Raw genomic sequence first — 112,492 nt, forward strand, 5'->3', positions numbered from 1 at the left:
CAAAGTAACAAATGTCGCAGCTGCATTTTTAGCTCCGTGAAGAAAAAGTATTAGCTTATAGAGTGCGAGTAATTTTACAAGTATCATAATGATTAAAGTAAGAAATATTGCGTTAAATCAAAGTGTCATGATTTCATCGCGTGTTAATCTGCGTGTAATAATATAAATAGCAAAGATTCAAATGGGTTCAGTACTGTTATTTGTTTGCATAGCTGATTAAAATAGCCCTTATACGCATTTTAATTATTGGAATTTAGTGATGGGTTCATTACAAGATCAGCTACTTAAAGCTGGGCTCACTACCTCGCACCAAGCGAAAGTAGCTAAAACTGAAAAACGTAAGCAGCAAAAGAAAAAAAAGAAAGGGGCTACCAGTAACCCAAGTGATTTGCAAAAGCACATTGAGCAAACCAAGCTCGAGCAGCAGAAAAAAGCAGATGAACTAAATAAAGCGCGTTTGGAAGAGCAAAAACAACGTGAGCAAGTTGCTCGCGTTAAGCAAATTTTAGAGCATAATAATCAGGATGAGATCCGTGGCGATCGCACTTTTAACTTCACTTATGAAAATAAAGTGAAAGAGCTCGACGTAAATGAAAAAACACAAAAAGCGTTAGCGGGTGGTCGCTTAGCGATTTGTGTTTTAGAAGGCCAATTTTTTGTTCTGGAAGATGAACCAGCTCGAAAAGTCGCTGAAGTTAGCGAAGAATATATAGTGTTCCATGTCGAACCTGAAGATAAGCAAAAGGATGAAGACGATCCCTATGCTGATTTTGAAGTGCCTGATGATTTAATATGGTAACCCGCATAACTGCATAGCATTTAGGTTGCTGTAACAATTTTTCGGGGGCAATTTGGGTGCAATATTGTTAAATCATGGTCTACACTAAAGAAAATGTTTTCTAACCCGTTAAAAAGAGAAGATACAAATGAGCAAGATAACTAAAATTCTATGTGGGGCTGGCCTTGCAATGGCTGCAAGCCTATCTTTCAATACAATGGCTGCTGATGGCGCGACGCTATACACAGCAAAACTTTGCCAAACGTGCCACGGTGCAGAAGGTAAAGCACCCATTATGCCGCTATACCCTAAGCTAAATGGCCAAAATAAAGAATACTTACTTGCACAAATGAAAGACATTAAGTCTGGTGCACGTAATAACGGTATGGCTTCTGCGATGAAAGCAATGGTTGCGAACGTATCTGAAGAAGAAATGGCAGCAATTGCAGATTATTTATCACAAGTTAAATAATCCGCTACATTTAATAAAAAAGGCCACATCAATTGATGTGGCCTTTTTGTATCAGCTATTGATCATCGGTTAATAGTAATTTAGACTTCTATACATCTATTTATGCTTGTCGCATATACAAGGTTTTCCATGTTTGACTTACCAAAACTCGATTTAAAAAATAAAGTATCTGAACAAGAATGGCAGCTTCGCGTAGATTTGGCTGCATGCTATCGTTTGGTCGAGCATTTTCGTTGGGGTGATTTAATTTATACCCATTTATCTGCACGCTTACCGGGTACAAATCAGTATTTGGTCAATGCATTTGGTTTAAGCTTTGATGAAGTAACCGCGTCAAACTTAGTGAAGGTTGATTTAGAAGGGAATATTCTCGACGATACACCGTTTAAAATTAACCCTGCAGGTTTCACTATTCACAGTGCTATTCACGAAGTACGCGATGATGCGCATTGTGTTATCCACCTTCATACCAAAGAGACTATTGCGGTAGCAACGCAAGAAAAAGGTTTACAACCGTTAAGCCAATACTCGATGTTTTCATTGCCGTCACTGTCATACCATGGCTATGAAGGCTTAGCCGTGAACAAGGATGAAAAAAAACGCTTACAAGATGATTTAGGCACTACAAATCATATGCTTTTAGTAAATCATGGCGGTTTAACGGTGGGCCCAACGGTGGGGGATGCATTTATGCGCTTCTATGATTTACAGCGCGCCTGTGAAATTCAATTGTCGATTCAAGCCAGTGGTCAAACAGCTATTCCGGTGCCTCAACCTATTATCGATAATATTTATAATCAAGCGAATGTCGTGCATAGCGGCAGTACTGGAGGCCAATTAGCGTGGCCTGCGATGCTGCGTAAGGCTTATCGCCTTGATCCTAGTTTTGCTCAGTAAGGAGTAACCATGAAAGTTAATCGCGTCGAAGTGTTCGATATTCATTGTCCAGACAGACCTGCTTGGACACCTGTGTTTGTACGTATTCATACAGATGAAGGTATTAGTGGCGTTGGTGAAGCCGGGCTTGCTTATGACTTAGGTCACAGTGCAGCCGCTGCGATGATCAAAGAAATGGCTGACGCTTTTTTAATAGGCCATGATCCGTTTCAAACTGAAAAGCTATGGTCACGAATGCTACGCGAGAGCTTTTGGGGATTAGGCGGAGGACCAGTGGTCTACGCTGCGATGAGTGCGATTGATACTGCACTGTGGGACATCAAAGGAAAAGCATTAGGTTTACCTGTTTATCAATTGCTAGGGGGTAAAGTTAACGACAAACTTCGTACTTACGCATCGCAATTACAGTTTGACTGGGACAGCGAGTTTAAAGCACTTATTCATCCAGAAGAATATGCAGAAGCGGCATTAAAAGCGATTGCTGAAGGTTACGATGCAGTGAAAGTTGACCCTATCCAATACGATAAGCACGGCAATACTTATTATGACCGCACTAATATTATTTCTCGAGGTGAAATGAAGTTATACCGCGCGCGTATGCAGGCTATTCGTGAAGCAGTGGGTGATGAAGTTGATATTATTTTTGAATGTCATAGTTTGCCAGGGGCAACATCTGCAATTCAAATTGGTGAAATCGCCGAAGAATTCGATTGTATGTATTATGAAGAGCCAGTGAACTACCTAAACCATTCATTGCATGCCAAAGTCGCTGATAAAGTTGCAGTGCCCATAGCCGGTGGCGAGCGCTTGTATAATCGTTGGGGTGTACGTCCTTATCTTGAAGATCAAAGCATTGATGTGCTTCAGCCAGATCTTGGTTTATGTGGCGGTTTCACCGAGACGAAAAAGGTCTGTGATTACGCTGATATTTTTGATGTGCGTATTCAAGCGCATGTATGTGGCGGTCCAGTTGCAACAGCGGCATCGTTGCATTTAGAAACAGCCATTCCTAACTTCTTAATTCATGAGCATCACACTTACGCGATTAAAAAGTGGAATCGTGAGTTATGTATTCAAGACCCGCAACCTAAAAATGGCTTTTTCCAAGTATCCGAAGAACCCGGTATTGGTATTGAGTTAAACGATGATGTTGTGATGCGTTCGCAACGTGTCGAAATAAAATAAATAGATTCAGTAATAAAAAAGCCCGTAAGGGCTTTTTTTATTTATAAAGTAAGTATCAATTTATCAAAGTGCTTCATTAATATAAATAATCATATAAACGAAAGTCTTAAACATGATTGCGTTTATTTTTTGTTAAACTTTATTGTTAAATTTTATTGTTTTTTTCTATTTTTATTCACTTTTTTAGAATTTCAACTGTGTTTTTTGTGTTTTTTGTGTAAATTTTTAGTTTTAAACTTATATACTATAACTAAATTGTAATATATTTGATTTTTTGTTTTACATTTGTTCTCCGTTTTAATAATGTATTTGTACCTTATAAAGGTGAATAATTATAATTTTAAAAGGGATACAAAAATGAAATCAATATTTAGGAAAAGCATTACTGCAATTGCAGTAACTGCTTCGTTGGGGTTGGCGCTTCCTGCATCTGCATCAGACGTCGTTGGCTCTGTTCAGAATGTCAAAAATACCTCTTCATATACAGTTAAAGTTAAAAACCCGGCGACTGGTCTAGAGCGTACTTTAAATATTTCAGAAAATGGAACGTTCCGCTTTGCATCATTACCCTCAGGAAACTACGATATCCAAGTTTTGAAAAATGGAACCGTAGTAGCAGAAGATAAAGTCCGTGTTTCACTTGGTGCCAATTCAAAAGCAAATTTTGATCTAGCGAATATCTCCAATTCAGGTCCTGAAGTTATTCAAGTTGTTGGAGCACGAATTTCCTCAATTGATTTATCAACAGCGGATTCAGGCTTAGTCATTACCGATGCTGAAATAGATCGTATGCCTATTAGTCGAGATCTTACATCGGTAGCATTACTTGCTCCAGGTGCTGTTAAAGGCGACAGTGCATTTGGTAATACAGCATCGTTTGGTGGCTCATCGGTTGCAGAGAATGCGTGTTATATTAATGGTCTAGAAGTAACTAATACACGTCAGGGTTTAGGTTGCGGTGAAGTCCCATTCGAATTCTATGATCAATTTCAAGTTAAAACTGGCGGTTATTCTGCTAAGTTTGGTAGAGCTACGGGAGGAACTATAAATACAACCACTAAAAGTGGTACCAATGAATGGGAGTTTTCTGCAGTAGTTCAATATTCACCTGATTCGTTGCAAGAAGAGGGATCAATCTCTCGCGGAAAACAAGGTGCAGGACAAATATTCCGAGATGAAAGTTTAGCTTCTGATAATAGTGCGGATGTTACTTTAGCTGTTGGTGGACCATTAATTGAAGATACTTTATTTTTCTATGGTTTAGTTAATCCTCGTGATACAGAGTCTACTTATACATGGGGCGGCGATGAATTCTCTCCAAATGACCAATATCGTAAAGAGTCTGCATCAGGTGGCGATAACTTATTCTGGGGCGGTAAGCTTGACTGGGATATTACAGAAAACCATCGTTTAAGCTATTTTGCTTATTCAAACCGACGTGATATCGAGCGCTCAGTATATGATTACGGTAATGGCACAGTTGGTGAAAGAATTGATGGTGCTATTTTGAAACGAGGCGGTAAAGCACAGAGTCTAAGTTACACTGGTATCTTAACCGAAGACTTAGTAATTACTGCTATGGCTGGTAATATTAAGACTGAATATGAAACTCAGTCTGAAAACCTTGTTTGTCCTAGTGTAACTGACTCTCGAGGAACATCTAACCCTATTACAGGTTGTGGCGCGGGAGGTAGCTTTGGTGCAAATAATGATGAAAATACGCAATATCGTTTAGATGTTGAGTATGTTTGGTCTGACCATGAAATTAGCTTTGGTATTGATTATCAAGAGCGAAAATCAGAAAGAATTAGTCAGCCAATTGGTGGTCACAGCTATGATTACCGTACATTAGCTGCAAATGGTAGTTGGCAAGCAGATAACGGTGCACTTACTAATGATACAGGTGCTGCACTTGATTATGTTGAAGACCGTATTTTTGATGGTGGTGGTAGCTTTGAATCAGAGTTAACAGCTTACTATATAGAAGATCATTGGCAAGTTACTGACGATTTTGCGGTAAATGTTGGTTTTCGTGTCGATGAGTTTGATAGCTGGGGAACAACGGGTAAGTTATTAACAAGTTTTAAAACGGATATTGCACCACGCCTAGGTTTTACATGGGACCCAACAGGAACGGGTGATACAAAAGTTTATGGTACATATGGTCGTTATTATCTACCAGTTGCTAATAATACAATTTTCCGTGCAGCATCTGGTGTGAGCGATATTACAACAGCTTATACCTACACCGGTGTTGATCCAGAAACAGGTGCACCAACAGGTCTTTCACCACTTGCAGATACAATTGGTAATGGTGGTTTAGCAAATTCACAACAAGTGAGTGGGGTGCCTGTTATTCCTGAAAAAGATATATTCCAGGCAAAAGAAGCTGACCCATTCTCAAAAGATGAATATATTCTTGGTGTTCAACAAGCACTTAATGAAGAGTATACAGTTGGGCTAAAAGGTACTTATCGTGAGGTTGCAACTGCACTTGATGATTACTGTGGACGTTACGCATACCCATATTGCGTCATGATTAACCCAGGTTCTACATCAAGCTGGTACAGTGATGGATACTACTGGAATGGTACTGATTGGGGTGACTCTAGTTTCGATAATGATGGTGTACCAGATGCAGGCTCACTGACTACTTATTCAGCTGAAACAATAGGCCTCCCAAAGGCTAACAATGAATATACATCGGTTGAATTTAGCTTGAACTATCAAGCTGACACTATTCGCTACCAGTTTGGTTACACATGGGCACGTAGTGTTGGTAACTTTGAAGGTGCTGTTAAATCAGATATCGGTCAAGCTGACGCGGGTATTACTCAAGATTTTGACTTCCCAGCGGTAATGGATGGCTCACAAGGTTACCAACCTAATGACCGTCGTCATACGTTTAAGTTCTTCGGTAGTTGGGAACCTGTTGAAAATCTGACCGTAGGTTGGAATGCAACGTTACAAAGTGGTCGCCCACAAAGCCTATTTGGACAAGGTTACCCGTCGAAAGATCCTAACTTAAATGGTGGTTGGGGTGATACGTTCTACATCTACACTAATGATTGTCCAGACACAAATGGTGATGGTGAATGCCAACAAGACGAAAAAATCTATGAAAAACACAGCCGTGGTACTGCGGGTCGTACACCATGGACATTTAACTTAGATTTATCTGCAGCTTATGACTTCACAGTATCAGATATTGATATGCGTGCGACTATTAATGTATTTAATATACTTAATAGCCAATCGATTACCTCTGCGAATGAACACTATGAACAGAATGAGGGTGAAGTAAACTCTTATTATGGTGCTGCATATACATGGCAAACACCACGTTATGTTCGTTTAGGTTTTGAAGCTCGTTTCTAAGTATATTGCTATCAATTTGATTGCTAATAAAAAGCCCGTAAGGGCTTTTTTTATAGGTGTTTAGGTATATGTGAGGCTTAGTTAACCGCTTTACACTTTACCAGCGGCAGTGGCTCTGTTGCTTTGCTGTCTAAATGACGAACAAAGCACATTTTATCTTTAATGAGTAATTCAAAGCGATCGGGCATAGAAAGCTGCTTTCCCATGATTGGATTGCCTTGCGCATCTGTGATGCCCATGCTGTCAGTAACGAGGATACTGCTATTGATAAAGGCATCATCGGCGACTGCAATAGGCTGACTGTGCATTAATCTGGCAATACCTTGTGCAATCAAGGTGCTTTGCGGTGTTGTTAACACCGCATGTTGTAGCTTAGGAGTCGGCTCTTGGCTTTGTGCACTACACCCGAGCAAAGTCACAAAGTATATTGCTGTGGCTACTTTAAAGTTCATACACGCCTCTAATACTCAAGTATTTTGTTTTGCTCAATAAGCGTTGTTGCTCGGTTGTCCTGTACTTTTGGTGTATCAGTGAACAGCGCTGGTGCAAAACCCTGTTTGCTGGTCATTGAGCTTGCTACAGGGCATGTGCCAGTCGCTCTGTATGCCAGTGCAGTACTAAGTAATGCTTCATTTTCGTCGCCTAGCTGATGGCTAAAGTCATCGGCGACTGCACAACCTGGGACTCGCACGGGTTGAAACTCACTGCCAGTGCTGTTTTGGGGGGCAAAACCATCGGCATATTCACCAAAGCCTTTATTGTTAACCCCTGTAAATTGAATGCTGAAGTAGGTCGTATCACAGTTATCGGTTGGGTAAAAACCATAGGGTTTACCACAGGTATTTTCCCCTATTTGAATGACTTCAATATTAGCCCCTCTTAAGCCATTAATTACGGCTTCACTGGCTGAACATGTACTGCCTGTTGTTAACACAAAAACACGTTTTAGGTCTAAACTAGGCAATGGTGTGCCAGGGTTGATTGCTGGGTTTTCTGCAAATCCGACAAATTCATCGGTAAACGGCACGGGCTCCAAACGCTCCCCAGTGATTGGGTTAAAGGTTGGGTGTTGATCGTTAAAGATAGTCTTTTCGAAAATTTTGCCGTCAGTATTTTCGGCACCTGCAATCATATAAGCAACTTGACTTGCCATCTGTAGGAAACCGCCGGGGTTGTATCGCATGTCGATAATCAGGTCTTTCACATTGCGTGCTGCTAATGTATTAAAAGCATCAAATAAGGGCTTTTCTGCAATCGCATTGTGGCGATTAAATTGGAAGTAACCGACTTCTCCATTTGCGAATGTTTTAATATTGCCTACAGCTTGTCCCGTAATAGTTTGGGCTGTCATGGTGACTTCGCGGGTTTCACTGGTGTTGATATCTTTAAACACAAAGGTCGTTACTTTCCCGGATTCAGACGGAAAAAGACCCGCATTGAGTACGTCGACTTCAGCTTGGGTGCTGGCATTTACAAAGTCTACACCATCCACTTCTAACACTTCAAAACCACGCGCTAGGTTTTGTGTTGCCGCGGGTGAGTTGGGTTCGGTATAAGTTATAATGGCTTGACGTGGGGCGCTGGCACTTATTAAACGTATTTTAAAGCCATAGCCAAAGGTTTGTCCCGACTGGCTTTGTGCTCGCCATTCATCGGTGGGTAAACTGGAATGAAAGTTGTCTTTTTTAGCCCCTGACTCCGTGGTGTTTTCGGTTTTTAGTAACGCAAAATAATTGAGAACCCCATCAGTGAGGGCTGGATCACGGTCTATTATTTCATCGTACCAAAGGTATGTTTCATGGCTCCATGAACGCAGCCAGTGCTTTTCATTGAGTGCCTGACATTGTTGATCAAACTTACTCGATGGCTCAAACACACCTTGTGTCCACGTAATGGTGGCTGGGTCTAGATTGCCTGAATCGGAGTTGTCACTCCCACTGCCGCCACACCCAACAAGACTAAATACGCACGCACCTAAAATGGCCGCTTCTTTTGAAAAAATAAACATAACCACTAACCTAAACCGCTTTTATTTAACTAAATATAGCTAGTTTTTAATCAATTTGATAGATTTCGTGGGCGTTTTTGTAGCTTAGACGATGCCATACGCTGTGCTGGTTACACAATGAAAAGTAATGCTGCCAGCATGTCTCGTAGTGTGTCTTTATTTGGCAAACAGGAAAATTACTGGCAAACATAATACGCTGCTCGCCAAAGTATTGCAGCAGTGTATCAAGCAGCCATTGGTGCTTACTTGCAGCCAGTTTGCTGAACTCTAAGCCTGAGAACTTAATCGCAATATTATCACAGCGGCTTAATTTAATAACCGCGTTTAGCCATTGTTGTTCATCGCATATAAAGCCTAAATGGTTAATTACGACTCGTAATGAGGGAAGGGCATGGCAGTATTTTATGAGCTGCTCGGTAATGTGTAGGTTTTCAATTTCAAACTGTGCTTCAAATCGCAAGTTTTGCGCAGCAAGATAGGCTAAGTTTTCAAGGCAATTAGGTGCGAGTAAACGAGTCGCATCTTTACCTTCAGTAATATCGCGAATACCCACAAGGTGTGAATGTGTTAATGCCGAAAGCGCCAGACTAAATTCGTTCAAGGTAGCGTCTATTCGACTATAACTAATGGCTTTGTATTTGTAGCCGTTTAAATGCTGTGCTAGCCAGTTGAGCTCTTTAATAGGGTCATTATTATCGTACCCTGCCTCAATATGAACAAGTGCTTCTAATTGAAATGGGCATGCTGATTTTAGTTGCGCCATGCTAATAGGAGCTTTGATCTTATCGAGGTGAGGCCACGCAGGTGGTTTCTCGCCTTGCAACCAAGTGTATTGACCCTCAGTGAGGTTAAAAAAATGCACATGGGGGTCAATAATCTTGTCGCTCATTGCGTGGTATACCCACCATCAATACTGTGTAGGCTACCAGTGATAAAGCTTGCCTCAGGGCTAACTAAAAAATTAACCAATGCAGCCACTTCCTCTGGTTGACCTAAGCGCCCTAATGGTTGTAATGCAGCTTCTTCTGCGACGACGGCGGTTTTATCGGCGCCGCTTCGCTTGCAGTAAGCGTCAATTGCATTATGAAATAAAGGTGTTTCAATGGTGCCTGGGCAAATAGCGTTAGCGCGAATGTTAAATGCGGCATAATCCAGAGCGGTTGTTTTTGCCATTGAAGCAAGTGCATGCTTTGTTAAGTTGTAAGCAAAAGAATTGGGCTTACCAATAAGCGCTTGATCAGAGGCAATTAAAACAATACTACCTTGCCGATTTGCTTTCATGCTTGGTAAAACTGCTTGAATTGCCGCATACGCGCCTTTTACGTTGAGCGCAAAAAGAGCATCAAACGTTGCCTCGTCAGTATCTTCAATGGTGGCACTTAAATGACGACCAGCATTAGAAATAAGCGCATCGATACGGCCTGTTTCTTGTGCTATATCAGCAATAACCGCTTTTACCTGCTCAACATTACTGACATCACAGTAGCGGTAGTGACCTTCTGATGGTGTAATATCAAGGTTATACACGATGTATGCTTCGCGCGCTAAGCGCTCAACAATAGCCTTACCAATCCCTTTACTGCCACCTGTGACAATTGCAACGTTTGTCATTATTTACCCTTAGTGGCTATGACCACAACCGCCTTCACCATGTACGTGACCGTGCGCTAATTCTTCACGTGTCGCTTCACGGACGTTGAGTACTTCAACGTCAAAAGTCAGTGTTTTACCTGCAAATGGGTGGTTTAAGTCACAATCTGCATTGAAACGACCTACTTTTACAATCGTCACTTGATGACGGCCTTGGTTTGAGTGAACAATCGCAGTCATACCCGGTTTCCACACTTTAGTGTTACCTTGTAAGTGCTTAAGTGGAATACGCTGAATAAGGTCATCAACACGCTCACCATAAGACTCGTTTGGCTCAAGTGTTACACTAAAGCTATCGCCAGCGCTTTTACCTTCAAGGGCTTTTTCAAGACCCGGTAGCATGCCTTCTGTACCATGGATATATGAAAGTGGCTCGCCATCTTTGCTTGATTCAATTTGCTCGCCTGCTTCACTTAATGTGTAGTGGAACTCAACGGCAGTGTCTTTGCTGATTTGCATGTTTTTTCTCTTGTAAACTTAGATTATAAACACTGATTTTACGCTAACCACAATGACACAGCAATCAAGGCTTTTTCAAAGAGCTTTCAATACCCGACAGCATAGCCTCGCTGGCGGATGTTTGAGGGGCTGGTGGCTTTGCTTGAGGGATATGCAAAGTTAGTATGGTGCCTGGTTTTAGTAGGCTAGACGCGCTGAGTTTATTCCAAATAGCCACGTCTTTATGAGGAACATCAAAAAGCTGACTAATGCTCCAAATAGAATCCCCCGGCTTTACTTGATAATCGACAGCAACAGTTGAAACAACGTCTTCTTGTTGCTCTAAATACGGGCTGATATTGTAATCAACTATTAACGATCCAGGCATCGTTTGAGGTTTACTTAGGCGCAATTGCTCACCCACTTTAATGAGATTCGAGGTTTTATTATTGAGCATTTTTAATTGGCTTATAGGCATATTAAAACGTCTTGCGATGCGATAAAGCGTATCGTCCTTTTGAACGGTGTACTCGCCAATAAAGTTGTTACGAAATAGTTTACTCTGTAATAAAGTACGCTGCTCTATTGGTAATATCAGCGTGTGGGGGCCATTAGGAGAGCTTTGATTCTTTAAATAGCCAGGGTTTAGTTTATGTAATTGGCTACGCCCAATCCCAGATAAACTAGCAATTACCGAAAAATCAAATTGCTGGCCGACATTAAACTCCGTTGTGAGCGGTTTATTAGCGAGTTTTGGGCGTTTTAGGCCTTTTTCAGGGTGTCTGATTAAGTGGCTGAGTGCTAATAATTTAGGGATATACTCAGCAGTTTCTTTTGGTAATGACAGCGACCAATAATCGGTTTTCTTACCGAGTTTTTTATTCTTCTCGATGGCTTTCTTAACACGCCCTTCACCACTGTTATAGGCCGCGATTGCATGTAACCAATCGCCATCAAAGCGTTTGTGTAAATAACTGAGGTACGCTAAGGCAGCATCGGTTGAGGCGAGAATATCTTGGCGGCCGTCGTACCATTGGTCGCTCTGCACGCCAAAGTGATAGGCAGTTGCCCCAACTAACTGCCATATCCCCACAGCTTGCTCTGATGATTGAATCGTGGGTCTAAAGTCACTCTCTACGAAGGGGAGTAATGCAAGTTCCATCGGTAAATTCTGTTTTTCGACACGTTTGACGATATGGTAAAGATACGGTGCAGCGCGTCGGTTCACTTTTTCAAGGTAGGCTGGTTGCTTTAAGTACCACTTTATCCGGGCTGTCGTATGCTTATTGGTTTGAAATACCAACGATAGATTATTTGCAATGTGTTGCCACAAATCAGTCGCTCGCGGTTTAGCGAGTGGCGTATCTTTATAAGGTTGAAGTTTTACAGGTTCAGCAGTCTTATCGGCTGTAGCAATAGGTTGCTCAGTCGGCTGTGTTTGTAAGCTTAAATCAGGCTTGAAATGACTAAAAATCTCTGGCCGAGCCTGTTGCTCTTGTTGTGTATCTTGCTGAGTTGTTTGGCATCCTTGTAGGCCAATAAAAAAACTCAGCAATAGTAAATATTTCAAACGCATTAAAGCCATGTAATAAAATCCCTTTACTATTTTAGCGCTATTTTGACGATTTGGCCTGCTTAAGTCCAGCTTCTAGAAACATGACGAAAGCGCGTTGACCGACTTCATCAAGTTGATAGTCTTGTTTTATTTGCTCAGGAAACAGGGGAATTAACTCACCAATAGGCTTCTCGGGCTGTGCATTTGCAAGTGTCAAAATAGCAGATAAAAATGTTTTCGGCTGATTAAGTTCTGCAGGAGTTAGTTGTGCACCATGACCCGGTAAAATTGTTGTGATAGCACTATTTTGTTGAATCTCAGTTAACGCTGCGAGCCAATTATCTATTTGCCCATGCCCTGGGTAAGGTAACCAATCGGTTATATCTCCACCAAGTAATACCCGGCCATGATCGGCTGTTAATACTAAGTCGCCATGCGTGTGTGCTTGATACGGCATAACAGTAATCGGGTAATCACCAAGGTCGAGATGCGTTTCTTTAGCAATACGGATAGCGGGGGGATTGAGTGTTAATTCGCGCCAACGAAACAGGCGTTGTTTAGCAAGTGATAGTTTTTCTCGCCAAACGGTTTGTTGTTCTTGTGGTTGGCTTGCTAAACGTTGATAACTTAGTTCTATGCTTTTTTCATAGCCATCAAGTTTATCGCTTAAGGCTTTTTGATAGTGGGTGAATTCATTCGCTAGTTGCTGATGAACAATCAATTTTGCATCAGGGAACGTGGCTTGTAACACTGCAAAACCCAGCAAGTGGTCATCATGATAATGACTTGCTACCAAGTAGCATAAAGGTGTTTTTAAGCGCTTTTTCAAACGCTGTGCGAGTTGCTCAACCGCGGCAAAATCACCGCTGGCATCAAACATAAGTGCACACGTTTTACCTTCAATAAGGATCTGATTTGAATCGTAAAAGCGCAGCGATGCCTGTTGTTGTAAAAATTGAATCTCAGGGCTGATAGTCTGCCATGTAACCTTGGCTTTAGATGAGAAACTTGCTGTTAGTAGCGCTAAAAAAGCCCACATTGATAAAGCATATATGCGCATTCTAATTTGCTCGGTTATTATTCAGGTTGAGCATTGTAAACAAAAAAAGCGCAAGATGCGCTTTTTATATAACCAATACCACTCACGGCGTATTAAGTCGAGTGAGTTTGGTCTAAGTACTGGCTAAGTTTATCGATTAAAGAGTCATGCTGTTGCTCTTGTTTTGCTTGTTGCGATTGTGCTTCGAGCAATTCATGGCTTAAGTGCAGCGCAGCCATTAATAACGCTTTTTGTTCATTACGAACAGAAGAGCGTTGTTTCATTTGGTCCACTAAGTCATTCAAATGTTGTGCAGCAGCAACTAGGGCGTTCTCTTGACCCGGAGGGCAAGAGAACTCATGTTCTTTACCTAGTAGCTCTACGGTGACCCGCTGACTTTGTAGGCTGCTCATTAGCTAGCCTGGTGTACGCTTTGTAATTTCTCAAGCAGGCCAGTTAATGTGCTGCTTGCTTCTTTTTGTTTTTCTTCGCTATCGAGTACTTCAAGTTGAAGCGTTTCGTTCTCGTCTATTAATTTTGCAGTTTGATCTTTTAAGCTTTTCACTTCGCTTTCAAGTTCGCTGTTTCGGTGGATTAATTTGTCGATCAGTTGTTCGAGTTGGGAAAGGGTTTCGTTATTCATAAATGCGCTCATAAAACTGTGATTATTGTCATGCAAATGTAAAGGAAAGTGTGTTGATATGCCAGCATTTACGCCTGTTTTAGCGTATTTTTATTTAAAATTAAGGTGTAATTCAGCGTAGCTGCATTTTTATTCATTTATGGTTCACTCTGCGCTTAGATTTTAGGATTATTCACTATTTATCATGTACAATATCTTCATCTATTTTTCATGCAGCACTGCATTTAGCGATTTATAAATATGCTTAGTTACCGACACTCTTTTCATGCAGGCAATCCTGCTGATGTGCTTAAACATCTGGTTTTAGCTGAAGTTCTTAAATACCAAACAATTAAAGATAAGCCTCTCGATTATATTGATACCCATTCGGGGGCGGGCTTTTTTGAACTAGCGGGCAGTGATGCACAAAAAACACAAGAGTATTTAGATGGCATAGCAAAGCTTTGGCAGCACCAGAGTGAGCATGCACCGTTAAATGAGTATATAGAGCTGATTAAATCGTTTAACCAGAATGGCGAATTAGATTTCTATCCTGGCTCGCCAAAAATTGCTGAACACTTTTTGCGTCGCCAAGATAATGGCTGGTTTTTTGAGTTACATCCTCGCGACTTAGCATTACTTAAGCAGAATATGATAGGTAAACGCTCTATCCGTGTGCGTGGCGAAAATGGTTTTCAAGGGTTAGTTGGTCTGCTGCCACCGCCATCGCGTCGTGCATGTGTGCTGATTGACCCTCCATACGAAATTAAAGATGACTATGACACGGTGGTAAAAACCCTCGTTAAAGCGCACAAACGCTTTGCAACGGGTACGTACATGATTTGGTATCCGGTCGTTGATCGTGAGCGCATAGATAAAATGGAAGCAGGTTTAATCGCATCTGGCATGCGTAATATTCAATTATTTGAATTAGCCACCGAAGCAGATACTGAGGTACATGGTATGACGGCCTCAGGCATGATAGTGATCAACCCACCATGGAAACTAAAACAGACGATGGACGCGGTTTTACCTGAGCTTGTTTCTGTATTAAGTGACAGTAGTGGCTTTTATCGCAGTGAGCAATTAGTTGAAGAGTAATGCTGCAACAATGTGCCTATTTAATAAAGGGTATAAATAAAAAACGCCCCGCAATTGCGGGGCGTTTTCGTGTTAACTGTCTTTAATTCATATAGGTTGCTGCAAATGTAGCAAGGGGTTCGCTGCTGCCATCTAATAGCGTAAGCTGCTCACCATTAATTGAAAATTGCGCTGTCGCAGTGAGTAGAGCTGACATTGCAGCTTCAATATCCATTTGCTCGATACACATTTTCTTAGTGCTGGCTAACGGGTTGAAGGTGAGTGATTGATTATTCACGTCATAGCTGCCTGAAAAGCTATTACAGCCAAGGAAACCATGCGTTGAGCCATCTTCTTTAAATTGAATGAAAGGCTCTTTTGTTTCTACTTTAACGGGTTCACCGTTAATCGTGACTGCTTTCCAATATGTATTAGTTAACGTTACATCGGGCTTTTTCGTCGACACTTTAGATACCGTCACTTTATACACATCATTCTGAGCACCTTCAGCAAACGGGTTGTTGTGAGTGGTGCTAATGTATAACAGCTTGCCTTGGTTTTCGATTCGAGCGCCGACGCTATAACGATGGCGATCAGCAATTTTACTTTCATCATACTCAAGTGCGACGTTATAAGGAGGCGCCCCTTTTAACGCAACTTCTTGTTCGCTGATCACGTCTGCTTTTGCATCCATTTTTGATACATCGGCTAACTGCACTTTTAATACAGAGCCTGGTGGCAGCATGCTACGGTCTAAATAAGTAATTTGCGTATTGAGCGTTTTCATTGTTGATTGCTCTGCTTGAGGCGCGGCAGAGTCTTCGCCACAACCGGTAAGAACTAAGCTGCTTCCTAAGATCATTACGCTGCAAAGTGAAGCACGTTTTAAAGATGAAAAGGTATCCGAAGCCATGATATTTTCCTTGCGGTTTTAGTGTTATACACTGAGATTATTGTATTAGCATAAAGTTCGCTGACTTAATCATAGCTTAATTGAGTCAAAGTGGGCGCAAGGCCCATTTTTAATAAGAAATTATTTTTTCACGTATTTTGTTAGAATAACAATACGTTGCCCATCGACACGTCCTTCAATGTGTTCAGGGTTACTGGTTAAACCAATATTTCTTACGGCGGTGCCGCGCTTAGCAATGAGGCTGCTCCCTTTTACATCGAGATCTTTGATTAGCGTTACTGTATCGCCCGCTTGCAGCACAACGCCATTACTGTCGATATGTTTAATGTCATCATCTTCAGCAAGGGCTGTTTGCGCCCACTTTAGCGTGTCTTCTTCAAGGTAAATCATGTCTAGAGCATCTTGTGCCCAGCCATTATCTGCCGCTAAACGTTTTAACATACGATACGCTACCACTTGAACAGCAGGCGTTTGACTCCACATACTGTCATTTAGGCAATGCCAGTGAGTTGCAGTTAATTCTGCGTTATTTTCGATTTGGTCTTTGCAAGTCTGACAGACATAGATACATTTATCAGAGTGAGCTTCCGTGACAGGAGGGACTTCGTATACAGATAAATTCTCTGTTGCGGCGCACAGTTCACATTGGTTATTACTGCGTTCGATAAGGGCTTGTTCAATGCTCATAGGAGGCTCTTTTAAGTTAACAAGAAAAACAGCGCGCAGTATAGCAAATGTAGCCCCAAAGCGGAATATCCCTAATTATTGTGGGGGTATGTTTTTTGTGTATTTATTGATGATGGTATCAATCGTGCCATTATTTTTAAGTTGCTCAATAGCTGTATTTATATTCTTGAGGAGCGATTGGTGTTCTGCTCGGATACGAATTTTCATATTACCTTGTGAATGAAGGGCGCCAAGCTGCGTATTGATATTGAACCAGTTTGACCAGTATATCGCAGAGAGCTTATCAATAATTGCTACCTCTATTCTGTTGAGTTGTAATGCTTTAACCAGCTCTTTTTCGGAGTGAAAATCAACGCGCGTGAAGCGCTCATCATCATAATAGTAATAGCCAAGTACCGTGCCGACAGGGTGCTTTTTTATTGCCTCTAAATCTTGCCATTTGTTGATATTTTTACTCAAGCTAACAAGGTATTCTTCGACGGTAAATAAATTATCTGAATAGCGGAACATGTCATTTTCTCGCTCTTTCTCACTGAGCCATTCAGGACTGATTACATCAAAATCGATGTGACCTAAATGAAGATACTTAACCGTGCGTTTGGCTGGCAATTCAATATGCTGTGCATCAATGTTGGACAGAGTTAGCACATGTTGGATGATTTCTGGCAGGATACCGGGCGAGTTTTCGTCATCAATATAGTATGGGTAATAGCTTCCAGAGGCCGTAATATTATACTTTAACGCAGGGGGCGATGCCGCATGCGCAGAGCTAAAAATAGCACCGTATAAAATTATGAAAAATAACGAAAAAATTAAGTGCAATGGACTATGTTTAAAGTTATTCATAAATTTAGTTTGGTCGGGTTTTTCTTTTTTAGCAAGGAAAACATCTTTCACTATACTTATAACAATTGTAATGTGGCTTTAGTTACATTTAGTGAGAAGTAATATGTCAGAGTTAAATATGGAAGGTAAAAAAAGTCAAAACGTGACTCAGTATATAGCCAGGCAGCCAATATTTAATGCTGATAGAAGTGTGTATGCGTATGAATTGTTATACAGAGAATCGAGCGATAATGTTTTTCCGATAGGAACCAGTGATGGCCAAGCCACCGGGCGACTCTTTTTTAATGCATTGATGTTAATGGGACTTGAAAAGCTTACAGGGTTCCAACCTGCGTTTATTAATTTATCGACCGATGCCATTCTTGATGATTTTCCGCGACTGCTCCAACCAAGCAGTGCAGTACTCGAAATAGTTGAGCGAACGACAAGTATCCCAAAAGTTGTAACACGTGTTAAACAGCTCAAAAAAGAGGGCTATTTTTTTGCCCTTGATGATTATGATGGCACTGAAAAATGGCAAGATATACTTCCTTTGATGGACTTCATCAAGTTAGAGGTTGAGCATCCTATTATTAAAACCAATATGATGATCAAAAAGCTAAAACGCAGTTACCCAGATGCAATCATAATTGTTGAACGCATCGAAAATTATGATGACTTTAAACAGTTAAAAAAAGCGGGATGTGATTTATTTCAAGGTTTCTTTTTTGCAAAGCCAGAAGTGCTTAGCTTTGGTAATGTTGAACCGTCGAAAATGGCAGTACTTGATTTACTAAGCTGTACAGCAAGGCCCGATATTGACTTTGATGCGGTGCAGCAACGCGTTGGTCGAGACCTTGGTTTAACAGCGCGTATTTTAAGATTGGTAAATGCACGCTCATCTAATTCACAACAAACGATAAAATCAATCTCACAAGCGGTTATTTATTTAGGTGAAGATGCGATTCGTCAGTTTGTCCGTGTTTTAGCATTAAGTGAATTGGGGAATGATAAACCACAAGAATTAACCAAGCTTGCGCTTACACGTGCAAAGTTTATTGCGCTGATGCTTGAACCCGGTGGTAAAGAGCTATCAGAGCAAGGTTATTTAGTCGGATTGCTGTCTGTGCTTGATGCCATTCTCGATATGGAATTAGATAGAGTAACAAAAGAGTTTTCACTTGGCGCAGAACTTTCCAGTGCATTGTTAAGCTTTAATGGTATGCAAGGTATTAGCCTGCGACTTGTAAAAGCAATCGAAGAAGAACAATGGCAAGAAGCGCGGTCATTCTTAACCATGATTCGGCCAGCTTCACACATGGACGTTGTATTTAAAGCAATGTACAGCGCACGTGCTTACGCAGATGAAGTATTGACGACCTTGTCATCAATTGCAGACTAATGACATTGAGTTGGTTATTATGCTCGCACTGTTAGTGGATAAGGTTTGTATACCATGCGTTCAATATTTCCAATTGTGACGATTATTTTTGCCCTCGCTTTACTTGTCCCAGGGGTTACTCAGCCCGTTCTCACGTTAGAAGGTAAAATAGATAAATCTAAGTTAGCTAAAACAGGCATTGAAATGTTAGCAGATGAAGGTGACAGAAATACGCGCAGTGTATTGATGATGGCCTCCAGTATGTTAGGTCTTGATAAGCTTGAAGGCGAAATAGACGCGTACAAAAAAACGCGCAGTATTTGGGGCACTGTGAACGAGCTTGCTAACAATAAAAACTACTTAGTAGCGGTACTCGTTGCGGTGTTTTCGATTGTTATCCCGACAATAAAATTATTGATGCAGTTACTGTATTGTTTTCTTCCCGTGAATAAATTTAAGCAGTTACTCGGTCAACTTATTCAGCAACTCAGCAAATGGAGTATGGTTGATGTGTTTGTCATTGCATTAATCGTTGCTTATTTAGCAGGCAATGCCGATGGTCAAATGGGTGAGTTGATAAAAATGCACGCAGAGCTGGGGGTGGGTTTTTGGTATTTTACTGGCTACTGTTTATTTGCAATAGCCGCTAGTAGCAGTATAAAAATAGAGAAACCCTTGTAGTTGGCGTAATTTTCAGGCTACAATTTACACGATTAATATTTAAGGTATGTTGATGACGCGACTTTCAAGCTATATGTTAATAGCCATGATGCTGCTCACATTTGTGAGTCAGTCAGTTGCGTCTGTGTCAATGGTCTGCGACATGCCGCATGCTTCAATGGCTATGAATCATCATGCCGATATGGACAATGATAACGACATGTCTGACATGGACTGTTGTCATGAAGATACCATGGACAGTGCCGACTGTGCGTGTCCATTTAATGCGTGTACTGCGCATTCACTCCTTCCTCTTAATAGCACAGTGATGAATGCTAACAAACAATCTGAAAAAGTACGTTTGTTTAATGTTAGCCAACGCAGCTACCCTATAAGTTCTTTATATCGCCCACCTATTACTGCTTAAGCAGGATAGGTCTGTCAAAAATTCAGCTAAGCGCTGCTTTACAACCCATTCTGCCCCTAACTCTATTGTTTTTTAACTTTCTAGAATTTTAGTGGAGCATGTGATGACTCACAGCAAATTTTTAAAGGCATTTTGCCTTGGTGTATTAGTAACGACTTCCAGTATGGTTCAGTCTAATCCATTGACACTGAATGGCGTGGTTGAATACGCACTGACGCATGAACCTTGGCTACAAGCAAACAAATATCAGCAAGAGGCAATTGAAGCGCAAAGTATTGCCGCAGGCACCTTGCCAGACCCTGTTCTGACGGTAGGGCTAATGAATTTACCGACGGATGGTTTTGCCTTTGATCAAGAAGGCATGACGCAATTTAAGGTCGGTTTATCACAACAGTTTAGCCGCGGTGATAGCTTGGCATTACAGCAACAAGCGTTAAGGCAATCAGCCGAGCAATACCCATGGCAACGTGCTGACCGACAAGCGCAAGTAAAGGCTATTGTTACTGAAGCATGGTTAAATGCCTACCGAGCTCAGCAAAGTATCCAATTAATTAACCAAGATAAAGCCTTATTCAACCAATTGATTGATATCACAGAAGCAAGCTATGCAAATTCTTTAGGGACTACGCGCCAGCAAGATATCATTCGTGCTCAGTTAGAGCTTACACGCTTAGAAGATAAATTGGTGATGCTTGAGCAGCAATTCGATAGTGCGAAAAAGCGCTTAGCACAGTGGTTGCCAATTGACATGCTAAGTGGTCCTGTCAGCAGTGATAATGGTGATGTGGCGGCTTTAATGCCATACCAAAATATGCAACCAACAGGCGTGACCGAAGTGCTTATGGGGCATCCTGCTGTTGTGGCTATTGAGCATGCCTTACGTGCAAAAAGCACACAAATCGAAGTGGCAAAAGAAGCCTATAAGCCACAGTTTGGTATGAATGTTGGCTATGGTTATCGTGATGATACGCCGATGGGAAGTTCGCGCGCCGATTTATTCTCGATAGGGGTCAGTGTTGATTTACCATTATTTACAGATAACCGCCAAGATCAGCAAGTTAATGCGGCTATTGCAAGTGCTGAAGCAGTTAAAACCACAAAGCTGATCACGTTACAAAAACTGCAAGGTCAATACTTTAAAGAGCTTAGCCAGTTAAGTCGCCTAGCCCAACGTCGAGCGCTTTATGTCGAGCAGCTTTTACCACAAATGGCAGAGCAAGCCGAAGCCACATTAAATGCATATACCAATGATGATGGGGACTTTTCAGAAGTCATGCGTGCTCGTATCAGTGAGCTAAATGCAAAAATAGATGCCCTAAATATCGATATCGACACACAAATTACGCTGGCACGTTTAAATTATTACGCAGCAGCAAAAGACAGCCAAATTAATGCAGCACACAGCCAAGGAGCACATCATGAATAATACCGTTAAATTAGGAGTGGCTTTGGCAGTGGGTGCCGCTTTGGCAACCGTAGTAAATCAGCTTTCTACTGCTGATCATTCCGCTATGCCAAGTGCAGAAAAGAAACCTCTGTATTGGGTAGCTCCCATGGATAGCAACTACCGACGTGATGAGCCAGGATTGTCGCCAATGGGCATGGAGTTAGTCCCTGTATATGAAGAAAACAGCGCCGAAGACAGCCCCGGAACAGTTAGAATATCACCTGCCGTTGTCAACAATTTAGGTGTTAGAACCGCACCGGTACGTTTTAAGTCACTGCAAACTACCGTTGATACCGTGGGCTACGTGCAATACGACCAAGATCAATTAGTGCATATTCATCCACGTGTTGAAGGCTGGATTGAAACGCTGTTCGTGAAAGCTGCGGGTGATCAAGTAAAGCAAGGTGAACCACTCTATACCTTGTATTCTCCACAGTTGGTGAATGCGCAAGAAGAGTTATTACTTGCTCTAAAGCGCAATAATAGTGTGCTTATTCGTGCTGCCAAAGCGCGTTTGGCCTCATTAAATGTATCGAGTGATTTTATTGAGCGCTTAGAGCAAAGTCAGAAGGTCAGACAAAACATCACCTTTTATGCCAAGCAAAGTGGTGTACTGGATGAGCTAAACATTCGAGAAGGCTTTTATGTGAAGCCCGGCACAACCATGATGAGTATTGCTCACCTTGAAGAAGTATGGGTTGAAGCTGAAGTGTTCGAGCGCCAAGCTGGGCTTATCAGTAAAGGTTTGCCTGTAACAATGACCTTAGATTATTTACCGGGCCGTCAATGGCACGGCAAGGTTGATTATATTTATCCTACCCTCGATGAGAAAAACCGTACATTACGTGTGCGCCTCCGGTTTGTGAATGATGAGGGCTTATTAAAACCGAATATGTTTGCTGAGGTCAGTATTACGGCTAAGCCAACAGAGCCACAGATAGTGATAGCGAAAGAGGCGGTGATCCGCACAGGTAGCCAAGACCGAGTGGTGGTTGATTTAGGTGAAGGGCGCTTTAAGTCAGTCGCTGTGACCATTGGGCGCAGTGATAATCACGACATTGAAATTTTATCAGGCTTACTAAAAGACGATAACGTGGTGACATCAGCGCAATTCTTGATTGACTCAGAATCAAGCAAAAGCTCTGACTTTATGCGTATGCAAGAGCCTGATAGCGAGAGTGCCATGGTCAATGGGGTGATCAACAGTATTGATCGCAAAGCCAGAACCGCGGTGATCAGCCGTGAAGCAATTCCAAAATGGGGCCGTGAGGCGGCAACCGTGGAGTTTCATTTTTCGCCGCGTATCGATTTATCACACCTACAGCCTAATGACGAAGTACATTTCACGTTTAAGCTGGTAGAGGGTGAATTTATGATTTTTGACATCATGACCTTAAGCCATCCAATGCAAGGAGAGATGAAATGATTGCAGCAGTCATTCGCTGGTCAGTCGGTAATCGTTTCTTTGTATTACTGCTGTCCGTCATGCTGGCAGGCTTTGGCATTTTTTCTTTGAAGAATACGCCAGTTGATGCGCTACCTGATTTATCTGACATACAGGTCATCGTTAAAACATCCTACCCTGGGCAAGCGCCACAAGTAGTGCAAGACCAAGTAACGTTTCCAATTACCACCGCTATGCTCTCGGTACCAGGGGCACAAACGGTCAGGGGCTTTTCATTTTTTGGCGATTCGTATGTTTACGTCATATTTAATGAAGACACCGATTTATACTGGGCACGCAGTCGGGTGCAAGAGTATTTAAGTCAAGTGAGTGCTCGCTTACCCGAGTCGGCTCGACCAGAGCTTGGTCCCGATGCAACAGGGGTCGGTTGGATTTACCTTTATGCATTAGTTGATAAAACAGGAAAGCACGATATTAGTCAGCTACGTAGCTTACAAGATTGGTTTTTAAAGTTTGAATTGCAAACTGTACCAGGGGTGTCAGAAGTTGCATCGGTCGGTGGCATGGTTAAGCAATACCAAGTCAATGTAGACCCCGATAAACTGCGTGCTTATGGCATTCCCCTGAGCCTGATTCAAACAGCAATTAAGCAAGGTAACCAAGAGCGAGGTGCCTCTGTTGTTGAAATGGCCGAAGCGGAATACATGGTATCAAGCACCGGTTATATTAAAAGTGTGGCTGATTTAGAGGCTATCCCGTTGGGGACTAATGCCAACGGCACACCGCTGCAGCTTCGCGATGTTGCCGATATAAAATTAGGGCCGCAAATGCGCCGCGGTATTGCTGAGCTTAATGGTGAAGGCGAAGTGGCTGGGGGCGTTGTTGTGATGCGCTTTGGTGAAAATGCTGAAGCCACAATTAAACAGGTTAAAGAAAAGCTAGACTCTTTGAAAAAAGGCTTACCCGAGGGCGTTGAAATTGTGCCTGTCTATGACCGCTCTAACTTAATCACCAAAGCGCTGGATAATTTGACCTCAAAACTGATTGAAGAATTGATCGTTGTAGCCTTGGTGTGTGTGGTGTTCTTGTTTCACATTCGGTCATCAATTGTGGCAATTATTACTTTACCAATGGGCATATTAACCGCATTTGTGGTTATGTATTGGCAAGGTATTAATGCCAATATCATGTCACTTGGGGGAATTGCGATTGCGATTGGCGCGATGACGGATGGCGCGATTGTTATGATCGAAAACATGCACAAGCACATGGAAAAAACCCCACTTACTGACGAAAACCGTTGGCAAGTGGTGATGGACTCGGCTTCAGAAGTGGGCCCTGCATTATTCTTTAGTTTATTAATTATTACTGTCAGCTTTATGCCGGTGTTTATTCTTGAAGCACAAGAAGGGCGTATGTTCTCTCCGCTTGCTTACACCAAGACCTATGCCATGGCAGCCTCCGCTGGCTTAGCAATAACCTTAGTGCCGGTGTTAATGGGTTACTTTATTCGCGGAAAAGTTATTTCTGAGCAAAAGAACCCAGTCAACCGTTTACTTGTGGCAAGTTATAAGCCGTTATTAAATGCGGTTCTTAAAGCCCCAAAAACCACGCTAGTGATGGCTATCATTTTGGCTGTAGTCGGTTTTTATCCGGTTAATAAGATTGGCAGTGAGTTTATCCCTCCGCTTGATGAGGGGGATTTAATGTATATGCCCACAACCTATCCGGGTATTTCAATCGGTAAGGCCCGAGAACTCTTACAGCAGACCGATAAACTTATAGCCAGTGTGCCAGAAGTCGAGAGTGTCTTTGGTAAAGTAGGGCGGGCTGAAACAGCCACTGATCCCGCGCCACTCACCATGATTGAAACCTTTATTCAGCTTAAGCCTAAATCACAATGGCGTGAGGGAATGACAACCGAAAAGCTTAAAAAAGAGCTTGATAGCTTAGTGAAGTTCCCCGGCTTAACGAATGCGTGGGTTATGCCGATTAAAACGCGTATCGATATGCTTGCCACCGGTATTAAAACGCCAGTGGGTATTAAAGTAGCGGGCCCTAAGCTGAGTGAAATACAGAAAATTGGTGAGCAAATTGAAGTGATATTAAAAGACTTACCAGGTACTGCGTCTGTGTATTCAGAGCGAGTAGCGGGTGGGCGCTATATTAAAGTGGATATCAATCGCGACAAGGCTGCGCGTTATGGTCTTAACATTGCCGATGTACAACAGGTTGTGGCGACTGCAATTGGTGGTATGAATGTAACCGAAACGGTTGAAGGACAAGAGCGATACCCGGTTAATTTACGTTATCCACAAGATTACCGTGACTCGCCAGAAGAGCTCAAGCTGCTGCCTATTGTCACTGCAAGTGGGCAGCGAATTGCACTGGCTGATGTGGCTGATGTCTTTATCGAAGACGGTCCTCCGGGGATAAAGAGCGAAAATGCGCGAATCAATGGCTGGAGTTTAATTGATATTGAAGGCAGTGATATCGGCAGCTATGTTGAGCGTGCCCAAAAGGCACTGCATGAGCAGCTAGAGTTGCCTGCTGGCTACTCAATTACGTGGGCAGGTCAATACGAGTACATGGAGCGCGCTAAAGCTAAATTGAGTTATGTGCTACCGCTAACGCTCGCTATCATTGTGGTGCTGTTATACCTTAACTTTAGAAGCTTTATTGAAGTGGCGATGATTATGCTAACACTTCCTCTGGCGATGATTGGCGGTATTTGGCTGATGTATATTGAAGGTTTCAACTTCTCTGTTGCTGTCGGGGTTGGTTTTATTGCGCTTGCAGGGGTTGCCGTAGAAATAGGGGTGATCATGCTGGTGTATCTTAACCAAGCTTATCTCGAGGCTAAACAGCAAGCAGAGCACTTTGGTGTCGTTGAACTTCGCCAAGCAATCATCAATGGTGCAGGGTTAAGGGTTAGACCTGTGATGATGACCGTAGCCACTATTATAATTGGTTTGTTACCGGTGCTTTACGGTACTGGCACCGGCAGTGAGGTAATGAGCCGAATTGCTGCGCCTATGGTCGGTGGGATGTTCAGTGCCGTGGTACTGACTTTACTGGTGCTACCTGCTTTGTATTTTATCTGGCGTAAACGAGACCTATAAATTTTACAGCCAGTGTGTAACTTGTACGCTCTTTTTGCGTACAGGTTACACATACCACAGTTTATTTATTGATTTAAAAGAGTTTTTAATCTGGATTGATATATGCATTTATTTATTAAATTGACTTTAATAAGGAATGCACATGCAAGTTAAAACAATACAACAGGTTTATGATTGGACCGTTTTATTTCACACCCAAATGGCGGCCAACTTCCATAGTGTAAAAGACTTATTGGATGAACATAATCAAATGCTGGTGGAGTATTATCTCAACTATGAGAAAAAGCTCGCCGAAGATTTGGTTGGCTTTAAGGCCATTACCGAAATAAACACCCTTGATACTTACTGTTATGAATACTTTGCAGACAACCCTGAACTGATCACATTCAGTGACATCAGCACTGATCAGCAAATAGACGAAACAGCCATTCAAGTTTACCTATCAACTCAACATAAAAAGGTGATCGATTTATACGAGTACCTTGTTTCGCGAGCAGAAACCCAAGACACGATTGAAAAGCTTGAGCGCTTACTCGAACTTGAGCATCAAGGCTTAAAGCAAATGATGCAAAGTGCTAATCGTCATAGGGATATGTAACATCATTAATCCGCAATAATACTTAATCATTTTGGGTGATTAAACCAGTTGCTACCTGCGTTAAAAATGTCTGATTTACGACTGTATGGATGCAGAGCGATGCAATGCAGGAGCAATGGCCGAGAACAACTAAATAACGACATTTTAGCCTTGTTATCAACGCGGTTTTATTGCCTCAAAATAGACCACTAATTAAGCAGAGCGGTATCATTAATGAAAATCGAGCAAAAAGCCGACTTTTTTAAGGTATTTTTGTTCTTGCTGTAAATCGGCCAAAAGCAAAGTATGTTCCTTCAGCCACGTGTCGTTGAATTTTAAGAGCATGCTATTTTGCTTGGCCGTTACCGTTAACGACACGCTTTGATCTGGTGTGCGTTTTTGATTTAAAAGCACGGCAAGACGCAAAATCACGATCAGCTGTAAAATTTGATGGTGTTGCACTGTGTGTAAAGTGGGAAATTGGTCTAAACGAATCTTTTTACGGTAAAAGCGGATCATACAGCTGAGTAGCGTTTGCTGTTGCTGTGTAAAGCCCGGAAGCTGACTATTTGCCACAATATAAGCACTGTGTTTATGTAAACCAGATGAGTTTATGCCCAGCCCTATTTCATGTAACTGTGCCGCCCAATTAAGTAAATTTAAAAAATCGGGATGGCTGAGCTGCCAGGGTGTTTTAACGTGTTCAAATAACCATTCAGCGGTGCTAGATACGCGGTTTGCGTGTTCTTTGTCGATGGTATTGCGATCGCTTAAATTATGAATGGTATTGGTGCGAATATCTTTGTGTGCGAGTTTTTGCTGCATTTCATGCAAGAGCCCTTCACGCAGTGAAAAGTCACTGTATTGCATCGCATCGATGTCGAAAAGCGTAAAGAGTGCAATTAAAATCGCGAGCCCACCACAAATACTCTCTTGTCGCTCAGGTGTTAAACCTTCAATGTGTAAATTTTGAATCTGTTTAGCGGCAATAAATTGCGTTTTAAGCTCATGCAGTCTTTCAAGAGTAATCAGCTCTTGCTCTGCGTCATTTGCATTAATCATTGCCAAAACTGATTTTATTGTACCCGATGTCCCCACGACAGATTGCCAACCTGTGTTGATGTAGTTCGCAAAGATAACTTCAAGTTCTTGCTCTGCGCGTATTTGTGCTTTCGCGAAGCGTTTGGCATTAATTTGTCCATCAGCAAAAAACTGCTTTGTATAGCTGACACACCCCATGTTTCGGCTTGAAAGTAAGCGATGCTTAAAGTGTTTACCGATAATTAATTCGGTGCTTCCACCGCCGATATCAATGACTAAGCGATTATTATCATGATGAATGTAATGCGCGACGCCTTGGTATATCAAGCGCGCTTCTTCTTGTCCTGAAATGACCTCAATCGGGTATGGAAAAACGTCACTGGCTTGGGTTAAAAACGAGTGAATGTTTTTGGCACGTCTTAGTGTATACGTGGCGGCAACCTTCACGTTCTCAAGTGGAAAGTCCTGTAATGTGGCTGCAAACTGCTTAAGGATAGCTAAAGCGCGTTCGATTGCCGCTTGGCTCAAATGATTTTTATCATCTAAGCCATCCGCTAAATATACCCGCTGCTTTTCTTTATGGAGTATTTGCAAAGAGCCATCGACTTCTCTTGCGACCACTAAATGAAAACTGTTTGAGCCTAAATCTACTGCAGCAATTGAAGGATAATCATTCATTATTATAGTTACTTTCCCATTTCTTTAAGTGATCGTAGATGGCAATTTGCGAGCGAATTTTCTTGCGATTACCTCGGCGAACATAGTGATTTTTCTGCTCACTGTCGATCAAACGTGCTTTAGTTCGGTCTTTAAACTGTAGCTCAAGAATATCAATAATGAGTTGCTTAAGTTTTGCATCAAAAATAGGAACGGCCACTTCGACACGATGGTCTAAATTTCGGGTCATCCAATCGGCAGAGGAAATATAGACTTTTTCATCACCATTGTTATGGAACACCATCACTCTGGGATGTTCTAAAAATCGGTCAACAATGCTTATGATACGAATATTGTCATGCGCACTGGTGGTTGTAGGGACTAATGAGCACATACCGCGAACGATAATACGTATTTTAACACCGCGTCTTGCAGCAAAATAAAGGTGATCGACAAGCTGCTTATCAACTAAATTATTCACTTTTAAGGTAATACGGCCCTGTTTTCCACGCTCTACGAGGGCTATTTCATCATCAATGAGCGCCATAATCGTTTCGCGCGCATTGACAGGCGAAATCATTAAATGTTCAAAATGAAAAGGTCGGTAGCTACTTTCAATAAATTTGAACACGCTGTCACACTCTTCTGTGATCCCCTCGTGTTTGGTGAATAAGCTAAAGTCGGTATAAATTTTTGCGGTTTTTTCATGGAAATTACCCGTCCCAATGTGAGCATACTTCACGACGGTGTTTTTTTCTTTACGGTGAATAACGCACAATTTACTGTGCACTTTTAATGCGGGAATACCAAAAATAACTTTAACCCCAGCATTACTCAGCGTTTTCGCCCACTCAATATTATTTTGCTCGTCAAAGCGCGCCTTTAACTCAACCATAACTGTGACATGCTTGCCATTTTTTGCAGCATTAATCAGCGTTGACACTAAGCGCGATTGGCTCGCAACGCGATATATATTTACTTTAATTTGCGTAACATCAGGGTCAAACGCAGCTTGGCGAACAAACTCTAATAAATGATTAAAGGTATGATAGGGGTAGTAGAGTAAAATATCGTGTGCTGAAATCGCGTCAAACACACTTGAAAACTGATTAAATGCAGCACTTTTTAACGCCACTAATGGTTTATTTTCTAAGTATTGGCGACCCACATTCGGAAAGGCGATAAAGTCTCTAAAATTGCGATAGCGTCCTGCAGGAATAAGCGCATCATGCTGGCTTATATTGAGGCGTTTTTTCATGACACTGAGCATGTCATCGGGCATGCTTTCATCATAAACAAGGCGTACAGGCTCGGCATAAATCCGCTGTTTTAGCCCCTTCGACATTTTATCGAGCAACCCTTCTTCAAGTTCATCATCTAGATTGTACTCAGCATCACGGGTTAATTTAATTGCATAGCACTGAATATCATCAAAACTAAAAAAGCTGCTAAACACATCGCGAATAAAATAAGCGATGATGTCATCCAGCATCACAATGGTTTTATGGCGACGAGTTTTCTCTGGCGGCAAAATAATAAAACGCGGCACTCGGTCGGTAGGGACTTCAAGCATTGCGTAATGGCTTTTTTGCGTACTCATTTCGACAAAAAAGTAGGTCATTGTGTCGTTAATTTGATCGGAGTAGTCTTTTTTCTCAGTGATCAAAATAGGTAAAATATGTTGCAATACACTGTCGTGAAAGAATTTTTCTAGCCAGTTTAAATGGAATTCGCTTAACTTTTCGGGTAATTCAACATGAATATTGTGCTCATTTAAGTCGGCTAAAATATCCTTATGAATTTGATTAAATTTCTTACCTAGTTGCAGTACTTTTTTTTGTATTTGCTGTAACAGTATTTCGTCTTCTTCAAAATTCGCATCAGGCAGTTTGTTAAGAAGAATACGACGCTTAACATCGGCGACACGCACACGGAAAAATTCGTCCATGTTGTTTGAATAAATCCCTAAAAAGCGCATTCGTTCGATGATTGGATTCGACTTGTCTTTTGCTTCTTGCAGTACGCGCTCATTAAAAGACAGCCAACTAAGCTCTTTGGCAAAGTAAGTGACGGCGTGCGAAGAGGAGTGACTTGCGTTCATCTGTTTTTCCAACGTTTCTGGCTAGTTAGAATATAGAGGATGCAGATGACGGTTATGTGACATACGTGTCACTAATGTGACACGTCGTTAGGTATCAAGGGTTATTTGTGCCCTTATAGTCGTTGATTAAGCATCTTCTATATCAACAATAAGATCGGTGGTAATCGATTCAAGCGCACTGATAACTTCGTCTTTGTTCATCCCCACTGGTAGCGCAACGGTGGCCACCGCGCTAAAAATTGGCACTCCCCAATTTGGCGCACTCTGTTGTTTTGAATTGAGATGCGTAATGTTAGCGCCTTTGTGGCGAATGACACTGGCAAGCTCTTGCACGATGCCTGGTCTATCGTTACCGGTGATCACAAAATTAATTTCTTCAGAAGGCACGTCAGGTAAGGTATCAGTGCCGCGCTCAATTCTTACCTCTAAATGCGGTAAGCTGTGCAGCGCATCTTGCAATTCTTGCAAGTGTTCTTCAGGAACTGCGGCTTCAATAATGCCCGCAAAATGACCCGCTAAATGACTTAAGTTACTGGTTAACCAATTGCCATGATGGCTTAAAATCGTGGCTGAAATGTCTTCGACGAGGCCCGGTTTATCGGGACCTAAAATAGTAATTACTAACTGCTTCATATTTAATTCTCTATAAAAAGCCTCTGAAAAATGCAAAAAAGGAAGGAGGCGTTGGGTTAAGATGATTCTTATTATTGAAAAAAATAAGTCACATTGAGTATTAATGCTGATTTAACGTTTGTCCAATTTTTTCCATAGAGTAATAAAAAATTAGCGATAACAAATTGTTAGCTTAATTCCTTTGGCATTCTTAGAGTATTGTTTTTGGTAGTATTTTGGTCATGTTTTAGGGATAAACCCCGTATCTAAAATACCTGTTTTATTACACTGAAATATGACGTTTGTAACAATACTGTCATCTTGGTGAAATATAATGCGCCCAACGTTAAGATTTAAGGGTGTTTTGATGACTTCCAATCCGAATAAACCGACCTTTCATACGGATAGAAGCCGTCTATTTAAAGATCGGTTTGCCAAGTGGGGTATTTCCGCAGGTGGTGTAATGGTGCTTGTCGCGCTGTTACTAATTTTCTTTTACCTTCTTTATGTTGTTCAACCTATTTTTGAATCAGCAAAAGTAGAGACACGTAACAGTGTCAAACTACAAAATGCGTCAGAAATTGTTGGGCTCGGTATTGAAGAACAAACCGAAGTTGCCTTTTTACTAGGCGAAAAAGGCACGGTTGATTTTTACAATGTTGAAAAACAACACTTCGGTAAAAAAATCACCACTCTTAACACTGAACTCCCCAGTGATGTAAGCAGTTTTGCAAGCTCTGCTCCTTTTCAAGGGCAATACGCTTATGGCCTTGAAAACGGGTCTGTTATGGTTGTGGTGCCGAAGTTTTTGGTCACATTCCCTAACAATGAGCGTCAATTAACGCCTCGTTTAGATTACCCTCTGGGTAAAGTGGCGTTAGAAGTTGATGAGCAAGGCGCTGCCATTAAGAAGTTTGCATTTAGCCATTACGAAGATAAAACCGCGGTGGTTGCGTTAACTGCGGATAAACGTGTTTTATTTAGCAGCTTTTTAGCTGAAGAGAACATGTTCACTGGCGAAGTTGAATGGAGCGTTGAGCGCACAGAGCTTGATATTGATGGCCGTGTTGATGAGTTATTAATGTCGCCAGATACGACGCGCACCTTGATTCGCTCAGCTAACCAAATTTATGTTTACGATACGCGCTATCCGTCTGAGGTAGAGCTTATTCAAGTACTTGCTGCAAACGAAGAAAACGCAAACCTTGTTTCTACGCAATTACTTGCCGGTGCAAACTCATTGATGCTTGCCAATGATAATGGCGAAGTTTCGCAGTGGTTTGAGGTGAATACCGACGAAGGCCGTGAGTTTCAAAAAATTCGCGCGTTTGAAACCAGCAAACAATCAAAGTTAAGTATTTTCACTGAATTCTATCGCCGCACTTTCTTTACTGCGGGTGCCAATGGCGAACTAGGCATTTACTACACCACCAGTGAAGCAAAGCTGTGGCAAGGTAAAGTCAGTGACGGCCCAATTGATAATTTTGCAATTGCGCCGCGTTCAAATGCTGCACTTATTCTTGCTGATGATGCATTGAAAGTGATTGAAATCCATAATGAGCACCCAGAAGTAACGTGGTCTGCATTATGGCAAGAGGTTTGGTACGAAGGTTACCCTGAACCTGCATACATTTGGCAATCAACTTCAGCGAGTGATGATTTTGAGTCTAAATTCTCGTTAGTGCCAATTTCATTCGGTACCATTAAAGCCGCACTATACGCGATGTTATTTGCGGTACCAATTGCCTTATCTGCGGCTATCTACACCGCATACTTCATGTCGAGTGAGCTGCGTAAAGTCGTAAAGCCAACCGTTGAAATCATGGAAGCGTTACCGACCGTTATTTTGGGTTTCTTAGCTGGTCTTTGGTTAGCGCCGTTAATTGAAGAGCATTTACCAGCGATTGTGGGCTTACTGCTGTTACTACCGATTGGTATCTTACTGACTGCATTTGGTTGGAATAAGCTGCCAGCTTCTATTCGTCACCGTGTGCCTGAAGGTTCGCACTCAATCTTATTGATTCCGGTTGTGCTGTTTATTGGTTGGTTGTCATTTGCGATGAGTGGCACAATTGAATCATGGGTATTCGATGGTAATGTTCGTCAGTACCTCACCAATGAATTAGGCATGACATTCGACCAACGTAACTCGCTCGTTGTCGGTATTGCGATGGGCTTTGCGGTTATCCCCACTATTTTCTCGATTGCAGAAGATGCGGTGTTCAGTGTTCCTAAACATTTATCGAATGGTTCACTGGCACTCGGTGCAACACAATGGCAAACACTGGTACGTGTGGTTCTTCTTACTGCAAGCCCAGGTATTTTCTCAGCAGTGATGATGGGTCTTGGCCGTGCAGTGGGTGAAACAATGATTGTACTTATGGCAACAGGTAACACGCCTATTATGGACTGGAGTATTTTCCAAGGTATGCGAACACTTGCAGCGAATATCGCGGTTGAAATGCCAGAGTCAGAAGTAGGCAGCTCGCATTATCGCATTCTATTCTTAGCAGCGTTTGTACTATTCATATTCACATTTATTTTCAACACAGTGGCTGAGTTTGTTCGTCAGCAACTGCGTGATAAATACAGTTCAATGTAGGTGGAGAGACACGACATGGTAAAGCAGTGGTTTAAGTCTGGTTCTCCTTGGATTTGGATGACCGGTGGTGCGGTGAGCATCAGTTTAATCTCAGTTCTTGGTTTGTTAGCCATGATAGCTTGGAAAGGTTTAAGCTTTTTCTGGCCATCAGAAGTTATTCAACTTGAGTTACAAGGCTCAGTTGCAAAACAAACTGTGATTGGTGAAGTTTATGATCGTGAGCTCGTTGCAAAGTCACGTATTGAGGCAACAGGCGTTGATTTATCTCATTACGACAAAGAGCAGTTAGAACGTTTATTAATTAAAACCGGTAACCGTGAATACGTTGATTTAGATTTCCGTTGGGTATTAGAAACCGATATCAAATCACGCACAGCGCCGGCCGAACTTGCCGTATTTGAGCGCAGTAAAAATGGTAATTTTTACGGCTATGTTGACCAAGTTATTAAAGACGGCGAAGTTATCACAGAGAACAAAATAGACGTACTCTATGATCTTGTTGAGCGTGCTGTTGAGTTAAATGACCAAGCACTTGATCTGCAAAATGGCGACATTGGTCACATTAACTACGAACTTGAGCGCTTACGTTTAAAAGAAAAAGCGTATCAGCTTGATAATGAACTTACCGATGAACGTGTTGCAGAGCTGGCAGCTGCCCGTGCTGAGCTACGTGAAGAATACTCGGTACTTGAAAAACAACTTTTTGCGCTACGCAAAGAAGCAAAGCGTGACCAAGTAACCGTAAAAGATATGCGCGGTGAGGTTGTTACATTACCACTTTATCAAGTGCTTGATGTGTGGTTCCCAAATGACATGGGGTTCTTTGCTAAGTTAGGTCATTACTTTGTACAGTTAGGTAAGTTTGTGTCAGATGACCCGCGCGAAGCAAACACCGAAGGGGGTGTATTCCCTGCGATTTTCGGTACCGTGTTCATGGTATTACTGATGGCCGTTATTGTGACGCCATTTGGTGTGGTTGCGGCAATTTACTTGCACGAATATGCAGCCAAAAATGCTGTCACGAAGATGATTCGCATCGCCGTTATCAACCTTGCGGGTGTACCATCTATTGTTTACGGTGTATTTGGTCTGGGTTTCTTCGTTTACATGTTGGGTGGCAGTATTGACCAATTATTTTACCCTGAATCATCGCCAAGCCCCGTTTTTGGTACGCCAGGTGTGATATGGTCGGCATTGACCCTTGCGATTTTAACCTTACCTGTGGTTATCGTTTCAACAGAAGAAGGTTTATCACGTATTCCAAGTACTGTTCGCCACGGTTCATTAGCTCTGGGTGCGACAAAAGCTGAAACCTTATGGCGTATTATTATTCCAATGGCCAGCCCAGCGATTATGACTGGATTAATTTTAGCGGTTGCACGTGCCGCGGGCGAGGTTGCGCCACTTATGTTAGTGGGTGTGGTTAAAATGGCGCCTACATTGCCACTAGACGGCAACTTCCCATACGTACATTTAGATAGAAAATTTATGCACTTAGGTTTCCACATTTATGATGTTGGTTTCCAAAGCCCGAACGTAGAAGCGGCGCGTCCGCTTGTATATGCCACGGCATTCTTACTGGTTTCAGTAATTATCGCCCTGAATATCACCGCGATTGGTATTCGTAACCATTTACGCGAAAAGTTTAGAGCTCTAGAGCATTAATACAGAATTTTTATAGGTAGACAGAGATGATTACAGTTGCACCACACGTAAACCAAGCGAAAAGCGCGGCAAAACTAGACTTAGAGAATCTAACCGCAGAGCAAACTGCGTTAGAGATTAAAGATTTAGATCTATACTACGGTGATAAACAAGCGCTTAGCGGCGTAAATATGAAGATTCCCAAAGGTCAGGTAACAGCGTTTATCGGCCCATCAGGGTGTGGTAAATCGACGCTGCTTCGTTGTATTAACCGTATGAATGATTTAGTAGATAGCTGTCGTATCACCGGTGAAATTTTACTACATGGTCATAACATCTACGATAAAAGTGTCGATGTTGCCGCACTGCGTCGTAATGTTGGTATGGTATTCCAACGTCCGAATCCATTTCCAAAATCAATCTACGAAAATGTTGTTTATGGCCTACGCTTACAAGGAATTAAAGAAAAGCGTAAATTAGACGAAGTCGTTGAGCAATCTTTACGTGGTGCTGCATTGTGGGATGAAGTAAAAGATCGTCTTCACGATAGTGCATTTGGCCTATCAGGTGGTCAGCAGCAACGTCTTGTGATTGCGCGATCAATTGCGATTGAGCCAGAAGTGCTCTTGTTAGATGAGCCAACATCGGCACTCGATCCAATTTCTACATTAGTTATTGAAGAGCTCATTAACGACTTAAAGAATAAGTTTACCGTGGTTATTGTTACTCATAACATGCAACAAGCCGCGCGTGTATCAGACCAAACAGCGTTTATGTACATGGGCGAATTGATAGAGTATTCAGATACCAACACCTTATTTACGACACCAAGTAAAAAGAAAACAGAAGATTACATCACTGGCCGCTACGGCTAGTCGAATAAAACACTTGGTAACGTAAACGAATTTTATAGAGGTAGACAATGGAACATAATATTAATAAGCATATTTCAGGTCGCTTTAATGAAGAGCTTGAAAATGTTCGTAACCATGTACTTAGCATGGGTGGCTTAGTTGAGCAGCAGTTAAATAGTGCGCTTGATGCGGTCAGTAAAGGTGATGCAGAATTGGCGCAAAAAGTCCGTGAAAACGACTACAAAGTAAACGCCATGGAAGTCAATATTGACGAAGAATGCACACGCATTATTGCACGTCGTCAGCCTGCTGCCAGTGATTTACGTTTAGTTATTGCGATTGCGAAAACAATCGCCGACTTAGAGCGCATTGGTGACGAAGCAGAGCGCATTGCAAAAGTGGCACTTGATTCATTTACCAAAGACCAACAAGATCTTCTTGTTAATATTGAAAATATGGGTCGCCAAGTGTCGAAGATGCTTCATGATGTACTTGATGCATTTGCCCGTATGGATGTGCAATGTGCCTTCGAAGTTCACAAAGAAGATGCAAAAGTTGACCGTGAATATGAAGCAATTACGCGTCAAATTATGACATATATGATGGAAGATCCACGCTCAATCCCTAAAATTATGGATTTAGTGTGGTCAGTTCGTTCACTTGAGCGTATTGGCGACCGTTGTCAGAATATCGCAGAATACATTATCTATTTTGTGAACGGTAAAGATATTCGTCATACATCTCAAGCAGATATCGAAAAGTCGCTGTAAATTTTTAAGCACTTTTCATTTTTAAACCGAGCGGCTTTAGGCCGCTTTGTCTATTATTGGTGATGTCAGGCAGAAAAAGCGTTCAAAATCGTACACAATGCTGTAAAATTCGAACCTGCCAAAGCATACTAATTTATAAAGGGTCAGTTATGCCTACAAATGCATTTTTAGGGGTTTTTGCTAAATCTCCTATTAAGCCTATGGAAGATCACATTAAGAAAGTACATCAAGCAAGCAAAGCTTTGATCCCTTTCTTTAATCACGTTTTTAAAGAAGAATGGAAAGAAGCGGAGGAAATCCGTCTAAACATTCGTAATTTAGAACGTGAAGCGGATGACATGAAACGTAACATTCGCCTTCAACTACCGCGCGGCTTATTTATGCCAGTTGAGCGTACCGATTTGTTAGAGCTTGTTACCCAACAAGACAAAATTGCGAATAAAGCAAAAGACATTGCAGGTCGTGTAATTGGTCGAGAAATGACGATTCCGGTAGAAATTCAAGAAGATTTTCTTGCTTATGTAACACGTTGTGTTGATGCGACAAAACAAGCATCAAAAGCAATTAACGAGTTAGATGAGCTACTTGAAACGGGCTTCAAAGGTCGCGAAGTGACTTTAGTAGAAAAAATGCTCGTTGAATTGGATGCAATCGAACAAGACACGGATGACATGCAAATCAAAATACGCCGTCAATTGCGCGCCGTTGAAAATGAACTAAACCCAATTGATGTGATGTTCTTGTACAAGATCATTGAGTGGGTCGGCGATCTAGCTGATATTGCAGAGCGCGTAGGTTCTCGTCTTGAGCTGATGTTAGCTCGTTAATTTAAAATCAGTTCAAATACGAAAAATTAAAGGTTTCACACAATGGATATCATTGCAAATTACGGCACTTTTTTAGTTTTAATTGCCGCAGCAGTCGGTTTCTTCATGGCTTATGGTATTGGTGCAAATGACGTTGCCAATGCGATGGGTACATCAGTAGGTTCAAAAGCACTTACTATCAAACAAGCAATTATTATTGCGATGGTGTTTGAATTCGCAGGTGCTTACCTTGCCGGTGGTGAGGTTACATCAACTATTCGTAAAGGAATTATCGACGCCACGCCATTTATTGATATACCTGAGCTTATGATCTTAGGCATGATTGCCGCGTTATTTGCTGCAGGTAGCTGGCTATTAATCGCCTCTTTCCTTGGCTGGCCTGTATCGACTACTCACTCAATTATCGGTGCGATTATTGGTTTTGCTTTAGTGGCTGTTGGCAGCGAAGCAATCCAATGGAATAAAGTACTGGGCATTGTGGGGAGTTGGATTGTAACACCTGCAATTTCGGGCTTTATTGCTTACCTTATCTTTATGAGTGCACAAAAGCTTATTTTTGATACCGATGCTCCACTTAAAAACGCTAAGCGCTTTGTCCCTGTGTATATGGGTCTAGCGGGCTTCATTATGTCTTTAGTTACGATTAAGAAAGGCTTGAAGCACATTGGTATTAACCTAGGCGCTGTTGAGGGTTACGCACTTTCTATCGCGATCGCTGTCGTGGTTGGTATTATTGGTAAGTTTGCTATTTCACGCTTAAAAATTGATCCTAAAGCTGACAAGAAAATGCAATTTAATAACGTTGAAAAAGTGTTCGCGGTATTAATGGTATTAACAGCTTGTTGTATGGCATTCGCCCATGGTTCGAACGATGTTGCAAACGCGATTGGTCCACTAGCCGCTGTTGTAAACATTGTTGAGCACAACGGTGAAATTGCTAAGAAAGCCGCTATCGCATGGTGGATTCTACCACTGGGTGGTTTGGGTATTGTTGCTGGTCTTGCTATTTTAGGTAAGAAAGTAATCAAAACAATCGGTGAAGGTATTACTCACTTAACGCCTAGCCGTGGTTTCGCTGCTGAGCTAGCTGCTGCATCAACGGTTGTTATTGCATCAGGCACGGGTTTACCAATCTCTACAACACAAACGCTTGTAGGTGCTGTATTAGGTGTTGGTATGGCACGTGGTATCGCAGCGCTTAACATGGGTGTTGTAAGAAACATTGTAGTTTCTTGGGTAATTACATTGCCAGTTGGCGCAGCCCTTGCTATTGTTATTTTCTACGTACTGAGAACAGCCTTCGGCGTTTAAAAAGTACTAACAGACTTTTAGCTTGAAAAGATCTCAATGCCCTAGGTATTGGGGTCTTTTTATTTGCAGGTAGTAAAAAAGAGTATGAATAACTTACCCAGTATTAAACAACTACAATATTTACTCGCCGTTCATCAGCACCAACACTTTGGTCGTGCCGCAAGTGCCTGCTTTATTGGTCAGTCCACGTTAAGCAGTGCGATTCAAAACTTAGAAGAAACCTTAGGTTGTCAGCTTATCGAGCGTGAAAATCGCAGCTTAATGTTTACTGCCATTGGGGAAGAGGTCGTAGAGAAAGCACGTAAAATCATTGACGATACGCTAAGTTTGAAAGAACTCACCAAAAGCTTTTTAACCCCGTTAAGTGGTAAGTTAACCTTAGGCGTAATCCCTACCATCGCCAGCTTTATCGCGGCGCCGTTGTATCACTTTTGCAAGCAAACATTTACCGAGCTTGAGTTAGTACTTGTTGAAGATACCAGTGAAAAGTTACTGGATAAGCTTGAACACGGGCAAATTGATATCGCGTTGCTTGCGTTGCCGTTCGATACCGAAAAGTTTCACACCCAAGTGCTCGCTAAAGACCACTTTAGCTTAGTTCACCATAAAGATTATATGCCAGCGAAAGGTGTCGAAGACTTTAACTTGTTGCCCGATGCCAGTGTGTTTTTGCTAGAGCGAGAGCACTGTATGACAGGTCATGCCTTAAGTGCTTGTCATTTAAATCGCTCAAGTTGCATTAACCCGTTTGAAGCGGCCAGCTTACATACGTTACTGAGCATGGTTGAGCATCAACTGGGCGTTACTTTTTTACCGCAAATGGCGATTAACGCGGGCATTCTAGAGAAAAAAGACATGGTGGCAACACCATCACAAAGCGACGCATACCGAGATATTGGTATTGTGTGGCGTAAAACCACCGGGCGAATCCGCGATTTTAGGCTGTTTAGTCAACAGTTAGAGCTGTTTCTTGCCAAGCAATGCAGCTTACATACCCAATCAGCAGAATAAATTGCAGCCCCAAATAAAAGTTTGGGGTTTTTTATTATTAAAGCAAACTATTTTTTTCCTTCCCTCGACTAACTTTATACATTAACCCTTTTTACGATAGATAAATAACATGACGAGGCTACCGTGTTTTTTCAATCACTCGACACATTAATTGCCAAGGCGCAACAAGGCAATAAACGGGCATGGTTGAAATTAGTGAAGCAACATGAAACGCAGGTCTATAACTATTGTTTGCGAATGTTGAGTCACCCTGATGATGCAATGGACTTAATGCAAGAAGTGTTTATTTCTGTGTATAAGAGTTTGCCTAGCTTTCGGGGAGATTGCAGCTTTAATACTTGGCTTTACCAAATCGTGCATAGACGAAGTGTTGAGTATTATCGTCGCCGTAAGCACCACCAAAGCCTAGATGCTTTACCCGAAGAAGCCTGTGAGCGTAGTGAAATAGAAGCGAATCAACAGCAATCTCAACAGCATAATGAGCTTAAAAGTATGATGAACAATTTGCCGTGGGAGCAGCGTTTGGTTGTAGAGTTAAAGTTTTTTCAGCATTGCACATTTGAGGAAATTGCAGAGCAGTTAGGTATTTCAACTAATACCGCTAAATCAAGATTATACAGTGCGTTAGGTAAGTTAAAAGTGCATTTGGAGGCAGTAGATGGCTAATTTAGAGTCGTTATTTACAGCATGGCTAGAAGGTGAAAGCTTAACGGAAGAGCAAATTAGATTGCTCGAAAGTAATCCTGACTATGCCTTGATGATGGAAAATGCGACAAAGTGGCAGCAGCATAGTCTTAACTATCAACAATTACCAGTACCTGACTGGGATCGTGGTTCTTGTATGCCACAAGCGCACAAGCAGGCTGTGTATTTTGGTTCTGGTTTATGGGCGATGGCTGCGTCTATCGCATTGTGTGCCTGGTTATTAATAACCAGCCCAGAACAAACAGACTCACAGTTGCTTGAGCAAGTGGCTAAGCAAACTCGTTTATTAGAGTCACAACAAAAACAAATAGATCAATTGCAGAACATGCTAACAGCACAAAATGACATACAGCAACAGCATATGTATCAGCTAGCGAAAGAAGCGATTAAAACGGGTCGTGTAGAGCGACAAGAAGATATTGCCAGTGTGCTTGCTTATATCAAAACGCAGCGCGCCCAAGACCAAGCATACTTGCGTATGCAATTGAATGATTTAGCAGAGCAAGTGGATGGCCGACCCATGCCAACCGTTGCCAACAACGTGGAGTATTAAAATGCCAAAGAACATGATAGCCAGTGCGGTGTTATTGCTATGTGGTGTAGCAACAGTGAACCCTGTGTTTGCACAAAGTAGTGATGAGTTAGATAAAATTCAACGTGAAGTGGGAATTATGGAAAAAATTCTTACGGCTGCTTTAAAGCAAGATACGGATAACAAAGTGAGCAACGTGTCAGCAAGTTATTTACAGCACCAAGGTGTGGTGTTTAGTTTTGACGTGCGGGGGTCGCGATGGTCAACTATTTTTGCATCGGTGCCTGATGCTCCTTTGCCACCTATGCCAGATATTGATTTTGATGAAATAAGCGACATTGAGATTCTTGGTGACCATGTGCAGGTGATAAGCGACGCTGTGGTCGTTAAAACGCAAGAAGCGTATCAGCACGCGATGGAAATGATGCGTGAAAGTGCAGAGCAAGTCCGTGAAGTGGCTGAGCAAGAGCGTGATATTAGCCGTGAAATTCGTGATCTTGAACGCGAAAAACGTGATATTGAATTTGAGCGTCGTCATGATAAGGAAGCTGAAAATCAAGCACTTGAGCAACGTAAAAAAGAGTTACAAGCCTCTATTAAAGAGCTTGAAAAAGAGCAGCAAACGCTGTCATTGAAGCAGCAAAGGTTACGCAAACAACTTGCAGAGAAAAAGCAAGCGCGCGCAAAAGAGCAGCAGCAGCAAATGATGGCCCTAACAAACAGTGTAAATAACAGTATTGCATTATCGTTGTGTGATTATGGCAGTGGTTTACGAAGCTTACCCGACGATGAGCACGTCAGTGTTGTTATTCGCGGACTCGATCAGAGTAAAAAGGATCACATTAAAGTGTTTAAAAAAGCAGATATTAAACAGTGTGTAGTGGGGAATATTAAATCGTCGCAACTACTCGAACGTGCATCAAGCTATGTATTTTAATTAATTGATTTTCCAACCAAAAAAGCAGCCTATAAGGGCTGCTTTTCATCCATTGAAAAAGGCTTTAAGCTGGGTAAAAACAATAAGTAAACCCAAACAACCAGATTAAAATAAGGCACTAAGCCCAACCCTGTAAATACTTTTACCGGGTACCCTTTGAAGGTCGCATTACGGTAACATTGATATGCTATCCCTAGATTAACGATCAGTAACAATACGATTAGTTGTGTCATCACTTTTCTCCTAAATACCGCTAATACAAGAACTTATAGATGTTAAGTTATTTTCAGTATGTGTAATATAAAAGGTAATGTCATGTTTTTTTTAGATTATCACTATAAATACGCGACATTATCTCTTGGCGTGAATTAATTATAGATGAGTATTCTCAGGATGGTAGATAAAAAGTTAATAAAATTGTTTAAAAATGTATCAATATTCGGGGCGGATTAGCTAGTCAGTTGTTAGCTAAAAAGTTTATTGTTAGAGATTCTTTCAAGCTCACTGCTAATTTTTTCAACAGGCATCGGGCGTGCAATAAAGTAACCTTGCCCGTAATCGACGCCTATCTCTTTTAATGCTAAAAATATTTCTTTATTTTCAACGTATTCAGCAACAGAGCGCTTATCTAAAGAGCGGCTAATATCGTTTATCGCCTTCACGAGCGCAAGGTCGATAGGGTCGTTCAACATATCGCGAACAAACGAGCCATCAATTTTTACATGTTGTGCTGGCAGCTGTTTAAGGTAGTTAAATGTACTAAAGCCAGTGCCAAAGTCGTCAATCGAGAAATGGCAGCCTAAGCCATTGAGGCGCTCTATCATTGCGCGGGTCGCCACTAAATTATTGATACTGGCTGACTCGGTTATTTCAAAAATAATACGCGTGGGTTCAACGTTATACTCTTGTAGGCTCGATTCTATATGCGGTAATAATCGTTCATCTAAAAATGACTGTGCCGATAAATTAATAGCCACTTGGTTGAGCTCAGGAAAATCAGCAACACTTTTAATCGCATTACGAATAACACATTGGTCCATCAGGTATGTGTCGTTTAGTAACTCTAATGCGGGAATAAATTGATTCGGGTAAATAAGCTCATTATCAAGCTTTAAACGCAGTAAGGTTTCAAAGTAAGCCACATGACCACGTTTAAAGTCCCAAATTGGTTGGTAATGTAATTCAATTGCATCGTGTTGCAGTGCTTGGCGAATGCTGTGGCCCCACTCTAACCCTGCTTGTAGGCTATTGTGGTGAGTGTCTTCTTTTGAATAACAATGAACCAGATTACGGCCTAAGCTTTTTGCAACATACAGCGCAATATCAGCTTGCTTAAGGCATTCGTTGGGATCATTATTTTGTGCGGTAATTTGTGTTAGGCCAATTGAGCAGCTAATTGAATATTCTTGGCCTTCTGAATGAAATTGATGTTTTTCAATGGCCATACAAATACTTTCTGCTACTAAATGGGCATCAAGCAAATTGGTGTTTTTCAGAATAACCGCAAATTCATCACCGCCAATACGGCAAATTAAGTGCTCGTCGCTAATATTGGCAGTAAAGAGTTGAGCGACTTCTTTAAGCACAATATCACCTTGTTGATGACCTTTACTGTCATTGATGATTTTAAAATGATCTAAATCGATATAAATAAGCGCATGTTCTATATCGCCATTGGTGTATTTGGCTTGGCAAATACGTTGCAATTGTTGATCAAAATAATAGCGGTTATGTAATTCAGTTAGCGTGTCATGCAATGCTAAATGACGAAGCTGTAACTCAGCTTGCTTGCGTTCGTGAATGTTATCGATAGTGGCTGTAATCGTTGCAGAGTTACGGCTGTTTTTTATTAACTGCATTCGGCATTCAACCCAAATGGCATTGCCGTTTTTATGACTCAGTTGTATCTCAACTTGCTGTTGTAGCTCCCCCCCGTGCAAAATACTTTGAATCGTATCTTGTAACTTGGGCTGACACTCAGGCAAACAAAAATCAGTTAACGACTTAGATAAACTCGATTTAATGCCGTATCCCGTGAGGTTTTCCCATGCAGGGTTAATAAAGCGAATATTTCCTTGCTGATCAAACTCCAATACCACGGTGTTTAAATGCAATAAAATACGTTGGTGAGCCGAAAAAAGCTCTTTATAGCGGCTTTGGCTTTGGCTTAGTTGCTCAACTTTTTGTGCAAACTCTGCATAACTCACCATAAAATCTTCACGGCGTGCAGCATGGTCACATACTTTGCTCAGTAAAGACTGATCATAAGGGGCGCGTATAAAGTCGGTAACACCAGAGAGTAACAGTTGCTCGGCATAATCAGCATCGTTGTTATCAATGATGGTAACAATGGCTTGTTTAGGATTATGCTGCAATATTTCGCTAATCAGCGCGCCTGCGGGATCTGATTGCGATTGAGTTGCATCAATCAATACAATAGCAAACTTTTGTTGTAGGTACGTCGCCAGTGCAGCTTTTGTCGATGTCGTGTGTGTAACAGCAAAACTGAGTTTGAGTTGTTCGTTGATGTTATTTGCTTTGTTGTTATTCGTTTCAAGCAGGAGTAAATTAAGGCGGCTGCTTTTTTCTAGGTGTGTCGACAGGACATTAGCAAGGACTTGCGGCAGCATATCTTGGCGTTCAAAAGGCAATACTGCATCAATACCATAGCTGCGGGCTGTTGTTTCAGCGATACGCTCACAATATATAGGGGGAGTTAGCAGTATAGGCGTATTTTTTGGGGTTTTTAATAACCCCGAGCGAATCATGCGCGAGAAGCGCCAGCCGTCAATTTTGCCGACTTCAAGGCCCGTAATAATAATATCCACCGGCTGGCTTTTAAGTATTTTTAACGCCTCTTGCGAGTCGTTGGCTTCAATAAACGTAAAAACATTAAGTTTGTTGAGTGTTAACTTAATTGTTTCACGCTCAGCAACGCTAGCGTTTAAAATTAGCAGTTGCAACTGCTTTGCCATGGCGCTACTACCTCTTAACTGAACCCATGCTTAGTGAATGGGTTAGAATAATGACATTTCTATTATTCTACAAGCAAACTTTACCTAAAAACGGTTATTAGCCTGTACCAGCTTACACGGTTAGGTTGTTTGTTCTTGAACCGAGGTGCTTTGCTTGAGGTGGCAAGCGTATCAGAGTAAACTTGGCGCGTTTTTATTAATGAGAGATATGCTCTATGCGCGTGGCTGATTTTAGCTTTGACCTTCCTGATGAATTAATTGCTCGTTTTCCAAAAGCAGATCGAACAAGCAGTCGTTTATTAACGCTCGACGGCCCAACAGGGCAGGTTGAACACAAAGTGTTTAGTGATATTTTATCTCTGGTAAATGAAAATGACTTATTAGTGTTTAACAACACGAAAGTGATACCAGCACGCATGTTTGGCCAAAAAGAGTCTGGCGGTAAGCTTGAAGTACTCGTTGAGCGCGTATTGGACGAGCACCGTGTACTGGCTCACGTACGTGCGAGTAAATCACCAAAACCGGGCTCTAAAATTATCCTTGAAGGCAAAGCCGAAGCAACCATGGTAGCGCGTCACGGTGAGCTATTTGAACTTGAGTTTGCTAAAGACGAAAATGTATTAGATATCTTAAACGATATTGGCCACATGCCATTACCACCATACATAGACCGCCCAGATAATGAGGCTGATCGTGAGCGTTATCAAACGGTGTATGGTGAGAAACCCGGTGCTGTTGCAGCGCCAACAGCAGGGCTTCACTTTGACGATAAATTAATGGCGGCTTTAAAAGACAAAGGCATTAACATGGCGTTTGTTACTTTGCACGTGGGTGCGGGTACATTCCAACCTGTGCGTGTTGATTCAGTTGATGAACATGTTATGCACTCAGAATATATCGAAGTTCCCGATGAGGTTGTAAAAGCCGTAGCCGAAACCAAAGCAAAAGGCGGGCGTGTTGTTGCGGTGGGCACCACTTCAGTACGTTCTTTAGAGTCGGCTGCAAAAGTACATGGTGGCAAGCTTGATACTTACTTTGGTGATACTGACATCTTTATTTACCCGGGTTATCAGTTCAATGTGGTGGATGCCATGGTCACTAACTTCCACTTACCTGAATCAACGTTGATTATGTTGGTGAGCGCGTTTGCAGGCCAAGAAAACATTATGGGTGCTTATCACACAGCGATTGAGCAACAGTATCGCTTTTTCAGTTATGGTGATGCCATGTTCTTAACGCGTAAATAAGCGTTAGTCATCTTTTATATCACCTTGTAAAAAGCCCAGCATTTCACTGGGTTTTTTATTTTCAGCCATTCTTACTAAGCTATGCGTTGATATGAAGCCTCTGTGCAACGCTGAATTCTGCATGGTGGGGAGAGTTTAGCTAGCGGGCTTTTTATTTTTGAATTTAGCCCAATTAATAGTAATAAATGCGCAAACAGGTTAGAATCGAGCGGTTAAATTATAGCTTGTTGGACTGTTTTTCCGACACTAGAGGATAATATGAAATTTGAATTAGACCGCACTGACGGTAAAGCGCGCCGCGGCCGCTTGATTTTTGAGCGTGGTGTTGTAGAAACGCCTGCATTTATGCCAGTAGGTACTTACGGCACGGTAAAAGGGATGACTCCCGATGAAGTAAAAGACACGGGGGCACAAATCTGCCTTGGTAATACTTTTCACCTTATGCTGCGTCCTGGCACAGAAATCATTAAGCAACACGGTGATTTACACGACTTCATGAATTGGGATCGTCCTATCTTAACTGATTCAGGCGGTTTCCAAGTATTCAGCTTAGGTGCAATGCGTAAAATCACCGAAGAGGGCGTCATGTTTAGCTCGCCTGTGAATGGTGAAAAAATCATGCTTTCACCAGAAAAAGCCATGCAAGTTCAGCGCGACTTAGGCTCTGATATTGTGATGATTTTCGACGAATGTACGCCATATCCTGCTACTGAAAAAGAAGCCAAAGACTCAATGGAGCTCTCGCTGCGTTGGGCTAAACGTTCAAAAGAAGGGCATGGTGATAATCCAGCAGCACTGTTTGGTATTATCCAAGGGGGTATGTACCCTGAGCTTCGTGCACAATCGCAAAAAGGCCTAGAAGACATTGGTTTTGATGGTTATGCACTGGGCGGTTTATCAGTGGGTGAACCTAAAAACGAAATGATCAATATTCTTGATCATTGTGCGTATAAAATGCCAGCCGACAAACCACGTTACTTAATGGGCGTTGGTAAACCAGAAGACTTGGTTGAAGCGGTGCGTCGTGGTATCGATATGTTCGACTGTGTAATGCCAACCCGTAATGCACGTAATGGTCACTTATTCGTGACAGGTGGCATTGTTAAAATCCGTAACGCAGTACATAAAACAGACACCGGTCCACTTGATCCAGAGTGTGATTGCCATACATGTAAAAACTATTCACGTGCGTACTTGCATCATCTTGATAAATGTAATGAAATCTTAGGCGCACGTCTAAACACGATTCATAACTTACGTTATTATCAACGTGTAATGGAAGGCTTACGTAATGCCATTAGTCATGGCAAACTAGACGAATTTGTTGCAGATTTTTATGCACGCCGCGGCCAAGAAGTGCCAGAGCTTGCAGATACATCAGATTAAATTTTTAGAAAAATTAAAGAGGAAGTGTAATGAGTTTATTCATCTCAAACGCGCACGCAAGTGCGGCAGGTGCAGCACCAGCAGGTGGTGGCATGGAAATGCTAATCATGTTGGGTATTTTTGGTCTGGTATTTTATTTCTTAATTTACCGTCCGCAAGCTAAGCGTGTAAAAGAGCATAAAGCCCTTATGAGCGCGATGGCAAAAGGTGACGAAGTGCTTACGCAAGGTGGTTTAGTTGGTAAAATTGCTAAAATCGCTGATGACAAAGACTTCATCGTTATCTCATTAAACGACCAAGCAGAAGTAACAGTACAAAAATCAGCTGTTTCTGCAGTATTGCCAAAAGGCACTATGAAGTCGCTATAACAATAAAAATAAGGACTCACACGTGTTAAACAAGTTTCCATTATGGAAGTATTTACTTGTTCTTGTTGTGTTAGTCGTTGGTATTTTATATGCCTCTCCTAACTTGTATGGTCGTGACCCGGCCATACAAGTATCGGGCACTAAAGGTACTGATGCTGACCTAAGCGTACTCGATAAAGTAAATGCGACCCTCAAAGAACATAACGTTACTGTTAAATCAAGCAAACTTGAAGACGGACAAATCCTTGTACGTTTTAAGAATGTTGAAGATCAACTTAAAGCGCAAGACCTACTGCGTGATTCCCTTAGTGAAGATTACATCTCTGCCATCAACATGGCTCCAGCACAACCAGAGTGGTTAAAAGCATTGGGTGGTAACCCGATGAAGCTGGGTCTGGATTTAAGTGGTGGTGTTCACTTTACTATGGAAATCGACATGGCGACGGCGGTTGATACACAGCTTGAGCAAATGGAACAAGATTTTAAAAGTGATTTACGTGAAGAAAAGCTGCGTTACCGCACGATTCGTCGTGTAGCTGGCAGCGAGCGTTTACGTGTTGAAATGCGTAACGAAGAAGATAAAGACGCAGCAGAGCGCTTTTTATCAACCCGTTACCCGCTCAATGTGTACATTGATGATAGCAGCAGTGATAACGCTTTTTACGCCAGTATGAGCGAACAAAAGCTTAAAGAAATTCGTGATTACGCTATCAAGCAAAACGAAACGATTATCCGTAACCGTATCAACCAAATCGGTGTTGCTGAGCCAAACGTTCAGCGTCAAGGTGCTGAGCGTATTATCGTACAGCTTCCTGGTGTACAAGACACAGCCCGTGCCAAAGAAATTTTAGGGGCTACGGCAACGCTTGAGTTCCGTGAAGTAGACGAAGATGCTGACCCAAGTGCAGCCTTACAAGGGCGTGTACCACCAGGCACTGAAGTGATCATGGCGCGTGACGGTTACCCTGTGGTACTAAAAAAACGCATTATTCTTGAAGGTAGCCACATCACTGGTGCGCAATCAGGAATGGATGAGTATCAACGTCCGCAAGTAAGCATTAGCCTTGATAGCAAAGGTGGCGCAAAAATGAATGCGTTCACTAAGCGCGCGATTGGTAAGCGCATGGCAACTGTATTCATTGAGTACAAGCCATCGGGTAAAACAGATGAAAACGGTAAAGCACTTCCTCCAATTAAGGTAGAAGAAGTGATTAACGTGGCGACAATTCAAGCACGTCTTGACCGTTCGTTCCGAATCACGGGTATTGATAACCCTGCTGAAGCCCATAATCTGAGCTTACTACTACGTGCAGGTGCACTTGTTGCTCCTATTCAAATTGTAGAAGAGCGCACGGTAGGCCCAAGCCTAGGTCAAGAAAACATCGAAGCAGGTATGACGGCAGTGGTACTAGGCTTTGCATTTGTGCTTGTATTTATGCTGGTGTATTACAAAGGGTTTGGCATGGTGGCAAATATTGCCCTTGGTGCGAACTTAGTATTAATCGTGGGTGTTATGTCATTAATTCCAGGTGCGGCATTAACCTTACCGGGTATTGCAGGTATCGTACTGACCGTGGGTATGGCCGTTGATGCAAACGTGCTTATATTTGAGCGTATCCGCGAAGAGCTTGCCGACGGCCGTAGTCCGCAACAAGCCGTTCATTTCGGTTACGACAGCGCATTTAGCACGATTTTCGATGCAAATATCACCACGTTAATCGCAGCAGTGATTCTGTTTGCAGTGGGCACGGGTCCAATTGCTGGTTTCGCCGTGACACTTGCGATTGGTATTATCACCTCTATGTTTACAGCCATTGTTGGTACCCGTGCGGTAATCAACTTGTTTATTGGCGGTAAGCGTATTGATAAGTTGTCGATTTAGGAGTCAGCATGCAAATCTTAAAACTCGGTGGTAAAACACTCCCGTTTATGAAGTTCCGCAAGTTTGCCATGACATTATCAACGTTGTTGATTTTGGCTTCTTTCGTATCGTTTTTTACAAAAGGCTTAAACTTCGGTTTAGACTTTACCGGTGGTACAGCGGTTGAAGTTGGCTTTGCACAACCTGCAGATCTGAAAAAAGTACGTGAAGCAATTACGGCAAGTGGCTTTGAAGATTTCTCTGTTCAGCTATTTGGCTCAAGTAAAGAAATTCTTGTGCGCCTTGCACCGCAAGGTGATGGCGTGAAAGCAGAAGTCATTGGTAACCAAATCATTGATGCCTTAAAACAAACTGATTCAAGTGTTGAAATGCGCCGTATTGAGTTTGTGGGCCCAAGTGTAGGTGAAGATTTAAAAGAGCAGGGTGGCTTGGCCATGTTAACTGCACTTATTTGTATCTTGATCTACGTGGCATTTCGCTTTGAATGGCGTTTTGCGGTTGGCGCGGTATCAGCACTATTACACGATGTTATTATCACATTAGGTTTATTCTCAATACTGGATCTTGAGTTTGACTTAACGATTTTAGCAGCGATTTTGGCGGTGATAGGTTACTCACTCAACGATACCATCGTTGTATCTGACCGTATTCGTGAAAACTTCCGTAAAGTGCGTATCGATGACACCATAGAAATCATTGATATTTCACTTACGCAAACATTGAATCGTACCCTTGTAACATCAATCACCACAATTTTAGTATTGATTGCGTTGTTTGTATGGGGTGGTCAAACTATTCACGGCTTTGCGACAGCATTACTATTTGGTGTGTTCATCGGTACTTACTCATCTGTGTATGTTGCATCAGCAGTGGCGATTGCAATGGGTGTAAGTAAAGAAGACTTAATTCCAGAAGTAATCGAAAAAGAAGGTGCGGATCTCGATCCTATGCCTTAATAAGCCATGCTTAAAAAAGAACCGCCCTGTTTGGGCGGTTTTTTTATGGAAGAAATTATGAAGTATCTAATAAGTAATGTATTTATTATTTTTTTACTGCTCGGTTGCAAAGAGCAACAGGTTGCCAAGCAAGCTGAGTCAGCACCAAAGCCACCCACAATAACGCCAGAACAACAATTAGGTGAGTACCAAAGTTTGGCGTGGCAGGTTGTGACAGCACTGCAAGGGCAGTCAGATACGCAGCAAGTTAAATCCATGCTGTTGTCGTTGGTTCATTCATCACAGGGATTATTTTTAGCGTTTAATCAGGTGTTTCCAGAGTGTAAGCAGACATTAGACGCTATTACTGAATATGTTGAAAGCACACCGCTTACAGCAATCTCTAGTGACAATGAGCCCCTTAATTTACAACCTGAGTTACCCGATTTTACAGGGCCTAACTGTTATCACATACAACAGCTGTTACTTAATCCGTTAGCCGTTTTGGCGATGACGACACAACAACAAATGAATCATGTTGATATTGAACAGGCTGAACTAAAAATGATCGATAGCTTAGCGCGCATTAAGCAATTGGAATTAGTGGGAATAAATGAACAAGAGGTGAATGAAGCGCAGCGCTTGCCATAAAATTGTCATACTAGATTGCTAATTTAGTCATCTATTTGTATGACAGAAACTAGGTGAAAGGTGAGTGCACAACTACAGCGAATATTAGAAAACAGTGACATTAAAACGCTGTTTCAGCCCATCTTTGATGTTTCTAATCAACATATTTTGGGTTACGAGGCTTTAAGTCGGGGGCCAAAAAGCTCTGAACTTGAGATGCCCAGCGCTTTATTTTCTGCTGCAATTGCCTGCAATAAAATTTCAGAACTTGAGCTTTTGTGTCGCAGTAAAGCCATTGAAAACTTTGTTAAGCTCAATCTGCAAGGTAAATTGTTCTTAAATGTCAGCCCTAAAACACTGCTCGACCCATGTCATCCTAAAGGCGAAACATTACACCTAGTTGAACATTTTGGGCTGGCGGCTAATCGCGTTGTCATTGAAGTAACTGAACAAGAAAAAGTAGACGACGGATGTTTACTGTTAAAGACCATCGCGCATTATCGTCAATTAGGCTTTTCAATTGCCATTGATGATTTAGGGGCAGGTTATTCGGGGTTAAAGCAGTGGTCTGAGTTATGCCCTGAGTTTGTAAAGATTGACCGCTACTTTATTGATCACTGTGACCAAAGTGTGGTGAAAAAAGAGTTTCTAAAATCAATCATTGTATTGGCTAAAGCCACGAATACCCAAGTGATTGCCGAAGGTATCGAGCGCGTAGAAGAGTTACGTTTACTCGAAAGTTTAGGAGTGCAGCATGCACAGGGCTTTTTATTAGAAAGACCGAGTTTACAGCCCAGCTACCAAATTAATCTGCATTGCTTAAAACACCTTGAATCATCAGACAACAGCAGCAGCTTTGAACAATCAATGGCTATCGGTTGGCTTGCTGTTGAGCATGCCAGTATTGAGGCGAATACTCGTTGTAAAGATGCGCACAGTATTTTTGAGCAAGATAAAACACTCACTAGTCTTGCTGTCCTTGAACAAAATAGTCCCGTAGGCTTATTACACAGAGATCAACTTACCGAGGTGTTTGCAGCTCCTTATGGTCACGCGCTTTATGATAAGCAGCCTGTTACCGCACTAATGGATAAGCAACCGCTAGTGGTCGATGAAAACGAATTGCTTGATACGGTTAGTCAACAAATCACCGAATTTGAATTCGATATTCGCCGCCATATCGTCATAACACGCAACGGCGACTACTTAGGATTGGCACCTTTACGTAATATTCTCAAACACATCACCGAAGAAAAAATACGCCACGCTCAACACGCAAATCCATTGACCATGCTACCCGGTAATGTGGCAATAAATGAAGCTATCGAATTAAGGCTGCGCAACAGTTATGCATTTTCGTTAGCGTATGTCGATTTAAATCACTTTAAGCAATTTAATGATTTGTATGGATACGCCAGTGGCGACAGTGTGATCAAATTATTAGCCGAAGTGATCGTTGATGTTTGTAGCAAAAGCAAAGGCTTTGTTGGTCACATTGGTGGCGATGATTTTATGGTGGTATTCGATAAAGACGATGCAGAGCATAGGTGCCATGCGATCATTTCAGAATTTGAAGAAAAATCACGCGCCTTTTTTACCCCTGAACACATCTCGCAAGGGGGGTATTGGGCGAGTAACCGCGAAGGTAAAAAACAGTTTGTACCTTTGCTAACGCTGTCGATTGGTCTCGTTAAACCTGACCTTGAGCAATGCATTAATAGCCACCAAGTTGCAGCACTCGCAACCGATGCGAAAAAAGAGGCCAAACGCTTCAAAACGAGTCACTTATTTGTTTGTAAGCGCCGTTGTCCGGCCCCGGCAGTGGTGAGGCTAAGTGTCGCCAGCGATGATACCCTGCAAATCGGGTTATGAAGAAAATTTGAGTTCGGCCAATTTCACTTGTGTCTCACTCTAAGCCAGTGTAGGTTAAAAAAAACACGTTAAGAATAATAATAATGAAGCGACTATGTAGTGCAATCCTTGTTGTGCTAAGCCTAGGATGCAGCCTGCCAATTGATGCCAAAAATGTGGTGAACTTAGCCATAGAGCAACGTCCCTTGTATCAGCGCGATCATTATTTACACGCGCTGTTAGCTGCAGCGTTTCGTGCCGCAAAGTATCCCACCGTTATAAACGAAGTACTGGTGCACCCTCATCAACAGCGCACATTACTCATGCTCGACGAAAACCAAGCCGATGTCTATTGGAGTATGACCAGCCCAGAGCGAGAGCATCTAGCGATTGCTGTTCCAGTCCCTTTATTTAAAGGGTTTATCGGTAAACGCGCACTGCTTACAAAACGTGAATTTTTACCGCGGTTTAAAGAGGTAAAAACTAAACAAGACTTAATGGCGTTTACCGCTATACAAGGTCATGACTGGCCTGATACAAAAATATTGGCGCAAAATGGCTTAGCGGTTCGGCCACTGGCGAATTATCAAGCAATGTTTAACTTAGTTATAAGTGGCCGGGTTGATTACTTCCCGCGTTCATTTATCGAGGTGACTTCAGAGCTTAAGCAAATAAATAGTGAGCAACTGGCGATTGTGCCCAATGTCTATATTAGCTACCCGAGCGCTTTTTATTTTTTTGTTAGCAATAACAAGCCAGAGCTAGCCGAGGTATTATTAACAGGCTTAAACGCGATGAAAAGCTCAGGTGAGTTTGATCAGCTGTTCAACAGTTACTTTGCTGAAGACTTAGCCGGTCTGCCGTTTACAGAAAAGAGTGCCATAGAAATAAAGTTGGAGAATGACTATTTTCAGCCACAAAAAAAGGAGCCGTAGCTCCTTTTTGTCATGCTAATCACGCGTTAGAACTAATGGGTCATTAGCGAAGTAGTGACTCAGTTAATACTGGACGAATTTCACGAATGATTGCTTGTGTTAATTTTGGCGCGCCACAGATAATGTTGCCGCTTTGGTTGTAGTTAATACCGCCTGCGAAATCAACAACCATACCGCCCGCTTCTTTAACTAAAAGCTCACCAGCGGCTGTATCCCAAGGTTTAAGGCCAATTTCGAAAAAGCCATCAACACGGCCAGCTGCAACATACGCCATATCAAGAGCAGCAGAACCTGCACGACGAATATCAGCCGTGTGAATAAATAAAGCTTTGAATGCCTCAGAGTATGCGTCTAAGTGATGCTTTTGTTTAAACGGGAAACCCGTAGCAAGAATAGAACCTGCTAACTCGTTAGTTTTTGATACACGTAAACGCTTGCTGTTAAGCTGTGCGCCTTGACCGCGAGACGCTGTGAATAATTCACCACGAATTGGATCATAGATAACAGCTTGGTCTAAACGACCTTTTACTTTAAGTGCGATTGATACTGCGTAATGAGGGATACCCTTGATGAAGTTTGTTGTGCCATCAAGTGGGTCAACAATCCATTGGTAATCTGCATCTTTGCCTTTGTGCTCACCTAGTTCTTCACCAACGATACAGTGATCAGGGTAAGATCTTAAAATAGTGTCACGGATTGCGGCTTCAGCTTCTTTATCGATGTTAGTCACTAAATCGTTAGTGCCTTTTTGTTGTACATCAACTTTTGATAAGTCTTCACTTGCGCGAAGTAAAATTTTGCCTGCGTTACGCGCAGCGCGAACCGCAATGTTTAACATTGGATGCATAGCATTACCTTTGGGTTGTAAAAGAACGAATATATTTAAGCCGGCGTATTCTAGCGGTTTTTACTGCAAAGTAAACAACAAAGCGGAAATACTTTTGGTTGTTTTTTGTACTGAACTGATTTTAAATTAAATTTCTATCTGACTATTTTTAAAAGCTAAAAATTATACGGGGCGTTTCATACATAAATCTGATACTAAAAATAAGGATGTACTAGTAAAAGAAAAACCCCTAGCACCGCCCATGATCTGTGATCAATACTGATTGATCGCGTGATCTGTATAGCCTCCAGAATAGCTTTCATGGTAGAATTCGCGCAATTTTTGACATTCAGTAAGTAACAACGCAATGACACTTGATGATATTCGTATCGTATTAGTTAACACATCTCATTCTGGTAATATTGGCTCAGCAGCACGTGCTATGAAAACGATGGGCTTATCAAACCTTTATCTTGTTGACCCTGCATGTGAAATTGATAGTCATGCCAGTGCGCTTGCTGCAGGTGCAACCGATGTTTTAGGCAAAGCCGTGGTTGTTGATACCCTTGCTGATGCGATTGCTGATTGTAGTTTAACGATTGGCACCAGTGCTCGTTCGCGCACCTTGTCTTGGCCGATGGTTGAGCCACGTGAATGTGGTGAAAAATTAGTGGCAGAAGCGGCGAATGGCCCGGTTGCACTCGTGTTTGGTCGTGAAAATAGCGGTTTAACCAATGAAGAGTTACAACAGTGTAACTATCATGTGTGCATTCCTGCGAACCCAGAATACAGCTCATTAAACCTTGCTATGGCAGTACAAACCCTGTGCTATGAAACACGTATGGCGTATTTAAACACCCAGCCAAAACAGCAAGAACAAGACGACGTTACTTACCCTAACGCAAAACAAACTGAGTTGTTCTATGAGCATTTAGAGCAAACATTAAACGACACCGGGTTTATCATCAAACAGCACCCAGGTATGGTGATGACTAAATTACGTCGTTTGTTTAATCGTGCGCGCCCAGAAGAAGCCGAAATGAATATCTTACGCGGCATTCTGACTTCAATTAATAAGTCTATAAAATAATCACAGGTTATAAGCATAATACTTGACTAAATTACTCAGGTAATTACAATAGACATAGTACTTGACCAATTTAGTCGGGTATTCGGTTTTATCAATGGCAAGTATCAATTTTTATCACGTGATAATACTTGACTATTTTGGTCTGGTAATTAAAATTTGCACACCTTAGCGTGCAGTAACATCGGGGGCTCCATGAAGTTAACATCAAAAGGCAGATACGCAGTAACCGCCATGTTGGATGTTGCACTCCATACAAATGTGGGTGCAGTGCCCCTTGCCGATATTTCTGAGCGACAAGAAATTTCGTTGTCTTACCTCGAACAATTATTCGCCCGTTTACGTAAAAATGGCCTTGTGACTTCTGTGCGTGGCCCAGGTGGTGGATATTTATTAGGACGTGGCGCGAATGAAATTTCTGTTGGCGATGTTATCAATGCCGTTGATGAGTCTGTTGATGCAACTCGCTGCCATGGTGCAACGGGTGGCTGCCAAAGTGGCATGCGCTGTTTGACTCATACATTGTGGTCAGATTTAAGCGCGCGTATCGAAGATTTTTTAAATAGTATTACCCTTGCTGAATTGGTAGAAAAATCAGATGTGAAAGAAGTCGCATCGCGCCAAGATAACAGCATCAACACTGCAATTAAGCAACTGGAAAACATTCAAGTAAGCTGTCAACTGTAGCTTGACGAAAGCGGAGAGAGAAATGAAGTTACCGATTTATTTAGATTACGCAGCAACCACGCCTGTTGATGAACGTGTGGCAAAAGAAATGATGCAATGCCTGACTATGGACGGTAATTTTGGTAATCCTGCATCACGCTCACACCGTTTTGGTTGGCAAGCAGAAGAAGCGGTTGATCAAGCGCGTACAGACATTGCTGATCTGATTAACGCTGATCCACGTGAAATTGTTTTCACTTCAGGTGCTACAGAATCAAATAACCTCGCCATTAAAGGTGCTGCACAGTTCTATAAAAAGAAAGGCAAGCACGTCATCACGGTTAAAACAGAGCACAAAGCAGTGCTTGATACATGTCGTGAATTAGAGCGTCAAGGTTTTGAAGTAACCTATATGGACGTTGAAGAAAACGGTTTACTTGACCTTAAAAAGCTTGAAGCCGCTATGCGTGACGACACGGTACTTGTTAGTGTCATGCACGTTAACAACGAGCTAGGTGTTATCCAAGATATCGCGACCATCGGCGAAATGTGCCGTGAGCGCAAAATTATGTTCCACGTTGATGCGGCACAAAGTGCAGGTAAAGTACTTATCGACGTGCAACAGTTAAAAGTTGATTTTATGTCGTTCTCTGGCCACAAAGTCTATGGCCCGAAAGGTGTTGGCGCATTGTATGTTCGTCGTAAGCCACGTGCTCGTTTAGAAGCACAAATGCACGGTGGTGGTCATGAGCGTGGTATGCGTTCAGGCACACTGGCTACTCACCAATTAGTGGGTATGGGTGCGGCATTTAGAATCGCAAAAGAAGATTTCGAAAAAGACCATGCACATATCAGCGCACTTCGTAAGCGTTTGGTTGATGGCATTATGGCTGATATGGACGAAGTTTACTTTAATGGTGAACCAAGTCAGTCAGTTCCGGGTATTGTAAACATCAGCTTCAACTTTGTTGAAGGTGAGTCGTTATTAATGGCTGTTAAAGACATTGCTGTTTCATCAGGTTCAGCCTGTACCTCAGCAAGCTTAGAGCCTTCTTATGTACTACGTGCGTTAGGCCGTAACGACGAATTAGCACACAGCTCAATTCGTTTCAGCATTGGCCGCTTTACGACTGAAGAAGAGATTGATTATACCGTCGAACTAATCAAAAACTCGATTGGCCGTTTACGTGAGATGTCTCCTTTATGGGAAATGCATCAAGAAGGTATTGATTTAGATTCAGTTGAGTGGGCGCATCACTAATCAGTGATCGCCGCCGCTAGCAGGTAGTGAGGATAGTATTATGGCTTATAGTGATAAAGTAATCGATCATGTTGAAAATCCACGTAACGTGGGTTCTTTAGACAAAAATGATCCATCTGTTGCAACAGGTATGGTGGGTGCACCTGCGTGTGGTGACGTAATGAAATTGCAAATTAAAGTATCACCAGAAGGTGTTATTGAAGATGCAAAATTTAAAACATATGGTTGTGGTAGCGCAATCGCCTCTTCTTCACTTGTAACAGAGTGGGTAAAAGGTAAAACATTAGACGAAGCTTCAACAATCAAAAACACTGATATCAGTGCAGAGCTTGAATTACCACCAGTGAAAATTCACTGTTCAATTTTAGCAGAAGACGCGATTCAAGCAGCGATTGCTGATTACAAAAGCAAACAAGCGAAGTAAGAGATAAATTCATGGCAGTGACATTGACAGATGCGGCAGCAAACCGCGTAGAATCATTTTTAGCAAATCGCGGTAAAGGCATTGGCCTTCGCGTAGGCATTAAAACGACGGGCTGTTCAGGTCTTGCTTATGTTCTTGAATTTGTTGATGAGTTAGCAGATGGCGACGAAGTTTTTGAATGTCGCGGTGTGAAAGTAATCGTTGATGCAAAAAGCTTAGTGTACATAGACGGCACTGAACTTGACTACACTAAAGAAGGTTTGAACGAAGGGTTTAAGTTTAATAACCCAAATCAGGCGGATGAGTGTGGTTGCGGCGAAAGCTTTACCGTTTAAGCTAGCACGTTTTCCTTGCTTGAAGCCCTACCTGTGTAGGGCTTTGTTCTTTTTCTGTTTACCGAGTTGGATTATGTAATGCGTTACTTTGAGTTATTTGCGATTCCAGTAGACTATAACATTGATTTAGCGACTATTAATAAACACTACCTCGAGCTGCAACGTGCAGTTCATCCAGATCGTCATGCCAGTGCTAGTAGCCGCGATAAACTACTTGCTGTGCAAAACGCGGCTGAAATCAATGATGCATTACAAACATTAAAACACCCGGTAAAGCGTGCTGAATACATGCTTAGTGAGTTGGGCGTTGATATTCGTGCTGAACAACAAACATTACAAGATCCGCTATTCTTAATGCAGCAAATGGAGCTTAGAGAAGAGCTCGAAGAGCTTGAAAATGCCGCAGATCCTGATGCAGCAATTGCCCAGTTTGAAACGCAAATTAAACAGTTAGACACGCAATACAGCAACGAACTGGCTGCTCAGCTAGCAAGCAATGATGAACAGCAATGGCAGGCAGCGGCGGATAATATTCGTAAGTTAAAGTTTGTTTATAAGCTACGCGAAGAACTTGAGCGAATTGAAGACAGTTTATTTGATGATTAATCGTTAGTTGTAACTTAACAGCTATTTAAGAGTTTAAAAGAGCATTATGGCATTATTGCAAATTGCTGAGCCGGGGCAAAGCGCGGCACCACATGAGCACAAATTGGCAGTGGGTATTGACCTAGGTACAACAAATTCACTTGTTGCGACTGTCCAAAGTGGCGAAGCTCGCACACTAACAGACCTTGCAGGTAATGCAATGCTGCCGTCGGTTGTTCAGTACCAAGCAGACAGCATATTAGTGGGTGAACAAGCGGCTGCAGCGGCTACACAAGACCCAGCAAATACACTCATTTCAGTGAAGCGCTTCTTAGGCAAAACACAAACCGAAATTGAGCAAAGTTACGGTCAATTACCGTATCAGTTTTGTGAACATAATGGCTCACTTGCCATTAGCACTGTTGCTGGCGCAATCAGCCCGGTGTCTGCTTCAAGTGAAATATTAAAAACCTTAAAACAACGTGCTGAAGAAAGCTTTGCCGGCCAAGATATTATGGGCGCCGTGATCACTGTGCCAGCGTACTTTGATGATGCACAGCGTCAAAGCACCAAAGACGCGGCTGAACTTGCGGGTATTAATGTTTTACGCTTACTCAACGAGCCAACAGCGGCGGCAGTTGCCTATGGCCTAGACTCAGGTCAAGAAGGCATTATTGCCGTTTATGACTTGGGCGGCGGTACTTTCGATATCTCTATTTTACGCCTGCATCAAGGGGTATTCGAAGTCATGGCGACAGGCGGTGATTCGAGCCTAGGCGGTGACGATTTCGACTCATTACTGGTTGACTACTTTAAGCAGCAAACGGGTGTTAACGAGTTATCGGCATCGGTTTTACGTTTATTCATCAATAAAGCAAAAGCCTGTAAAGAAGCATTAAGCCAATACCAAACAGTGAACGTTGGCTTAGAGTTTGATGGCCAAAGCTACACAGTTGAAGTAACGCGCGAAACCTTTGATGAATTGGCGCTAGGACTTGTAAAGAAAACGCTTCGCTCGTGCCGACGTGCGGTTAAAGATGCCGGTATCGAAAACCAAGAAGTACTGCAAGTTGTTATGGTGGGTGGATCTACCCGCATGCCGATTGTACGCTCTCAAGTTGCGGCATTTTTTGATAAAGAACCACTGACCTCAATTGACCCCGATCGTGTTGTGGCCCTTGGTGCTGCACTGCAAGCAGATGTGTTAGTGGGTAATAAGCCTGATTCAGACATGTTATTGCTCGATGTACTACCACTTTCGCTTGGTCTTGAAACCATGGGCGGTTTGGTCGAGAAAATCATTCCACGTAACACCACAATCCCGGTGGCACGTGCACAAGAGTTCACCACCTTTAAAGATGGTCAAACGGCGATGTCATTACACGTGCTGCAAGGCGAGCGTGAATTAGTAGATGATTGTCGATCGTTGGCTAAATTTAGCTTAAAGGGCATTCCGGCTATGGCGGCAGGTGCTGCGCATATTCGTGTTACTTTTAAAGTTGATGCCGATGGTCTATTGAGCGTATCAGCAATGGAAAAATCAACCGGTGTGCAAGCTGAAATACAGGTAAAACCTTCATTTGGCTTATCGGATGATCAAGTTGCTAATATGCTGAAAGAGTCGATGACAAATGCCAAAGACGACATGGAAGCGCGAATGCTCAAAGAGCAGCAAGTTGAAGCATTACGTGTTGTTGAAGCACTTGAAGCTTCACTCGCAACCGATAGCCAATTGCTTGATGAACAAGAATTAAGTGTGTTAAAAGCAGAAATTGCTAAACTTATTGCGGTACGCGAAAGTGCCACAACACCGGCAGAAATTAAAGCAGCGATTGAAGCTGTAGATAATGCAAGTAGCGAGTTTGCTGCGCGTAGAATGGACGCATCAATTAAAAAAGCGCTGCAAGGGCAGTCAGTAGACGAAGTTTAACGAGGTAAGGTATGCCACAAATTATTTTTCTTCCACACGAAGAGTTATGCCCAGAAGGCGCAGCAATTGAAGCACCTGCAGGCGAAACTGTATTAGATGTTGCGCTTAAAAATGGCATTAGCATCCCACATGCCTGTGAAAAATCATGCGCGTGTACGACATGTCATTTAATTATTCGCGAAGGGTTTGACTCTTTAGACGAAAGTGATGAGCTAGAAGACGACATGTTAGATAAAGCATGGGGACTTGAACCAGAGTCACGTCTTGGTTGCCAAGCAATCATTAAAGATGAAGATCTTGTGGTTGAAATTCCAAAGTATAATCTCAATATCGTTAATGAAGAGCATTAATTCTTAACGGCTTTGAATACCTAAAAACCGCTGTAGTTGCTTGGTCTCTACAGCGGTTTTTTGTTTTTTAGCTGTCAGATAGTAGATTTCAGATGATAGTCGTCAGATTTCTGATTTCTAGTGTCTTTAACTTGGAGGTTCTATGTCTGATTTGGTTTTTTCTGATTCATTTATCGACGGTGACTTTTATTCTACAAGCCAGCGTTTTAGTGTCGATAATCCCGCAACCGCAGAGGCTATTACCCATGTCTCTAATATTGATAAAGCCGGGGTTGAACTGGCTATAAAAAGTGCCGACGAAGCCTTTAGCAAACTAAAGCAAACAACGGCGACTGAGCGCAGTGAAACGTTGCGACGTTGGTACGACTTAGTCATTGAGCATAAACAACAACTTGCTGAGTTAATGACCAAAGAGCAAGGTAAACCTTTAAAAGAAGCATTGGGTGAAGTGGAGTACGGCGCCGGGTTTATTAAATGGTTTAGCGAAGAAGCCAAACGCAGTTACGGCGATAGTATTCCTGCGACGGATAGTCAGCATCGTTTATCAACAATAAAGCAGCCCGTGGGTGTGGTGGCAGGTATTACACCGTGGAATTTCCCGATTGCCATGATCACGCGTAAAGTTGCCCCCGCATATGCGGCAGGCTGTAGCTTTGTTATTAAACCTTCTGAGCATACGCCATTGTGTGCAATTGCACTTGCATATCTCGCTGATAAAGCCGGTTTCGTGAAAGGTGCCTTAAATGTGGTGGTATCTGAAAACGCAAAAATGGTCGGCGAAATCATGACAGAGTCTGAGCGCGTACGTAAATTTACTTTCACAGGTTCAACTGGTGTCGGTAAGCAATTACTCGCTCAGTGTGCTTCTACAATTAAGAACACATCGATGGAGCTCGGTGGTAATGCTCCCTTTATTATTTTTGAAAATGCCAATTTAGATGACGCCGTTACAGGGCTCATGGGCGCGAAGTTTAGAAACGCAGGGCAAACCTGTGTCGCCGCAAACCGTATTTTTGTAGAGCGCTCAGTGCTTGAAACCGTGCTTGAAAAACTCACTGACAAAGTAGCAGAGTTAAAAGTAGGCAATGGCCTTGATGAAGGGGTGGATATTGGCCCATTGATTTACCCAAAAGCAAAAGAGAAGGTACAAAGCTTAGTCGAAGATGCGGTGAACAAAGGGGCTTCTTTAATAGGCGATAATAAGGAGCTTGAGGGCAGTTTTCAAGCGCCACTCATTTTGACTGATGTCACCCCAGAGATGGATATTTACCATGATGAAGTGTTTGGTCCTGTAATCAGCATTATTGCCTTTGATAACGAGCAAGAAGTACTGAAACTTGCCAATGATGTGCCTTATGGCTTAGCTGCTTATTTTTACAGTGACAACATCAAGCAAATTTATCGCGTAAGTGAAGCACTTGAATACGGCATGATAGGCATCAACGAAGGGCTTATCTCAAACCCAGTTGCCCCATTTGGTGGTGTGAAACAGTCGGGCCTGGGACGTGAAGGTGGTCATCAAGGCTTAGATGAGTATCTAGAAGAGAAGTATCTTTGTATGAAGATTTAAAAGCCGCTTTAACCTCTGCGCGCGAAATAAATTTAACGCCTACAACAAACCGTAGGCGTTATGTTTGCATGACGTGTTTGCGCAGCAACATCTCTTTTAAAACATTCACGGCTAAAGCCCCTCCTACAAAAGATTCACACGACACACGTAGGAGGCGTTTTAACGCCGAAAAGCAAACCTATTAACTGGCATTAAACAGCCATCTCGATTTAGCTCGCACCTCGCAACTCGTTGCTTACAACCTCTTCGCGCGAAATAAATTTCACGCCTACAACAAACCGTAGGCGATATGCTTGCATGGCGCGTTTGCGCAGCAACATCTCTTTAATAAAGTTCGCGGCTAAAGCCACTCCTACAAAAGATGCACACGATACACGTGGGAGGCGTTTTAACGCCGAAAAGCAAACCTATTAACTGGCATTAAACAACCTTCTCAGTATAACTGTATTAGCTCGTATCTCGCTTTTCGATGCTCGTTGCTTATAACCCTTTCGCGGCTAAAGCCCCTCCTACAAAAGATGCACACGACAAACGTAGGAGGCGTTTTAACGCCGAAAAAGCAAACCTTTTCGGTGGCATTAAGCACCCCTCTCGGTTTAGCTCGCACCTCGCAACTCGCTTCTCGAAGCTTATTTATCTCGCATCTCGCAACTCGTTACTTATAACCTCTTCGCGCGAAATAAATTTCACGCCTACAACAAACCGTAGGCGTTATGCTTGCATGGCGCGTTTGCGCAGCAACATCTATTTAATAAAATTAGCGTTAAAACGCTTCCTACGATGAAGCTACCCGCTTATTTTTAATAAAATGATAGCGCTGTCATTTTAGTTTTTATATGATAGGTATGAATAATAAACAAAAATGACAAATATTACGGAATAAATACCGTAAACTCAGGGCTTAAACGAGGAGAAAGTAATGGATTTTAAGAGGTCAATACTCGCCGCGATACTGGTAGCATCACCTGTAGTCGCACATGCGACACTGACGCAATCACAGGTTAATCACTTTGCTAAAGACACTGAATTACTATTTTCGGTAGAAGATAATTTCCGTAATAAAGACGCGGGGTTCTTAGGTCAAATTACGCTTAATAATCGCTCTGACGTGGCTTTGCCTGCGGGTGAAAGTGATTGGCAGCTTTATATTCACTCTGTTCGTAAAATTTCGACCGAACATGTCGCAGGCTTAAATATTGAACATGTTAATGGTGACTTACACCGTATAGTACCAACGAGCAGCTTTAAAGGGTTAGCAGCGGGTGAAAGCCTAGAACTGCCTTTTGATGCACAAGTATGGGTTGTTGCTTACAGCGATTTTATGCCGCGTGCATTTTTTGTTTCAGGAAAAAATAAGCCAGCGGTATTTGCAAACACAGATACCGAAGACTTTAAACAATTTGTAATGCCGTTTACGCGCGATAACCAATTATACCGCTATAACGAGCCGAAAGATTTATCTGTGCTTGCAACGCCTAAAGTACGCTTTGAAAGAAACAATGCCGATAACGTTGCTGTAAGTAAAGAAGAAGCACTAAAACGCATTATTCCAAAACCACGCAAAGTTGACTTTAACCGGGGTACAACAACCATCAATAATGATTGGCAAATTAGTTATCAAGGTCAGCTCAAGCACGAAGTAATGGTGTTTATGCAAGACTTACAAGATGACTATGGTATTAGCCTTAAAGCGCAGCCTGACCATATTAACCTTGGTAAAGAGAAACTTATTCGTCTTAAAGTCGACCCTGCACTGAATGCCGGTAAAGCTGAAAGCTACACCCTCGAAATTGATGATGAAGTCATTAACATCGTCGGCAGTGATAATGCTGGTGTGTTTTATGCGATGCAAAGTGTGCTTAATTTGATGCCAGCAGCAACCCAAGGCTCAGCAAGCTTACCTCAGCTTGAATTAGAAGACTCACCTCGCTATGGCTGGCGTGGTATGCATTACGATAATGGCCGTAACTTTCACGGTAAAGAAGCCATGTTTAAGCTCGTTGAGCAAATGGCGCGCTATAAAATGAATAAGCTACATTGGCATTTTTCTGAAGATGAAGGCTGGCGACTCGAAATACCTGGCCTACCGGAGCTTACCGAGGTAGGTGGATACCGTTGTTTTGATTTAGAAGAGCGCACCTGTTTATTAACGCAGCTAGGTACGGGACCATTTAAAACAGGTTCGGGTAATGGTTACTTAAAACGCGAAGAATTTGTTGAACTGTTAAAATACGCAAAAGATCGCCATATTCAGATCATCCCTGAAGTAGAGGGACCCGGGCATGCGCGTGCATCAATAAAAGCGATGGAGGCACGTTATCATAATATGCTCGAACAAGCCGAAAAAGCAGCTAAAAACAATATAAAAACTGGCTCGGCCAAGCAAGAAATACAACAAGTGAATATGGGTCCTGCAACACAGTATCTACTGACCGATCCGAAAGACACCTCAGTGTATATGACGGTACAAAATTACAAAGATAATTCGATGAATGTCTGTATGGATTCAACCTATGCATTTTTAGATAAAGTAACGTATGAATTACAACAAATGTACCGCGAAGCAGGCGTACAGCTGAAAAACCTACACATTGGTGGTGATGAAGTGGGGGCGGGTTCATGGATTGGCTCACCTGTTTGTCAGGCGTTATTTGCCGAGCCGAGTAATGGCGTGTCGGGCCCCGCTGATCTTAAACCATATTTCACGCAACGCGTCGCGACACTATTAGAAAAGCGCGGTATTTCCCCAGGAATTTGGGAAGATGGCATCATGTATGACCGTGAGAATTCATTTAAACGTGATGAATTCCCAAATAAAACCTTTACGGTTAATACATGGGATAATATTTGGGAGTGGGGCGTTGCAGACAGAGCATATCGGTTAGCAAATGCGGGCTACCAAGTGGTGTTATCACATGGCACGCACTTATATTTCGATCATCCCTATGAAGCCAGCCCAGAAGAGCGTGGTTATTATTGGGCAACCCGTTACACCGATACTAAAAAAACCTTTAACTACATGCCAGACGATGTATACGCGAATGCAGACTATACCCGTACTCGCGAGCCAATTGTTAATTTAGAAGCCTTGGTTGGTCGCCCGTTACCTAAGCTTGAGAAACCTGAAAATATTCTGGGTATGCAAGGTCAGGTGTGGTCTGAAACTATCCGCACAGAAGATCAGGTGTTAGCAATGATTTTTCCGCGTATTTTGTCAGTTGCAGAACGTGCGTGGCACAAAGCAGAGTGGGAAGGCGAAAATATCGATACCAAAAAGCAAGCGAAAGACTGGGCTGAATTCTCAAGCGCTGTGGGTTTAAAAGAGCTCGAAAAGCTGGCGCAAGATGGTATCAATCTGCATTTACCTGTGCCGGGAGCTGTTATTGAAAATGGGACGTTAAAAGCCAACACAGCGTTTAACTATTTAAGCATTGAATACAGCCTAGATAATGGAAAAAATTGGCAGCTTTATGCTGATCCGATCAGTGTTGAAAATGATGCGAATGTAGCTTTGCGTAGCCGTTTAAATTCGCAGCAAACAAGCCGAATAACCTATGTAAATTAATAGATTACAAGCAAACTAAAAGGGCCTTTGGCCCTTTTTTATTATCTTGCTTTTAACTAAAGGCATCGTATTATGACTACAATTTGATGTCAGTTTAATGGCAGCGCTGTCATTTTTGTTGCGTTAGTGTTATAAATATTTCATCAAACGTATTTATAATCATCTTGAACAAATAGCGTTGATAAATTGAGTCAATGCTATGAATGGGAATTACCATGTCAGAAACGAATAAACAAAGCAGCCTAATACCTATGGCTATCGTTGCCACGCTGTTTTTTATCTTAGGCTTTGCTACTTGGTTAAATGGCTCTTTAATGCCTTTCCTGCAGCAAGTTTTGCAGCTTTCGCCGTTTCAGGCGTCGTTGATTATTTTCTCGTTTTATATCGCGGTAACATTCACTGCGATTCCATCAGCGATGATTATTCGTAAAGTGGGTTACAAAAATGGTATGGCCCTTGGCATGGCAACCATGATGGTTGCAGGATTGTTATTTATTCCTGCTGCAAAAACACAAGTGTTTGCACTGTTTTTATTTGCGCAACTCGTTATGGGCGCGGGTCAAACATTACTACAAACAGCGGTGAACCCGTATGTGGTAAGAATTGGCCCCGAGGAATCAGCCGCAGCCCGCGTAAGTGTTATGGGTATTTTAAATAAAGGTGCAGGGGTTGTAGCCCCGATTGTGTTTACCGCACTCATACTGAGTGATTTTAAAGGGTTTGTAGGTAAAGAGCTCAGCCAAGCTGACATCGATGCCATGGCCAATGGCTTAATATTACCGTATTTAGGGATGGCACTTTTTATTGGTATACTTGGCTTCGCAGTGACCAAAATGCCGTTACCTGAACTAATTGATGATGCTGATGAACAGCAGCCTGGGCAAGTTAAAAAAGCATTGGCGCATCCGAGCCTTGCGTTAGGGATTGTGGCGTTGTTTGTGTATGTGGCTGTCGAGGTAATTGCTGGTGACACCATTGGTAGCTTTGCTCTGTCATTGGGTGTTGAGCAATACAGTGTGATGACATCATACACCATGGGTTGTATGGTACTAGGTTACTTTTTAGGTATCTTGTTGATTCCACGTGTGTTGTCTCAACAGGCTGCACTGACTATTTCAGCGCTGTTAGGGTGTGTGTTAACGCTTGCGATAGTAACAGGCAGTAATGAGTCGGTCGTTATTTCTACATTGCTTGGCCTAAAATCGGTACTTCCTGATACCTTATTGCTGATTGCTGTGCTAGGCTTTGCCAATGCAATTGTTTGGCCAGCAGTTTGGCCGCTAGCGCTTTCGGGCTTAGGTAAGCTTACCAGTGTGGGGTCGGGCTTGCTTGTTATGGGTATTGCCGGCGGTGCATTTGGTCCGTTATTTTGGGGCCTTGCAAGTGGCGGCGTTAAAAGTGCCGAGGCGCAACAAATGGCTTATATTGTGATGTTGCCTTGTTATTTATTCATACTTTTCTATGCTGTAAAAGGGCATAAAATGAAAAGTTGGAAGTAATTAAAAAGCGTGAGGTATAGACGAGTAAATCGTCGGCCTTGCACTGATGTAAAGCATTTCTAGTAAATAGAAATAATCCCGTGTGTAATGCCACCGAAAGGTGGCATTTTTTTGTCTTATTTAAACCGTAGGCGTTATGCTTGCATCGCGCGTTTGCGCAGCAACTTACCTTTAAAAATTCACGGCTAAAGCCCTTCCTACAAAAGATGCACACGACACACGTAGGAGGCGTTTTAACGCCGAAAAGCAAACCTGTTCAGCAACATTAAACAACCACCTCGATTTAGCTCGCACCTCGCAACTCGTCGCTTATAACCTCTTCGCGCGAAATAAATTTCACGCCTACATTAAACCGTAGGCGTTATGCTTGCATGGCGCGTTTGCGCAGCAACCTGTCTTTTAAAATTCACGACTATAGCCCTTCCTACAAAAGATGCACACGACAAACGTAGGAGGCGTTTTAACGCCGAAAAAATAAACCTGTTCAGCGGCATTAAACACCCATCTCGGTTTCGCTCGCACTTAGCAACTCGTCGCTTATAACCTCTTCGCGCGAAATAAAATTCACGCCTACATTAAACCGTAGGCGTTATGCTTGCATGGCGCGTTTGCGCAGCAACTTTTTAAATAGCTTTGAGGTTAAAAAATAAGCAAGGTGAAATGTATAAGATGCGCTGAATAAAAACAGAGAGTTAAAAACAAAGGCTAAAAATTGAAATAAAATAATGCTAGGGTAACTAAGCTAAGAATAAATCTATAAAGGAACAACAAAAGAAATACAAAAGGGGGGGGGGAGTGGGGCGACTGATGGGGCTTGAACCCACGACAACCGGAATCACAATCCGGGGCTCTACCAACTGAGCTACAGCCGCCACTGAGATACACCATGTTTGGTGTGGCGCGCATATTACATAATTAACGTGGGCTTGTGAACCCCTAAATATAAAAAAAGATAAAAAAGTTGAAAGAGTAAGAAATTTCAGAAACTTAACACTGGTCAGCTGGCGTTCAGTTTCGGGGGCTAGACTCTCGCTTTTGCAATTAAGCAATCACTCATTGATTAATCTGCATGTTATTTAATGATTTTTTAACCAAAGATCATATATAATTTCAACAGCGTTACGCTAAAAATGAACTTCAGGAGAGAACATGGATACAATAATGAACTGGATCAATGAGAATTCAGATTTAATAATACATTACGCCGTTCAGGCTGTTCTGGCGCTAATTATCTTCTTTATTGGTAGCCGCATCGCCAAATTCTGCGAAGGGTTAACTGAAAAAGCATTTGATAAGAAAAAAGTAGATAAAGCGGTAGGTTCATTTGTAGCGAGCATTGTTTATGCAATCGTTTTTGCTGCAACAATCTTAATGGCTCTATCTCAACTAGGTATCGAGACAACATCATTCATTGCTATCTTAGGTGCTGCGGGCTTAGCTGTTGGTTTAGCACTTCAGGGTTCATTATCTAACTTTGCTTCTGGCGTATTAATTATTTTACTTCGTCCGTTCAAATCAGGTGACTATGTTGAAGCTGGCGGTAAAGCGGGTACGGTTAAGAAAATTGAAATTTTCTCTACAGAAATGCGCACACCAGACAACAAAGTAATTGTAATGCCTAACTCAAAAATCATGGGCGATGCAATTGTTAACTATTCACGTGAGTCTACACGTCGTATCGACTTAGTAATTGGTGTTGGTTACGACGCTGATCTTAAAGAAGCAAAAGCAGTGCTTAAGTCAGTACTAGACAAAGAAACGCGTTTATTAAAAGATCCTGCATACACAGTAGCTGTATCTGAACTTGCCGATTCAAGCGTAAACTTTGTGGTTCGTCCATGGGTTAACTCTGCTGACTATTGGCCAACATATTTCGACTTAATGGAAAACATTAAGATTGCACTTGATGATGCAAACATCACTATTCCATTCCCGCAAATGGACGTTCATTTGCACAAAGAAGACTAAATTGTCTAATTAAAAGTAGTAAAGGTTATTTTTTAATGAAATTAAAAGCTTTATCAATTCTAGTTGCAGCATCTGCTGCAACTAGCGCATTCGCAGCCGATGAAACGAAAACGTGGGACGTTACGAGTGAGTTAGGTGCCATCATAACCAGCGGTAATACAGAAACAACCACTCTAAAAGGTGGCATAAAGGTATTACATAACCTTGAGAGCTGGAATAACGAATATAAGCTTGATGGTCTTTATAAAGAAGACGAGATCGAAAATGATGCCGGTGTTAAAGAAACACAGCGTACTAACGAAAAGTACTCTTTTTCTGCACAGGGTAACTACAAGCTAAACGAAAAGCACTCACACTTATTCATTTACGGTTCGCACGTATCTGATTACTTTGGTGCTTACCGTAATGAGACCGTAGTTTCAGCGGGTTATGGTTTACGATTAATCGACCGTTCTGATATGTGGTTAAATGCAGAAGTGGGTCCAGGTTATAAATACTTCCAATACCCAGACACAAGCACAGAAGTTGACGAAAACGGTAACTCACTTGCGGGTGAACGCGAAGGTGAAGTAATTGCGTTAGGTAAACTTGACTACAATTGGCAAATTTCAGACAGTGCGCGTTTCACTCAGCTCGTTTCTGTGGAATACGGTGATACCAACACCAAAACACGTTCTGAATCAGCCATTCTTGCCAAAATTAATGGTTCACTGCAAATGAAAGTGGCGTACAACATTACCCACAACTCTGATGTAGCTGACGACAAAGAAAATACAGATACTGAAACGTCATTAACGTTGGTTTACAGTTTTTAACTAAATAAACCGGAATATTGATGTTTTTATGACAGAAAGGGACGAAAGTCCCTTTTTTATTTTTTGTCATTTCAGGTAGAATAGACAATCTTTTTGACTGTAGAACTATGGAAATCCCTACTTGTGATGTTATTTAAAAGACTCTTTATTACTTTTTTGCTATTAACTTCTGCATCAGTATTGGCATTTACCCCTACAGCAGCTCAAATTGAGCAATTTAAAAAGCTTCCTAAAGCTCAGCAAGAAGCGCTTGCTAAGCAATATGGTGTCGATTTATCCACCATAACAGGCAAAACCTCTAATAAAGAATCTGTTGAACAAGAGTCAACAATTCAACCTCGCTTTGAAAAAGAACAAGAAGAACTTACAGACGATGAACGTTTTGCGCCGAAAGTCGATGAAGTAAAACCTTTTGGTTATGACCTATTTGCTGGTGAGCCAACCACATTTATGCCCAGCGAAAATGCCGCAGTCCCAGATACTTATCTAATTGGCCGTGGTGATGAGCTTACTATTAACTTTTATGGTAAAGAAAGTGAAAGCTACGATGTGATGGTTGATCGTGAAGGCCGTATAAGTATCCCAAATCTTAGCCCAGTCCAAGTTGCAGGGCTTACATTTGCAGAAGTAAAAGAGCTCATTAAAGCCAAAGTTGAACAGGAAGTTATTGGCATTAAAGCGTTTGTATCGGTCGGTAAACTACGTAGTATTCGTATTTTAGTGTTAGGTGAAGCTTATAAACCGGGTAGTTACAGTGTGTCATCACTGACTACAGTATCGCATGCTTTGTTTGTGAGCGGCGGGGTGTCAGAAATAGCCTCATTACGAAACATACAAGTTAAACGTGCCGGTAAAGTTGTTGCGAATTTTGACTTGTACGATCTGCTTATTAAGGGTGATAGCAGTAACGATATTATATTAAAGCCAGGTGATGTTGTTTTTATCCCGCCTGTTGGTTCGCAAGTTGCTGTTGAGGGACTTGTAAAACGCCCAGCAATTTTTGAGTTAAAAAAAGGCGAAACGGCAGAGCAGCTTTTAAAAATGGCTGGCGGTTTAAAGCCACAAGCATATGCTAAAAAAGCTTTGGTTGAGCGCTTTAACAATCACAACATGAAAGAAGTATTATCTGTTGACTTTAGCTCAAATAAAATTAGCTATATTCCGCGTGATGGTGACCGTATTCGTTTTAACCCTATCAGTTTACAGTATCAAAATAGTGTTAGCTTAATTGGTGCTGTTGCGCGTCCTGGTCATTACCAATGGCATCAAGGTAAACGCATTTCAGATATTTTCACTTCAGTGCGTGGCGACTTACTGCCACAGGCCGATCTTGGTTATGGCTTACTGGTACGTGAAATAAACGTTGCCGGTGATATTGAGGTTTTCCAATTTGATATTGCCCAAGCTATCGTGAAAGCTCAAGGTCATGATTTAGAGTTAAAAGCAAACGATAAACTGTTTGTTTTTAGCCGTTATCAAGAAAGAGAAGCTGAAGAAATTGCACTTGCAAATATGGCGTTAAGCGAAGAGCAACAGCAACAGCAATTTAAAGTGAAGCAATGGCACGAATATCAAAATAAAGAGTTTGAACGCTATATTGGTGTTTTAAAAGAAGAAGACCCTTTCAAGCTTGAGGAAGAAAAAGTACTCACCATCGCAGAAATATCGAAGCGTAAAGCAAAAGAAGAAGAGCAGGAGTTAGAACCTGAAGATTACGCAGTCTTTAGTCGCTATAACTTATTAAAACCAATTATAGCAAAGCTTAAACAGCAAGCCTCTGTTACAACAGCAATGCAACTTGTTGAAATTAATGGTCATGTTACGTACCCAGGCGTTTACCCGTTAACGGTTGGCAGCGAAGTAAACGAACTTATTGCAGCAGCCGGTGGCTTACTTGAGTCAGCTTATACAGAACAAGCTGAAATCACTCGGATTGTTGCGGGTGATGCGTCAAAAGTTGAACACATCAAGTTTGACCTACATGCAGCTATGCTAGGTGAAAAAGCTGAAAATAAAATATTGCGTAGTAAAGATAGTATTAATATTTTCTCTATTCCTAATTGGCAAGAAAACGTAAAAGTTGAGCTAAAAGGTGAAGTGAAGTTTCCTGGTGTATACACCATTCGACGTGGAGAAACCCTTACTAACCTGCTTGAAAGAGCTGGGGGTTTTTCTGACTTTGCAGAACCCGATGCTGCTATCTTTACTCGTGAGTCAATCCGAAAACAAGAACAACAACAGTTAGCAAAACTATCAGAAGACTTACGTCGAGACATTGCCACAAAAAGCTTTGAAAAATCCGTAAGTAGTAACACTCTTTCTTATGAAGAAATGAACAAGTTACTTATTGACTTGGCAAATGTTGAAGCTGTAGGACGTTTAGTTATTGATTTACCTCTTATTGCTGATAACAAACAAAAACTTGTTTTACAAAATGGCGATACGCTTTATGTCCCAAGCAAACGTGACTCAATAAGCGTTATTGGAGAAGTAAACTACGCGACTTCTCACTTGTTTAAACCCGGTATTGACGTTGAAGATTACATCAGCCTCAGTGGTGGTTTAAAAGAGCGTGCCGCTGATGACCGAATCTATATCATTAAAGCAAATGGTTCAGTAAAAATTCCAAATAGCGGCAGCTGGTTTGCAGTTAATGATTCACAGCTCTTAGAAGCGGGCGACACTATTGTTGTACCAATGAATGCTGATTACATGGATAACCTAACCTTGTGGAGCACCGCAACGCAGATTGTTTATCAGCTTGGTGTAGCCGTAGCAGCGATTAGTAGTATTTAAATTAAGCTCTTGTGCAGTTTGATATTTCACTGAAAGAAAAACATTAGGTAGCAATAGTGTGACAGAAAAAAAATTGAGCCCACGAGATGATGAGTATCTCAATATTAGTGAGTTTGTACTTATTATTTGGCAAGGTCGGTTGAAAGTATTGATAATAACAATCTTGTTTGCATTATCAGGAGTGCTAATTTCACTCCTATTACCAAATGTATATAAGTCATATGCAGTTTTAGCTCCTGCAGCTGATAATGATACAGCAAGTGGGTTATCAGCTTTAACAGGCCAATTTAGTGGTCTCGCTAGTTTTGCAGGTATTAACCTTAATGCCAATAAAGGCGGCGATAAGGTACAATTAGCTATTGAGATTATTAAGTCGAGGCAGTTTGCTAGTGAGTTTATTAATTCACATGAGCTTTTAGCTGATTTAATGGCAGCAGAGTCTTGGGATAGTGCCAGCAATAAAGTTTTATACAATGAGGATCTATACGATAAAGATACTCAAAAGTGGGTTCGTAAGGTTGAGTGGCCATTAAAAGCAAAACCATCAATGCAAGAAGCTTACAAAGAGTATACAAAAATTGTGTCTATAAATGTGTCAGAAGAAACAGGAATGATCACTCTTTCTGTAGAGCATTACTCCCCATATGTTGCTGAAAAGTGGGTTAGATGGCTAGTGCAAGATATCAATAAAAAAATGAAACAACGAGATCTTAGTAGCTCTGTTAAAAATATTGAATACCTTAAGCAACAGATCGAGCAAACGAATGTAGCTGACATGCGGGCGATCCTTTATAAACTCATTGAAGAGCAGAGTAAGACTATAATGTTTTCTGAAGTTAGAGATGAATATGTATTCAGGACTATTGATCCCGCTGTAATACCAGAAGAAAAGTTTAAGCCAAAAAGAGCATTGATCTGTATTTTTATGACTTTAATTGGCGGTGTAGTGGGAGTCGCACTCGTTTTCTTGAACTACATTCTTAGAAGAGGTAACTCAGTTTCCCCTAGACACTTTGAGGTTAAGTAATGTTATTTAACTATCCATACTTAACCAAATCACTTTAGAGAGAACAAAATGTTAAATAACAAAACAGTATTAATCACGGGTGGCACGGGTTCATTCGGTAAGAAATTTATAGAGACAATTTTAGCGCGTTACCCTGACGTGAAAAAGATTATTGTTTTTTCTCGTGACGAATTGAAGCAATCAGAGCTTCGTATGAGCTACCCGCCACAACAGTTTCCCCAGTTACGCTTTTTTATTGGTGATGTACGTGATAAAGAGCGTGTAAAGCAAGCGTGTGAAGGTGTTGACGTGATTATTCATGCTGCTGCAATTAAGCAAGTAGATACAGCAGAATATAACCCAACAGAATGTATTCGTACTAATGTAGATGGCGCAGAGAATGTGATTCATGCGGCACTAGAATGCGGCGTTAAAGACGTTGTTGCATTGTCAACAGACAAAGCATGTGCCCCAATTAACTTATACGGAGCAACAAAACTTGCATCAGATAAGTTATTTGCAGCGGCGAACAATATTAAAGGCTCAAAAGACATTAAATTTAGCGTTGTTCGTTATGGTAATGTTATGGGTTCACGTGGCTCGGTTATTCCATTTTTCTTGAATAAGCGTCAAGACGGTATTCTACCTATTACGCACGAAGAAATGACACGTTTTAATATTTCCCTTCAAGATGGCGTAGATTTGGTTATGTTTGCGATTGGCCATCATTTAGGTGGTGAAATCTTTATTCCTAAAATTCCTTCATACAAAATTTTAGATGTTGCTACAGCCGTGGCTCCAGAGTGTAAGACTGAAGTTGTTGGTATTCGCCCTGGTGAAAAGTTACATGAAGAAATGCTCACTGAAACCGACTCAATTAATACCATTGATTTAGGTGACAAGTACGCGATTCTACCGTCAGTTTCTTACATGTACACTGAAGCGCAATTTCTTGAGCACCATAAAGCGAAGAAAGTTCCTTTTGGTTTCAAATACAACTCAGGTACAAACACCGAGTGGGAAACCGTTGAAAGTTTACGCCACTTAGTCAAAGAGCACGTTGATCCTACGTTTGAAGTATAAGAGAACGCATAAATGATACCGTACGGAAAGCAATCTATCACAGCAGAAGATATCAACGCTGTTGTTGAGGTATTGAAGTCAGACTTTTTAACTCAAGGGCCACAAGTGCCTGCATTTGAAAAGTCGTTAATGGATGCCACTGGTGCACATTACGCATTAGCAGTTAATAGTGCCACCTCAGCATTGCATATTGCCTGTTTAGCCTTGGAGCTAGGGCAGGGTGATGTTCTTTGGACAACACCCGTCACATTTGTTGCATCAGCTAATTGTGGCCTTTATTGTGGTGCGACGGTTGATTTTGTCGATATTGATCCACAAACGTACAACCTATGTCCTACTGCATTAGAGGCGAAGTTACAACGCGCTAAAGTTTCGGGAACGTTACCAAAGGTGTTAGTGGCTGTTCACCTGTGCGGTCAACCTTGTGATATGAAAGCTATCCATGCGCTATCACGCGAGTATGGTTTTAAAGTAATAGAAGATGCGTCGCATGCGATTGGTGGTCGTTACCAGTCACAACCGATTGGTGCGTGTGAATACAGTGATATAACCGTCTTTAGTTTTCACCCTGTTAAAATTGTCACGACGGCAGAAGGGGGCGCAGCACTCACAAATGATAAAGCGCTGGCCGATAAAATGGCACTGTATAGAAGTCATGGTATCACTCGAGATGAAGCCTTGATGGAAAATCCATCACACGGTGGCTGGTACTATGAGCAAGTTGACCTAGGTTTTAACTACCGTATGACAGAGTTACAGGCGGCACTAGGAGTGTCGCAAATGTTACGCTTAGAGTCGTTTGTCGCTGCTCGCCATCAGTTAGCTAATCGTTACAATGAAAAGCTTGCACATTTACCGATTACTTTGCCGTATCAGTTGCCAGAGACGTATTCTGGCTTGCATTTATATGTAATTCGTTTGAATTTAAGCGCCATCACCAAATCGCACAAACAAGTATTTGATGAGCTAAGAGCAGCGGGTATCGGAGTGAATTTGCACTATATTCCGGTGCACTTGCAGCCGTATTATCAGCGAATGGGTTTTAACGTAGGTGACTACCCAGAAGCTGAGCGTTATTACGCAGAAGCGATTTCTATCCCGATGTTTCACGGGATGACCCATGAACAGCAAGATGACGTTGTGAAGCAATTAACAGCTGTTTTGAGTGAATAGTCGTGAATATAGCAATCATTCCAGCTAGGGGTGGCAGTAAGCGCATTCCGCGAAAAAACATCAAACTGTTTCATGGTAAGCCAATGATAGCCTATTCGATAGAAGCGGCTATCAAAAGCGGGTGTTTTGACAAGGTGATAGTGTCAACAGATGATGCTGAAATTGCCGATGTTGCACAGCGGTTTGGCGCACAGGTGCCGTTTATGCGACCAGCAGATATTGCGGATGATTACGCAACGACTTTGGATGTTATGAAACATGCGCTTGAATGGCTTGAGGCACAGGGTGATGCTGTTGATAATGTCTGTTGTCTTTATGCAACTGCGCCGTTTGTTTTGCCAAGTAACCTAAAACAAGGGTATGAAGCATTGCAATCGGGTGAGTTGGATTATGCATTTAGTGCAACGAGTTATGCATTTCCTATTCAGCGAGCACTAAAACTGAATGCCGAAGGCACGGTTGAAATGTTTCAACCGGAGCACTTTAATACCCGTTCGCAAGATTTAATTGAAGCATACCATGATGCGGGCCAATTTTATTGGGGCACAGCGGACGCATTTAAAGCTAAACGGCCTATATTTGGGGTTAAGTCAAAAGCTATACTTTTGCCACGAAAGCAAGTGCAAGATATTGATACGCCAGAGGATTGGGATTTAGCTGAAGCGTTATTTCAGGTTATCAAATGCTAAAAATTGCTTTTCGGGTTGACGCATCCATTCACATTGGTAGTGGTCATGTTATGCGCTGTTTGGTTTTGGCGGATGCGCTGTCAATCAATGGCCACCAGGTTGTTTTTTTGACTCGTCCACAAGCCGGTGACTTAATATCATTTATTAAGCAGCGCGGTCACAATGTTTGCCCACTTTCAGCGCTAGCGTGCCCAGTTGAACCTGTTAGTACAGATGACTATCAAGGCTGGCTTCAAGTCCCAGAGCTTGATGATGCAGCAGAGTGTGCTGATTTAATTAAATCGACGGACTTAGTCATTGTTGACCATTATGGTATTGGTGCTTTATGGCACAAGCGAGTAAAAGAAACGCATGATTGTAAAGTGGTTGTAATTGATGACTTAGTGAGAGCGCATGACGCTGAATTAATTATCGATCAAACATTACAACGACACGCAGCGGAGTATAACCGAAAAAATGCCAATGCATTGGTACTTGCAGGAACGCAATACGCACTAATTGCGCCTGTTTTTGCGACATATCACCAACAGTTCCAAGTAGAAAAACAGCCGCCTTTGCGACAGCCGCCTCGCATCCTTCTTTCGATGGGAGGCATTGATGCACCAAACGCGACACTTCGAGCTTTGAAGGCTTTACAGCAGCTTGACACAAAGCCACTTGTCACAGTTTTATTAAGCCCCCGTGCGCCAAATTATGAAAGTGTAAAGGCATTTTCGTTACAACACCCACATTGGGTAACGCATATTGACTTTGTAAGTGATATGGCAGCATTAATGGCCGAGCATTCACTTGCAATAGGCGCACCGGGAAGTACCTCGTGGGAGCGAGCATGTGTTGGGCTACCAAGCATTATTATTGCCCTGGCTGAAAATCAGCAAACAATTAGCCGTAATTTGGCATTGGTAGGTGCTGCAAAACAAGTAGACCTATCTCGAATACAGACAGATTTAGTGCCAACGTATCATGAATTACTCAGTCAGTATGAAGAGATACGGAGTATTAATTTACAGCTATGTGATGGGCAGGGAGTACAGCGAGTGGTGAAAGCCATTAACCGACTGAGTGAGTTTAGGTTAAAGTTACGGCCCGCTATCACCTCAGATATTGAACAAGTTTACGAGTGGCAGTGTAAGCCAGAAACACGAAAATATGCATTAAATAAAGCGGTGCCGAGTTTTTCAGAGCATCAAGCATGGATGACAAAGAAGCTCGCAGCAAACAACGACTATTTTTATATTATTGAACTTGTTTACGAAAATAACAAAGAAACGGCACCTGTGGGTGTGGTTCGCCTTGATAATAGCGCGCAAGGTCAATACACGATTTCAATTTTTATTGACGCTGATTATTTTGGCAAGGGCATAGGAAAATATGCCTTACAGCAAATAGATAACTTACACCCTGATGTGATAATAAATGCCACGGTATTAAAAGAAAACGCGGCATCACAAGCGCTTTTTAGTAGCGCAGGGTATCAGAGAGTCAATTCAGAGCAATTTACTCGACCAGTTGTGGAGTGAGGAATAATGACAAAATTTATTACGATAGATAACAGAAAGATAGGCCCAGATTACGCACCATATATTATTGCGGAAATGTCAGCAAACCATAATGGCAACATAGAAAACGCTTATAAAATAATGGAAATGGCAAAAGAATGTGGCGCAGATGCAATTAAGCTGCAAACTTACCGTCCCGATACAATCACGATGAAAAGTGATAACCCTGAGTTTTTAATTAAAGGCGGGTTATGGGATGGCAAAATGCTTTATGACCTATATGAAGAGGCGCACATGCCATGGGAGTGGCATAAACCTTTATTTGAGAAAGCGAAAGAGCTTGGCATTACAATTTTTAGTTCGCCATTTGATTTTACGGCAGTGGATATGTTGGAAGAGCTTGGTGCGCCAGCTTATAAGATAGCCTCGTTCGAAGCCATTGATTTACCCTTAATCGAGTATGTAGCGAAAACGGGTAAGCCGATGATAATTTCGACGGGTATGGCAAACGAAGAAGAAATACGCGAAGCAGTAGAAACAGCGAGAAACGCAGGGTGTAAAGAGTTGGTTGTTTTACACTGTGTGAGCGGTTACCCAGCGCCAGCAGAAGACTATAACTTGGCAACGGTTGCAGATATGGCAACGCGTTTTGATGTGCTAACGGGGCTATCTGACCACACAATAGATAATACAACAGCTATTACGTCGGTCGCGTTGGGGGCATGTTTAATCGAAAAGCACGTTACGCTAGACAGAAATGGTGGCGGACCGGATGATAGTTTTTCGTTAGAGAAGCCAGAGTTAGAGCAGCTATGCAGAGATAGTAAAATAGCATGGCAGGCGCTAGGAAAAGTAAATTATGAGCGAAAAGAGAGCGAGAAAGGGAATGCAATCTTTAGGCGTTCATTGTATGTAGTAAAGGATGTTGCAGAAGGTGACGTGTTTACACATGAGAATGTAAAGAGTATTAGGCCAGGCTATGGCTTAGCACCAAAGTATTTACATGATGTAATAGGTAAGCGCGCTAACACTTTTATTAAGTCTGGTACAGCTCTTACAAATAGACTGGTTGATCTTTAAATTTGAAAGCTTTGAACCAATTTATAAAATTAATTAGCAATAAAGAGGTAGTGATAAATATAGCATTACGCTTGAGTGTGCTTGTAAGTAAGTTTTTCTTTATTTTTCTTGCTGCGAAATACCTATCCCTATCAGATATGGGGGAGTATGGTATTTTTATTGCTTCTGTAACTTATTCAATATATTTGATCGGTTTTGACTTTTATACTTTTTCGAATCGAGCTTTTATACAAAGTGAAAGTGAGCAAGCTTTAATCGCGTCTAAGCAGTTAAGTTTTAATTTATTATCATTATCACTTGTAACAATTCCTTTTTTACTGCTTTTCTTTTTAGATGTGTTCTCAGTAGATATTTTGCTTATATTTTGCATGGTTGTAATTAGCGAATATCTGGGGCAGGAAATAGGTAGATTACTTATTGCATCAGGAAGAGTCATTGCAGCAAGTTGGACGTTGTTTATTCGAAGTGCTCTTTGGTCATATATTGTTGTGTTCTTAATGGTATTTAACCCAGATTATATTTCTCTAAAAGTCATTCTAGGCTTTTGGCTGCTCTCTAGTTGGTTAGCACTTTTTATAGGTGTATATTATTTAAGAGATATATTTTCCCTTGCACCATTTAAGTTCAATATCGATTCAAAGTGGATTATTCGAGGGATAAATATATCTATAATTCTATTTTTTGGCACTTTGCTAGCTAGAGCTGTCTTTACTGGTGATAGACTGATATTGGAGCTTTTAGGGCATAAAGAGTTAGTTGGAATATATGCGGTGTATGTTGGGTTATGCAATGTTTTTATGACATTTGCTGATTCTGCTGTATTTCAATTTAGTTACCCAAAGCAAATAAAGAATTTTAAAAATAAAAATATGCACGCAATCTTAAATCAAATGAAGAAAGATGCAGTTGCAATAGTGTTTGTTTATATATTGATCATCTCCGGTTACTATGTTTTGTTAGAGTTTTTGTTTAGCTATATAGGTAAGCAAGAGTACCTGAATTACATAAACTACTTTTGGGGATTGCTTATTGCGTATTTTTTCATTGTTATTTCATATATACCCCATTATGTAATTTATGCTGCAAATGAAGACAGAAAGATACTAAAAACCCATTTTTTTCAATTTTTAGTTTTTTTCGTTAGTGTTTTTGGGCTTTACGTAGCAACAGATATTAATGTGTTCATGAATATTGTATTGGCTATGCTTTTATCATCAGTGATTACATTCCTGAGTAAAGCTTTCTATTGTTACCAAGTGTTGAAATAAAGAGTTGGTTTTGAAAAGTATTTTAATATTAATTAATACAGCAGCATTTTCTAAGTACTATCTAAAGTTGGCAATTGAGCTTAAACAGCGAGGCAACAATGTTGTCATAGCAACAGACTCTAAGTTTACTCAAGAATTATTTCAACTAGATAAAAGTGGTATCCCTGTTGAGGTGTTCGAAAATGATCTATCAATAGACAGTGATCTGGTAAGTAATTTAGATACTTGGTGTTTGCATCCAGATTTTGACCGAGGCAACTATTATGGTTTTTCTGGCGAGTTTTCAGGACATAAATCAAGTCAAGTCGTCGAAAGTTTATATTGCTTTTTTAAAAGAGTCATTCTTGAGCATAATATATCAACATGTTTTTATGAAAACGTGTCTAATGGGTTTGCTTATATTGCTTGGAAAGCTATCGAATCTGAAAATGGTAAATATTTAGGCCTAACGTCTTCAAGATTACCATCTATGTGCTGCTTTTCGTCTGATGATAATGAATTAGCAGATAAGATTGAGCAGGCTTTATTATCAAATACTTTTAGAGCAGATGATTTAGATTTTGCTAAAAATTATTTATCTCAGATTAACGAAGTTGAGCCAGATTACATGAAGAATAATGGGTTAAGCAAAGTAAGTGCTTTACCTGCATTAAAAAAAGTGGGTATACACAGTCTTAAAACTCATATCAAATATTCATTGGGGTCTAATAGTGCAGGGTTTCAGTTAGGTAAGCCTATTGTATCTTCAATCCGATATAGATTACGAAATGTTTATAGAAAGCTTAACTCATATAGAATAAAAAAATATTTTACTAAATTTGAGCCATTAGATACCCAAACTTACTTTTTATATCCTCTACATTATCATCCCGAGTCGTCAACCTCTTTGTTAGGACGATTTTATGATGAGCTAAATATCATTAAAAATATTGCTTTTAGCTTAAAAAAAGGGGAGTTACTAATAGTAAAAGATCATAAAAGTGCTCATGCGTTTGAGGATAAGCAGTTTTATAAAAAGCTCTCTAATTTACCAAATGTTCTTTTGGTTCGTCCTGAACTGAATGCAAAAAAGATTATTGATGAATGTTCTGGGATCTTCACTTTAACTAGTACGGTAGGCTATGAGGCGGTTCTTAAAAATAAACCAGTTTCGATGTTTGGGGATGCATTTTATAAGAAGCATTTCTTAGCAAGAAAACTGAATGGGTTCGGTGAGATTAGAGATGCAATAGAGTGGATGAAAAGCCGACCCCAAAATAGCTTGCCGGCAGATTATAATATTAATTTTGTCGCTAGCTATCATAAAGTTTGCTTCGAATTTAAGCTTAATTTAGCGGATAAAGAAACAGCTGAAGGAATCGAAGAGTTAGCAACATTAGTAGAAGAAAATATATGAAAATTATGTTCGTTAATCATGCCATGCATTGCGGTGGTACTGATAATGTAGTTAATAAGCTTATAAATATTTTTTTAAACGATAAAAATATTCAGTGTGAGCTAGTTACATTTAGAAGTCCAGATGAAGATTTCTTTAAAATTCCAAGCGAAGTAAAGAGGTATTCATTAGGTTTTGATAGTGATGATAGTGAAAATTCAGGTTTAAGCTATTTCTCTTCATCAAATGCTAAGATGTTATTTTCATTAAGAAAAATAATTAAAGACTCAAACCCAGACTTCATTGTTACTAATTGGACATCTACAAATTGTTTCACATTACTTGCGTCCTTATTTCTAGCAAAAAAAGTAATATGTTACGAACATATTCACTTTGACTCGCCGAGTATCGTGTGGCGCGTGTTAAGAAGACTGTTATATCCATATGCTCACAAAGTGCTATGTTTAACAGAGTCTGATCAAAAGAAATATCAAAAGTTTTGTACATCGATAAAGACAATAAACCCAATCACTCTTGTTAAGCCGAAAAATATTCCTGCTTATGAGGATAGGCAGAAGCAATTCTTGGCTGTCGGTAGATTAGACCCACAAAAAGGTTTCGATAATTTATTAAAAGCATACTCTTTGATACATCACAAATGCCCAGAGTGGAAGCTTAAAATTATTGGTGAAGGTAAGGAAAGAGCGAGTCTCGAAGCTCAAATTTCTGAACTTAATTTATCTAGTCAAGTCGAGTTACTTGGTGCTCAAAATGATGTATCTAAATATTACTTACAGAGCAAAGCATTTATTCTTTCTTCAAGATATGAAGGGTTTGGACTAGTGATTTTAGAGGCTCAAGTTTGCGGTGCTGCAGTTATTTCGTTTGACTGTAAAACAGGCCCGTCAGATATTATTACAAATAATTATGATGGTATCCTAGTTCAAGATCAAAGCATTGAAGAGCTAGCTAGGGCAATGCTTGATATAGCTGAAAATGATAAACTGGCAAAAGAACTCATAGGTAATGGTTTAGAGACATCAAAAAGCTATGATGATTTACACATTCTTGAACTATGGCAAAGCAAAATAATCAATGAATAAATACTATGAAAGCATGTTGCTATATTTTATTTTCATTTTCATGTACGTCAGTAACTTTTTTAGTTACATGCTTTTATTTCAAGATAGCAAAAACCTTCTTATAGCAATTCGGTTTATCTGCTTTGCTTTATCTTTCCTTATTTTATTGAAGTCAAATGTATTGATAAAGAAAAAGTTTATATCAAAAATTTTACTTTTTTTATTTATTTGTCTCTTATATTTACTAATAACAAAAAATTTATTTTATTTTGACGTTATGAGTGTCGTTATATTTGCTTTATTTTTAAGCTTTTTCGACTGGAAGTCTAAGAAACTGAATCTGTTTTTGCTTTCATGCATACTATTAACTTTGTTTGTATTAGTTTCATTACTTGCACTAAATGGGTTAATTGAATCTAAAAGTTTCATGATGGCTAGTAGTTATGGTTTTTCGATAAAACACTCACTTGGTTTCTTAAATCCTAATATTATATCAATGCTCATACTTTCAATTACCGTTTTAATCTATGTGTATGATCAAAAAGCATTATTTTTTATTTCAACTTTAATTTTCTTAGCGTTTTCAGTTTGGTTAGGTTCAAGAACATATATGCTTGCCTCTGTTCTTTCTATAGTTTTGATTCCCTTTGTCGGTATGCTGCACCGATTTAAATTTTTAATTTTCTTGTATCTTCTCATACCTTTAATTCTATATGGTTTGCTTTACTCTCAATCATTTAAGTTAGTTACAGATCTTTTAAATTATGCTTTAAGTGGTAGGCTGACTCTGATAACAGAGTACATTAATGCAACAAGTTTCATAGGCTTACTTTTTGGAGGAGTCACTTTTGAGAAGGTCGATATGGCGTTTTTTAATCTCATTTTCTCATTTGGAATTTTAGGGTATATGCTTTTTGTGATTCTGGTATTAAATACATTTAAAAAAGCTACAGAAAAAGAATTGTACATGTTATTTGTAATTTTATTTGTAATGATGTTTGAAAATGTAATTAGTTTTAACTGTATATTAATGGCTGTGTTTTTATCTGAGATTTTCAATAAATATGGTGTTAGGGTAAGTAAAAGTAATGTATAAAGCATAAAAGTATTGCTTGTTGTGCAATGTTGTTACGAGTCAGTATTGCCCTCAATATAGGTTCTAAGTATAATATCATCCTTTTCGTCCCTCTAATTCAGAGGGTTGTAATCAGAGTTAAGCTAAAAGATTGTAACGTGTATAAACTATTATCAAATTCATTTGTATGTCACACACTGGGATTGTTGTTTACGGCATGCTTGGTGTTAGCTTTTTCTGCATTCCCTTACTCTACGGAATCTGTAAAAAACTCTTTAATGCTTGTTGAGGGAAGTTACCTAGCGACAGCCTTCACTTTGCCTTTAGTGGCGAAGTATCTTTTAGTTGATCGAAAATACTACATAATCCCGTTAATTTTTTCAGTGTTTAGCATAGCACTTTCGTTAGTATTGATTTTGCGTTTTGATTACTCTTTATTTCTAATTTTTGTCGGTGCTGCATCAAGCTTTGTTTGGTTATTTACAACAACGATTTTAAGAACAAATCATAAAAAGTTAATGTTGCATGTGATTGATAATTTTGATTATTCTGACTTGGAATCTCATAGTAACATTGAAACGATCTTATTATCTGAGCCTTATGATCAAACTGCGATTAAGCACGGTTTAGTTGTTGATTTACACCAGAACTTAACGCCTTATCAAGAAAAGTTTATTGCAGATTGTAGCTTGAACGAAATCTCAGTTTTTCATGCCGAAAGTATAAAAGAAATGATCAAGGGTAAAGTACAAGTTCATCATCTTTCTGAAAACTCAATAGGAACTCTGCAACCAAACCCTATTTATCAGCTTTTTAAGCGTGTATGGGAATCAGCTATTATTATTCTAACGTTGCCTTTTTCACTTTTTGTAATGATAGTAACAGCGATATTGATCAGGTTAGAAAGTCCCGGCCCAATTATATTTACACAAGAACGAGTTGGCCAAGCTGGTCGAGTTTTTAAAATTTATAAGTTCCGAAGCATGACCGTTGAAAAGTTGTGTGATAAAGATAAATTTGCAACGGATGAGCAAGCTCGAATTACTAAAGTTGGAAAATTTATTCGAAAAGTTCGAATTGACGAGTTACCTCAGTTTTTTAATGTACTAAAGGGAGATATGGCGCTTATTGGTCCAAGACCCGAGCAAGAGTCTTTCGTGAGGTTATTTGAGCAAGATATCCCATTTTATGGTTATCGTCATATGGTTAAACCAGGCATTACTGGGTGGGCACAAACAGTCCATGGTTATGCAGATGATACTGACTCTACAAAAGAAAAACTTGCTTACGATCTTTATTATATTAAACATTTGTCTTTTTGGCTTGACGTAAATATTGTGTTCAAGACTTTAAAAACTATGCTGACAGGCTTCGGGGCAAAATAATAATGTCGTTGGTTTCCATTATTATGCCTGCGTTTAATGCTGAAAAAACGATAGAAAACAGCATTCGCTCAATCCAAAACCAATCCTATACAAATTGGGAGTTGCTTGTTACAGATGATAGCTCAACAGACTCAACTGCTAAAATTGTACAAGAGCTTGCCTCCAATGATAAACGTATAAAGTATACCTTGAATAAGGGTGCATCAGGGGCTTGGTCAGCTAGAAATAACAGTATAAAAGTGGCTCAAGGTGAATACATTGCTTTTTTAGATAGTGATGACACATGGTTACCTAATAAGTTAAAAGCTCAAATTGAAGCGATGAACATACATAATGTAAACGCTTCACACAGTGCATACTATCGCGTAAACGAGTCTGGCGATGTTCTTAATATAAAAAAAATAAAGTCACGTGTAACTCTTAAGGATATGCTAAAACAAAACTGTATAGGTAACTTAACAGGCATATACAACGCTAAATTGCTTGGTAAATTTTACCAACAGCACATAGGGCATGAAGACTATGCTATGTGGTTAAATATAATAGAAAAAACAGACTCTATAGGTATTGAGGAGCCCGTTGCAAATTACTTAGTTGCTACGAATAGCTTATCAAGTAACAAGTTTAAGGCCGCAATGTGGCACTTTAAGATACTTAAGAGTAGTAATAAGGTTGGCCCTTTGAGTGTTTGGTATTATTTCCTATGTTATGTTGTGAACGCAGTTAAGTCTCGCGTGTAAAATACATTCTTCTTAATCCGCAATGTTTAATCTACCTTCTTTCTTTTTACCTTTTCTAAACTGGTTTCATTCAGCAATTTCAAGATCATAGACTTACCGATTAAAATTAATAACGTTTACTGGTTGTTTTAAAAAAGTAGCTTGATAATTAAATCGTCACAAAAATAAATTAGCGTAGTAAGTAAATACAGCAGGACGTTGTTTTTTACTTACGAGCAATTATGAACATAACAATTGTGGGTACTGGTTACGTTGGTTTGTCTAATGCTATGTTGTTGGCTCAGCACAATAATGTAGTGGCTTTGGATATTGTTGAAGAAAAAGTGGCATTACTGAATGCGAGTAAATCACCCATATCAGACACCGAAATAGAAAATTTCCTTGCGAATAAAAAATTAAACTTTACGGCAACAACAGATAAGTTTTTGGCTTACGAAGCCGCTGATTTTGTAGTGATAGCAACACCGACAGATTACGACCCCGATACTAATTATTTTAATACAAAGTCAGTTGAAGCAGTTATAGCAGATGTACAAGCTATAAAACCACATGCTGTTATCGTGATAAAGTCGACAGTACCAGTTGGCTATACCGAAAATATAAAGCATAAGTTTAAAACAGATAACATTATTTTTTCGCCAGAGTTTTTACGTGAAGGCAAAGCCCTTTACGATAACTTGCACCCATCGCGTATTATTGTTGGTGGGCACTCAGAGCGGGCTAAAGTGTTTGCTAATTTATTGGCACAAGGGGCCATTAAAGAAAATATTGATATTTTGTTTACTGACTCAACCGAAGCCGAAGCGATTAAGTTATTTTCGAACACCTACCTTGCTATGCGCATAGCATACTTTAATGAACTTGATAGTTATGCTGAAAGTCATGGATTAAATTCCAAACAAATAATTGAAGGTGTGTGTTTAGATTCACGCATTGGTAGTCATTATAACAACCCCTCTTTTGGCTATGGTGGCTATTGTTTACCTAAAGACACCAAACAATTATTAGCTAATTACCAAAACGTACCTAATAACATGATTCGTGCGATTGTTGATGCAAACTCAACACGTAAAGACTTCATAGCAGAGTCAATTCTTGCTAAAAACCCTAAAGTTGTGGGTATTTATCGTCTTATTATGAAAACCGGTTCAGACAACTTCAGGGCATCTGCTATCCAGGGAGTAATGAAGCGTATTAAGGCTAAAGGGATTCAAGTCATTGTATTTGAGCCTGAGCTACAAGAAAGTACTTTTTTTAACTCTAAAGTGACACAAGATCTCAATGAACTAAAAATAAGTGCAGATGTAATTATTGCAAATCGTATGGTTAAAGAGTTGCAAGATGTTGCAGAAAAAATATATACACGAGATCTGTTCGGAAACGATTAGATTAATGACAGAAAAAGCATGAAATTTTATAATAGACATGCCATAACTCTATGCGTATAATCGCCGACTCATAAAAAGCAATCCTTTTGGATTGGATTTAAGGAAAATGAGCATTTTAGGTGTGACTATGGAAAGTTGGTACTTACTTTTTTGCAAAGCAAAACAAGAGCTAAGAGCTCAAACAAACCTACAAAACCAAGGTTTTGAGGTATTCTTTCCCGAACATAAAATAGAGCGAATTATAAAGGGACGCCGTTCTATTAAAACATCTCCTCTTTTTCCGAACTATTTATTTATTAAGTTAAACACACGAAATTGTAATTTTTCTGCTGTAAAAAATACACGGGGTGTGAGTGGTTTTGTAGCTTATGGCAGCAAGTTTCAAATTGTTCCTGAACAGCTAATTTTTCAACTCCGTTCTTTTGAAACAGCGTGCGAAGTAAAATCAGACTTACCTAAAACGGGTGATGTGGTTTATTTAAATACCGAGTCGTTTAAAAATGTTAAAGCCATATACCAAGAACCCGATGGCGACATGCGCAGTATTTTGTTAGTTAATTTATTGAACAAACAAGTCACCGTAAGTGTAGATAACAAAGATATTAGTTTATAAGTTCTACGAGTAATCTTGTAGGAACGGCCGCAGGTATGATGCTTGCGTGGCGTGGAAAAATTTATAAGTCGTGATTCAACACGACATTAACGTAGGAACGGCTTTTGCCGTGAATAAGGTAAAAATGTTCGGCGTTAAAACGCCTCCTACGGTGTAGGCATATACTTCAACGCGTAAAAAACAAAAATTAGCAATAAAATCAGTACGTAGGAACTGCAACCTAGGGGCGGAAGCGTGTCCGAAGGACTAGACAAGCAAAAAGTTTTGCTTTCAAGCGTGAGCGAGAGGAGCTCTGCGACGAACTGGAACGGAAGCGTGTCCGAAGGACTTATAGAGCTCCGAGCCATGAAGTAAGAGATGCGAGCTTGTTTATGTAGGCGTGAAATTTATTTCGCGCGAAAACGCCAAATGTGGTTCGGCGTTAAAACGCCCCTACGGTGTTTGAATATCGCATGTAGGAACTGCTTTAGCTGTGAAGGGATTATAAGTAACGAGTTACGAGTTACGAGTTACGAGAAGCGAGATACGAGCTAAATTGAGCTGGTTGTTTAATGTCGCTGAAAAGGTTTGCTCTTTCGGTGTTAAAACACCTCCCACGTGTATGGTGCGTGTCTTTTGTAGGCGTGAAATTTATTTCGCGCGAGAACACCAAACATAAAGAAAAAGCAATCGGTACTAAAGAACCTCGATGCATTCATTAACTATTTTGCAAAAAACTGTCACAAGTGAGCGTTTACTAAACACTCAGTCTTGCGAACCAATGGTTGCCATGCTTTAATTAGGCAGCAAAAAAATAAACAGTTGTGGGTTTATTTAAACTGGACGTTTTAAAAAAATTATTTGGGAAATAACAATGGCGCTTAGCTGTAAAACAATTGTGACGTCATTTGCGTTACTAGCAATGACTGGCTGTACAATCATCCCCGGTAGCCATTTTGAAGGAATCGAATCGGGTGAAAAAGTAGATAACCTTGAGAAGGAGCTCGATAAAGTAAATATTCAAATCATTGACTCTTCTTTAATTAATCAGCAAAAACAATCTCAAGTTACACACACTAAACCAACAAGCTTAGACGGTGTTGATACCTCTGACTATCAATACAGATTAGGCGTCGGTGATGTACTAACTATTGGTGTGTGGGATCACCCTGAGCTTACAATACCAGCGGCTGTTCAGCGTACTGCCGAATTTGATGGCTTTCGTGTTCAAGCCGATGGCACAATTACGTATGCATATGCACCAAATATACAAGCGGCTGGCAGAACAGTACAAGAAGTACACGCAGAACTTGTTAAGCGCTTAAGCCGCGTTATCGAAGACCCACAGGTCGATATTAAAATAGTTGGTTTTAGAAGCCAAAAAGCCTATGTCACGGGCGAAGTAAATAAACCAGGCGTACTACCAGTAACCGAAATTCCACTTACATTAATTGATGCATTAAACCAAGCTGGTGGTTTAACTGAATCTGCCGATTGGCGAACAGTGACTTTTACACGCGGTGATAAAACCGAAGTTATTAAATTAGATGACTTTTACGCTAAAGGTGATATTTCACAAAATCGTTTGTTAAAACATGGCGATATTGTCCACGTAAACCGTAACGATATGCAAAAAGTGTTTGTATTAGGCGATGTTAAGCGCGCTGGTACAGTGGGTGTTAATCGTTATGGTTTAAATTTAGCGCAAGCATTAAGTGATGCGGGTGGTTTAAACGAAAACACGGCAGATGCTAACGGTGTCTTTGTACTACGTAAACGCAATTTAGAAACCGACGGTGTAATTGCCGATGTATATCAGCTACATGCTAAAAATGTGGCGGCTTTAGTATTGGCCGAGCAGTTTAAGTTACAACCTCACGACATAGTATATGTAACAAGTGCACCGCTTGCCCGTTGGAACCGAGTAATAAGCTTACTACTGCCTTCTGTTAGTACAGTAGATGCAGTAAACGACGTAGCAAACACAAACTAAGGGTTAAATAGTATGTTTGATTCTGTATTAGTTGTGTGTGCCGGCAATATATGCCGCAGCCCAACCGCCGAATATGTTTTAAAAAGCAAACTGCAAGGCAAAAATGTAACTGTATCGTCGGCGGGATTAACTGCCCTTGAAGGAAAACCAGCTGATGCCCAAGCTCAGTTAATTGCAAACGAGCATAATATTGATATGAGCGCGCATCAAGGTAGGCAGATTACCTCAAATCTTGTTGCAAATAATAGCGTAATACTCGTGATGGAGCAGCGCCACATAAATGACTTATGCGCGCGTTACCCGCAGGCACGCGGTAAAACATTTTTGCTTGGTAAATGGGTAGGCGATAAAGAAATACCCGATCCTTACCGTCAAAGCCAAGAGGCTTTTAAGCATGTTTACGAATTAATCGATAGCGCGTGTAGCGCTTGGCAAAAGTATTTATAAGGAAAGGCTAGTACATGAATGCTCAGCCCACTGCATTAGCAGCAAATAAACAAAATAGAACCCAACAAGAACAAGCAAGCCAAGAAATCGATTTAATGGCATTATTAGGCGCATTAATTGACCGCAAATACTTTATAGCGGCAATTACGGCAGCGTTTATGGCTGTAGGTGTGTTTTACGCGGTTTTTTCTACTCCGGTTTACCAAGCAACAGCCATGATACAAGTTGAAGATGGTGGCGCATCGGTACCAGGTTTTGATGACATGGCCGGTATGTTCGAAAGTACCTCGGCTGCGGTAACCGAAATCGAGCTACTAAAATCGCGCTCTGTCATTGGCGAAGCCGTCGATACGTTAAAACTCGATATTATTGCTGAACCAAAGCTGTTTCCTGTAATTGGTAACAGAGCGTTCCGTAAGTTTACTCCTGTAGAAAATGGTGACCTTGCAGAGCCTAGTTTTGGGGCAAACAGCTATGCCTGGGGTGGCGAGAGCATAAACGTATTTAGGTTTGACGTACCGCGCTCAGCTATTGGTACTGGTTTTACCTTAGTTGCTGGTGAAGGCACTGGCAATAATAAACAATTTACACTTTTAAATGGTGACGACGACGTTATTTTAAAAGGTAAAGTGGGCGAAGAGCTAACAAATGGCAAATTTAACGTAACAATTCGCAGTTTAATTGCCCGCTCTGGCACCGAGTTTACGCTTTTACGTCAAGATCGCTTAAATACTATTTTAGATTTACAAGCTGCAATTGGTGCAAGCGAAAAAGGTAAAGACTCGGGTATTATTAATTTAAGCTTACAAAGCGAAAATGCGGGCTACGCCGAAAAAGTGCTCGATAAAGTGGCCGCTATTTATGTACGCCGTAATGTAGAGCGTAATAGCGCCGAGGCACAAAAATCACTCGAGTTTTTAGAGGTACAGTTACCCGAGGTCAAAAAGCAGCTGGAATACGCCGAGCAGCGCTTTAACGACTACCAAATTCAGCGTCAATCAATCAACATTACTTTAGAGACGCAAGGCGTGCTAGAGCAAGTAGTAGAGCTTGAAACTAAATTACAAGAGCTCGAGCTAAAGCGCTTAGAGCTAAGCCGAAAATTTAAAGACAGCCACCCAACGTACCAAGGGGTGCTTGAACAAATTGAAGCGGTCGAAAAACAAAAGCAAAACCTAGTGGGCGAGGTAGGCAACCTACCCGAAACTCAGCAAGAGTTATTACGCTTAAAACGCGATGTAGAAGTAAGCAACCAAATTTACACATTGCTGTTAAGTAAAACGCAAGAGCTTGATATTGTGCGTGCAGGCACCGTAGGCAATGTACGTGTAATTGACCATGCCGAGGTAAACACCTCAAAACCGGTTAAACCTAAAAAAGCACTCATTGTTGTTATGGCAACTATGCTGGGCGGTATGCTAAGTGTAGCGATTGTATTAATACAAAAAGCGATACATAAAGGGGTCGAAGACCCTAACGAAATTGAGGCACTAGGCTTACCTGTATACGCAAGCGTACCGTACTCAGACTACCAAGATAAACTAACTGGTTTTAGCAAAGCTAAAAAAGGCCGTAACAAACCTAAAACTATACTGGCGGTTGATAACCCTGCTGACTTATCAATAGAGGCGTTGCGTAGCCTTCGCACCAGCTTGCACTTTGCGATGATGGAATCTAAAAATAATCTTATTGCTATTTCGGGTCCAAGCCCAGGTGTCGGTAAGTCGTTTATATCGGTTAACCTTGCTACTGTGCTGGCACAAAGTGGTAAAAAGGTACTGATTATCGATGCCGATATGCGTAAAGGGCATTTGCAAACCCAGTTTGGTATGCAATGGGACGATGGCTTAAGTGATTACCTATCGGGTCGCTTAAATCTAGAGCAAGTAACAAAGCACTCGCAAGTGCAAGACCTCGACGTAATTACAAGGGGCCAAATACCGCCAAACCCCTCTGAGTTACTAATGCACAGTAACTTTAGTAAGCTAGTCGAAGAAATAAAAAGCAAATACGACATTGTGATAATAGATACCCCCCCAATTTTAGCGGTAACAGACCCAGCTATAGTCAGTGCTCATACGGGTACAACATTGCTAGTAACACGCTTTGGTCAAAATCATGCGCGTGAAATAGAGCTTACCCGTAACCGCTTTGAGCAAAATGGCATTGATGTAAAAGGCGTGGTATTTAATGGTGTATTACGTAAAGCAAGCAATGCATATGGTTACTACGGGTACTACAATTACGAATATAAATCGGGTAGTAACTAAGTAATTGTCTCACAGTATTGTTTTTGAATAGGGCTTGTTAATTACTCTATTTTAATAATGAGTAATTACAAGTTTTAGCTGGACGTAGAGTATTTTTTAAATTTAAGAGAGTATTAAAATGCGCGATTCATTAACGGATCTAAAGATTGGCATAATAGGCTTAGGTTACGTAGGTCTCCCTTTGGCGGTCGAATTTGGTAAGAAATACCAAACATTAGGATTTGATATTAATCAAAACCGAGTCTCACAATTGATAGCAGGGCATGATGCAACACTTGAAGTAAGTGATGCAGAATTAAAAGAGTCTACGAATTTAAATTATTCACATAACGTAGCCGATTTAGAATCGTGTAATGTTTATATTGTTACAGTACCGACACCGATTGATGAACATAAACAACCTGATTTAACACCGCTTGTTAAAGCGAGTGAAATGTTAGGTAAAGTGGTTAAAAAAGGCGACATTATAATTTATGAGTCTACGGTTTACCCAGGTGCAACAGAAGAAGCCTGTTTACCAGTAGTTGAACAAGTATCTGGCTTAACTTTTAATCAAGACTTTTTTGCAGGTTATTCACCAGAGCGAATAAACCCGGGTGATAAAGAGCACCGTGTTACAAATATTTTAAAGGTTACAAGTGGCTCAACCCCAGAAATTGCAGAGTTAGTTGACCAGCTTTATAAATCAATAATTACAGCGGGTACGCATAAAGCTAGTTCAATTAAAGTGGCTGAAGCGGCTAAAGTGATTGAAAATACGCAGCGCGATGTAAACATTGCTTTAATTAATGAGTTATCAATTATTTTTAATAAGCTTGGCATTGATACACTTGAAGTATTAGAAGCTGCAGGTACTAAATGGAACTTTTTACCTTTCCGCCCTGGTTTAGTGGGCGGGCACTGCATAGGGGTAGACCCATACTACTTAACCCATAAAGCGCAAAGTGTAGGTTATCACCCAGAAATGATTTTAGCAGGTCGTCGTTTAAATGATGGCATGGGCAAACATGTGGTATCTGAACTTGTTAAAAAAATGCTTAAAAAGCGCATACAGGTTGAAGGCGCTAATGTGCTTGTAATGGGCTTAACATTTAAAGAAAACTGCCCAGACCTTCGTAACACAAAAGTGGTTGATATTGTTACTGAGCTAAAAGAATATAATATTAATGTAGATATAGTCGACCCTTGGTGTTCTAACGAAGAAGCTGAGCACGAATATAGCTTATCGCTTACCGCTGAGCATAAGCAAAATTATTATGATGCAATATTGCTGGCAGTAGGGCATAACGAATTTAAAGAGATGGGCGCAGAGCAAATTAGAGCGTTAGGTAAAGAGCAACACGTACTTTACGACTTAAAATATGTACTACCAAAAGAAAGTGTAGATATGCGTTTATAGAATTATCTAATTTATAATCTAATATTTGGGGCGTTAGCCCCAGTTGCTCTGAATTTAAATGCTAGTTTCAAAGGACTCTCATGACACGCTACGAACAAATTAAAATAGAATTACAAGCATCTCCAAAAACATGGCTAATAACTGGTGTTGCAGGTTTTATTGGTTCAAATTTATTAGAGCATTTACTAAAACTAAACCAAACCGTAATAGGACTAGATAATTTTGCTACGGGTCATCAGCATAATTTGGATGAAGTACAAGGTTTAGTTTCAGCTAAGCAATGGGTAAATTTCAGATTTATTGAGGGGGATATTCGTAACTATCAAGACTGCGAAAAAGCCTTAGCTCATAATGTTGACTATGTGTTGCATCAAGCTGCATTAGGCTCCGTACCTCGCTCGATTGCAGACCCAATTACAACCAATGCGGCAAATATCACAGGCTTTTTAAATATGCTACAAGCAGCAAAAGAAGCAAATGTAAAAAGCTTTACTTATGCAGCAAGTAGCTCAACTTATGGTGACCACCCTGCATTACCAAAGGTTGAAGAAAACATTGGCAACCCGCTTTCTCCTTACGCAGTAACTAAATATGTAAATGAGCTTTACGCAGGTGTGTATGCACGCACTTATGGTTTTAAAACAATAGGTTTACGTTACTTTAATGTGTTTGGTCAGCGACAGGACCCGAATGGTGCTTATGCTGCGGTAATACCTAAATGGACTGCAGCGATGATTAAAGGCGATGATGTCTATATTAATGGTGATGGTGAAACAAGCCGCGATTTTTGCTTTATCGAAAATACAGTGCAAATGAATATTCTTGCAGCAACGGCATCAGATGAAGCGAAAGATCAAGTTTATAATGTGGCTGTGGGTGACCGAACCACGCTTAATGATTTATACAAAGCGATTAAATCAAATTTAAATGAGTGTGGTGTTAGCACTATAAAAGAACCTGTTTTTAGAGATTTTAGAGCTGGTGATGTAAGGCATTCACAGGCTGAAATACGTAAGTCTGTAAATATGCTAGGATACTATCCTGAGTTTACAATTAATAAAGGAATAGCAAAAGCAATGAAGTGGTATTTGGCTTCTTTGAATAAAGCGAAATAGTTCTTTATGAGTAGAGGTCTTCAACATAGCTTAATACTTAATAGTATTTGGTCTTTTGTAGGAAGGTTTGGTTACTTAATTGTAGGCTTAATTACAAATATTATTCTTGTACGTTACCTCAGTCCTGAAGATTTTGGTCTGGTCGGTATAGTTATGTTTTTTATTGTTTTATCTTCTATATTAATGGAATCAGGCTTATCAGGTGCACTTGTTAGAAAGCAAAATGCAACTGAAATTGATTATTCGACGGTTTTAATATTTAGTCTGGTAGTATCAATATTTCTCATTTTGATTATATGTCTATCTGCAAGTTATATATCTAATTATTATTTAAAACCTGAGCTACAGTCGTTATTAATTGTCTCATCATTTGTGTTATTAATAAATTCTTTAAGAATTCCACAAACTGTAAAATTAATGAAAAACATGCAATTTAAGAAAAAAGCATTGTATGAATTTATTTCGATATCAGCTGCATCTGTTTTGGCAGTGATTATGGCTTCTTATGGTGCTGGGGTTTGGTCTCTAGTGGTTTTGCAAGTAGCAATGTCATTGATTTTAACCGTTTTATTGTGGGTTGTAGAGTCACCTTTAAAGCAGTTCAGATTTAGTATGAGGTCATTTAGAGAGTTTTATAAATTTGGTGTTAATACAACTTTAGCAACAATCCTAAATACGGCATTTGATAATGTATATCAGTTAATTATTGGTAAGTATTTCTCAGTAGAGCATGCTGGTTATTTTTATCAGGCTAAAAAATTACAAGAAATGCCAACAGGTTTGCTACAAAATGCTGCTTTGGGAGTTGTTTATTCTGCCTTATCAAAGCTACAGGGGAGTTATGAAGAGTTTAACTCGTTATATGGTAAAGTTGTAAGAGTCTTTACTATACTTCTTTCATTGTTATGTTTGAATATTTATTTCTATTCAGAACTTATTGTTACAGTTATTTATGGAGATGAATGGTATGAATCTATATTTTATTTGAAAATGCTGATTCTTGTTGCATTCTTTTTTCTACAAGAGATTTATAATCGTATTATTTTTAAAGTTTTTAATAGAACTGAAATAATTTTGAAATTAGAAGTATTTAAAAAAGTATTGCAGTCTATAGGTATTTTCTATGGTGTTTACACTTTGAGTATTGATAATCTTTTATACGCCTTTTTGTTTACAAGTGTTATAAGCTTTTTTATAAATTACTACTTTGCACGGAAAGTACAGATGTACTTTTCATTTTCGGAATTTTTATTCATAATTAAAATTGTAATTCTCTCAATGATAGTTTATGTGGCAACTTATTATCTAAGTGATTTCTTTTTTCTGGAAGGTGTTAAATTATTGCTTTTGTTTCCAGTTATTATTTTTTTATACCTCATTGGTTATTTTTTAATGGGATGTGGAAATTTAGTCAACGAAGTGGGTGCATTTTTAAAGTCAATTAAGAAGGGGGAAGTGTGAAATACTTAAAAAAATTTTTTAGCATATATAAAAGGGTTTTTTGGACTAGAGAGAAGTTAGCAAGGAGTTTAGGGGTAACTATAGGTGAAGGATGTGACATTCAAAACGTGTTTTTTGGTTCAGAACCGTATTTAATTAAAATTGGTAATCATGTACAAATTACTGATGGAGTAAAAATTTTTACTCATGGAGCCGGATGGGTTTTGCGTGATAAATATCCTGATTTAGATTTTTTTGGCAAGGTTGAAATACAAGATAATGTATATATAGGTTCGAATTCGCTATTAATGCCAGGTATCACAATAGGCTCTAATGTAGTTATTGCTGCGGGTAGTGTAGTTACAAAATCTATACCTAATAATTCTGTTGTTGGAGGTAATCCAGCAAGAGTTATTAGTAGTTTAGAATCTTTTGAATATAAGGCCCTTAAGTTTAACGTTGGTACCAAAGGCTATAGTATTCGAAAGAAGAAGATGTACTTGATGTCACTAAGTGACACTGAATTCGTAAAGAAGTAGCTTTAATTACTTCTGTAAATTTAAAAAAGAGTCATTGCAGTGAAAAATTTGCATTTATTAGTTTTTTTGTTTTTTTGCTTTATATTCCAGTTGGCTCGATTTTTTCTTGTTGAACCTACAACGAGCTATTATGAATTGCTAACAACTCTTTTAGTAGTTTTTCTAAGCTTTATTTTATTTCTTAGTTACACTGAATATTATAATGAAGGAAAAGGTCAGGCATTCAAGATAAGCTACCTATTCTTATTAGGATTTGTTATTGTTCACTTTCAGATGTACTTTGACTATATTTTAGGTAATTATAGTGACTTTAGAAATGATTACTTTTTAGGTGGTAAGTACACAGTTAAAGCCTCAATAGTTTCATCGCTGGGATTAATTTCTTTTTTCATAGGTTATATATCATCTATAAATTATATTGGGATTAAGCATAATCAAACTAAGTTGAATCCAGATGCATCAGCTTACATGAAGTTTTTTTCATATTTTTGTTTTTCTTTATTTATAGTAAATGCTAACTCAGATTATTTTAACAGTGGCTATGGTAATGTCGAATTATCACCTTTAGCTGTTTATGCTCAAACATTCTTGTTTTATTTTATTTTAGGTGTGATCGCACTTAAGTCCTACGGTCTAAAAGTTAAGCCAATGAGGGTAGGTATTTTTTTCTACCTAAGAAGTATTGGATTTTCTTTTAATCTTTTTGTCGTTTTATATTTGTTTTTGGTTTTACTTTCTGGGGATCGAGGTCCGATTATTCAGGTAGTCTTAATTTACTTTGCCGGTTATATTTTTTCTCAGCACATAAAAGTTAAATTAGTCCAATTGTTGTTTCTTATTTTTTCAGCTTCACTTTTTATAACATTTTTAGGTGAGTTCAGATCGCTTGCATCTGAGACTTCTTATTCAGAGCGGGTGAAGAATTTAAGAGATAGTACAAGATACAGTGAAAGAAACAGTTCTTTCTCCCCTAATACGCATGAACTAGCAATTTCAGTTAGGACTGTACATGCTGCTATGGAATATACTGAAGAAGAAGGATATAGCTACGGCATGGTACAACTGAATCAGTTAATTGCAATATTCCCTGGAGCAGGAAGAGTTATTAGAACCTTATTTGAATTAGATGGGAAAGAACTTATTTCTGCAGATATTATAACTGAACATTTAAATGCAGGGCATGGTATGGGAACTTCAACTGTAACAGATCTTTACATAGACCTTTCCATTATAGGGGTTATTATTGGATTATATACATTTGGGGTGGTAGTCAGGAAAGCTGATGTAGTTTGTTTTTCACCAATAATATCGAGCTTTTTTCTATGGGTTGTTATTTTAGTTTTAATATCTAAGTCAATTTATATTGGACGGTCAAGTATAATGATACTTTTGCGAGAGATTATAACCGTTTATGTTTTAATATTAGTATGTGGGGGCAGAAGGATTTCTCGATGAATAAGGTATGTATATTTTGTGGCTTCTACCCTTTAATAAAAGGAGGGGCTGAATATCAAGCTAAAATCATTTCCGAACAAATATTATTGATGGAAGGTAAAGAAGTTTTTTATATTTCATTTGGCCATGATTGCGAGGAAGTTATAAATGTTGGCGGGGTTAAAGTTTATTGCTTTAAGAACCCCACGATGTTTGACTCATTTACACTATATAAAAGGGTCGGCTTAAAGATAAAAAAAATTATAAAAAATGAAAACCCAGACATTATTTATCAAAGAATTTTAAATTCGTATAGTCCGCATTTAGTAGCTGTAGCAAATATACTTAGGATTAAGGTTTTAATTCATGTTGCTGATAATTATTCACTTTCATTCAGCTATAATCTAAGAAGTTTTATTCGTAGATTGTTTTTTAATCGAATACGTAATTTTTTTAATAAAGGAACATCAGTTGGTTTTATAGCCCAAACTAAATATCAAGAAGCACGTTTAAAGCATTTAGGTATTCCTGCTCTTGCACAAATCTATAATATGCACCCATTACCTACTAAAAATGAAGCTTCAGATTTTCTTTTAAATGGCCTTGAGTTTTTGGTTAACGGTAATCTTAATGTTTTTTGGATAGCTAATGAAAGGCCAGTAAAAAGACTTGATCTAGCTCTTAAGTTAGCTGCTGAATTGTCACAATGTAGGGTAAACTTTATTTTTATAGGTAAGACAAATAATCAATTCTTGATTGAAACTGAAAGAGATAGAACCAATGGGAATATCTTTTACCTCGGACAAAAAGATAATGATTTTATAAATCCAATTTTAAATTATGCACATTTTTTATTGAATACAAGTGATTCAGAAGGTTTTTCAAATACTTTTATTCAAGCATGGCTTCGAGGTGTGCCTGTATTATCTTTAAATAGCGATCCTGATGATTTAATAAAAAACTATAATCTTGGGCTTTGTAGTGGTGGTGAGTTAAGTGATTTAGCCGCTATTATTGATAGCTCTTCTCGCAATATTGAAGGCTATATGGATTCATTTCCTGGTATTGATATTATTTGCCGGGAACTTTTTGGTTTAGAACGTAACTTTTCTCTACTTTTAGAGACTATTGGAAAACTAAAATGACTTTAGATGTTTTAATTTCATGCATGAATCAAAATGATACATCCATTTTGAAAAGAACCAATGTTCAATCAGGCGCTATAGTGATCAATCAATGTGATAAAAATGACTCATTATTTATTACTTACAAAGATGTTAAAGGTCAGAGTCATAAGATCAAATTTTTTTCAACAGTCCAACGAGGTTTATCTAAAAGTAGAAATGAAGCCATTAAGCAATCGCAAAGTGACCTTTGCTTAATTTGTGATGATGATGAAATACTTGTCGATGAATATGAAAAGTTAATAGTAGATGCCTTCAGTAATAATCCTGATATTGATGTAATAGCATTTAAGCTTAAGTATCATAAAAAAATTTATCCTAAAAGTTCAAAAAAAATAAATAGATTTTCTTTATTGAAAATTAATAGCCCTCAGATTGCTTTTAGGAGAGATAAAGTTTTAAAAAACAATATCTTTTTTGATGAGTTTATGGGGTCAGGTACCGGGAATGGTGGAGGAGAAGAAAATAAGTTTTTAATGGATTGTTACAGGTCAAATTTAAAAATTATTTATTTACCTATATTAATTGCTGAAATTGAAGAGTCGAGCGAAAGTAATTGGAATTCTACATTTGATAAGCAATATTTCATGAATAGAGGTTGGACTACAAATAGGATATTAGGAACCTTTCAGGCTTTGGTATATGCTTTTTTTTTCAGTTTAACAAAGTACAAAATTTACGGTTCCAAAATGGGCTTTTTCGCCTCAATTAAATATCAACTTTATGGAATTTTTGAAAGTAGAAGTTGATCTTCATTTTAATTTTTGGCTAGTTTTATGGAAATTATTTATTTACATCAGTATTTTAGAAAACCATCAATGAATGGTGGTATACGCTCTTATGAGTTTGCAAAACGCCTTGCTCAATCAGGGCACGATGTTGTGATGGTAACCTCTGACAATCATAGTAAATTTAAAGGTTGGAAAATTGAAAAGTTAGATGGTTTTGAAGTACATTGGGTTTCAGTTCAGTATGACAATAGTTTTGGCTTTTTCAGACGCTTATGGGCTTTCTTTAAATTTTTAGTGCTTGCTAGTATTCATATATGTAGTTTGAAAAGTGATAAATTATTTGTGACAAGTACACCTTTAACTGTTGCTATTCCAGCTCTAATTTACAAATTCGTGAAGAGGAAGCCATATATTTTCGAGGTTAGAGATGTATGGCCAGAGGTGCCGGTAGCTTTAGGTGTAATTAAAAATACTCTATTAATAAAATTGGCTATTTTATTAGAGAGAATAGCTTATAAAAATGCTTCTCATATTATAGCTCTTTCTCCTGATATGAAAAAAAGTGTCTTAAAGCGTTCTGGTGACACACCTGTTACTGTAATTACTAATGCGGCAGATTGTCATCTATTTAATCAGTTACTTCCGGTGGATGATAAATTCATTTCAGTTCTCAATGAATTGAAGAAAAGACACAAAAAGGTGGTATTTTATACGGGGGCTTTTGGATTAGTTAACAATCTTCGTAGTTTTATTAAACTATCTTCATTTTCAGACGCTGAAATTGGCTTTGTAATAATAGGTGAAGGTAGAGAGGAAGATGAGTTAAAGAGTTATGCAAAAGAGTTGTCAGTGTTGAATAAAAGTCTCCACTTTTTACCTAGTGTGAATAAAAATCAGTTGTCATTCGTTCACAGTACTTTTGATATGGCAACATCAACAGTATTACCTATTGAAGCTTTATATGCTAACTCGGCTAATAAAGTTTTTGATGCATTTGCTGCAGGTACCCCTCTTTTAATTAACCATGGGGGGTGGATAAAAACTTTAATAGAGGAGACAAAATGCGGACTTGTTATAAATAATGATCCTAGCATTGATGATTATAATGCTCTTGAAGACTTTTTATTCTCAACCGAAGTTTATGATATAGCTTGTAATGCTGCAAGTGAGCTAGGTAGAAATGAATTCAGTCGAGAGTATTTATTTAAAAAGCTTCTTCCAGTAATCGAGGGTGATTTATAATGAAGCGAGTTTTTGACTTTATAGTAGCTCTTTGTGCTTTGTTAACTTTATTACCTGTTATTATTATTGTTGCTTTATTGATCCGTTCTAAATTAGGCTCGCCTATCTTGTTTACACAAGACCGCCCAGGTCTAAATGGCACTGTATTTAAAATGATGAAGTTTAGAACCATGCTTGATGGTAAAGACAAGCATGGTAATTTATTACCTGACAATGAGCGAATGACCAAATTTGGCGCTTTTTTACGCTCCACTAGCCTCGACGAGTTACCTGGGCTATTTAATGTACTCAAGGGCGATATGAGCTTGGTGGGACCAAGGCCATTATTAGTGCAATATCTACCACTTTATAGCACCGAGCAAGCTCGCCGCCATAATGTGCGCCCAGGTATAACAGGGTGGGCACAAGTAAATGGGCGTAATGCCATTAGCTGGGAAGATAAATTTAAGCTTGATGTATGGTATGTTGATAATCAAAGTTTTTGGCTCGATATAAAAATACTGTTTTTAACGGTTAAAAAAGTATTTGTTCGAGAAGGTATCAGTGCAGACGGTCATGTAACTATAGAGCCTTTTAAAGGCAGTAAAAATGACTAATACAAAGCCAATTATTGCTATTTTAGGAGCAAGTGGGCACGGTAAAGTGGTTGCCGATTTAGCTGAGCAGCTTGGTTACGCAGTTAGCTTTTATGATGACTCATTTCCAGAAAAAACAGTGCTTGAGCATTGGAATATTGTTGGTACTTTCTCAGATTTATTATTATGTGACTCATCACATTTTGAGGTGCTCATCGCTATTGGTAATAACGAAGTTCGCAAACAAAAATGTGATGAGTTAATACAGCGGGGCTTTTCTTTGGCCACATTAGTACACCCTACTGCAACAGTAAGCCAATACGCTAAAATAGCTGCGGGTACTGTTGTATTGGCTAGCGCAGCCATTAATGCCTTTGCTGAAATTGGCAGTGGTTGCATAATAAATACATCAGCAGTTATTGAGCACGATACTAAAATAGGCGAGTATTCGCATATTTGTCCAAATACAGCGCTAGCTGGAGCAGTTAAAATTGGTAAATGCTGTTGGATTGGTATTGGTAGCCAGATCATTCAATTAATATCAGTAGGTGATTACACCTTTGTGGGTGCAGGTAGTGTAGTTGTTAAAAGCTTACCTGCAAATGTAACTGCTTTTGGTTCGCCAGCAGTCGTAGTTAAAAGCGATAAAAAGAGTTAATAATCGCTCTTAGATGGATTTAATTTAAAATGTTAAACACCCCTTTTTCTCCTTGGCCTAGTTTTACACAAGAAGAGGCCGATGCGGTCAGCCGCGTTATTTTATCGAATAAAGTTAATTATTGGACCGGCAGTGAGTGTCGTGAGTTTGAAAAAGAATTTGCTACATGGGCCAATAGTGAATACGCAATCGCTTTGGGTAATGGTACATTAGCGCTTGATCTTGCTTTAAAAGCATTAGGTGTAGGCCAAGGCGACGAGGTAATTACCACTCCGCGTACATTTTTAGCTTCGGCTAGTAGCATTGTAACTGCGGGGGCAGCTCCTGTATTTGCCGACGTTGACTTAAATAGCCAAGCTATTACTGCCCAAAGCATAAAGGCGGTATTAACGCCAAAAACGAAAGCGGTTATTGTTGTTCACTTAGCGGGTATGCCAGCAGAAATGGATGAAATAATGGCATTAAGCGCTGAGCATGGTTTTTATGTAATAGAAGATTGCGCGCAAGCGCACGGTGCTAAATACAAAGGTAAATCGGTTGGTAGTATTGGCCATGTAGGTGCGTGGAGTTTTTGCCAAGATAAAATTATGACCACGGGTGGCGAAGGTGGCATGGTTACCACAAACTCTAAAGAGTTATGGAGTAAAATGTGGAGCTATAAAGATCATGGTAAAAGCTTTGATGCAATTTATAACCGAGAGCACCCACCAGGTTTTAGGTGGCTGCACGAAAGCTTTGGCACTAACTGGCGAATGACCGAAATGCAAGCTGTTCTTGGTCGTATTCAGTTAACACGCATGAGCGATTGGACCGCCAAACGCCAAGCTTATGGCGCTGAGTTAGACAACGCAGCAGCTAACTTTAACTGTATTCGCTTAGTCGATGTACCAGAGTATTGTGAGCATGCAGAGTACAAGCATTATATGTTTGTTAAACTTGAACAGTTGGCCGAAGGTTGGGATCGTGACCGTATAGTGAGCGAAATAGTCGCGCGTGGTGTACCTTGTTTTCAAGGCAGTTGCTCAGAGGTATACCTTGAGAAAGCCTTTGATAACACACCATGGCGGCCTGAAAAGCGTTTACCAAACGCTGTAGAACTAGGCGAAACTTCAATTATGTTTTTAGTACACCCCACACTGACCACTGATGAAATTGCAAAGTCAGTGCAAGTTCTAAAAGAAGTCTTTGAGCTAGCGAGTAAGTAATTTTACTTTAGTTGTTTTTGTGTTGTCATTGGGGGCTGGGCGTTTTGATGTATTACCGAGCCTCCGGTGTTTAAATAAATTGAGAATATAAAACTAATAATTGCTTGCAGCACTGTTCCTTAAAGAAAAACTTTAGCATTAAGTGGCACAAGTTAAGTAATTTTATTTTATAAAAATCAAAGACTAATGATATTGTATTAGTTTGGTGGCTAGATTCATTTGGTTCAGCTATAATTCATGAAAATTTAACAACTGTTAAGCAGCCAGTCAGCTTAGGTTGGTATGTTAATCGGCAAAAACAAGACAGGGAACTTGTTGTGGATAATATTATTCGCTCTATTTTAAACTCTTCGCGTGCAACTAAGCGCATTATTACTCTTTTTATCGATTCGTTATTTATAATATCAGCGTTTTGGCTTGCGTTAATAGTTAGGCTCGATAGCATCGCACCGCTTAGTAAAGCAGACAACTGGATGTTACTTTTACTACTTGTGCCAACAGCACTGTTTATTTTTATTAATTTAGGTTTGTACCGTGCAGTGCTGCGTTATATGAACTCGCAAGCTTTATGGGCAATTGTTATTGGCACCCTTATTAGCACAATTGCTTTGGTACTTTTTGCTTTTTTTATTGGTGTAGAAATCCCCCGTACTATGCCGTTTATTTTTGCTTGGCTCTGTTTACTTACAGTGGGCGGAGCACGTATTGTTGTACGAGCCATGATTGGTAAACTAACAACAGCAAATAAAGAGTCGGTTATTATTTACGGTGCGGGTTCGTCGGGTCGCCAATTAGCCACAGCGTTAGGCGCTGGGCCAGAGTATTTTGTTCGCGCTTTTATAGACGACGACGAAACAAAGCAGGGCTCTATTATTCAAGGTATTCCTGTTATTGCCTTTAAAGATATTTACGACCTAATTAACAGAGGTAAAGTAAGTAAGGTTTTACTGGCAATGCCAAGTGAGAGCCGAGCGCGTCGTAAACAAATTTTAGCGCAACTTGAGCCGCTTTCTATTAAGGTGCTTTCTATTCCTGGTATGGCCGATGTAATAGAGGGTAAAGCTAAGCTTTCTGAGTTTAGAGATGTTGAAATAGAAGATCTTTTAGGTCGCGATTGTGTGGCACCTAAGGCACATTTATTGGCCGCTAATATTAAAAATAAAGTGGTTATGGTGACCGGTGCCGGTGGCTCAATAGGGTCTGAGTTATGCCGCCAAATAGTAAAGCAAAAACCAACTAAGCTTGTATTGTTTGAGTTAAGTGAGTTTGGTTTATATTCAATAGAAAAAGAATTAGCAGAGTATATCGCTAATAACCAACTTAATGTTGAGCTAATCCCAATTATGGGCTCTGTACAGCGCATTAACCGAATTGAAACAGTAATGATAGCGTTTGGTGTACAAACGGTATATCACGCTGCAGCCTACAAGCATGTACCTTTAGTTGAACACAATGTTGTTGAAGGTGTACGCAATAATGTTTTTGGTACTTATTACACGGCTAAAGCCGCTGTAAATGCCAAAGTTGAAACCTTTGTACTTATATCGACCGACAAAGCAGTGCGCCCTACTAATGTTATGGGGGCTACAAAGCGTATGGCAGAACTATGTTTGCAAGGCTTGGCCCAAAATAAAGGTAAAAGCCATAACACGCGGTTTTGTATGGTAAGGTTTGGTAATGTTTTAGGCTCAAGTGGTTCTGTAGTGCCATTATTCCGCAGGCAAATACGTGAAGGCGGCCCAATAACGTTAACTCATCAAGATATTACCCGCTTTTTTATGACCATCCCTGAGGCCGCACAGCTCGTTATTCAGGCTGGTGCTATGGGCAAAGGGGGCGATGTATTTGTACTTGATATGGGCGAGTCGGTAAAAATAATCGATTTAGCCACAAAAATGATTCGTTTATCTGGCTTTGAAGTAAAAGATAAAAACAACCCGCATGGTGATATAGAAATAGTGTGTACAGGCCTTCGCCCAGGTGAAAAGCTGTTCGAAGAGCTATTAATTGGTGACAATGTAGGCGAAACCTCGCATGAGCGCATTATGACTGCAAATGAAGTTATGTTGCCTCTAGCAGAGTTAAATGTATTTTTAGAGGCGCTTGATATCGCTTGTCATAACTTTGATCACGAAACCATAAGACAATTATTGTTGGACGCACCAACTGGCTTTAACCCGACCGATGGCATTTGTGACCTGGTTTGGAATGCTAAACAAACATCAAGCCATAATATCAATGACTTTGCAGAGCAAGGCAAGGTAGTTAATTTAAAAAATTAACAAAGTATATTTGATAATTTTTTAAAATAAAGGTTGCTACGCAAACGCGCCATGCAAGCATAACGCCAACGGTTTAATGTAGGCGTGAAATTTATTTCGCGCGAAAGGGTTATAAGCAACTAGTTACGAGAAGCGAGATTCGAGCTTGTGTAGAGAAGGTTGTTAATGCCGATGAAAAGGTTTGTTTTTTCGGCGTTAAAACGCCTCCCACGTGTGTGATGTGTATCACTTGTAGGCAACGATTTACGAGAGGCGAGCTAGTACAACTAAGTAGATAAGGTTGTTTTATGCCGCTGTAAAGGTTTGCTTTTTCGGCGTTAAAACGCCTCCTACAATGTGTGATGAGTATCACTTGTAGGAGGGGCTTTAGCCGCGAATTTTAAAAAATAACTTCCGATGAAACGCGCCATGCAAGCATAACGCCTACGGTTTTGTCGCTTTTTATTTGAATTTTAATATTCCAGAATAATATTGCTCGCATCTCGCATCTCGCATCTCGCATCTCGCATCTCGCATCTCGCATCTCGCATCTCGCATCTCGCATCTCGCATTCAAACAACCATTCACTTTCTATCAAGCTTTAAGTTGTTAACGTTGACTTAAACGAACGACAAATAAAGGATTTGATATGAAGGCTGTTATTCCTGTTGCAGGGCTGGGCACTCGCATGCTGCCAATGACTAAGGCTATTCCAAAGGAAATGCTGCCATTAGTAGATAAACCACTTATTCAATATATAGTAAGTGAGTGCGTCGCTGCAGGCATTAAAGATATTGTACTCGTAACACATAGTTCTAAAAACGCCATTGAAAACCATTTTGATACGAGCTTTGAGCTTGAAGCAACACTCGAAAAACGTGTAAAGCGCACTCTATTAGACGAAGTGCGTTCTATTTGCCCAGCAGATGTAACCATTATGCATATACGTCAAGGCGAAGCAAAAGGTTTAGGTCATGCGGTCATGTGTGCAAAACCAATTGTTGGCGATGACGATTTTGTGGTTGTATTGCCCGATGTTATTTTAGATGCGTATACGGCAGATCAAAAAACCGAGAATATTGCTGCGATGATCAAGCGTTTTAAAGCGGTTAAAGCAAGCCAAATTATGCTTGAACCTGTCGCCTTTGATGATGTGAGCAAATACGGTATTGCCGACATAAATGGTGTAAAAATTAAAGCGGGCGAAAGCGCACCTATTAAAACCATGGTTGAAAAGCCAAAAGCTGAAGATGCGCCTTCTAACTTAGCCGTTGTTGGTCGTTATGTATTGTCGAAAGCTATTTGGCCACTACTTGCTAAAACACCAGCTGGTGCTGGCGATGAAGTTCAATTAACCGATGCAATCGATGAACTAATGAAGCATGAAATAGTTGAAGCTTTTCATATGAGCGGCCGTGCACACGACTGTGGAGATAAACTGGGCTACTTAAAAGCCATTGTTGAATACAGCATGCGCGATGAAAAACTAGGCGCTGAATTCACTGATTTTGTCACGCAAATGGTTAATCCTACAGAAATACACCTTAAAGCGGTTTAACAAAAAGATTTCAAATATAAGAAGTTAGATATTAGATTTCACAAGTCAGATCACACATACATTTAGTGGTTAGAAGTTAGTTAATAGCTTTTAACCACTTGTTTTATCCTCCCCCCAAACAAAATCTTGTTCAACTCGCAACTCGCAACTCGCAACTCGCAACTCGCAACTCGCAACTCGCAACTCGCAACTCGCAACTCGCAACTCGCAACTCGCAACTCGTCACTATTTAATTCGTACTATCTTCTTGTTTTTTGATTCTAATGTTATATTTACTTTAATTAAGGATTTTATAATTTTAACTCGGACTCACCTATGCCTAAATTTAATACCTTGTTTTTAAGCTGTGCTGCTGCATTAAGCTTGCCGGCTACTGCAGACGACATTAAAGCGTATCAATCATTCTCTGGTTACACAGGTTTAATAAATACTCCTAATGCAGAGGTGCAATTAAAAGGTACTGCCGATATTGGTTACAATAACCAATTAGATTTTCGTGGAGTTGAATATGTAGATGGCCATAACTTTATATTTTCAGCTGGGCTATTTGATGGCCTAGAAGTCAGTGGTCAAATAGCATCAAGTACAATGCACGATAATACCTATTCAATCGAAGGGCGTGGGCAAATTCGTGATTTATCATTTAATGCAAAGTATCAATTACCTTATATTCCAAAAAACTGGTTTAGCCTTGCAATTGGTGCAAAAGATTTAGGTGGTGCAGCCAACAATTACGAAACCTATTATGTAGTGGCATCAAAAGAGTTATGGGACTTTAGGTTTAGTGCCGGTATTGGTACTAACGAAAAGCGTACAGGTAAAATGGACGGTGCGTTTGCGGGTGTTGAGTGGCAACCACTCGAGTGGTTTAGTGTATTAACCGAGTACGATGCCGAATCAGTAAATGCAGCTGCACGTATTACAGTACCTAAAAAGTGGCTTTACGATATTGGTGAGCTTACTTTAACCAGCCGCTTTTACAGCAGTACCGATTTTTCAGAAGAAAAAGACACCTATTGGAGTGTTAACTTTAGCCTACCATTGTCTGATGAAGCTAAAAGTAATTACAAACCTGTTGAACCAGCGCCATATGTTGCACCGGTTAGCACTAAGCCAATGGCTAAAGTGAATGACCATGGTGTAGGGTTTATTCATACTGCCATGGCTCCAAAACTTTCAGAGCAACCTACGGCATTAACGCTTGCTAATATTAATAAAGCACCTAAAGAGCTGTCTAATGCAAATTTAGGTGACCAAGTTCAGCAATTAAAAGATGCTTTATTAAATGACGGGTTTGAAAATGTGGTAGTTGGTTTTAACACCAGTACAATTTTTATTAATTTTGAGAACTCGGTATTTAACCGCAACAACGTAGACGCGATAGGTGTTGTACTTGGTCGCATTACAGAAAATGTTAGCATTGAAAACAAGCACTTTAGTGTTCAATTATCTAAGTCGGATTTACCACTAATCGCCATTCAGGGAAATATTGATAACTACCGTGCCTTTATAGAGCGTGGTATAAGCCCTGACTTAAATATTCAACATGGTCGAGCGAGTATCCCTGAAGGTGTTGTGTGGGCAGGTAAAGCACAAGCAAGCCCATACTTTAAGCCTCGTTTAACAGTAAGCCCAGTGCTTTCATCAACATACGCTACTGAGTTTGGTGTTTTTGATTACTCGGTAGGTGCACGTGCAACACTTGATATACCGCTTTGGAAAGGAGCGGGTATTAATGTGGCTGCGCAAACTATCATTGAAGAAAGCGACGACTTTGAAGATCGTAAAGTATTTGATAATTACAGCCTTGACGAAGGCATTGTAAATGCAAGTTTGTATCAAACCTTTGCGTTACCGTTTGGTTTTTATAACCAAACGCAAATAGGTTTTTATAAAGATTTTTTTGATTACAAAGCGATTATTAACGAAACAGCATGGCTCAGCCCTGAAGGTCGCCATAAAGTAAGTGCAAAATTAGGCTATTTTGATTTTGCTGATTACAGAGCGACTCGCGAGTATCAAACGCTTTCTTATCAATACAACTGGGTAGAACACGATATTACCTTACACGCCAGCGGCGGTAATTATTTTTACGAAGACAGTGGCTATAAGCTAGAAAGCCGTTTTTGGTTTGGTGACAGCTACGTAGGAGTATATTATCAAGATACTGAATCGCAAAAAGTAGGAGTTGCAATTAGCATTCCGCTTACTCCACGTAAAGACATGAATGTTACGCGTTATGGTCAGTTAAAAGGCCAAGCTGCATGGCGTACTTCTGTTGGCACACGTATCGGTAATGATGTAAATACCCTGGTATTTAATGAAGCTTATGCGCCTACATCATCAATCACACTCGATAATACGGTGTTTAATAAAGGCCGCTTAAATGCAAGCTACATTTACAACAACCTAGCGCGCATGAAAGAAGCGTATGAGAGTTATAAATAACGACCTTTAGAAGCTAGATATTAGAAGTTAGTGGTTAGAGCCACTAGCTTCTAGTCTATTATCAAAGCGTTGCTTTAGGCCCGTTAGCATTGCACCTAATTCTTTTGTTTCTTTGATCCAAAGTTGTGCTTTATCTCGGTTTATATAGCCTATTTCTATACCAATATAAATTTGTGTTCTTGCTTCAGCAAGAGAAGCTCTCGCAATATCGATAAATCGACTTTTTTCTTTAAAACTTTCGCGACTAACCCCCTCTGCAATATTGCTAGGTACAGACAAACCTGAACGCGTTAACTGGTCTCGAAAGCCAAAATCTTTAATCTTAGTTGTTGATTTATAAATATCTGCACTTAACCGTGCCGAACGTTTCCATACATCTAAGTTTTCAAAATTCATAACAAATTCCTTGTGCTATTTTAATCTAGTTTCTAACCTCTAACCTCTAACCTCTAACCTCTAACCTCTAACCTCTAACCTCTAACCTCTAACCTCTAACCTCTAACCTCTAACCTCTAACCTCTA

96 protein-coding genes and 1 tRNA gene (1 of these 97 only partly in view) are annotated in these 112,492 nt (G+C 40.4%); 76 read left to right on the plus strand and 21 right to left on the minus strand.

Annotated elements, in window-relative coordinates; all coding sequences use genetic code 11:
* Positions 1-26: the beginning of an MFS transporter gene (locus tag ACSSVW_RS13495; protein ID WP_036973341.1), read on the minus strand. It extends 1,111 nt beyond the left edge of the window; the window shows 26 of its 1,137 coding nt (coding positions 1-26); the start codon lies at positions 24-26; its stop codon lies off the left edge, out of view.
* 233 nt (positions 27-259) lie between these two features.
* Here ACSSVW_RS13495 and ACSSVW_RS13500 point away from each other — a divergent pair, with 233 nt between their 5' ends.
* The 5 genes from ACSSVW_RS13500 to ACSSVW_RS13520 all read left to right on the plus strand — a co-directional run bounded on the left by ACSSVW_RS13500 (position 260) and on the right by ACSSVW_RS13520 (position 6,710).
* Positions 260-799 carry a DUF2058 domain-containing protein gene (locus ACSSVW_RS13500; protein ID WP_036973340.1) on the plus strand — a complete coding sequence of 180 codons (540 nt, stop codon included), beginning with the start codon at positions 260-262 and terminating at the stop codon, positions 797-799.
* Between the two features lie 127 nt (positions 800-926).
* Positions 927-1,250, plus strand: a complete 324-nt coding sequence (locus tag ACSSVW_RS13505; protein ID WP_036973339.1) for a c-type cytochrome — start codon at positions 927-929, stop codon at positions 1,248-1,250.
* Between the two features lie 129 nt (positions 1,251-1,379).
* Positions 1,380-2,147, plus strand: a complete 768-nt coding sequence (locus ACSSVW_RS13510; protein ID WP_454179481.1) for a class II aldolase/adducin family protein — start codon at positions 1,380-1,382, stop codon at positions 2,145-2,147.
* A gap of 9 nt (positions 2,148-2,156) precedes the next feature.
* On the plus strand, positions 2,157-3,332 hold the full coding sequence (locus ACSSVW_RS13515; RefSeq protein WP_036973337.1) for a mandelate racemase/muconate lactonizing enzyme family protein: 1,176 nt from the start codon (positions 2,157-2,159) through the stop codon (positions 3,330-3,332).
* Between the two features lie 357 nt (positions 3,333-3,689).
* Positions 3,690-6,710 carry a TonB-dependent receptor gene (locus tag ACSSVW_RS13520; RefSeq protein WP_036973336.1) on the plus strand — a complete coding sequence of 1,007 codons (3,021 nt, stop codon included), beginning with the start codon at positions 3,690-3,692 and terminating at the stop codon, positions 6,708-6,710.
* 77 nt (positions 6,711-6,787) lie between these two features.
* On the opposite strand, the gene ACSSVW_RS13525 is transcribed toward ACSSVW_RS13520, so the two are convergent.
* The 9 genes from ACSSVW_RS13525 to zapB all read right to left on the minus strand — a co-directional run bounded on the left by ACSSVW_RS13525 (position 6,788) and on the right by zapB (position 14,043).
* Positions 6,788-7,162, minus strand: coding sequence for a hypothetical protein (locus ACSSVW_RS13525; RefSeq protein WP_036973335.1), 375 nt, complete (start codon positions 7,160-7,162; stop codon positions 6,788-6,790).
* Between the two features lie 8 nt (positions 7,163-7,170).
* Entirely contained in the window at positions 7,171-8,718 is a 1,548-nt protein-coding gene (locus ACSSVW_RS13530) for a S41 family peptidase (protein ID WP_036973334.1), read from the minus strand.
* Positions 8,719-8,764: 46 nt separating this feature from the next.
* A complete protein-coding gene (locus ACSSVW_RS13535) occupies positions 8,765-9,607 on the minus strand; it encodes an amidohydrolase family protein (RefSeq protein ID WP_180311203.1) in 843 nt (280 codons plus the stop codon).
* Complete coding sequence (locus ACSSVW_RS13540; protein WP_454179482.1) at positions 9,604-10,329, minus strand: SDR family NAD(P)-dependent oxidoreductase; 726 nt, start codon at positions 10,327-10,329, stop codon at positions 9,604-9,606. The genes ACSSVW_RS13535 and ACSSVW_RS13540 overlap by 4 nt, the downstream gene beginning before the upstream one ends.
* A 9-nt stretch (positions 10,330-10,338) precedes the next feature.
* The gene (locus ACSSVW_RS13545; protein WP_454179483.1) at positions 10,339-10,827 is read right to left on the minus strand and encodes an FKBP-type peptidyl-prolyl cis-trans isomerase; all 489 of its coding nucleotides are present in this window, start codon (positions 10,825-10,827) and stop codon (positions 10,339-10,341) included.
* A 64-nt stretch (positions 10,828-10,891) separates the two neighbouring features.
* Complete coding sequence (locus ACSSVW_RS13550) at positions 10,892-12,391, minus strand: transglycosylase SLT domain-containing protein (RefSeq protein ID WP_339612185.1); 1,500 nt, start codon at positions 12,389-12,391, stop codon at positions 10,892-10,894.
* Positions 12,392-12,419: 28 nt separating this feature from the next.
* A complete protein-coding gene (locus tag ACSSVW_RS13555) occupies positions 12,420-13,421 on the minus strand; it encodes an MBL fold metallo-hydrolase (RefSeq protein WP_454179484.1) in 1,002 nt (333 codons plus the stop codon).
* A 92-nt stretch (positions 13,422-13,513) separates the two neighbouring features.
* Positions 13,514-13,813, minus strand: coding sequence for a cell division protein ZapA (locus tag ACSSVW_RS13560; RefSeq protein WP_454179485.1), 300 nt, complete (start codon positions 13,811-13,813; stop codon positions 13,514-13,516).
* Positions 13,813-14,043, minus strand: a complete 231-nt coding sequence (gene zapB, locus ACSSVW_RS13565) for a cell division protein ZapB (protein ID WP_036973328.1) — start codon at positions 14,041-14,043, stop codon at positions 13,813-13,815. The genes ACSSVW_RS13560 and zapB overlap by 1 nt, the downstream gene beginning before the upstream one ends.
* Before the next feature lie 240 nt (positions 14,044-14,283).
* On the opposite strand from zapB, the gene ACSSVW_RS13570 reads away from it, so the two are divergent.
* Positions 14,284-15,123, plus strand: a complete 840-nt coding sequence (locus ACSSVW_RS13570; RefSeq protein WP_065979384.1) for a 23S rRNA (adenine(2030)-N(6))-methyltransferase RlmJ — start codon at positions 14,284-14,286, stop codon at positions 15,121-15,123.
* An 82-nt stretch (positions 15,124-15,205) separates the two neighbouring features.
* On the opposite strand, the gene ACSSVW_RS13575 is transcribed toward ACSSVW_RS13570, so the two are convergent.
* From ACSSVW_RS13575 to ACSSVW_RS13585, 3 genes are all read right to left on the minus strand, one after another.
* A complete protein-coding gene (locus ACSSVW_RS13575; protein ID WP_454179486.1) occupies positions 15,206-16,015 on the minus strand; it encodes an META domain-containing protein in 810 nt (269 codons plus the stop codon).
* 120 nt (positions 16,016-16,135) lie between these two features.
* Positions 16,136-16,702 carry a PhnA domain-containing protein gene (locus tag ACSSVW_RS13580; RefSeq protein ID WP_454179487.1) on the minus strand — a complete coding sequence of 189 codons (567 nt, stop codon included), beginning with the start codon at positions 16,700-16,702 and terminating at the stop codon, positions 16,136-16,138.
* 75 nt (positions 16,703-16,777) lie between these two features.
* Positions 16,778-17,548, minus strand: a complete 771-nt coding sequence (locus tag ACSSVW_RS13585) for a substrate-binding periplasmic protein (RefSeq protein WP_454179488.1) — start codon at positions 17,546-17,548, stop codon at positions 16,778-16,780.
* 103 nt (positions 17,549-17,651) lie between these two features.
* On the opposite strand from ACSSVW_RS13585, the gene ACSSVW_RS13590 reads away from it, so the two are divergent.
* From ACSSVW_RS13590 to ACSSVW_RS13620, 7 genes are all read left to right on the plus strand, one after another.
* Entirely contained in the window at positions 17,652-18,929 is a 1,278-nt protein-coding gene (locus tag ACSSVW_RS13590; RefSeq protein WP_454179489.1) for an EAL and HDOD domain-containing protein, read from the plus strand.
* A gap of 54 nt (positions 18,930-18,983) precedes the next feature.
* Positions 18,984-19,589 carry a paraquat-inducible protein A gene (locus ACSSVW_RS13595; protein WP_074989218.1) on the plus strand — a complete coding sequence of 202 codons (606 nt, stop codon included), beginning with the start codon at positions 18,984-18,986 and terminating at the stop codon, positions 19,587-19,589.
* A 52-nt stretch (positions 19,590-19,641) separates the two neighbouring features.
* On the plus strand, positions 19,642-19,995 hold the full coding sequence (locus ACSSVW_RS13600; protein WP_074989219.1) for a hypothetical protein: 354 nt from the start codon (positions 19,642-19,644) through the stop codon (positions 19,993-19,995).
* A gap of 163 nt (positions 19,996-20,158) precedes the next feature.
* The gene (locus ACSSVW_RS13605; RefSeq protein WP_405127518.1) at positions 20,159-21,421 is read left to right on the plus strand and encodes a TolC family protein; all 1,263 of its coding nucleotides are present in this window, start codon (positions 20,159-20,161) and stop codon (positions 21,419-21,421) included.
* The gene (locus ACSSVW_RS13610) at positions 21,414-22,868 is read left to right on the plus strand and encodes an efflux RND transporter periplasmic adaptor subunit (RefSeq protein WP_036973321.1); all 1,455 of its coding nucleotides are present in this window, start codon (positions 21,414-21,416) and stop codon (positions 22,866-22,868) included. The genes ACSSVW_RS13605 and ACSSVW_RS13610 overlap by 8 nt, the downstream gene beginning before the upstream one ends.
* The gene (locus ACSSVW_RS13615; RefSeq protein ID WP_454179490.1) at positions 22,865-25,969 is read left to right on the plus strand and encodes an efflux RND transporter permease subunit; all 3,105 of its coding nucleotides are present in this window, start codon (positions 22,865-22,867) and stop codon (positions 25,967-25,969) included. The genes ACSSVW_RS13610 and ACSSVW_RS13615 overlap by 4 nt, the downstream gene beginning before the upstream one ends.
* 142 nt (positions 25,970-26,111) lie before the next feature.
* Positions 26,112-26,567 carry a hypothetical protein gene (locus ACSSVW_RS13620; protein ID WP_036973319.1) on the plus strand — a complete coding sequence of 152 codons (456 nt, stop codon included), beginning with the start codon at positions 26,112-26,114 and terminating at the stop codon, positions 26,565-26,567.
* A gap of 210 nt (positions 26,568-26,777) precedes the next feature.
* Here the strand turns inward: ACSSVW_RS13620 and ppx are convergent, their stop codons facing one another.
* From ppx to ACSSVW_RS13635, 3 genes are all read right to left on the minus strand, one after another.
* Entirely contained in the window at positions 26,778-28,265 is a 1,488-nt protein-coding gene (gene ppx / locus ACSSVW_RS13625; RefSeq protein ID WP_454179491.1) for an exopolyphosphatase, read from the minus strand.
* Positions 28,258-30,345, minus strand: a complete 2,088-nt coding sequence (gene ppk1, locus ACSSVW_RS13630; protein WP_065979567.1) for a polyphosphate kinase 1 — start codon at positions 30,343-30,345, stop codon at positions 28,258-28,260. The genes ppx and ppk1 overlap by 8 nt, the downstream gene beginning before the upstream one ends.
* A gap of 126 nt (positions 30,346-30,471) precedes the next feature.
* Positions 30,472-30,978 carry a glycine cleavage system protein R gene (locus ACSSVW_RS13635; RefSeq protein WP_036973316.1) on the minus strand — a complete coding sequence of 169 codons (507 nt, stop codon included), beginning with the start codon at positions 30,976-30,978 and terminating at the stop codon, positions 30,472-30,474.
* 346 nt (positions 30,979-31,324) lie between these two features.
* Here ACSSVW_RS13635 and ACSSVW_RS13640 point away from each other — a divergent pair, with 346 nt between their 5' ends.
* From ACSSVW_RS13640 to ACSSVW_RS13685, 10 genes are all read left to right on the plus strand, one after another.
* A complete protein-coding gene (locus ACSSVW_RS13640; protein WP_454179492.1) occupies positions 31,325-33,559 on the plus strand; it encodes an ABC transporter permease subunit in 2,235 nt (744 codons plus the stop codon).
* A gap of 15 nt (positions 33,560-33,574) precedes the next feature.
* Positions 33,575-35,224 carry a phosphate ABC transporter permease PstA gene (gene pstA, locus ACSSVW_RS13645; RefSeq protein ID WP_036973315.1) on the plus strand — a complete coding sequence of 550 codons (1,650 nt, stop codon included), beginning with the start codon at positions 33,575-33,577 and terminating at the stop codon, positions 35,222-35,224.
* Between the two features lie 26 nt (positions 35,225-35,250).
* Positions 35,251-36,078: a phosphate ABC transporter ATP-binding protein PstB gene (gene pstB, locus ACSSVW_RS13650; RefSeq protein ID WP_036973314.1), complete on the plus strand. Its 828-nt coding sequence runs from the start codon at positions 35,251-35,253 to the stop codon at positions 36,076-36,078.
* Between the two features lie 47 nt (positions 36,079-36,125).
* Positions 36,126-36,827 carry a phosphate signaling complex protein PhoU gene (gene phoU / locus ACSSVW_RS13655; RefSeq protein ID WP_036973313.1) on the plus strand — a complete coding sequence of 234 codons (702 nt, stop codon included), beginning with the start codon at positions 36,126-36,128 and terminating at the stop codon, positions 36,825-36,827.
* 149 nt (positions 36,828-36,976) lie between these two features.
* Positions 36,977-37,654 (plus strand): TIGR00153 family protein, encoded by a 678-nt coding sequence (locus ACSSVW_RS13660; RefSeq protein ID WP_036973312.1) that lies wholly within the window; start codon positions 36,977-36,979, stop codon positions 37,652-37,654.
* Between the two features lie 42 nt (positions 37,655-37,696).
* Entirely contained in the window at positions 37,697-38,965 is a 1,269-nt protein-coding gene (locus ACSSVW_RS13665; protein ID WP_036973311.1) for an inorganic phosphate transporter, read from the plus strand.
* A gap of 84 nt (positions 38,966-39,049) precedes the next feature.
* Positions 39,050-39,976 (plus strand): hydrogen peroxide-inducible genes activator, encoded by a 927-nt coding sequence (locus ACSSVW_RS13670; protein WP_036973310.1) that lies wholly within the window; start codon positions 39,050-39,052, stop codon positions 39,974-39,976.
* A gap of 123 nt (positions 39,977-40,099) precedes the next feature.
* The gene (locus ACSSVW_RS13675; RefSeq protein WP_074989223.1) at positions 40,100-40,642 is read left to right on the plus strand and encodes an RNA polymerase sigma factor; all 543 of its coding nucleotides are present in this window, start codon (positions 40,100-40,102) and stop codon (positions 40,640-40,642) included.
* Positions 40,635-41,234, plus strand: a complete 600-nt coding sequence (locus ACSSVW_RS13680; protein ID WP_074989224.1) for a hypothetical protein — start codon at positions 40,635-40,637, stop codon at positions 41,232-41,234. The genes ACSSVW_RS13675 and ACSSVW_RS13680 overlap by 8 nt, the downstream gene beginning before the upstream one ends.
* Before the next feature lies 1 nt (position 41,235).
* Positions 41,236-42,150 carry a hypothetical protein gene (locus ACSSVW_RS13685; RefSeq protein WP_454179493.1) on the plus strand — a complete coding sequence of 305 codons (915 nt, stop codon included), beginning with the start codon at positions 41,236-41,238 and terminating at the stop codon, positions 42,148-42,150.
* A gap of 29 nt (positions 42,151-42,179) precedes the next feature.
* Here ACSSVW_RS13685 and ACSSVW_RS13690 read toward each other — a convergent pair whose 3' ends face one another.
* Together ACSSVW_RS13690 and ACSSVW_RS13695 are read right to left on the minus strand one after the other, a co-directional pair.
* On the minus strand, positions 42,180-42,383 hold the full coding sequence (locus ACSSVW_RS13690) for a hypothetical protein (protein ID WP_118844706.1): 204 nt from the start codon (positions 42,381-42,383) through the stop codon (positions 42,180-42,182).
* A gap of 231 nt (positions 42,384-42,614) precedes the next feature.
* Complete coding sequence (locus tag ACSSVW_RS13695; RefSeq protein WP_454179494.1) at positions 42,615-45,125, minus strand: two-component system response regulator; 2,511 nt, start codon at positions 45,123-45,125, stop codon at positions 42,615-42,617.
* Positions 45,126-45,340: 215 nt separating this feature from the next.
* Between ACSSVW_RS13695 and queA the strand changes: the two genes are divergently transcribed.
* The 8 genes from queA (at position 45,341) to ACSSVW_RS13735 (ending at position 54,359) form a co-directional block, all read left to right on the plus strand.
* Positions 45,341-46,372: a tRNA preQ1(34) S-adenosylmethionine ribosyltransferase-isomerase QueA gene (gene queA / locus ACSSVW_RS13700; RefSeq protein WP_036973304.1), complete on the plus strand. Its 1,032-nt coding sequence runs from the start codon at positions 45,341-45,343 to the stop codon at positions 46,370-46,372.
* Positions 46,373-46,630: 258 nt separating this feature from the next.
* Entirely contained in the window at positions 46,631-47,758 is a 1,128-nt protein-coding gene (gene tgt, locus ACSSVW_RS13705; RefSeq protein ID WP_036973303.1) for a tRNA guanosine(34) transglycosylase Tgt, read from the plus strand.
* A 29-nt stretch (positions 47,759-47,787) separates the two neighbouring features.
* Positions 47,788-48,126 (plus strand): preprotein translocase subunit YajC, encoded by a 339-nt coding sequence (gene yajC, locus ACSSVW_RS13710; protein ID WP_036973302.1) that lies wholly within the window; start codon positions 47,788-47,790, stop codon positions 48,124-48,126.
* Between the two features lie 22 nt (positions 48,127-48,148).
* Positions 48,149-50,008, plus strand: a complete 1,860-nt coding sequence (gene secD / locus ACSSVW_RS13715) for a protein translocase subunit SecD (RefSeq protein ID WP_036973301.1) — start codon at positions 48,149-48,151, stop codon at positions 50,006-50,008.
* A gap of 8 nt (positions 50,009-50,016) precedes the next feature.
* On the plus strand, positions 50,017-50,964 hold the full coding sequence (gene secF / locus ACSSVW_RS13720) for a protein translocase subunit SecF (RefSeq protein WP_036973300.1): 948 nt from the start codon (positions 50,017-50,019) through the stop codon (positions 50,962-50,964).
* 57 nt (positions 50,965-51,021) lie between these two features.
* Positions 51,022-51,594 (plus strand): hypothetical protein, encoded by a 573-nt coding sequence (locus ACSSVW_RS13725; protein ID WP_141687265.1) that lies wholly within the window; start codon positions 51,022-51,024, stop codon positions 51,592-51,594.
* A 60-nt stretch (positions 51,595-51,654) separates the two neighbouring features.
* A complete protein-coding gene (locus tag ACSSVW_RS13730; protein WP_036973298.1) occupies positions 51,655-53,445 on the plus strand; it encodes a GGDEF domain-containing protein in 1,791 nt (596 codons plus the stop codon).
* An 83-nt stretch (positions 53,446-53,528) separates the two neighbouring features.
* Positions 53,529-54,359 (plus strand): substrate-binding periplasmic protein, encoded by an 831-nt coding sequence (locus tag ACSSVW_RS13735; protein WP_454179495.1) that lies wholly within the window; start codon positions 53,529-53,531, stop codon positions 54,357-54,359.
* Positions 54,360-54,402: 43 nt separating this feature from the next.
* Here the strand turns inward: ACSSVW_RS13735 and suhB are convergent, their stop codons facing one another.
* Positions 54,403-55,206 carry an inositol-1-monophosphatase gene (suhB, locus tag ACSSVW_RS13740; RefSeq protein WP_036973296.1) on the minus strand — a complete coding sequence of 268 codons (804 nt, stop codon included), beginning with the start codon at positions 55,204-55,206 and terminating at the stop codon, positions 54,403-54,405.
* A gap of 346 nt (positions 55,207-55,552) precedes the next feature.
* Between suhB and trmJ the strand changes: the two genes are divergently transcribed.
* The 11 genes from trmJ (at position 55,553) to nagP (ending at position 68,457) form a co-directional block, all read left to right on the plus strand.
* Positions 55,553-56,275, plus strand: coding sequence for a tRNA (cytosine(32)/uridine(32)-2'-O)-methyltransferase TrmJ (gene trmJ, locus ACSSVW_RS13745; RefSeq protein WP_074989227.1), 723 nt, complete (start codon positions 55,553-55,555; stop codon positions 56,273-56,275).
* 192 nt (positions 56,276-56,467) lie between these two features.
* Positions 56,468-56,959, plus strand: a complete 492-nt coding sequence (iscR, locus tag ACSSVW_RS13750; RefSeq protein WP_036973294.1) for a Fe-S cluster assembly transcriptional regulator IscR — start codon at positions 56,468-56,470, stop codon at positions 56,957-56,959.
* 22 nt (positions 56,960-56,981) lie between these two features.
* Complete coding sequence (locus tag ACSSVW_RS13755; protein WP_036973293.1) at positions 56,982-58,199, plus strand: IscS subfamily cysteine desulfurase; 1,218 nt, start codon at positions 56,982-56,984, stop codon at positions 58,197-58,199.
* Between the two features lie 40 nt (positions 58,200-58,239).
* Positions 58,240-58,623, plus strand: a complete 384-nt coding sequence (gene iscU / locus ACSSVW_RS13760; protein ID WP_036973292.1) for a Fe-S cluster assembly scaffold IscU — start codon at positions 58,240-58,242, stop codon at positions 58,621-58,623.
* Between the two features lie 11 nt (positions 58,624-58,634).
* Positions 58,635-58,958 carry an iron-sulfur cluster assembly protein IscA gene (gene iscA / locus ACSSVW_RS13765; RefSeq protein ID WP_036973291.1) on the plus strand — a complete coding sequence of 108 codons (324 nt, stop codon included), beginning with the start codon at positions 58,635-58,637 and terminating at the stop codon, positions 58,956-58,958.
* Positions 58,959-59,036: 78 nt separating this feature from the next.
* On the plus strand, positions 59,037-59,564 hold the full coding sequence (gene hscB / locus ACSSVW_RS13770) for a co-chaperone HscB (RefSeq protein WP_036973290.1): 528 nt from the start codon (positions 59,037-59,039) through the stop codon (positions 59,562-59,564).
* Positions 59,565-59,610: 46 nt separating this feature from the next.
* Positions 59,611-61,473, plus strand: coding sequence for a Fe-S protein assembly chaperone HscA (gene hscA, locus ACSSVW_RS13775; protein WP_036973289.1), 1,863 nt, complete (start codon positions 59,611-59,613; stop codon positions 61,471-61,473).
* Between the two features lie 11 nt (positions 61,474-61,484).
* Positions 61,485-61,823, plus strand: coding sequence for an ISC system 2Fe-2S type ferredoxin (gene fdx / locus ACSSVW_RS13780; protein WP_036973288.1), 339 nt, complete (start codon positions 61,485-61,487; stop codon positions 61,821-61,823).
* Positions 61,824-61,965: 142 nt separating this feature from the next.
* Positions 61,966-63,393, plus strand: coding sequence for an NAD-dependent succinate-semialdehyde dehydrogenase (locus ACSSVW_RS13785; protein ID WP_036973287.1), 1,428 nt, complete (start codon positions 61,966-61,968; stop codon positions 63,391-63,393).
* 919 nt (positions 63,394-64,312) lie between these two features.
* Positions 64,313-66,958: a family 20 glycosylhydrolase gene (locus ACSSVW_RS13790; RefSeq protein WP_454179496.1), complete on the plus strand. Its 2,646-nt coding sequence runs from the start codon at positions 64,313-64,315 to the stop codon at positions 66,956-66,958.
* Between the two features lie 215 nt (positions 66,959-67,173).
* Positions 67,174-68,457, plus strand: coding sequence for an N-acetylglucosamine MFS transporter NagP (gene nagP / locus ACSSVW_RS13795; RefSeq protein ID WP_409076797.1), 1,284 nt, complete (start codon positions 67,174-67,176; stop codon positions 68,455-68,457).
* 796 nt (positions 68,458-69,253) lie between these two features.
* On the opposite strand, the gene ACSSVW_RS13800 is transcribed toward nagP, so the two are convergent.
* Positions 69,254-69,329, minus strand: a tRNA-His gene (locus tag ACSSVW_RS13800).
* Positions 69,330-69,606: 277 nt separating this feature from the next.
* Between ACSSVW_RS13800 and ACSSVW_RS13805 the strand changes: the two genes are divergently transcribed.
* The 34 genes from ACSSVW_RS13805 (at position 69,607) to ACSSVW_RS13970 (ending at position 111,970) form a co-directional block, all read left to right on the plus strand.
* Positions 69,607-70,425, plus strand: coding sequence for a mechanosensitive ion channel family protein (locus ACSSVW_RS13805; protein ID WP_036973285.1), 819 nt, complete (start codon positions 69,607-69,609; stop codon positions 70,423-70,425).
* A gap of 35 nt (positions 70,426-70,460) precedes the next feature.
* Entirely contained in the window at positions 70,461-71,240 is a 780-nt protein-coding gene (locus tag ACSSVW_RS13810) for a DUF481 domain-containing protein (RefSeq protein ID WP_036973284.1), read from the plus strand.
* A gap of 126 nt (positions 71,241-71,366) precedes the next feature.
* Positions 71,367-74,036: an SLBB domain-containing protein gene (locus ACSSVW_RS13815; protein ID WP_143474488.1), complete on the plus strand. Its 2,670-nt coding sequence runs from the start codon at positions 71,367-71,369 to the stop codon at positions 74,034-74,036.
* Between the two features lie 58 nt (positions 74,037-74,094).
* Complete coding sequence (locus ACSSVW_RS13820) at positions 74,095-75,063, plus strand: Wzz/FepE/Etk N-terminal domain-containing protein (RefSeq protein WP_075593906.1); 969 nt, start codon at positions 74,095-74,097, stop codon at positions 75,061-75,063.
* Between the two features lie 48 nt (positions 75,064-75,111).
* Positions 75,112-76,125 (plus strand): UDP-N-acetylglucosamine 4,6-dehydratase (inverting), encoded by a 1,014-nt coding sequence (gene pseB, locus ACSSVW_RS13825; RefSeq protein WP_075593907.1) that lies wholly within the window; start codon positions 75,112-75,114, stop codon positions 76,123-76,125.
* A 12-nt stretch (positions 76,126-76,137) separates the two neighbouring features.
* A complete protein-coding gene (gene pseC / locus ACSSVW_RS13830; RefSeq protein WP_454179497.1) occupies positions 76,138-77,298 on the plus strand; it encodes a UDP-4-amino-4,6-dideoxy-N-acetyl-beta-L-altrosamine transaminase in 1,161 nt (386 codons plus the stop codon).
* Positions 77,299-77,300: 2 nt separating this feature from the next.
* Positions 77,301-77,987: a pseudaminic acid cytidylyltransferase gene (gene pseF, locus ACSSVW_RS13835; protein WP_454179498.1), complete on the plus strand. Its 687-nt coding sequence runs from the start codon at positions 77,301-77,303 to the stop codon at positions 77,985-77,987.
* Positions 77,981-79,507 (plus strand): UDP-2,4-diacetamido-2,4,6-trideoxy-beta-L-altropyranose hydrolase, encoded by a 1,527-nt coding sequence (pseG, locus tag ACSSVW_RS13840; RefSeq protein WP_454179499.1) that lies wholly within the window; start codon positions 77,981-77,983, stop codon positions 79,505-79,507. Before pseF ends, pseG begins: the two co-directional genes overlap by 7 nt.
* A 6-nt stretch (positions 79,508-79,513) precedes the next feature.
* Positions 79,514-80,566 (plus strand): pseudaminic acid synthase, encoded by a 1,053-nt coding sequence (gene pseI, locus ACSSVW_RS13845; RefSeq protein WP_454179500.1) that lies wholly within the window; start codon positions 79,514-79,516, stop codon positions 80,564-80,566.
* A gap of 50 nt (positions 80,567-80,616) precedes the next feature.
* Positions 80,617-81,834 (plus strand): lipopolysaccharide biosynthesis protein, encoded by a 1,218-nt coding sequence (locus ACSSVW_RS13850; protein WP_162898060.1) that lies wholly within the window; start codon positions 80,617-80,619, stop codon positions 81,832-81,834.
* 10 nt (positions 81,835-81,844) lie between these two features.
* Positions 81,845-83,230, plus strand: coding sequence for a capsular polysaccharide export protein, LipB/KpsS family (locus ACSSVW_RS13855; protein ID WP_454179501.1), 1,386 nt, complete (start codon positions 81,845-81,847; stop codon positions 83,228-83,230).
* Entirely contained in the window at positions 83,227-84,312 is a 1,086-nt protein-coding gene (locus tag ACSSVW_RS13860) for a glycosyltransferase family 4 protein (protein ID WP_421419000.1), read from the plus strand. The genes ACSSVW_RS13855 and ACSSVW_RS13860 overlap by 4 nt, the downstream gene beginning before the upstream one ends.
* A 406-nt stretch (positions 84,313-84,718) precedes the next feature.
* On the plus strand, positions 84,719-85,387 hold the full coding sequence (locus tag ACSSVW_RS13865; protein ID WP_421418999.1) for a hypothetical protein: 669 nt from the start codon (positions 84,719-84,721) through the stop codon (positions 85,385-85,387).
* A 137-nt stretch (positions 85,388-85,524) separates the two neighbouring features.
* A complete protein-coding gene (locus ACSSVW_RS13870; protein ID WP_182395677.1) occupies positions 85,525-86,751 on the plus strand; it encodes an exopolysaccharide biosynthesis polyprenyl glycosylphosphotransferase in 1,227 nt (408 codons plus the stop codon).
* 23 nt (positions 86,752-86,774) lie between these two features.
* Positions 86,775-87,491 carry a glycosyltransferase family 2 protein gene (locus tag ACSSVW_RS13875; RefSeq protein WP_339612353.1) on the plus strand — a complete coding sequence of 239 codons (717 nt, stop codon included), beginning with the start codon at positions 86,775-86,777 and terminating at the stop codon, positions 87,489-87,491.
* A gap of 221 nt (positions 87,492-87,712) precedes the next feature.
* On the plus strand, positions 87,713-88,879 hold the full coding sequence (locus ACSSVW_RS13880) for a nucleotide sugar dehydrogenase (protein ID WP_454179502.1): 1,167 nt from the start codon (positions 87,713-87,715) through the stop codon (positions 88,877-88,879).
* Between the two features lie 127 nt (positions 88,880-89,006).
* Positions 89,007-89,492 carry a transcription/translation regulatory transformer protein RfaH gene (gene rfaH / locus ACSSVW_RS13885; protein WP_454179503.1) on the plus strand — a complete coding sequence of 162 codons (486 nt, stop codon included), beginning with the start codon at positions 89,007-89,009 and terminating at the stop codon, positions 89,490-89,492.
* An 853-nt stretch (positions 89,493-90,345) separates the two neighbouring features.
* The gene (locus ACSSVW_RS13890) at positions 90,346-91,464 is read left to right on the plus strand and encodes a polysaccharide export protein (RefSeq protein ID WP_075593920.1); all 1,119 of its coding nucleotides are present in this window, start codon (positions 90,346-90,348) and stop codon (positions 91,462-91,464) included.
* Between the two features lie 12 nt (positions 91,465-91,476).
* On the plus strand, positions 91,477-91,911 hold the full coding sequence (locus ACSSVW_RS13895) for a low molecular weight protein-tyrosine-phosphatase (protein WP_075593921.1): 435 nt from the start codon (positions 91,477-91,479) through the stop codon (positions 91,909-91,911).
* A 14-nt stretch (positions 91,912-91,925) separates the two neighbouring features.
* On the plus strand, positions 91,926-94,181 hold the full coding sequence (locus ACSSVW_RS13900; protein ID WP_454179504.1) for a polysaccharide biosynthesis tyrosine autokinase: 2,256 nt from the start codon (positions 91,926-91,928) through the stop codon (positions 94,179-94,181).
* 118 nt (positions 94,182-94,299) lie between these two features.
* Positions 94,300-95,580, plus strand: a complete 1,281-nt coding sequence (gene tviB, locus ACSSVW_RS13905) for a Vi polysaccharide biosynthesis UDP-N-acetylglucosamine C-6 dehydrogenase TviB (RefSeq protein ID WP_454179505.1) — start codon at positions 94,300-94,302, stop codon at positions 95,578-95,580.
* Positions 95,581-95,660: 80 nt separating this feature from the next.
* The gene (locus tag ACSSVW_RS13910; protein WP_454179506.1) at positions 95,661-96,695 is read left to right on the plus strand and encodes an NAD-dependent epimerase/dehydratase family protein; all 1,035 of its coding nucleotides are present in this window, start codon (positions 95,661-95,663) and stop codon (positions 96,693-96,695) included.
* A 6-nt stretch (positions 96,696-96,701) separates the two neighbouring features.
* On the plus strand, positions 96,702-98,156 hold the full coding sequence (locus ACSSVW_RS13915) for a lipopolysaccharide biosynthesis protein (protein ID WP_454179507.1): 1,455 nt from the start codon (positions 96,702-96,704) through the stop codon (positions 98,154-98,156).
* Positions 98,153-98,674 (plus strand): acyltransferase, encoded by a 522-nt coding sequence (locus ACSSVW_RS13920; RefSeq protein ID WP_454179508.1) that lies wholly within the window; start codon positions 98,153-98,155, stop codon positions 98,672-98,674. Before ACSSVW_RS13915 ends, ACSSVW_RS13920 begins: the two co-directional genes overlap by 4 nt.
* Before the next feature lie 39 nt (positions 98,675-98,713).
* Entirely contained in the window at positions 98,714-100,129 is a 1,416-nt protein-coding gene (wzy, locus tag ACSSVW_RS13925; protein ID WP_454179509.1) for an O-antigen polysaccharide polymerase Wzy, read from the plus strand.
* Positions 100,126-101,253 carry a glycosyltransferase gene (locus ACSSVW_RS13930; protein WP_454179510.1) on the plus strand — a complete coding sequence of 376 codons (1,128 nt, stop codon included), beginning with the start codon at positions 100,126-100,128 and terminating at the stop codon, positions 101,251-101,253. The genes wzy and ACSSVW_RS13930 overlap by 4 nt, the downstream gene beginning before the upstream one ends.
* Entirely contained in the window at positions 101,250-102,041 is a 792-nt protein-coding gene (locus ACSSVW_RS13935) for a glycosyltransferase (RefSeq protein WP_454179511.1), read from the plus strand. Before ACSSVW_RS13930 ends, ACSSVW_RS13935 begins: the two co-directional genes overlap by 4 nt.
* A 27-nt stretch (positions 102,042-102,068) precedes the next feature.
* Entirely contained in the window at positions 102,069-103,265 is a 1,197-nt protein-coding gene (locus ACSSVW_RS13940) for a glycosyltransferase family 4 protein (RefSeq protein ID WP_454179512.1), read from the plus strand.
* Complete coding sequence (locus ACSSVW_RS13945; RefSeq protein ID WP_454179513.1) at positions 103,265-103,861, plus strand: sugar transferase; 597 nt, start codon at positions 103,265-103,267, stop codon at positions 103,859-103,861. Before ACSSVW_RS13940 ends, ACSSVW_RS13945 begins: the two co-directional genes overlap by 1 nt.
* The gene (locus tag ACSSVW_RS13950) at positions 103,854-104,498 is read left to right on the plus strand and encodes an acetyltransferase (protein WP_454179514.1); all 645 of its coding nucleotides are present in this window, start codon (positions 103,854-103,856) and stop codon (positions 104,496-104,498) included. The genes ACSSVW_RS13945 and ACSSVW_RS13950 overlap by 8 nt, the downstream gene beginning before the upstream one ends.
* A gap of 29 nt (positions 104,499-104,527) precedes the next feature.
* Entirely contained in the window at positions 104,528-105,703 is a 1,176-nt protein-coding gene (locus ACSSVW_RS13955) for a DegT/DnrJ/EryC1/StrS family aminotransferase (protein WP_454179515.1), read from the plus strand.
* 317 nt (positions 105,704-106,020) lie between these two features.
* Entirely contained in the window at positions 106,021-107,985 is a 1,965-nt protein-coding gene (locus tag ACSSVW_RS13960) for a polysaccharide biosynthesis protein (RefSeq protein ID WP_454179516.1), read from the plus strand.
* Between the two features lie 628 nt (positions 107,986-108,613).
* Positions 108,614-109,522, plus strand: coding sequence for a UTP--glucose-1-phosphate uridylyltransferase GalU (gene galU, locus ACSSVW_RS13965; protein ID WP_454179517.1), 909 nt, complete (start codon positions 108,614-108,616; stop codon positions 109,520-109,522).
* A gap of 315 nt (positions 109,523-109,837) precedes the next feature.
* Entirely contained in the window at positions 109,838-111,970 is a 2,133-nt protein-coding gene (locus ACSSVW_RS13970) for a YjbH domain-containing protein (protein WP_454179518.1), read from the plus strand.
* 27 nt (positions 111,971-111,997) lie between these two features.
* Here ACSSVW_RS13970 and ACSSVW_RS13975 read toward each other — a convergent pair whose 3' ends face one another.
* Positions 111,998-112,366, minus strand: coding sequence for a four helix bundle protein (locus ACSSVW_RS13975; RefSeq protein WP_421418981.1), 369 nt, complete (start codon positions 112,364-112,366; stop codon positions 111,998-112,000).
* Positions 112,367-112,492: the final 126 nt, after the last annotated feature.

This window comes from Pseudoalteromonas sp. MBR-15 (assembly GCF_053628915.1).

Excerpts from the sequence above, each read along its gene's own strand:
- ACSSVW_RS13580 (WP_454179487.1), bottom strand. The coding sequence starts at position 16,702 with ATGAGCATTGAACAAGCCCTTATCGAACGCAGTAATAACCAATGTGAA.
- ACSSVW_RS13560 (WP_454179485.1), bottom strand. The coding sequence starts at position 13,813 with ATGAGCAGCCTACAAAGTCAGCGGGTCACCGTAGAGCTACTAGGTAAA.
- ACSSVW_RS13910 (WP_454179506.1), top strand. The coding sequence starts at position 95,661 with ATGACACGCTACGAACAAATTAAAATAGAATTACAAGCATCTCCAAAA.
- galU (WP_454179517.1), top strand. The coding sequence starts at position 108,614 with ATGAAGGCTGTTATTCCTGTTGCAGGGCTGGGCACTCGCATGCTGCCA.
- suhB (WP_036973296.1), bottom strand. The coding sequence starts at position 55,206 with ATGCATCCAATGTTAAACATTGCGGTTCGCGCTGCGCGTAACGCAGGC.
- iscU (WP_036973292.1), top strand. The coding sequence starts at position 58,240 with ATGGCTTATAGTGATAAAGTAATCGATCATGTTGAAAATCCACGTAAC.
- ACSSVW_RS13875 (WP_339612353.1), top strand. The coding sequence starts at position 86,775 with ATGCCTGCGTTTAATGCTGAAAAAACGATAGAAAACAGCATTCGCTCA.
- ACSSVW_RS13935 (WP_454179511.1), top strand. The coding sequence starts at position 101,250 with ATGACTTTAGATGTTTTAATTTCATGCATGAATCAAAATGATACATCC.
- ACSSVW_RS13785 (WP_036973287.1), top strand. The coding sequence starts at position 61,966 with ATGTCTGATTTGGTTTTTTCTGATTCATTTATCGACGGTGACTTTTAT.
- ACSSVW_RS13510 (WP_454179481.1), top strand. The coding sequence starts at position 1,380 with ATGTTTGACTTACCAAAACTCGATTTAAAAAATAAAGTATCTGAACAA.
- ACSSVW_RS13945 (WP_454179513.1), top strand. The coding sequence starts at position 103,265 with ATGAAGCGAGTTTTTGACTTTATAGTAGCTCTTTGTGCTTTGTTAACT.
- iscR (WP_036973294.1), top strand. The coding sequence starts at position 56,468 with ATGAAGTTAACATCAAAAGGCAGATACGCAGTAACCGCCATGTTGGAT.
- ACSSVW_RS13895 (WP_075593921.1), top strand. The coding sequence starts at position 91,477 with ATGTTTGATTCTGTATTAGTTGTGTGTGCCGGCAATATATGCCGCAGC.
- pstB (WP_036973314.1), top strand. The coding sequence starts at position 35,251 with ATGATTACAGTTGCACCACACGTAAACCAAGCGAAAAGCGCGGCAAAA.
- secF (WP_036973300.1), top strand. The coding sequence starts at position 50,017 with ATGCAAATCTTAAAACTCGGTGGTAAAACACTCCCGTTTATGAAGTTC.
- ACSSVW_RS13815 (WP_143474488.1), top strand. The coding sequence starts at position 71,367 with ATGTTATTTAAAAGACTCTTTATTACTTTTTTGCTATTAACTTCTGCA.
- ACSSVW_RS13530 (WP_036973334.1), bottom strand. The coding sequence starts at position 8,718 with ATGTTTATTTTTTCAAAAGAAGCGGCCATTTTAGGTGCGTGCGTATTT.
- phoU (WP_036973313.1), top strand. The coding sequence starts at position 36,126 with ATGGAACATAATATTAATAAGCATATTTCAGGTCGCTTTAATGAAGAG.
- ACSSVW_RS13970 (WP_454179518.1), top strand. The coding sequence starts at position 109,838 with ATGCCTAAATTTAATACCTTGTTTTTAAGCTGTGCTGCTGCATTAAGC.
- ACSSVW_RS13805 (WP_036973285.1), top strand. The coding sequence starts at position 69,607 with ATGGATACAATAATGAACTGGATCAATGAGAATTCAGATTTAATAATA.
- ACSSVW_RS13670 (WP_036973310.1), top strand. The coding sequence starts at position 39,050 with ATGAATAACTTACCCAGTATTAAACAACTACAATATTTACTCGCCGTT.
- ACSSVW_RS13890 (WP_075593920.1), top strand. The coding sequence starts at position 90,346 with ATGGCGCTTAGCTGTAAAACAATTGTGACGTCATTTGCGTTACTAGCA.
- ACSSVW_RS13950 (WP_454179514.1), top strand. The coding sequence starts at position 103,854 with ATGACTAATACAAAGCCAATTATTGCTATTTTAGGAGCAAGTGGGCAC.
- ACSSVW_RS13790 (WP_454179496.1), top strand. The coding sequence starts at position 64,313 with ATGGATTTTAAGAGGTCAATACTCGCCGCGATACTGGTAGCATCACCT.
- hscA (WP_036973289.1), top strand. The coding sequence starts at position 59,611 with ATGGCATTATTGCAAATTGCTGAGCCGGGGCAAAGCGCGGCACCACAT.
- nagP (WP_409076797.1), top strand. The coding sequence starts at position 67,174 with ATGTCAGAAACGAATAAACAAAGCAGCCTAATACCTATGGCTATCGTT.
- ACSSVW_RS13860 (WP_421419000.1), top strand. The coding sequence starts at position 83,227 with ATGAAAATTATGTTCGTTAATCATGCCATGCATTGCGGTGGTACTGAT.
- ACSSVW_RS13810 (WP_036973284.1), top strand. The coding sequence starts at position 70,461 with ATGAAATTAAAAGCTTTATCAATTCTAGTTGCAGCATCTGCTGCAACT.
- yajC (WP_036973302.1), top strand. The coding sequence starts at position 47,788 with ATGAGTTTATTCATCTCAAACGCGCACGCAAGTGCGGCAGGTGCAGCA.
- ACSSVW_RS13620 (WP_036973319.1), top strand. The coding sequence starts at position 26,112 with ATGCAAGTTAAAACAATACAACAGGTTTATGATTGGACCGTTTTATTT.
- ACSSVW_RS13665 (WP_036973311.1), top strand. The coding sequence starts at position 37,697 with ATGGATATCATTGCAAATTACGGCACTTTTTTAGTTTTAATTGCCGCA.
- tgt (WP_036973303.1), top strand. The coding sequence starts at position 46,631 with ATGAAATTTGAATTAGACCGCACTGACGGTAAAGCGCGCCGCGGCCGC.
- ACSSVW_RS13930 (WP_454179510.1), top strand. The coding sequence starts at position 100,126 with ATGAATAAGGTATGTATATTTTGTGGCTTCTACCCTTTAATAAAAGGA.
- trmJ (WP_074989227.1), top strand. The coding sequence starts at position 55,553 with ATGACACTTGATGATATTCGTATCGTATTAGTTAACACATCTCATTCT.
- ACSSVW_RS13505 (WP_036973339.1), top strand. The coding sequence starts at position 927 with ATGAGCAAGATAACTAAAATTCTATGTGGGGCTGGCCTTGCAATGGCT.
- ACSSVW_RS13615 (WP_454179490.1), top strand. The coding sequence starts at position 22,865 with ATGATTGCAGCAGTCATTCGCTGGTCAGTCGGTAATCGTTTCTTTGTA.
- ppk1 (WP_065979567.1), bottom strand. The coding sequence starts at position 30,345 with ATGAACGCAAGTCACTCCTCTTCGCACGCCGTCACTTACTTTGCCAAA.
- ACSSVW_RS13550 (WP_339612185.1), bottom strand. The coding sequence starts at position 12,391 with ATGGCTTTAATGCGTTTGAAATATTTACTATTGCTGAGTTTTTTTATT.
- ACSSVW_RS13600 (WP_074989219.1), top strand. The coding sequence starts at position 19,642 with ATGACGCGACTTTCAAGCTATATGTTAATAGCCATGATGCTGCTCACA.
- pstA (WP_036973315.1), top strand. The coding sequence starts at position 33,575 with ATGGTAAAGCAGTGGTTTAAGTCTGGTTCTCCTTGGATTTGGATGACC.
- ACSSVW_RS13685 (WP_454179493.1), top strand. The coding sequence starts at position 41,236 with ATGCCAAAGAACATGATAGCCAGTGCGGTGTTATTGCTATGTGGTGTA.
- ACSSVW_RS13570 (WP_065979384.1), top strand. The coding sequence starts at position 14,284 with ATGCTTAGTTACCGACACTCTTTTCATGCAGGCAATCCTGCTGATGTG.
- ACSSVW_RS13535 (WP_180311203.1), bottom strand. The coding sequence starts at position 9,607 with ATGAGCGACAAGATTATTGACCCCCATGTGCATTTTTTTAACCTCACT.
- ACSSVW_RS13635 (WP_036973316.1), bottom strand. The coding sequence starts at position 30,978 with ATGAAGCAGTTAGTAATTACTATTTTAGGTCCCGATAAACCGGGCCTC.
- ACSSVW_RS13755 (WP_036973293.1), top strand. The coding sequence starts at position 56,982 with ATGAAGTTACCGATTTATTTAGATTACGCAGCAACCACGCCTGTTGAT.
- ACSSVW_RS13520 (WP_036973336.1), top strand. The coding sequence starts at position 3,690 with ATGAAATCAATATTTAGGAAAAGCATTACTGCAATTGCAGTAACTGCT.
- ACSSVW_RS13975 (WP_421418981.1), bottom strand. The coding sequence starts at position 112,366 with ATGAATTTTGAAAACTTAGATGTATGGAAACGTTCGGCACGGTTAAGT.
- ACSSVW_RS13915 (WP_454179507.1), top strand. The coding sequence starts at position 96,702 with ATGAGTAGAGGTCTTCAACATAGCTTAATACTTAATAGTATTTGGTCT.
- ACSSVW_RS13725 (WP_141687265.1), top strand. The coding sequence starts at position 51,022 with ATGAAGTATCTAATAAGTAATGTATTTATTATTTTTTTACTGCTCGGT.
- tviB (WP_454179505.1), top strand. The coding sequence starts at position 94,300 with ATGCGCGATTCATTAACGGATCTAAAGATTGGCATAATAGGCTTAGGT.
- queA (WP_036973304.1), top strand. The coding sequence starts at position 45,341 with ATGCGCGTGGCTGATTTTAGCTTTGACCTTCCTGATGAATTAATTGCT.
- ACSSVW_RS13955 (WP_454179515.1), top strand. The coding sequence starts at position 104,528 with ATGTTAAACACCCCTTTTTCTCCTTGGCCTAGTTTTACACAAGAAGAG.
- ACSSVW_RS13690 (WP_118844706.1), bottom strand. The coding sequence starts at position 42,383 with ATGACACAACTAATCGTATTGTTACTGATCGTTAATCTAGGGATAGCA.
- ACSSVW_RS13640 (WP_454179492.1), top strand. The coding sequence starts at position 31,325 with ATGACTTCCAATCCGAATAAACCGACCTTTCATACGGATAGAAGCCGT.
- ACSSVW_RS13880 (WP_454179502.1), top strand. The coding sequence starts at position 87,713 with ATGAACATAACAATTGTGGGTACTGGTTACGTTGGTTTGTCTAATGCT.
- ACSSVW_RS13525 (WP_036973335.1), bottom strand. The coding sequence starts at position 7,162 with ATGAACTTTAAAGTAGCCACAGCAATATACTTTGTGACTTTGCTCGGG.
- zapB (WP_036973328.1), bottom strand. The coding sequence starts at position 14,043 with ATGAATAACGAAACCCTTTCCCAACTCGAACAACTGATCGACAAATTA.
- pseB (WP_075593907.1), top strand. The coding sequence starts at position 75,112 with ATGTTAAATAACAAAACAGTATTAATCACGGGTGGCACGGGTTCATTC.
- ACSSVW_RS13555 (WP_454179484.1), bottom strand. The coding sequence starts at position 13,421 with ATGCGCATATATGCTTTATCAATGTGGGCTTTTTTAGCGCTACTAACA.
- iscA (WP_036973291.1), top strand. The coding sequence starts at position 58,635 with ATGGCAGTGACATTGACAGATGCGGCAGCAAACCGCGTAGAATCATTT.
- rfaH (WP_454179503.1), top strand. The coding sequence starts at position 89,007 with ATGGAAAGTTGGTACTTACTTTTTTGCAAAGCAAAACAAGAGCTAAGA.
- ACSSVW_RS13515 (WP_036973337.1), top strand. The coding sequence starts at position 2,157 with ATGAAAGTTAATCGCGTCGAAGTGTTCGATATTCATTGTCCAGACAGA.
- ACSSVW_RS13575 (WP_454179486.1), bottom strand. The coding sequence starts at position 16,015 with ATGGCTTCGGATACCTTTTCATCTTTAAAACGTGCTTCACTTTGCAGC.
- ACSSVW_RS13585 (WP_454179488.1), bottom strand. The coding sequence starts at position 17,548 with ATGAATAACTTTAAACATAGTCCATTGCACTTAATTTTTTCGTTATTT.
- ACSSVW_RS13900 (WP_454179504.1), top strand. The coding sequence starts at position 91,926 with ATGAATGCTCAGCCCACTGCATTAGCAGCAAATAAACAAAATAGAACC.
- ACSSVW_RS13940 (WP_454179512.1), top strand. The coding sequence starts at position 102,069 with ATGGAAATTATTTATTTACATCAGTATTTTAGAAAACCATCAATGAAT.
- ppx (WP_454179491.1), bottom strand. The coding sequence starts at position 28,265 with ATGAATGATTATCCTTCAATTGCTGCAGTAGATTTAGGCTCAAACAGT.
- ACSSVW_RS13590 (WP_454179489.1), top strand. The coding sequence starts at position 17,652 with ATGTCAGAGTTAAATATGGAAGGTAAAAAAAGTCAAAACGTGACTCAG.
- ACSSVW_RS13605 (WP_405127518.1), top strand. The coding sequence starts at position 20,159 with ATGGTTCAGTCTAATCCATTGACACTGAATGGCGTGGTTGAATACGCA.
- pseG (WP_454179499.1), top strand. The coding sequence starts at position 77,981 with ATGCTAAAAATTGCTTTTCGGGTTGACGCATCCATTCACATTGGTAGT.
- hscB (WP_036973290.1), top strand. The coding sequence starts at position 59,037 with ATGCGTTACTTTGAGTTATTTGCGATTCCAGTAGACTATAACATTGAT.
- ACSSVW_RS13660 (WP_036973312.1), top strand. The coding sequence starts at position 36,977 with ATGCCTACAAATGCATTTTTAGGGGTTTTTGCTAAATCTCCTATTAAG.
- ACSSVW_RS13545 (WP_454179483.1), bottom strand. The coding sequence starts at position 10,827 with ATGCAAATCAGCAAAGACACTGCCGTTGAGTTCCACTACACATTAAGT.
- ACSSVW_RS13610 (WP_036973321.1), top strand. The coding sequence starts at position 21,414 with ATGAATAATACCGTTAAATTAGGAGTGGCTTTGGCAGTGGGTGCCGCT.
- pseI (WP_454179500.1), top strand. The coding sequence starts at position 79,514 with ATGACAAAATTTATTACGATAGATAACAGAAAGATAGGCCCAGATTAC.
- fdx (WP_036973288.1), top strand. The coding sequence starts at position 61,485 with ATGCCACAAATTATTTTTCTTCCACACGAAGAGTTATGCCCAGAAGGC.
- ACSSVW_RS13695 (WP_454179494.1), bottom strand. The coding sequence starts at position 45,125 with ATGGCAAAGCAGTTGCAACTGCTAATTTTAAACGCTAGCGTTGCTGAG.
- ACSSVW_RS13595 (WP_074989218.1), top strand. The coding sequence starts at position 18,984 with ATGCGTTCAATATTTCCAATTGTGACGATTATTTTTGCCCTCGCTTTA.
- pseC (WP_454179497.1), top strand. The coding sequence starts at position 76,138 with ATGATACCGTACGGAAAGCAATCTATCACAGCAGAAGATATCAACGCT.
- ACSSVW_RS13680 (WP_074989224.1), top strand. The coding sequence starts at position 40,635 with ATGGCTAATTTAGAGTCGTTATTTACAGCATGGCTAGAAGGTGAAAGC.
- ACSSVW_RS13500 (WP_036973340.1), top strand. The coding sequence starts at position 260 with ATGGGTTCATTACAAGATCAGCTACTTAAAGCTGGGCTCACTACCTCG.
- ACSSVW_RS13865 (WP_421418999.1), top strand. The coding sequence starts at position 84,719 with ATGATGGCTAGTAGTTATGGTTTTTCGATAAAACACTCACTTGGTTTC.
- ACSSVW_RS13540 (WP_454179482.1), bottom strand. The coding sequence starts at position 10,329 with ATGACAAACGTTGCAATTGTCACAGGTGGCAGTAAAGGGATTGGTAAG.
- ACSSVW_RS13735 (WP_454179495.1), top strand. The coding sequence starts at position 53,529 with ATGAAGCGACTATGTAGTGCAATCCTTGTTGTGCTAAGCCTAGGATGC.